Here is a 115343-nt window from a genome sequence, read left to right on the forward strand (position 1 = left end):
GGAGTCGACTGTCCTTCGCTCCAATCAACTATTATATTAGCATCAATGATGATCTAAATATGGATTAGTCCACGAGCTAGCGTAGGAAAAACACGGAGACTCCTGCGGGAAGTAGGAGATCGGTCAGACCCCACAGGGCGCTAGCCCGAGGAGGCTCACCACTCCCCCGCGGAAAGCGAAGTGTTTTTCCGAAGCGAAGAAATGTGCATATTCTAGTTACTGCGTATAATAGATCTTATGTGCAATGCATTTCATACTAGAAAACAACAATCTTTTCGAAAATAGCCTTTAAAAACAGCCTACTAAAAAGGATTAAACGGTAGCTTCATGCCTTTTCCTTTCTTTCCTTTTTGCATATTGGTCATTTGTTTCATCATTTTTTTCATTTCATCAAATTGCTTGAGTAATCGGTTTACTTGGGAAACAGATGTTCCAGAACCTTTTGCAATTCGTTTCTTCCGACTAGCGTTCATAATACTTGGGTCTAATCGTTCTTTTTTTGTCATAGACTGAATAATTGCTTCAACATGAGACAATTGTTTTTCATCAATTTGTGCATTCTTTAACCCTTTCATTTTGTTTGCACCTGGAATCATTGCCATTAGATCTTCTAATGGACCCATTTGTTTGACTTGTCCCATTTGCTCTAAAAAGTCATCAAAGGTAAAGGTTGCATTTCGCATTTTTTCTTCTAGTTCTTTTGCTTGTTTTTCATCCACATTGGTTTGTGCTTTTTCAATTAAAGATAATACATCTCCCATACCAAGAATACGAGATGCCATACGTTCTGGATGGAATGGTTCTAACGCATCTAATTTTTCACCCATACCCGCAAACTTAATCGGTTTATCGGTAACAGCTTTGATTGATAATGCAGCACCACCACGAGTATCACCATCGAGTTTCGTTAAAACAACACCAGAAATATCTAATTGTTCATTAAAACTTTCTGCAACATTAACCGCATCTTGACCTGTCATTGCGTCCACAACTAAAAAGATTTCATCAGGTTGGACCGTATCTTTAATCTGTTCTAATTCATCCATTAATTCATGGTCTACATGTAGTCGTCCTGCCGTATCAATAATGACATAATCATTATGTTCTGCTTTTGCTTGTTCCATTGCTTCTTTTGCAATATCCACTGGATTTGCATCAGTTCCCTTAGAATAAACAGGCATATCTAACTGTGTACCTAACGTTTCCAACTGATTTATTGCAGCTGGTCGATATACGTCACATGCCACTAGTAGTGGGGAGCGATTATGCTTTTTACGTAAGTGATTCGCAAGTTTACCAGTAGTCGTTGTTTTACCAGCACCTTGAAGACCAACCATCATAATAACAGTTGGTGGTCGATCACTAACAGCAATTTTACTTTGCTCACCACCCATTAATTCTGTTAACTCTTCTTTTACCACTTTAATAACTTGCTGACCAGGGGTTAAGCTTTCCATTACTTCCTGTCCAACAGATCGTTCTTTAATACGCTTAATTAAATCTTTGACTACCTTAAAATTTACATCAGCCTCTAATAAAGCAAGGCGGACTTCACGAGTCATTTCTTTAACGTCTTGCTCACTAACCTTCCCTTTACCAGTAATTTTTTTAATGGTACCTTGCAGGCGGTCGGCTAATCCTTCAAATGCCATAGAAGGTGTCCCCCTAATCTATTTCTTTTAATTGTTGAATTAACGTCATACTTGTACTATCTTTCACCGTTTCTTCAAGCTTTTGAATTAGCTTTGTACGTTGCTGGAATCTCTCGTATAAATGTAATTTACTTTCATAGGATTCAAGCATTGTTTCCGTACGCTTAATGTTATCATAAACGGCTTGTCGTGAAACTTGAAATAACTCGGAAATTTCACCTAAAGAGTAATCCTCTAAATAATACATTTCCATATAGTTTCGTTGTTTTGGGGTTAATAATGCTTGATAAAAATCGAATAAATAATTGATCCTTGTTGTCTTTTCTAGCAAATGACCACCCCTTGTTAAGTGAAATCCCTTTACAAAAATATAGTAACATTAATCTTCCTCTTCTTCAAGCAGATCTGCAAATAACCCATAGACAAATGCGTGTGCATTAAATTCCTGTAGGTCTTCAACTTTTTCACCAAGACCAACTAACTTCACTGGTATGTTTAATTCATTACGAATAGCTAGCACAATACCACCCTTTGCTGTTCCATCAAGCTTTGTTAACACAATTCCCGAAACATCTGTTGCTTCTGAGAATGTCTTCGCTTGGCTTAACGCATTCTGACCAGTAGTAGCATCTAATACAAGTAATACTTCATGTGGTGCTCCAGGTATTTCTCGTTCAATCACCCGTTTTACTTTTGCCAATTCATTCATTAAGTTTACTTTATTTTGTAATCTACCAGCCGTATCACAAATTAACACATCTGCATCACGAGACTTCGCTGCTTTTATACCATCAAAAATAACAGCTGCAGGATCACTTCCAGCGTTTTGTTTAATGACATCTACATCGGCTCGTTCTCCCCAAACCTCTAATTGCTCAATTGCTCCCGCACGGAAGGTATCCCCTGCAGCAAGAACGACACGCTTTCCATCTTGTTTTAGTTTATGCGCAAGTTTTCCGATGGAGGTGGTTTTACCAACTCCATTTACACCCACTACTAAAATAACGGATAAGTTATCTTCTTGAAGATTAATTTGCTCAATCTCTTCATCATCATCACCATAGTAAATATCAACCAGCTTTTCCGAGATAACTTCTTTTATTCCTTCTGTATCTTTAATATTTTGTCGTTTTGCTTCCATTTTCAATTCTTCCACTAAATCCATAACGGTCATTACGCCGACGTCGGCTGTGATTAGTACTTCTTCTAATTCTTCAAAAAAATCTTCATCCACTTTCCGATAGCGAGCAATTAAGTCATTTAGCTTCCCAGAAAAGGAATTTCGTGTTTTCTTCATTCCTTCCTTGTACTTTGTGGATACTTCTTCTGTTGCTTCCTCATTTTTTCCAAATTTTGATTTTAATTTATCCATAAAACCCATACGAACTACTCCTCCTTACGATTTAACCAATTCTTTTGTATCTTCTAAGCGAACTGAGACTAGCCGCGACACACCAGATTCCTGCATTGTCACACCATATAAGACATTTGCTTCTTCCATTGTTCCCTTACGATGGGTTATCACAATAAATTGTGTATCTTCACTAAACTGCTTAATATATTTTGCAAATCGACTTACATTTGCTTCATCTAGTGCTGCTTCTACTTCATCGAGCACACAAAATGGAACTGGCCGTACTCGTAAGATCGAAAACAATAATGCAATAGCGGTCAATGCACGCTCTCCACCCGATAATAAACCAAGATGTTGCAATTTCTTCCCTGGGGGCTGTGCAACAATCTCCACACCCGTTTCTAATAAATTGTTCGGGTCTGTTAGAGTCAACTCAGCTTGTCCACCACCAAATAATTCCCGAAATACAATCGCAAATTCTTCTTTAATCGAACTAAATGTATGATCAAATCGTTTCTGCATTTCCTCATCCATTTCAGCAATAACAGAATACAACGTCTCTTTTGCATCTACTAAATCAGTTCTTTGTTCTGATAAAAAAGTATAACGTTCGGAAATACGTTCATATTCATCAATTGCACCTAAGTTAACTGTACCAAGGTTATCGATCGATTGTTTGATTTGTGATACCTTTTCTTTTGCAGTATCAAGATTATCTACTTTGTCATAGTCTGCTTTTGCTTTTTCAAATGTAATCATATACTCTTCCTGTAAATGAGACAGGCGAGTTTCTAGTGCTACATCAAGCCGATTTGCTTTCACTTCTTTTTCTTGAATCTCTTTTTGTATCGCTTGGTGATTTTTATTTTCTTCTTTTAATTCTCTTTCTTCATCCTCCACCCATTTTGTTTTGTTCGTCCGCTCTGTCCTTTTTTCCTGAATCTTCGTTGTCAATGACTCTTTAGCTTCTTTTTTAGCTATAATGGATTCATGCATTTCTTCAACGGTGTCGTTAGATTCATGTGCTGCTATCAGATCTTGTAAATCTCTTGTGTACTGATCATATTGTTTTTCGATTTCATTTAATTGGGTTTCTACACTTTTTGTTTTTTCCCGCTGACTTTTTGCTCGTTCATCTTGTTCTGCTAATGTTACCTGATAACGATGTAGTTCTGCTTGTAATTGCTCTTGGTTTTCTTTTACCGTTTCTTCTTCCTTTGTCAACCTATCAATCTCATCCTGTAAAGTGGTTAATTGCTCTTTTATCGTAGCCAATTTATGATCCAACTCTTTCTCTCGTTGGATGAGAATTGTCCGATCTTCATCAAATTGTTGTTTATCTTGGTCATATAGTACTAAATTATCTTGAAGGGAACTTAATTTCATCTCTTTTTCTTTTAATTCATTATGTGTTTCTTGTAAAGCTGCTCGTTCACTAGATAAATCCTTTTCCATTTTTTTAAGGGTTTCTTCTGTTTGTTGTATATAACCTTTTTGATTGGTCACTTTTTCCTCAAAGTTTTTTGCCTTTTTGGTAAACTCATCTAATTTTTTAGTGATTTCTTCTAAGTCTTTTTCTCTTGTAAACAGTGATTGATTCGTTTTCTTTTGGGCACCACCTGACATAGAGCCACCTGGATTTACAACATCTCCTTCCAACGTTACAATTCTAAACCGCCGCATCACAAGTTTAGCAATTTCATTGGCATCTTTTAATGTTTTGGCAACAATGACATGTCCCATTAAATGATCAGCTACTTTTTGATAGGCTTTTGGGATACTTATAAGTTGGGAGGCTACTCCTATAAAGCCATCATACTTCTCGACTTTTCCTAGGATATCCTTTGGAATAAACCGCGGTTGAATCGATGATAATGGTAAGAACGTTGCACGGCCATTATTTGTCTTTTTCAGCCAGGAAATTGCTTCACGTGCCGAGGCATCATGCTCAACAACAATATGCTGTGCCTGAGATCCAAGGACTGTTTCGATTGCTGTTACATATGCTCTTGAAACATCTATTAATTCAATCACAGCTCCATGAATTTGGTCTAGCTCATTTTGTTTATTTGCTTTTAATACTGCTTTAACACCATGGAAAAATCCTTGAAAATCCTCTTTCATTTCTTCTAGCATTTCTTTTTTTGATTTGAGCTTTTCAATATATTGATACCCTTGATATAGCTTTGTTTGATTTTCTTGAAATAAAGACCGCTCTTGATCTAACGACTCTTTCATTTCAGTGAATTCTGTTTCTTTTCCTGTATATGCCTTTTTTTGCTCATCAAAAGCTGTTTTTAGTTCTGATAGTTTTTTTGTTAACACTTCTCGTTCAGTTAAAACATCTTCAAATTTTTCTTTTTGTTTTGTTTCTTTTCCATTAAGCTGCTGTAGTTGTTGTTGTATTGTTTGTTTTTCATTTCGCTTAGCAGCTTGCTTGTTTAAGTATTCGATATAATCAGCTTTTAATGTTTCAATATGTTCAGCTATATTTTCCTGTTTATGTGCTAATTTATTTTCAAGTTGTTCCAAATGTTGTTTTGTTTTTTGTTGTTCCGTTTCCAGACTGCGTAATTTTTCTTTTTCCTCTTTTAATTCAGTCTCATATTGTGTTACTTTTTCCGCTGTTTCTGATTTTTGTAATTCCAGCTTTTCTTTATTCTCCGCAAAATGTTTTGTCCGTTCGTTTAATACATGTTTTTTTCCTTCTAATTGTTCTAACCCTTGGGTGATATGTAATAATTCATTTTGTAACCTTTCTATTTCTTCATCTAAGGCTTGCATCTGTTGACGTTCTGATGCTAATGTTGCTTCTTTTTGCTGAACGAGCGTTTGTTGATTAATCTCTTTCATTTTATCGTTTTCTAACGCTTCTAGTAATTGTTGCCATTTATTATGAAGCTGTTCAATTTCGGTTACAAGCAGAGCAATCTCTTGTTCTTTTAGTTGCTTTTTCCGTTCTAAATAAATTTGTGCCGTTTCCGCTTGTTCCTCTAAGGGACCAATCTGTTGTTCAATTTCATGAATAATATCTTCTACACGATTCAAATTTTCTTGTGTTTCAGCTAGTTTATATTCTGCCTTCTTCTTCCGTTGTTTATATTTTAATACACCTGCCGCTTCTTCAAATATGGTTCGGCGTTCCTCTGCTTTTGAACTTAAGATTTCTTCCACTTTTCCTTGACTAATGATGGAAAAAGCTTCACGCCCTAATCCAGAGTCCATAAATAAGTCAACAATATCTTTAAGACGACAAGGTTGTTTATTAATATAAAACTCACTCTCACCCGAACGATAGACGCGCCTAGTAACGTTTACTTCTTCATAATCAAGCGGGAGCTTTTTATCACTATTATCTAACACTAGAGATACTTCGGCTACATTCAACGGTTTTCTAGAATCACTTCCTTGGAAAATAATATCCTCCATTTTAGATCCACGTAATGATCGAGCGGATTGTTCACCTAAAACCCAACGGATTGCATCAGTAATATTACTCTTACCACTACCATTTGGTCCTACAACAGCTGTAACACCTGGTACAAAATCAACATTAATCCGTTCAGCAAAAGATTTAAAACCTACACTTTCTAATCTTTTTAAATACATAACCATTCTCCTAACAATCTTACTTACCAAGTTTCATGATACAAAAACCGTTTAACCAACAATGTAAACACCTGATCGTACCGAATCACCTAGCCGAGTTAGGTGTTTAAATATTAACATTATTAGCGGCGTTCTTAATCAACAAATCCCCTAGAGGTTAAAAAACATGCTCTTCATAGGAGATAATGATGCTTTTAACGTATTTATTCTATCATAAACAGCATACTTTAGCATATATCTATTCACTAACCTCATGCTAAAGACAATTTATCTATTTAAAAAAGAATACATCCTATTAGAACATGTCCTGTTTTATGTTATCATTACCATAACAAGCTAATATAAAAAGAGGTGGAATGATGAAATTAGAAGAAGCTACGAAGGAAAACCTAGCATTTATTTTGGATGAATTATCAGAACGTTTAAGTGTTGTTAATCGTTCCCTGATGGACCCAGAAGACTATGACTTAGAAAAATATAATGATATAAAATTCATGTATGACATGGTAAAACAAAAGGGCCAATTAAGCTCTTCTGAGACACAAGCCTTCATTGAAGAACTACGAAATGTTCGAAAATAAATGATCAAAAAACAGGTGATACTTTATAGACGGTACCACCTGTTTTTTAGTTAATTAATATACGTATCTAGTGCCAATTTTGCCGCACGTTGTTCCGCCTCTTTTTTTGTTCTACCTATTCCTTCCCCTGCCACCTGATCTTTTATACAAACTTGGGCTATAAACTCTTTATTATGGGATGGCCCTTTTTCAGCAACAATCTTATATTCAATTGATTGGTTTTTATACTGTTGAACAAATTCTTGTAGTTGGCTTTTATAATCCATCGCATGCGAAAAAGCACCTGTTTTAATCTTTGGAAATACATGCTCCTCTAAAAAAGCTAATGCCTTATCAAAACCTTGATCAACATATAAAGCACCAAGAAAAGCTTCAAAAACATCAGCCAATAAAGCAGGACGCTCCCTGCCCCCGGTTTGTTCTTCACCTTTTCCTAATAATATATATTTGCCAAAATTTAATTCAGTGGCAAAGTTTACCAATGAAGCCTCACAAACAATAGCTGCACGCAGTTTTGTCAGCTCTCCTTCTGGCATCTGCTTATTTTTGCGATACAAATATTGGGAAACACCTAATTCCAACACTGCATCACCTAAGAACTCTAAGCGTTCATTATCAGAAGACTGGATTCCCCGATGCTCATTCACATAAGATGAATGTGTAAAAGCTTGTCTTAAGAGACTTTGATCTCCAAACTTAATCTGAAGTTGACTTTCTAATTGTGCAAAATCCAACAATTTCACCTCCTTCTTCTGTTGTACAAACAATCGACAATATACGGAAAGTCTCGCCAATGCGAGACTTTCTATACTAGGATTGACTGTTTATGTACTCAACAGCATCACCTACAGTATTGATTTTCTCAGCTTCTTCATCAGCGATTTCCATATCGAACTCGTCTTCAAGCTCCATTACAAGTTCTACAACATCTAATGAGTCTGCTTCAAGGTCATCTTTAAATGATGCTTCCATTGTCACTTTTGATTCTTCAACATCCAATTGATCCACGATGATTTTCTTTACACGATCAAATACATCTGCCATCCTTGATCACCCCCTTTCAAATAATCTAGCAAAATGCTTGGTATTACATTACCATTCCACCATCAATATGAATCGTTTGACCTGTAATATAATTGGCATCGTCTGAAGCAAGAAAGCGAACAACCCTCGCTACATCTTCGGCTTTACCCAATCTTTCTAACGGAATAAGTGAATACATGGATTCTTTTTGCTCGTCTGTTAAAGCATCTGTCATTTCTGTTGCAATAAAACCTGGTGCAACTGCATTCACCAAAATATTGCGTGATGCTAACTCCTTAGCAGTCGTTTTGGTTAAACCAATAACACCCGCTTTTGCAGCAACATAGTTTGCTTGACCTGGATTTCCACTCACACCAACGATAGAGGAAACATTAATAATTTTCCCCTCTTTTTGCTTCATCATTTGTCTTGTGACTGCTTTCGTACAGACAAATACACCTTTTAAGTTCGTATTAATAACCTGATCAAACTCTTCTTCTTTCATGCGCATTAACAAGTTATCACGTGTTATACCAGCGTTATTAACGAGAATATCTAAGCTACCAAATTCTTTTATTACTGCTTTCACCATACTTTTGACACTTGCTTCATCTGAAACATCTGCTTGGATCTTGAATGTTTTAACACCAAGTGCTTCTAATTCTTCTACTACTGCTTGCGCTTTTTCTTCATTTCCAGCAAAATTTACCGCAACATTCGCACCTTTTTGACCCAATTCTAAGGCAATTGCTTTCCCAATACCACGCGAGGCTCCTGTAACCAGTGCATTTTTTCCTTCCAACATTAGGAATCCTCCTTCTTATACCAATCTACAAAGGCTTCTAATGATTCTGGATCTTGAACGGCAAAAGTTGGGGTACGTCGACTAATTTTCTTAACTAAACCACTTAGTACTTTCCCATTTCCTACTTCTACAAATGCATCAATATCTTCTTGTAACATATTCTGAATAGATGATTCAAAGCGCACTGGTGAGTATAGTTGTTTGATTAATAGATCTTTTATCTCATTCTTTGTTATAACAGGTTTTGCTGACACATTAGCATAAACAGGTATGGCTGCATCCTTTAAATCTACTTTATTTAGTTCTTTTGTAAATGCCTCATTTGCCTTCTTCATTAAACGGGAATGAAAAGGGCCACTTACATTTAATGGCAACACTCGTTTTGCACCATTTTCTTTGAGGTATTTACTTGCTTCTTCCACTCCTTCTTTGGAGCCTGAGATAACAACTTGTCCAGGGCAGTTATAGTTAGCAATGTCCACCACTTCTTCTATGTCGAGTTGTGCTAAATGATCCTCAATCTCCTCAGCTTTCATTCCTAACACAGCGGCCATTGTCCCTTTACCTTTTGGAAAGGCTTCTTCCATTAATTTTCCTCTTGTTTTGACAAGTGGTAATGCTTCATCCACCGAAAAAGTACCTGCTGAAACTAATGCACTATATTCTCCTAAACTATGACCAACTGCCATAACAGGATTAATGCCTTCGTTTTTTAATATAGTTTGGACAGCGGTACTTGCTAACAAAAGTGCGGGTTGTGCATTTTCCGTCTCGGTTAACGTCTCTTTTGGGCCATTAAACATGATATCTGTTAGAGACTCACCCAAAATTTCATCGGCTTGATCGAACAATGCTTTAACTTCAGGGTTAACGTCATAAAATGCTTTTCCCATGCCTACTACTTGTGAACCTTGTCCTGGAAACATAAACGCTACTCGTTTCATTCCGTATCCTCCCCTTTATCTATGTCGATTGCAGCAACAGTTGTTTGTATCGTGTTTGTTACATCATGTTCAACCATATGACTTGCCTGTTTAATTGCATTATAAATTGCTCTCCGATTAGACGAACCATGTGCTTTAATTACTGGAGCAGCTAATCCAAACAGACCTGCTCCACCATATTCTGAGTAATCCAGCTTATCTTTTAATCCTTTTAAATCATTTTTCACCATACCAGCTGCAATTTTTGTTTTCAAGGATCCCATTAGCGTTTCTTTTAACATGGAAAACATCGTCAAAGCTGTTCCTTCTATTGTTTTTAATGCAATATTCCCACTAAATCCATCGGTCACAACAACGTCAGCAGCACCGCTCAGAATATCTCTAGCTTCTACATTTCCGATGAAATTAACTGGTGCATCTTGTAATAACGTAAATGCTTTTTTCGTTAAATCATTCCCTTTTCCATCTTCTGTTCCGACATTTAAAAGGCCGACAGTTGGATTAGAAACCCCCCTCACTTTTTCTGTGTAAATGGAACCCATAACCCCATATTGAACAAGATGTGCTGCTTTTGCATCCACATTAGCACCTACATCTAATAATAGAAATCCTTTCCCATCTATTGTCGGTAATGTTGGACTTAGAGCAGGGCGTTGAATTCCTGGTATTCTGCCAACTCCAAATAACCCGGCACTCATTAAAGCTCCAGTATTTCCAGCTGATATACAAGCGTCTGCCCGATTTTCTTTCACTTCTTTGGCCATTAATACAAGGGACGCATTTTTCTTGCGACGAACTGCTCGTACTGGCTCATCCTCCCCTGTTATCATTTCTGTTGTATGTATAATCGATAGTTTCGTTGTATCCGAAATTAATGGTTTAATTTGGTCTTCGTTACCAATTAAGGTGATATGTAAATTTTCTATTTTAGAAACTGCATCCATGGCACCATTTACAATTTCTTCTGGTGCATGATCACCGCCCATTGCGTCTATTGCTAATTTCATTTAGAAATTCTCCTTTTCGTTTGATCGATACATATGAAACAATCCTGTAAAGACTTTTTCATTATCGACAAAGCTATTTACCCGAACAATGGTTAAGCCTTTCTCACTTTCCCCTTCGACAAAAGCCTTCGCAACTACACGTTCCCCTTGTTTCACTTGTCGTGTGAATTTCAACTCTGATTTTGCTGTTAAGGCTAATTCATCATTAATGACTGCTACTGCAAGGGAATTAGCTTGTGCAAACAAATGATGACCACGAGCAATTTTATTTCGAGAAAATACATGTTCTTGCTGAATTTCTAATATAGAGATTGCTCGATGATCTAACTCTAAATCAATAATTTCACCAATCACTTCATCAATTGGCAGTGCTTTAACTGTTTCATTCCATTGGTCGTTGGCCACTGACTTTATTCTTTCGCGTAATTCTGGTATTGAAAGTTCCATTCGATCTAGGCGTATCGTTTGGATACTTACACCAAACTTTTTCGCTAATTCCTCATCAGTAATAAATGGTGTTTGATCAATTGTTTCTTTTAGTAATTGTTGTCGTTCTACTTTGCTTCGTTTCATTTATGGCACCAGCTTTTTATATTTTGTGTATATATTGCTATTAATACTTGGTACTAATAGTAATATATAATAGCTTATAAAATTATGCAAGTATCGACTGTTAATCAAGTGTTTCTTGTAAGGATTCATCCTGTTCTAGATAATTTCGTAAAGTTTGAAAATCAGCTTCTTGTAAAGCATTTTGTTCAATGATCTCAGCTGCGTCTTTCCTTGCAGTTTCCAGTGCACGATAATCGTGAACCATATCTGCAACTTTAAATTCAGGAAGACCACTTTGCTTTTTACCAAAGAAATCCCCAGGTCCACGAAGTTTTAAGTCTTCCTCTGACAATTGAAATCCATCATTTGTTTCCGTCATAATACGCATCCGTTCTTTTCCAACTTCTCCTTTTGGATCGGCAATAAGAATACAATAACTTTGATTTTCTCCTCTTCCTACACGACCTCGAAGTTGATGTAATTGGGACAACCCAAACCGTTCCGCATCATAAATAACCATAATGGTTGCGTTTGGCACATTAACACCAACTTCTACAACAGTGGTAGACACCAGTATTTGAATATCATTCGTAGCAAATTCCTTCATAATGGCTTCTTTCTCATCTGTCGGTAACCTACCATGCATCAAACCGATTTTTACTTCTGGTGGATAAAATGCTTGTAATTGCTCGTACAAATCAACGGCATCTTGGATATCAAGTTTATCGGATTCTTCAATAAGTGGACAAATGACATAGGCCTGTTCACCTACATTAATCTGTTTTTGAATAAAGTTAAGTACTCGGTCAAATGTATTCGCTTTTGTCCAGTATGTCTTAATTTCTTTTCTACCCGATGGCATTTCATCAATAACAGAAACATCCATATCGCCAAAAGCTGTAATTGCTAATGTTCTCGGTATAGGTGTAGCGGTCATAAATAATACATCAGGGTGCAAGCCCTTATCCCGTAAAATACGCCGTTGCTCTACACCAAAGCGGTGCTGTTCATCAATGATTGCTAATCCTAAATCATCAAAAAAGACATCATCTTGAATGAGAGCATGTGTCCCAATCACAAGATTGATTTCATGATCTTCAATCGCTTTGACTAATTCACGACGTTTTTTTCCTTTCACAGATCCCGTTAATAGTGCAATATTTGCGTTGGCGCCAAATAATTCAACTAATGATTGATAATGCTGTTCCGCTAATATTTCAGTTGGAACCATTAATGCTCCCTGTTTATTAGCCGTTATTGAAGCATATAAGCTGATAGCTGCAACTGCGGTTTTTCCAGATCCAACGTCGCCTTGTAATAAACGATTCATCCGATAAGGGGATTTCATATCAGTTAATATTTGCTTTAGTGACGTTTCTTGTGCATTGGTTAATGTAAACGGTAATTTGTGAATGAACTCTTTTATTTTCACAACATCGTACTGCTGTGCATTCCCCTTTGTGGCTTCTCGATGCATCTTTCGGAGTAACTGCATTTTTAATTGAAAAAGAAGAAATTCTTCATATGTAAATCTTCTTCGTGCATGTTTTAAGTGAATTCTATTTTTCGGAAAATGCATGATCTTAACCGCATTCCTACGGTTTGGAAGTTTATAAGAATATAAATAGGATTCAGGTAAAATTTCTTCTATTTGTGCTCCATATTCATTCATTGCAATTTGAATTAATTTTTTTAATTTAACTGTCGTTAAATGCCCTTTCACAGAATAGAAAGGTTGGATTATGGCCTCTTCTTTTGCAGGACCTTTTTTATAATTGCTGACTGTGATTTGTAAACGGTGTGCATCCCATTTGCCTGTTAACGTAATGGTTTCACCAACGTCTATATGTTTTTTAGCAAAAGCACGATTAAACATAACCGCTTTTACCGCAACTTGTTCTACCTCTACGGTAAAAGTTAGCCTTGATTTTTTTTTACCATAAAAGGTGAGGGAAGGTTGATGAACAACTCTTCCCTCAATTGTTACTTTATCATCGTGTATTAGTTCACGAAGTGGTTTTATTTCAACTACATCATATCGATAGGGGAAATAAAATAATAAGTCACCAATTGTATAAATATTAATTAATGCTAAATCTTCAGCAAGCTTTTCGCCTACTCCTTTTAATTGTGTTACGGCATCACTTAGCATCTTCAAACCACTCTTTTCTAAACAGACATTCCAAATATTTTCTCTTTTAATAATCGACCTGTTGGGGTATCAGCTAGACCACCTTCCCCTGTTTCTCTTAAGGAAGAAGGCATTTGCTTTCCAATACGATACATCGCACCAATTACTTCATCAGCAGGAATTCTACTTGTAACACCTGCAAGTGCCATATCTGCTGACACGATCGCTAGGGATGATCCTGCAGCATTTCGTTTTACACAAGGTACTTCTACTAAACCTGCAACAGGGTCACAAACAAGGCCTAACATATTTTTCAACGTAATTGCAAAGGCATCAGCAGATTGTTGTGGACTTCCTCCTGCCATTTCAACAATTGCAGCTGATGCCATTGCACCTGCTGATCCCACTTCTGCTTGGCAGCCTCCTGCAGCACCAGAGATAAATGAATTATTCGCAACCACAAATCCAAAGGCACCAGATGTAAATAAATAACGAATCATTTGTTCACGTGTTGGATTTAATTGATTTTTAACAGCAAAAAGTGTACCTGGAACACAACCCGCACTACCTGCTGTAGGAGTTGCACAAATGGTACCCATTGCCGCATTTACTTCATTGGTTCCCATTGCTTTACTAACAGCATCTAATAAAAGGTTACCTGAAAGAGGTGTTTTCTCTTTCATATATTCCTGAATCCGAACAGCGTCACCACCTGTTAATCCAGTTACAGATTCTACACCTTGTAAACTATCTTCTATTGCTTTTTCCATCACTTCTAAGTTTTTTTCCATATCTGCAAATACTTCTTCTCGTGATTTTTCCTTCACATCCATCTCTTGTCGTATCATCACTTCAGAGATTTGTATATTTTCATTTTCAGCCATTTCTACTAATTCCTTTATTGTTCGAAACATCGTCATTAGACAAACTCCTCTCTCTAACTAACAATTTTAGCAATTTGAATGATGTGATCTGCACTCTGTAGTTCTTTTAAAATCGCATCATCCACATTTTGGTCTACCTCTATCACCATTAATGCTTCTTTTCCAACATCTTTACGGTTTACTTCCATATGGCCAATATTGATCTCATGCTTTGCTAAAATTTTTGTAACAGAAGCAATTGCACCAAAACGATCATTATGCATAATTAAAATAGCTGGATGATTACCGGATAAACGTAGTTCAAAGCCATTAAGTTCTGTTATCTCAACTTTTCCGCCACCAATTGATATACCTACTAATTCCTGTTGCTCCTTTTCATTTCCGATTAGCATTCTGACTGTATTAGGATGATTGGCTGCAGAATTATCTTCTATAAACTCTACTTCCATTCCTTTTTCCTTTGCAATATCTAATGCTTTACTCATACGTGGATCATCTGTTTCGAATCCTAACAGTCCACCGACTAAGGCAAAGTCTGTGCCATGGCCTTTATATGTTTTAGCAAATGATTCATATAAATGGATCCGTGCCCATGTTGGTTCTTTGCCAAATAAATTACGTGCAGCTTTCCCAATTCGAGCTGCTCCAGCTGTATGTGAGCTGGAAGGGCCAATCATGACTGGACCAATGATATCAAAAACGGAATTGTATTTCATTAAAATCACCGCCTAATTATTTGTATAGAACTATCTCACATTGTAAAGTATAACAAAAAAGTTTATAATAATCATTTGTGGATTATAGATTATGATGCGAAGTAGCATCTTTCCTATAATCGGGAGGGAGAGGGCTATACATTATAAAGGAGCTAGTATGTCTAAACATTCAGATCTAGAACTCCAAAATAGGAAAACGATGTGGCGAAAAGAAATAACAGCTGGATTAATCGGTTACCTCACTACTGTATATATTGTCGCTGTAAATGGTTCTATTTTGAATGAGGCAGGAATATCACTAGAAGCTGGTATGATCGCAACCATTCTGGCTAGCTTTGTCGGAACATTGTTAATGGGTTTATTTGCTAGATTACCATTAATTTTAATTCCTGGTATGGGCATAAATGCATTATTTGCATACTCAGTCGTTGATGGAGCAAATTTAACCTTCCAAGAAGGATTAGGTGTCGTTTTTATTGCTTCAGTATTGTTCCTAGTGACAGCTTTTTCGAAGTTAGGAATTTTACTTAGAGATACCATTCCTGATTCATTAAAACATGCCATTACAGTAGGTTTAGGCTTTTTCCTAATCTTAATTGGCCTAGAAAATACTGGGATTGTTATTAGTGGGGAACAATCGGTTGTCGCTTTGGGGGACTTCACGTCTCCAACCGTCATTGTCAGTTTATTAACCCTTTTTATCTCTATTTTTCTATTTATCAAAAATATCCCTGCAAACTTTTTAATTACGATGATTGTAGGAACAGGGCTAGGCTTTTTATTTGGTATTGTAGATACCTCCAATCATAGTTCAGTATCAATTGACTGGGGTTCGATCATTTTTATCCCATCTTTTTCTGCAGTTGATGAAATAGGGTTTTGGCTAGCTATTTTTCCGTTAGCAATGATTCTCATATTTGAAAATATGGGATTATTACACGGTCAACTTCACATGTTAAACAAACAAGATCGTTATAAAAGTGGCTATCGAATGACAGCATTTTCTTCACTCACATGTGCATTTTTTGGAACTTCTCCAACGGTTTCTGCTGCAGAAAATACTGCAGTAATTGCATCAGAAGGAAAATCCCGAATAACTGCCATTACAGCTAGTTTGTTGTTTTTAGCCACCATTGTAATTATTCCGTGGATATCCATGATTCCAACTACTGCCATCAGTCCTATTTTAATAATCGTGGGGGTATTAATGGCACAGAACATTCGGCATATTAAGTTAAACGATATCTCAGAAGCTTTGCCTACATTTCTTATAGCTGTTATGATCCCATTTACGTATAGTATTGCAGATGGAATGGCTTTTGGATTTATTGCATATCCAATTGTTAAAATAGCGATAGGAAAAACTAAAGATCTAACAATGCCATTAATCATTATATCATTGCTATTTGCATTGATGTTTATAATGAAAATTATAGGATTCTAAAGAAATTTGCTAGCTGAGCAGTTCATTTTTAATCCTCCAAGCACGGGTCTTTCAGGCAATAACGGAATGACGATTCATCTATAAAACTAGGCGGTTCCTCATTTCGCTATTGGTTAGAAAAGCGGTACTTTTTCGGTCTAGATGAATCCCCGTTCCGCTAATAGCACTAAATGATTGAATTATGAGGGGGAAGACAGCAAATAACGGAACGAGGATAACAAACCATCCTCCAAACAGGGGTTTTTCGGCAAATAACGGAATGACGATTCATCTATAAAAGTATTAGGTCTTTGATTCTGAATTATTTACGATATATCTAAATCTAAAAATTAAAGTGCCTGATGTCAGGAAACACCTTTTAATCATTGAATGAATTCACACAATGTAAGTTACGAATTAGAAAAACTCGCATTCGCTCGTCTTTTAGCGAAGGTGTTAGTTTTTCTTATACTTGGGACGTAAAAATTTTAGCTACGTCGAGTCCACTTCTTGGCTAAAATTTTATTTCCTAACGTGTAAAAAAGCAATGGCTATTGCCATTGCTTTTTTATTCGACTGAAAAAATATAAGAATAAATTGGCTGATTGCCATGATGTACTTCAACTTCTACATCTTCAAACGTATCCTCTACATAGTCAACAAGTTGGTCAACTTCTTCATCGCTTACATCCTCACCTTGAAGGATTGTTAGAATTTCATCATCTTCTGTAATCATTTCGTTTAACAATAATTTAACAGTCTCTGTCTTATCCTGGTGTGTTGCTTTAATTTCTCCGTCTACAATACCCATAAAGTGATCTTTTTCGATGGTAATGCCATCAATTTGTGTATCACGAACAGCATACGTAATTTGACCTGTTTTGACCTCACCACTTGCACTCTCCATCGTTTCTTTATTTTCTTGAAGGCTTGATTCTGGGTGAAATGCAAGCATCGCACTAATCCCTTGTGGAATTGTTTTGGTAGGAACGACTTCTACATTGGCTTCAGCTATTTCTTTTGCTTGTTCGGCCGCCATTACGATGTTTTTATTATTTGGTAATATGATAATGTTATTTGCATTTGCTTTCTCAATGGCTTCAGCAATATCCTGTGTACTTGGGTTCATGGTTTGTCCACCTTCAATAACCACTGTCGCACCTAGACTTTCTAATAATGACTTGATACCACTTCCCATTGCAACCGTAACAATGCCATACGCAGCTTTTTCTTTTGATGCATTTTTTTCTTTTTTATCTCCAACGATAGCTGTATGTTGCTCACGCATATTTTCAATCTTCATATTAATGAGGCTTCCGTATCGTTGTGCCTTCGTTAAAATGTTACCTGGGTATTCCGCGTGAATATGTACTTTCACGATTTCATCATCAGACACAACAAGAAGGGAATCCCCATGTTCGCTTAATTCCTCACGAAAGTCTTCCTCATTAAACGGATTTTCGTTTAGTTTATCTTCTTCAAACTGTACCATGAATTCTGTACAATATCCGTATTCAATTTCGGTTGTATCCATGAAATCCTGTGCAATTTTATGATGTTCTGCATTAACCATTTCGTCCATTTCAACTGTTTCAGTTGTTTGCTCTGGGAGCTCCTCTCCTTTTAATGCAGCTAAGAACCCTTCATAAATGGTTACAAGACCTTGTCCACCTGAATCAACAACTCCTACCTCTTTTAACACAGGTAGTAAATCAGGAGTACGCCTTAAAGAAGCTTTTGCTTCTTGTACCACTTTTTCCATCAAAGCAACAATATCTGTTTCCTTTTCTGCTTCTGTCACAGCAGTTGTTGCTGCATCTTTTGCTACTGTTAAAATAGTTCCTTCGACAGGTTTCATTACCGCTTTATAAGCTGTCTGTACACCACTATCAAAAGCGGTAGCTAAATCCGCTACCGATGCAGTTTCCTTTTTCTCTAAGCCTTTTGCAAATCCACGAAACAATTGGGATAAAATGACACCCGAATTCCCTCGTGCTCCCATTAATAGTCCTCTAGACAATGCTTGAGCTACGTTAGATACATGGTTATCATTTGTTTTTTTCACTTCATTAGCTCCAGATGTCATCGATAAATTCATATTGGTTCCCGTATCGCCATCCGGAACTGGAAATACATTTAGTGCATCAATCTGTTTGGCATTATTAGTTAAATGGTTTGCTCCTGCGAGTACCATTTGTGTAAAAGTTTTGCCATCTAACGTTTGTACCGTCACAATACTTCCTCCTTCTACATACACAAAAGATCTATATTAGACTTTTGCTACCCGAACTCCTTGAATATATATATTCACAGAATCAATTGTTAAGCCTAATTGTTTGTTTAATGTATATTTTACTTGAGATTGTACATTATGCGCTACTTCCGATATTTTTGTTCCGTAGCTTACAATAATATACATATCAATGTGGAGATGATTTTCTTCTTGTCTTACGACTACTCCTCTTGAATAGTTTTCTTTACGTAGTATCTCTGCTATACCATCGCGTAATTGGCTTTTAGAAGCCATCCCAACTATTCCATAGCATTCTACCGCTGCACCACCAGCAATTGTTGCAATAACTTCATTTGTAATCGTTACGTGACCATCATTTGTATTAAGTTCAATGGACATTATGATCCTCCTTTAATACGCACTTATCCTTATAATAGTGTATTTTACTATATAATAATTTATAATAAAAGTAATTATATATGATTCTAATAAGTCCCTTATAAGAATGGACGAAATCAGTCTTCCTGTCAAGAGTTTTTGCTTTACCAAAAATTTGAGGCTGTTTTTGGAAGGCTGTTTTATCAAAGATTGTTTCTTTTTCTTTTGTATAAAACTTAATGAATAATCGATGTATTATGCGCAGTAGTTTTAGCTATGAATACCGCTACGGAAATACACTTCGCTTTCACCAAGGGCATAAGTGCCCTTGCTGAAAGCGACTGTCAGGAGCGGAAATCAAAGCTGCTTTACAATATATATCAACAGCAGCATACTATGTGAAAAGTTCCTAAATAAAAAAGGAAGCTAGGCAATAAGAAAAATATAGATTGCATTCTATTCCTACTTATGATAAATTGTATAAGTATTAAAATGACACATGTTAGAGTAGGAGGGATTACCATGGCTAGAAAATGTGTTGTAACTGGACGTAAAACTCGCAGTGGAAACCAACGTTCTCACGCTATGAATTCCAACAAGCGTAAATGGAAAGCTAATGTACAAAAAGTTCGCATTATGGTAGACGGTAAGCCTAAAAAAGTTTATGTTTCTGCTCGCGCCCTTAAATCAGGTAAAGTAGAGCGCGTATAATATACCTAAAAAAGAACAAATCACATTAGTTTATGAAAGAAAAGAGCACCCTTCTTATGGGTGCTTTTTTTAAAAGGTAAGAAAGTATAAAAAGTTGGCCTCTTACTGCCTTTTATAGGAAAGACCACGTCCCAGCTCCGAGCGATTGATGTCCTAGTGCCGATAGACATAAGGACGCCTGAGTTTTCATCGGCCAGCACCCACCCCCCTCGAAGTCATAAGTCAATCCTCATTACGCGCAAAAAGCGCCACGTCGAGGCTTGGCTTATGCTTGGCAGGTAAGAAAGTATAAAACTTTCTTACTAAGTGCAGCTAAGGCTTTCGCCATAAGAACGTGGCGACAAGCCAAGCTTTCTAATCGGGGGTAATCAAGGCGCTTCTAGCTTTTGTTCTGAAAACAAAACCTAAAACCAAACAATTTTGGTAAAATTCCACAGCACATATCAAGGAAACATTTCATTAAAAAAATGATACTTTAAACCTTGATACAATCATTTACTACACTGTTTCATAGAAAATGAGCTTATGTCAATTTAATTGACAAAAGCCGTTCATGCCTTACTTATCTTTTTTAAAGGCGCCAATTACAACCCGTACAAATCCACCAACAAATCTAGGAAGTTTAATCGTATAAAATTTCATGAGTTCGCCCTCCTCTGCATACAAACAGCTTACATCGGAATCGTATTAGACATAGCATCACGACTCTTTACTAATAATAGTATGCCACTACCATAGGAAAAAGTACCATAATTTGAAATAAGCTGATTAGAAATGCAAAGTGTAGATCCCCAAGAAATATCTTCATATTCTAACGGATAATAGAATCCTTCTAATGAGAGTCCCTCTACTGTTTGTGTCAATGGGATAAACGAAATATAAGGATATAATTTGTCTTTTTTCACATGATGTGTACCTGGTGTCGTTAATTGGATTTGATTATAATGATCAATCATAATTCCATTAATACCTTTTTGATTAATATGATGTAGTAATTGTATGTTAATGAGTTCATGGTCTAATCTACCACCTGTTACACCAAATAAATACAATTCGTTCGGCTGGTATGAATATGCATGGGAGAGTGCAATTTCTATATCGGTTTGGTCTTTTTCAACAGGATATACATTTACCTTACGAGCCTGGTCTTCCAGCCTTCTTTTTTGGTAAGAAGAAATAGAATCAAAATCACCTACAGCAAGATCAAGTGGAAGCCGCTGATCGATGATCGTTAATGCACCTCGATCAGCACCTATCCAGAGATCAATTATACTTTCATACGGGGATAGATCTGGAATTAAGTTTTTTGGTCCATTTCCGACCACTGCTACCTTCATTTTCTATTACTCCGTTCCTGAAGCTGATTGGCGAATTGCTTGAATGGCTTCCTGTCGATTTGATTTATTAAATATTGCACTACCAGCTACTAATACATCTGCTCCTGCCTCACTACATTTTTTGGCTGTTTCTGTATTAATTCCTCCATCAATTTCAATCTCAAAAGATATACCTAGTTCCTCTCTCCAAGTAACTAGCTTTTTAATTTTATCAATAGTATTTGGAATAAACGATTGTCCACCAAATCCAGGGTTGACAGACATTAATAAGACTAAATCAACATCGGGTAATACTTCTTTTATGAACTCTACTGGTGTTCCTGGATTAATCACAACACCTGCTTTCGTATTCGAACTTTTAATTAATTGTATCGTTCGATGTAAGTGTGTACATGCTTCTTGGTGAACGGTAATAATGGATGCACCAGTTTTTTGAAACATAGGAATATAGTGATCTGGATTTTCGATCATCAAATGTACATCAAGTGGTAATGTCGTATATGGTTTTATCGCTTCTACAACAAGCGGACCTATTGTAATATTTGGTACATAGTGTCCATCCATGACATCCACATGAATGTAGTCTGCTCCTCCTTGTTCCACTTCTTTTATATCACTACCTAACTTCGCAAAATCTGCTGATAAAATGGATGGTGCTATTTTTACCATATGTCAATACCTCGGCTTTCTAGTTTGGATTTCTTCGTAAAAACGTAAATAATGGTCATAACGAGAAGATGCTATATCTCCAGCTTCTACCGCTTGTTTAACGGCACATTTTGGTTCTTTAATGTGGTTACACCCACGAAATTTACATGAAGTGCTATGCATGGCTATTTCTGGAAAACAATTTCCTAGTTCTTCTAATTGAATGTTATCAAAGTCTAGTGAACTAAAACCTGGTGTATCTGCTACAAGACCATTATTAATTTCTACTAATTCCACATGTCTTGTTGTATGTTTTCCTCTACCAAGACTTTCAGACACCTCACCAGTTTCTAATACCAAAGATGGCTTAAGCTTGTTTAATAAGGAAGACTTTCCAACTCCAGATTGACCCGCAATAACAGATACATTATTTGCAAGATATCTACTTAAAGGTTCCATATTCATATTATCTTTTACCGAATATAATTCAACTGGATACCCTATTTTTTCATATACCTTTCGATAATAATCAATTTTTTCTATCATCGTTTCGGATAATGCATCCATTTTTGATATAAAAATAATCGGCTCAATATCCTTTGATTCAATTAGAACAAGAAAACGATCCAACAATAAAGGACTAAAATCAGGCAACACAACAGAGGTAACAATAATTGCTTGATCAATATTAGCAATCGGTGGTCTAATCAGTTCATTTTTTCTAGGCTTTATATCTGTGATAAAACCTTCGTCAAGGTTAGTACTTTCAAACGTAACAAAATCCCCTACAAGAGGCGTGATTTTTTGTTTCCGAAAAACACCTCTTCCTCGACACTGATAAATCTCTTCACCTGATTTTACATAATAAAAACCACTTAACGCTTTCACAATTCTACCCTCTGCCATTTATTCACCATCCTCATAGGAAATTTCTTCTTGTATTACAACATCATCATCTAGCATTACTCTATATTCTGCTGACGTATCTTGTTCAATCGTTAATGTGATCGTAAATGTCTCATCAGCTGTAATCGTTTCTTCATGATATACTTCATCTATTTGATAATTCATATCGCCAATGTAAATACGAACTGTTTGTTCTACTGGTTCTTCTGTTTCCTCCTCATCTGTTGGAGGTGGATCATATTCCACCACAAATTCCTCCGTATGAGTTCTAGGTGGTAGTTCTTCTATTCCAATGGAAACATATACATCAACCGTTTCACCTTCTTCTAGATTCGTATTAGGTGCAGGATTTTGACGTATAACATTACCCTCTGCTACATCATCAGAATGCTCTTTAATTACGTTAATATTTAATCCCTGTTCCTCTAATATATTCTCTGCCTCTTCTTGTGACATCCCTTCTAAATTACTAAGTGCAATAGGATCAGGGCCACTACTTACTTCAAAAATAACACGTGTTTCTCCTGGAATAACTTCAGCGTTTGGCTCTGGTTGTGTTTGATTAATAATTATCCCTTCTGGCTCTTCTGAGGTTTTTTCATACCCAATAATTTCTTCAAAGCCTTGTTCCTCTAATATTTGTTGGACTTGATTAAATTCTTCCCCTACATAATCACCAAATGTCTCTGTCTCTTTTCCTTGACTAACAAAAACAGTTATAATGGAGCCCTCTTTTACTGTACGTCCTACTTGTGGACTCGTTCGTACAACGAAACCTTCTTCTACCTCATCAGAAAAAACGAGCTCCTCTTCAGCTTCAATATTAATCTGTTCCAACTCTTCTTGTGCTTCATCAAATTCCATTCCTATTATATCTGGAATGGTAACATCTTCTGGCTGCATGAGACTTGGAATAATGAATAATGCAGCAATCCCACTACCCATTAACAGAACAATGATTGCAATAATCCATACCCACTTTTTCCTTCGCTTTTTCTTCTTTTTAGATGAAGGTTCTGTTGCGCCTTCTTCCTTATTTTCATATGATTTTGTCTCTTGGTTCGAATGTTGGGTGATCGTATCTTCGTCCTTATTATCGTTATCATTAATCGTTTTATCTGTAATAACTGGGATGGCTTTTGTCTCTTCCCCTTCTTCGACTGGAGGGGTATACTTCGATTCATCGATTCGATCAGGATGTAAAGCTGTATGGATTGTTTCCTCCATATCGTATACATTATCAAATCGGTGAAACGGATTTTTGGCCGTCGCTTTAAGAACGATATTTTCAACACTTTGAGGTACCTTATCATTGATTTGCCTAACAGATGGTGTTTCATCCTGTAAATGTTTTAGTGCAATTGAAACTGCTGATTCTCCTGAGAATGGAAGACGCCCAGTTAATAATTCAAATAGTACAATCCCTAACGAGTATATATCAGATTTCTTGGTTGCCATTCCACCTCTAGCTTGTTCTGGAGATAAATAATGTACAGAACCTAAAACAGAATTAGTTTGTGTAAGGGCTGTTGCACTTAATGCCATGGCAATACCAAAATCTGTCACTTTCACTTGTCCATCCGAATCAATTAAAATATTTTGTGGCTTTATGTCACGATGAACAATATCATTTGCATGTGCATGGGCAATAGCAGATGTAATCTGTTTCATAATATCTAGTGCTTCTGATACCTCGAGTGGCCCATATTGTTGTATGTATTCTTTTAATGTCATGCCATCTATGTATTCCATTACCATAAATAAAATATTATCTTCTTCACCTACATCATAAATATTGACGATATTGGGATGTGATAGACTTGTAGCAGATTGTGCTTCTCGGTCAAATCGCGCAATAAATTCTTCATCATTTGCATATTCTATACGCAGTACTTTAATCGCCACATCCCGCTCCAGGATGATGTCCCTTGCTAAATAAACATTTGCCATTCCCCCGCCACCAATTGTTTGGCGAATCTTATAACGCTCATTTAGGAGATGACCATCTAACATAAATTGTCACCTTCTTTCTCTGTCCAATCATGGAACACAAGAACTAACGAAATATTATCTTCTCCTCCACGTTCGTTTGCCTGTTCCACCATTGTTTTTCCAATTGTAGAAATGGCTTCATTTAATGCTAAATACTCCTCTAATTCTGTATCCACTAATTTGTTCGTTAGACCATCTGAACAAAGTAACAGTTTATTTCCATTTTCCCAAGTGATGGACTGTATATCTGGTTTTATTTCTTGTTCCGTACCTAAAGCTTTTAAAAGGACATTTTTTCTTGGATGATATTCCGCATCATCTTTAGATATCTCACCTTTGCGTACTAATTCATTGACTAGGGAATGATCTTCTGTTAGCTGGATAAAATCTTCTTGACTCCATAAATAGCACCGACTATCACCTACATGTGCAATCGTTAAAAATTCCTTTGTACAAATCACAACTACAATTGTTGTACCCATCCCTTGACAGTCTTTATTTTGTGTTGCCTCTTCATAAATTTTCTGATTCACCTTCTGTAAAAGCTCTGAAATCCATATTTCTGCTTTCTCTGGTTCATCAATTCCGTTACATTCCTCCCAATTGGTTTGGACGAGTGATGTTGCCATCTCACTAGCTACATCGCCTGCCTTATGGCCACCCATCCCATCTGCAACTAAAGCGAGAAGTTGTCCATCTTTGTTGTAAAAAATTCCCCCAGCATCTTCATTATGGCTCCTAATTTGTCCACGATCCGTAAAAAATTGTCCTCTCATCCTATCACCCCTATTAGCGTCTGCCTTACTAATTTAAAATGACAAACGTTTTCACGAAGCAAACCAAACTAGTTGTCCGATTTGCCCTTTTGAATAAGCCTTGTTAGGAAAAAACCATCCGTTTGAAACGTGTGTGGAAATAATTGTAATCCATACTCTGAATTACCTATCGAGTTTCGAACTACTGTTGGTAATTCATCAAAGAATGTTTGATCCACCATAAATTCTGGATGCTTGTCTAAAAAAGTTTTGACAACCTTTTCGTTTTCATGTTTATCGACAGTACATGTGCTATAAATTAATTTACCATCTTTTTTAAGTAATGGTGTAACACTTTCTAAAATTTCTTGCTGAATATGCGCTAAACGTTCAATATCTGCTTCTTTCTTACTATATTTAATATCTGGTTTTCCACGAATAACACCTAATCCAGAACAAGGTGCATCAACAAGAATTCGATCAAACGTTTCCGCGTCATACACTTGATGAGAGTTCCGTGCATCACCTTGGTTAGTATCTATAATCGTAAGTCCTAAGTCACTAGCTTTTTGATCAATTAATTTGGTCTTTTTGGCGTGAAGATCATAGGCATGAATCTCCCCTTTATCCTCCATTTTTTCCGCGATATGGGTTACTTTCCCCCCTGGTGCACTACATGCGTCTAGCACACGCATTCTAGGCTTTACGCTAAGCATTTCACCAACTAACATAGAACTTTGATCTTGAATCGTTACAAACCCTTTCGAAAAAAGTTCCGTTCTTAAAATATTTCCCTTATGCACGATAATCCCTTGATCAGAAAAAGTAGATGGTTCTGCAACAAAACCTAGTCCTTCTAATTTTTTGATTGCATCTTCTCTTGTTATTTTTAGTGGTTGAACTCGTATCGAAATCGGCTTCCGCTCTAAGTTTGCCTCACACATCTGACGTGTGATCGTTTCACCGTACAAATCAAGCCATCTTTTCACTAACCATTTAGGATGACTTGTCTCGACTGCGATTCGTTTGGAAGGATCTTGAATATCATTAGTATCTGGTAATCCTTTTCGTTGAATATTTCGTAATACACCATTGACCAATGAGGCAATTCCTTTATGACCTCTTCTTTTGGCAATTTCAACGGCCTCATGTAGGATAGCATGGTCAGGCACTTTGTCTAAATAAATCATCTGATAAAGAGACATTCGGAGTAATATCTTTACCCATGGTTCTATTTTTTTGGAAATAAACGCTTCAAGATAATAATCTAATGTTAGTTTACGTTGTAATGTACCATATACAATCTCTGTAAAAAGCCCTTCATCCTTTGTTGCTAATTTTCTTGACTTAATTTCATGATTAATTAATAAATGACTATACCCACTATCCTCGTCAATTCGTAACAATACGTCCAAAACTGCTTCTCTTAATTGATAATTACCCATTTAATCACCTAATATTATTCCTGATGTAATTCGATCTTTAGAACCACGTAAATACTGTTCGACGGTCATTCGCTTTTTTCCAGCTGGTTGAATTTCTGTTACTTTCAACCCCTTCTGATCCCCACAAACTACAATAAAGGAATTCTCCGTAACATTCACAATTTCACCTGGTGTGCCTTTATAAGTATGATCATCTTTCTCTGCCCACCAGATTTTTAAAGTTTTTCCCTCATATAGTGTGAATGCAACTGGCCAAGGATGGAGTCCTCTTATATGATTATAAATAGCTTCATTTGAACTATTCCAATCAATCTTTTCTTGTTCTCTTTTTATATTTGTCGCATAAGTTGCCTGCTCTTCATCTTGTGGAACAGGTGTAATGTTATGTTGAAAAAGTTTTGGTAATGTTTCCATCAATAACTGTGATCCAGCCTCTGATAACTTATCATGTAAGGTTCCTACATGATCATCTTCTGCGATTGGTACTTTTTTAGCACGAAGAATGTCACCTGCATCAAGCTTTTGGACCATATACATAATCGTAACACCTGTTTCCTTTTTCCCCTGTAATATAGCATAGTGAATAGGGGCTCCCCCGCGCAATTCAGGTAATAAGGAAGCATGGACATTAATACAACCATATGGAGGTGTTTCTAGTAATTGATTTGGTAAAAGCTGTCCATAAGCTGCTGTGATAATGAGGTCTGGTTCATACGTTAGTATCGTTTCATAATCATCTTTTAATTTCTCCGGTTGAAAAATTGGAATTCCATGTTTCTCTGCTTCCACTTTTACAGGGGGAGGTGTTAACACTTTCTTCCTTCCTTTAGGACGATCAGGCTGTGTCACGACTAACACCACATTATAATCACTTTGTGCTAAATTTTGTAAAATAGGAACTGAAAAATCTGGTGTCCCCATAAAAACAATTCGTTTCACTGAAAAACCTCCGTTCTACATTAGTTGGTATGGTTGCATATCTACGGTAATCATCAAATCGTTTTTACGAACCTCATCATCAAATTGACGTAGGATCTTTTTAATAAGCATTCGTAACTGTGGTTCTTTTTTGTATTTTATCATGCATTGGTAACGATATCTATCTTTCACACGTGTAATGGGTGATGGGGTTGGTCCTAATATCGTTGTCTCATTACTTACATGTTTTAATAATAACTGTACGATCCTTTGTGTAGTTTGAACAGTCGTTACTTGATTTTTATGTGAAACGGTAATCAAGGCCAAAAACACAAACGGTGGATATTGAAACGTTTTACGAATTGCCATTTCCTTCTGGTAAAATGATTGAAAGTCATATACACTAGCTAATTCAATACTATAATGGTCAGGAGTATAGGTTTGAACAATCACCTCTCCAGGTAAATCATGTCTACCAGCTCGGCCACTTACTTGTGTCAGTAATTGGAAGGTCTTCTCTGAAGAGCGAAAATCAGGTAAATGAAGCATCGAATCTGCTGTTAATACCCCTACTAAAGTAACATTTTCAAAATCTAGTCCTTTTGCAATCATTTGTGTACCAAGTAATATATTTGCTTGTTTTGTAGCAAATTGGTTTAATAACTTTTCGTGAGCACCTTTTCTTCTTGTTGTGTCAACATCCATCCGAATAATGCTAGCTTGGGGGATGAGTTTTGTTAGTGCCTCTTCTACGCGCTCTGTCCCTGTGCCAAAATAACGGATTAGATTACTGCTGCATTCTGGACAGATCGTAGGCATTGGCTCTTCATAGGAGCAATAGTGACACTTTAATTGATTACTATTTTTATGATAGGTTAACGCAATATCACAATGAGGACATTCGTTTACATGGCCACAATCACGACACATGACAAAGGTAGAATACCCTCTCCTGTTTAATAATAGAACAATTTGTTCGTCTCGACTAATTCGTTCCTCAATCTTCTCTTTTAATTCTCTTGAGAACATGGATCGATTCCCAGCATGTAGTTCTTTGCGCATGTCGATTATTTCTACATTTGGCATTTCCTTTTCATTTGTACGTTTATCTAGTGTGGCTAGTTTATAGACCCCTTTCTGTGCTCGAGCATATGATTCTAATGTTGGGGTTGCACTTCCAAGGATAACAGGACATTGATGATGCTGTCCTCGCTTTATCGCAACATCTCTTGCATGATAGCGGGGCTGATCTTCCTGTTTGTAACTTGTCTCATGTTCTTCATCAATAATGATAATGCCGATATTTTCAAAAGGTGCAAAAACAGCTGATCTGGCTCCTACAACTACTTTCACTTCTTTACGATGAATTCTTCTCCATTCATCATATTTTTCCCCAGCTGACAATGCACTATGTAAAACAGCGACATTGGAACCAAACCGTCCTTTAAATCGTTTGACCATTTGTGGAGTAAGCGCTATTTCTGGAACCAATACGATTGCTTCTTGTCCTTTTTCAATGACTCCTTGAATGGCTTGTAAATAAACTTCTGTCTTCCCACTTCCTGTTACACCATGAAGGAGGAAAACTTCATGTGCACCTTTTTCAACTGTATCATAGATTGGTGTAATTGCTTGTTGTTGCTGTTCTGTTAGTGATAATGCTTCAGTTGGTTCGATGGAAGTATCATCAAATGGATTACGATAAACCTCTTCCTTGTATGTTTCGATAATGTTTTTTTCGACTAATTTCGTAATCGTTGATCTAGGTGCTTGAAGCTGTTGTAGTAATGTATTTAATTCTACTTTCGTTTGATGTTCGATAAAGAATTGGATTAATTCAAGCTGCCTTTTAGCATTATTTGGAATATCAAGTATTTTTTCCTCTAATTGGTGTACAGGAAGAAGGGATCTTACCATTGTTACCTTTTTTTTCGTTTCTTTTGATTTCACAAGATAGTGAATCATGATTTCTCCATCTTGGATTGCTTTTTGAAGTTGTGCATAGGGGATAGTTGAACCCTCAAACAAAGAATAAGGAATACGATCCATACCCGCAAATAGGAATTCCAGCTCATTTGATGATAGTTCATCAGTTTGTTTTACTAAATCCTTCTCATATTGTGCTTTTAATACTTGTGGTAACATTGCTTGGTATGCCGTAACATATAAGCTAAGTGTTTCTTCGGCTAACCATTTCCCTAAATGCAGCAATTCTGATGTCAAAATAGGTGTTAAATCAAGCACATCAGCAATGTATTTAAGTTTCGTGAAATCGGACTCACTACTTCTTGAAACAACATAGCCCATTACTTTTCTTGGACCAAATGGAACAATCACACGCATTCCACTAGCTAGTATATCTACGTATTTATCGGGGATTTTATAGTCGAACGTTTGGTTAATGGAGGATGCTGGAACATCAACAATTACATTAGCAATATTCACGATTTGTCACCTTTCATATCACGAACTATAAACTGTAAGATTTTTTTTGCTACTTCTTTCTTCGCTGTAAGGGTTACCTCTTCCTTCTTTAAATCTTTATTCACATACGTTACAGCGTTTGTGTCCCCTCGGAAGCCAACTCCGTCCTCGCCAACATTATTAATAACAATGGCATCCAAGTTTTTTTTCTTTAATTTATCCATTCCATATTCTAATGGATTTGTTGTTTCAGCCGCAAAGCCAACTAAGAATTGATTCTTTTTGTGCTTCCCTAGCGATTGAAGGATATCCTTTGTTCGTTCCATTGCAACAGACCAATCATCTGATTTTTTTTTCATTTTTTGGTCATAGACTTGTTTTGGCCGGTAATCTGCAACTGCTGCAGCTTTTATAACAATATCAGCTATAGAAAAGTTCGCGTGCATTTGGTTATACATCTCCTCAGCTGTTGTTACATCAATTCTTTTAATGGCTGGATATGTTGTTTTTTCTTCAACAGGTCCTGTTACAACTGTTACAGTTGCTCCGAAATTGGCAGCTGCTTCTGCTATCGCAAAACCCATCTTTCCTGATGAATGATTGGTAAAGAAACGAACTGGATCAACTTTCTCCCTAGTTGGTCCTGCAGATACTAATACATGTTTTCCTTTTAACAAAGATTGTCCTGCTACATGGTTTTCAATTGCCGCTATAATATTCTCTGGTTCTTCTAATCTACCCTTTCCAACATAACCACATGCTAAATAACCTGCACCAGGTTCTATAAAATGGTATCCCCAATGTTCTAACCGTTTTAGATTAGAGATTACGGCTGGATGCTCATACATATGTACATTCATTGCAGGTGCGATATATACTGGTGCCTGCGTGGCTAAAAGGATCGTACTTAACATATCATCGGCGATGCCATTCGCTAATTTTCCAATGATATTAGCAGTTGCTGGAGCGATGATAACAATGTCTGCCCAATCAGCGACATCAATATGAGCAATTCCTTCTGGATCTTTTTCATCAAATGTATCTGTATAAACTGGATTCCGTGATAAAGCTTGAAATGTTAATGGTGATACAAATTCAGACGCGTTTTCGGTCATGACCACTTTTACATTTGCACCGAGTTGGGTTAGTTTACTTGTCAGTGTACACGCTTTGTACGCTGCAATCCCTCCAGAAACACCTAACACAATATTTTTCTCATAAAACATCACGATTCCCCCTTCATAGCTATAGGTGAGGTAACACTTGTCGAACTTTTGTCAACTGATGACTGTTTAGAAAAATGAGAAACCCTCGCTAATCGTTGTAGCAGCGAGGGTACTTGAGGTCAATTCGTTTCTTTTACTCTTAATTTTCCAGCTTGAACTTCTTCTAGTGCAACACCTACATTTTTATTGGAAGATGGATTTTCCACTAATGCTTTTTTCGTTTCACCAATCTGTCTTGCACGTCTAGCCGATAATGTTACAAGCGTATACTTTGATTTAATTTTTTCTTGTAAGGAATCAATTGATGGCTCTAAAATCATTTTTTACCCTCCAATAACTGTTTATATTGCTTTGCAACCCGCTCACGCTTACAATGTTCACTCTCAATGATGGATTGAATTTTATGAACAGCTTTATCTACATCGTCATTAACAACAATATAATCATATTCATCCATCATTTCAATTTCTTTTTTCGCCTCACCTAATCGATTTGTTACTAAATCGCTGGACTCAGTGCCTCTATTCACTATCCGTTCACGCAAGTCTTCTAGGGTTGGTGGAACTAAGAAGATAAATACACCTTCTGCAAAATTCTTTTTCACTTGCATGGCACCTTGTACTTCGATTTCAAGAAACACATCCCGACCATCTGCTAATGTTTGTTCCACATATTCTCTTGGTGTTCCGTAGTAATTATTAACATACTGAGCATATTCTAACAGTTCGTTTTGTTCAATTAAGTGCTCAAATTCCTCATTTGATTTAAAAAAGTAATCAATACCTTCTTTTTCACCAGGACGCATTCCTCTTGTTGTCATCGAGATTGAATACCGTAAATCTGTTTCTTGATTAAATAATTCTTTACGTACCGTCCCTTTCCCAACACCAGATGGTCCAGAAAGGATAAACAATATACCTCGTTCATCAGTCAAAACCTTATCCTCCTAATTTAATGCTCACTTATTACGATTCATCAATCATTTCTTCATGACTAATTACTCGTTGTCCGACAGTCTCTGGCTGTACAGCAGATAATACGACATGATCACTATCTGTAATGATAACAGCACGAGTTCTTCTTCCATATGTAGCATCCACTAATTTATTATTGTCTCGTGCTACCGTAATAATTCGTTTTATTGGTGCAGATTCAGGAGATACGATCGAGATAACCCTGTTTGCTGAAACAACATTCCCAAATCCTATATTAATTAAACGTAAACTCAAATTTGTTTCCCCCTCTAAAATACTCTAATCAATTCTTTTATTCTATCTTTATAATATCTCTATTATAAGGAAAATAACATAGAAATCTCAAATTTTTACTCTATATTTTGGATTTGCTCCTTTATTTTCTCAATTTCTCCTTTTAACGTGACAATGCTTTGACCTATTCTCATATCTGTTGATTTAGACCCAATTGTGTTTGTTTCTCGATGCATTTCTTGTACGATAAAATCAAGGGTACGGCCAATTGGCTCTTCTTTTCTTATCGTTTCACCGAAAAGGTCAATATGACTTTGTAGACGAGTAAGTTCCTCTGTAATATCCCCTTTTTCGGCTAAAAGTGCAATTTCTTGATGCATTCTTGCTTGATCAATATACGCATTTTCTGCTACAAATCCTTTAATACGTTCTTGTATTCTATTTCGATATTCTTCTATAACCGTATGTCGTGTCTTCTTCAGTTCTTCCACCCCATCTTGGATATTTTGCAGATGGTGGTTGATATCGCGACTTATATTTTCCCCTTCTGCTATTCTCATTGCCTGAACTTCGTTACATGCTTGTTGTGTACTTTGAACAATTGCTTCTGTCAGCTGATTGTCATACGTTTCTTTTTCTTGGATTTGTATGAGTTCTGGTAATGTGGAGAGCATGGAAACAGAAATGTCATCTTCTAATTGATAACATGTTTGAGCTTGTTTTAATTGGTTTATATACTGATCTAATAAAGACCAGTCTGTTCTCAGTTCTTTTTCTATAAAACCTTCACCTGTAAGATTTATGTATACATCAATATGACCACGATAAAAATAGGATTTAACGACTTGTTTTAAGCTATCTTCAATGAACAAAAGGGAGCGTGGTATTTTGGCTGTAAAATCTAAAAAACGATGATTCACCGTCCGTACTTCTACTCTAATCGTTGTATCATTTACAGTAGATATATCCCTTCCATAACCAGTCATACTCCTAACCATTTACTTCACCAACCATCATAGTACTTTTCTAGCTTATCTTCAAAAGATAAATTAAGACTTTTTTACATACTATATTGTTTTTAATATCACATTTTCTATATAATACGTCGTAAGGTTGCGCATTGATCTCCCTCCAGATAGTAGATTTCCTTTGTTCAATGAGGGTAGTGTGCCTGAATTCGTTCTGGCAGAACACTTCGCTTTCACAGCGTTGATTTAGCACTCAGCTTATAAAGAATGGGAGAAAGGCATGCTAAACATATACGACGCATCATCTATCAACTATACATTAAGATTTATTCTTGAAAAAGTAACAATCTGTTAGAAAACCGCCTAATTTAATCATAACTCATTTTATTATAGCAATTATTCCACAAAATAGAAAACCCTCCATATAAATGGAGGGCTTCATCTTTACTTTTTAGTAAAACCAAACAAGACAGTTGGTAGGGAACTTAGTACAATAATTAACATCCAATCACGAATACTTAGGAACGTTGTATGGAAGATTGGTTGTAATGGTTCCCAATAAATAACGACTAATAGTAATAGAATAGACGATAAAACAGCTAAAACTAAATACATGTTTTCAAAAGGATTTCTGGCAAAAACAGATTGTTCACTACGGCAATCAAACACATGTATTAATTGAGCCATCACAAGTGTTGTGAATGCCATTGTTTGTGCGAAAATAAGGTTATCAGGATTTTGTTGATAGGACACCGTAAAGGCTATTAGAGCTACAATACCAATTAAAAATCCACGGGTGATTATTTTAAAGCCTAAGCCACGTGCAAAAACGCCTTCTTTAGGATCTCTTGGTCCTCGTTTCATTATATCATCTTCTGATTTATCCAACCCTAATGCCATCGCTGGTAGACCATCTGTTACTAAGTTTACCCATAAAATTTGAACAGGAACTAACGGTAACGGCATTGCAAGCATCATCGCAAATAACATCACTAATATTTCACCAACATTAGATGCCAATAAATAGCGGATAAACTTTCGGATGTTTTCATAAATATTTCGTCCTTCATGAATGGCAGCTTTAATCGTCGCAAAATTATCATCCATCAGAATAAGTGAAGATGCTTCTTTTGTAACATCTGTTCCGCTTCTTCCCATACTAACCCCAATGTCACTTGCTTTGATGGCAGGTGCATCATTGACACCATCTCCTGTCATGGCAACAATATGACCTTTTTCCTGAAATGCTTTAACAATCTTTAGTTTATGCTCTGGTGTAACACGAGCAAATACATATACTTGATCGATAATGTCTTCCAATTCCGTTACTGACATTTGATTTAATTGGTAGCCTTCTAATACTAGTCCATCTTCTGGTAATAAATTTAATTGATGTGCAATTGCACTTGCCGTTTTTTTATGATCCCCTGTTATCATCACTGTTTTAATTCCAGCTGCTTTACATTCCTCAATGGCAGACTTTACTTCTTTTCTTGGTGGATCCATCATGCCAAATAAACCAATAAACGTTAAGTCTTTTTCGATAAATGCTGTTTCTAACGAATCTTGCTTCGCTAATGGTTTCATTCCGATTGCAATGGTCCGGAGTGCCTTATCAGCCATTTGATCGATCGCGCCTTCAATTTGCTTTTGATCGGATTGTTTTAATTGTTTTCTTCCATCTTTCCCCATAACAAAAGAGGTACGTGGAAGTAATACATCTGGTGCACCTTTTGTAATGACAAAACGTCGTTGATTATCATCTTCCACAATGACACTCATTCGTTTCCGCTCTGAATCAAATGGAATCTCTTTAATCACTTTGTAATGGTCATGTAGTACAGGGGATAGACCTAGCTTTCTAGATGCAACTAATAAAGCACCATCTGTTGGATCCCCATCTACTAAATACTTTCCTTTTTTCACTTGTAAAGAAGCATTATTACATAACATGCCATATAATAGCATGGATTCTAAATTGGGAAAATCTCTGTCTACTTTTCTTTCATGGAGAAAGTAATCACCACGTACATCAAAGCCGTCTCCAGTGACATGTAAATAATCTCCATTTAAAAAGAGTTCTTTTACTGTCATTTGATTTTCTGTCATCGTACCTGTTTTATCAGAACAAATTACAGATGCACAACCTAAAGTTTCAACAGCAGACAACTTACGGACAATTGCCTTCTTCTTAATCATTCGTTGAACACCTAATGATAAGGCAACCGTCACAATCGCAGGTAATCCTTCTGGTATTGCTGCTACTGCTAGGGATACGCCAGCCAAGAACATATCATATAAGGCATGTCCCTGATACACACCGACAACAACCACTAAAGCAGTTAAGAATAATGCAACTCCAATTAACACCTTACCTAGCTCTGCTAGTTTATGTTCTAAAGGGGTGGTTGTTTTTTCCGTTTTTGCCATTAACGAAGCAATTTGTCCCATAACTGTATTCATACCAGTTCCAACAACAATTCCAATACCAGAACCTCTTGTCACTAATGTCCCCATAAAGCCCATATTCACTTGATCTTGTGGATCAATATCATCCCGTTCAATGGCTGTTGCATGCTTCATTACGGGGAGTGATTCTCCTGTGAGCGCCGACTCTTCTGTCTCCATGTTATTGGACTTTACAATTCGTACATCAGCTGAAATACGGTCACCACTCTGCATTCGGATTACATCACCAATAACAACGTCTTTTGAGGGGATTGTCACCCACTCGCCATCACGTAAAACAGAAGCAGCTGGGGCAGATAGCTCCTTTAGTTTGGCTAAGGACTTTTCTGCTTTTTGTTCTTGGAAATACCCAATTAAACCATTGACAAGCACAATAACCATAATGGCAATAGCATCAATGTACTCCCCTAACAGTCCCGCGATTAACGTTGCTGCGAGTAACACCAAGACCATAAAATCTTGAAATTGCTTTAAGAATAATAACCATTTTGACGTATTTTTCTCTTTTTCTAACTCGTTTTCCCCATACTGCTTCTTTCTTTCCTCCACTTGTTTTGTGGACAATCCCCTGCTAGCTGTTACATGTAGTTTTTGCTCTACACGATCTACATCTAATTGATACCATTTCATAGTGCATTCCTCCAGCTTTATCTGTATCCATACAACCTCACACTTCGGTCGTTTTCTTTTTGCTATATGAGATATGTATGCAGACTCGTCCAAAAAAATGCTATAATTACCGAGGAGGTGATCACTTTGCCATTTGATGGTATTGTAACAAGAGCAGTAACAAACGAATTACAAGAGAAAATTATTTTAGGGAAAATTAATAAAATCTATCAACCGACTGAAACCGAAATTATTGTAACCATTCGTAGTCAAGGTCATAATCATACATTATTATTATCCATCCATCCTATGTACGCACGTGTTCATTTAACAAACGATGTCTATCGAAATCCAAAAGAACCTCCTATGTTTTGTATGCTTTTACGAAAACATTTATCAGGGGCAACGATAGAAACGATTGAACAAAAAGGAATGGAACGAATCATCACATTCACGATAAAAACAAGAAATGAGCTCGGTGATACCGTATATAAAGAACTGATACTGGAACTAATGGGAAAACATAGTAACTTAATGCTTGTTGATCAGGAAAAGGAAATGATTTTAGATAGTTTAAAACACGTATCAAGTACGCAAAATCGGCATCGTACCATCTTACCTGGAAAACCTTACAAATTACCTCCAGTACAGGATAAGCTAAATATGTTACAAATCGAACCAGAAACATTTATCCGTAAATTGGACTTTAATGCGGGCCATTTAACTAAACAAATTGTGAATACACTTGTTGGGTTATCACCACTTGTAGCAAAAGAAATGGTGCACCGTGCAAACTTAGGCTCAGAAAAAACATATATGGAAAAATTCACTGAAATGAAGGAAATAGTTCAACATCATCATTACAAACCGACGATTTATTATCATCAAAAAGAAGACTTCCATGTAATTCCACTCACTTTTTTAGATAGTGAACATAAGGAGTTCTCAACAACTAATAGGATGTTAGATAAATTTTATTCAGGGAAAGCAGAACGGGATCGGGTAAAACAACGGGCAAAAGATCTCTATCGTTTCATTAAAAATGAAAAGGATAAAAATGAACGGAAATTAAAAAAACATCAGAAAACCTTAAAAAAAGCTGAAAACGCAAAAAAGTATCAGCGAAAAGGAGAGTTACTTACTGCCAATATGCATCAAGTTAAGCTAGGGGATAGTACTGTTCAGGTAATCGATTATTATGATCCAGAACAAAAGGAAACCACTATTGATCTGGATCCCACAAAGACACCTAGTGAGAATGCACAAAGCTTTTTTAAAACGTACCAAAAATTAAAAACATCGAAACAAATGGTCGAAAAAGAAATGGAAAAAACAAAGGAAGAAATCATCTACTTGGAGCAACTATTACAACAAATTGATGTTGCAGGTGAAGATGACATTGAAGAAATACGAGATGAATTACGAGAAGAAGGATATTTGAAAAAACAATCAAAACAGAAGAAAAATAAAAATAAACCTTCCATTCCAAAACCAGAAGAGTTTATTTCATCTGATGGCACATTACTGCTTGTCGGAAAAAATAATAAGCAAAATGACTATCTTACAACAAAACTGGCACGACGAAATGAAATTTGGCTACATACAAAAGACATCCCTGGGTCACATGTTGTCATTCGTAGCACTAACCCAAGTGAAGAGACAATCCTTGAAGCTGCACAACTTGCTGCATTTTTTAGTAAATCTCAACAATCATCTTCTGTACCAGTTGACTATACAACTATTAAACATGTGAAAAAACCAAATGGAGCAAAACCTGGTTATGTCACATATGATAATCAAAAAACGCTTTTTGTTACACCACAAAAAGAGATAGTCGAAAAGCTAAAAAAATAGAATCTTGGACTGTGAATTGGGTAATAAAAACGGATGACACTGATAGGTCATCCGTTTTGTTTTGTTGTTAAAAATGGTTCATTTTCTAATAAGCGAATAAATTGATCCACTTGTGGTAATTGACGAATTCCTTCTTGATAGCAAATCCATGTATCCCTTGTTACATTCTCTCCATTCAATGTCAAAGGAATATGTGGATATGTTTCCATTAAAGAATGAGAAACACTTTTTGGAAGGACAGCCATCCCCAATCCTTGTTTCATAAATTGTTTACAGGTTTCAATTTGGTCTACCCTAATCATTTTTAATGGTTTAATCTCATTTTGATGATGATAAAGCCAATGGTCGACAAGTTCATGCATACTATCGTCACTTTTAAAAGAGATTAATGGTCGTTCTTTAATTTTTGATTGCGGAAACTCCTCTGTATCAAAGATATATAGCGGATCATCAAACAAACGGATACAAGTACTTTCTTTTAATTTTTCGCCACGAATAATACAGACATGGTAATTTTTATGATCTCGTTTTATGTCTTCACTAATCCCAGTTACAAGGTCTATAGCGACTTTCGGAAATTTTTTCGTATAATCCGCAAGAATTGCTGGCAAAAACCGTTGACTAATTAAGGAAGAACATGCAATCGATAAGGTCCCTTGAACAGCATCACTTGATTGTGCTAATTTATTTTGAATGGCCACTTCCGCTTCTATTACGTGTTTAGCATGATCTAGAATCATTTCCCCATTTGGTGTTGGCATTAAACGTTTTGATGTTCGTATAAATATCTTTTCTCCGAAGTATTCTTCGATGTATTTCAGCCGTTGTGTAACAGCTGGTTGGGATATCAATACTTCCTTCGCCGTACCACGAATCGTACCAATTTCGTTTAATTTAAGTAATAACTCATAATCCTCTATTTTCATTGTGCATGCTCCTAAATGATAAGCTATGATTATTACTTTTTATTATAAACGAAATTATTTCTTATGACACCCTTTTAATTACCTGTTTTCTAGATAATTACTGCTTTTTCTTGTATGAATCTCCCTGAAAAGTTGATAGACTATGCGTCTTAGATTGTGCCATTGATTTCCGCTTCGGACAGTCGTTTTCACCATTGACTTAAGCGCGACATCTACTATGGTATTAGTAATATTATGCGAAAAGAGTTTTTTAACTTAATTCATTTCGCCAGGAAATTAATGCTTCTTTTTCAGTTGTTGTTATACTTCCATCTTCTTCTAATAGATCTACCGAAATATCAAAATTAGTTAATGTTTCATACTCGATACCTGCTTCTTGGAAATGTAAATCCGCCTTGTTAAGACCATATGTAAAAATGGCAAATACCCCTAATACGGAAACGCCTTCTCGTTGTAATGCCTTCGCAACACCTAGTGATGAACCCCCAGTAGAAATTAAATCTTCTATCACAAGTGCTTTTTGTCCTTTCTTGATGACACCTTCTATTTGGTTTTGTTTGCCATGACCCTTTGGTGTGGAACGAACATAAGCTAGTGGCAGGTTTAATTGATCAGCTAACCAAGCTGCATGTGGTATTCCTGCAGTTGCACAACCTACGATAATATCTGGCTTCATATCCATTTCCATTACGAAGGAGGCAAATCCATCGATAATCTTTTTTCGAATAGCTGGATAGGATAACGTTAAACGATTATCACAATAGATTGGGGATTGTAATCCAGATGTCCAGGTGAAATAATGTTTAGTATCGATTTGTATCGCATGAATGGCTAATAAATCTCTTGCAATCTCCTTACTTTGTATCATTATTTATCCTCCCATTCTTTATTAATTTGTTCATAGGCATGATATGGACTTTTTGCTTCTGTAATACTTCGCCCAACTACTAAAATATCTGAGCTATTTTGTCGAGCTATACGTGGGGTTGCAATTCGTTCTTGGTCATGCCGATTCGATTCTTCTAGACGAATACCAGGTGTTACTGTTAAAAAACTGGGAGTACAAGCTTGTTTTATTTGTGGTGCTTCATGTACGGAACACACAACTCCATCCATCCCACTCTCCTTAGCTAATTTAGATAGCTGAACCGTATTAGCTAGAATACTCCCAGTAAGGGATAATTCTAGGTTCATCTCTTTCTGATTCATGGATGTTAAGATGGTAACAGCGATTAACTTAGTCTCTTTTTGATATCCGCTAGATCCTGATAATATCCCTTCTTTTGCTTGCTCCATCATTTTCCGACCACCTAGGGCATGAACATTCAAAATATCAATATCTAATGTTGCAAGATTTTTCATTGCTTTTCGAACAGTAGACGGAATGTCATGTAATTTTAAGTCGAGAAATATTGGATGATTATTTGCTTTTAATTTCTCAATAACTCGGGGACCTTCACGATAATATAATTCCATTCCGACTTTTACGGGAAGTCCTTGTAATTGATGCATCTGTATAAATTCGTCCGTTTCCTTCCATGTTGTAAAATCTAATGCTATATAAATCGATGGTTTCATATCCTTGCCCCTTTCCCAATTACCTCTTGAATGGAAGAATATCCATACTGCTCTAATATTACTGGTAATTGATCGATTATTTCTGAACAGATAAATGGATTTTGAAAATTAGCTGTTCCAACAGCAACCGCATCTGCTCCTGCTATTAAAAATTCAAGTACATCTTCAGCAGAAGCAATTCCTCCCATTCCGATAATTGGCAGATTCACTTGTTGCTTTACCTCATTAATCATACGCAGTGCAACCGGTTTGATAGCTGGACCTGATAACCCTCCCGTCTTATTTGCTAATAAAGGCTTTCGCTTTGATAAATTAATTTTCATGCCTGTTAGCGTATTGACCATGGAGAGACCATCTGCACCAGCAGATGCTACTGCACTAGCCATACTAGTTATATCTGTCACATTTGGAGAGAGTTTTACATATACTGGTAAGTTACTCACTTCTTTCACAGCTTCTGTTACCTTAGCCGCCATGACGGGATCTGTTCCGAATTGTATTCCACCCTCTTTTACATTGGGGCAAGAAATATTCACCTCTAGTGCATGTACATCTTTTGTTTGGTTAAATTTCTCTGCGACCATTTTATATTCAGAGATGGTACTACCTGCTATATTAGCAATAATAGAGGTATTATAATTTGCCAGAAAAGGAACTTCGGTTTGAATAATCGATTCCACACCAGGGTTTTGTAAGCCAATCGCATTTAACATTCCAGCTGAAGTTTCGGCTACCCGTGGCGTCTGATTACCATAACGTGCCTCACCTGTAGCTGCCTTCATAATCACTGCTCCAAGCTTACTTAAATCATAAAACTGGCTAAATTCTCGACCAAAACCAAAACATCCAGATGCTGGCATAATCGGATTTTTCAAAGGTAAACCTGGTAAATGAACTGCTAATGATGTCATAACAATACCTCCTGAGCAGAAAATACTGGACCATCCTTACAAATCTTTTTATATCCAGTTTGATCCGTAGTTGGAATCACACAGGCAAAACACGCACCGATACCACACCCCATTCGTTCTTCTATGGAAAGATACCCCACCTTATTAGGCAATTCTTTTTTTACTGCTTTAAGCATTGGGATAGGCCCACAAGCATAGTATGAATCATAGTTTTCTAGTTTATTGAATAAAGAAGTGACAAAACCTTTATCACCATATGTACCATCGTTTGTTACGATATAAGTAGTTCCTAGTTGCTGGAATTCTTGTTCATAAAAAAGGTCTTTCTTTGATTGAAATCCTAAAATAGAGATAATCTCTTTACCTGTTTCACTCATTTTCTTTCCAAAATAGTATAATGGCGGGACACCAATACCTCCTCCAATCAATAAAATCTTATCGTCTGTTGACTCAAGCGGGAAGCCATTTCCACAGGGGCCAAGAACATCAATCATATTACCAGGTTGATAGGATGCTATTTTTTCTGTTCCTTTTCCGGATTGTTTAAATAGGATCGTTATGGTCTGTTCCTTTTTATTTACATCTGCAATCGATATAGGTCTTCTTAACATAAAACCATCTATATAAACGTGGATGAATTGACCTGGATTGGCTGATTGGGATAAGTATTCATTTTGTAAGATCAACTCAGTTGTATTGAGTGCAACCGTTTTAGAAGACTTAACGGTAACAGTTTCCTTTTGAATCATAATTGGACAGCCTCTTTCTGTGTTATAGATTTTGCCTGAAAAGTCGTTGACTCAATCACACGTAAAATAGCATTTGCTGTATCAAGATTAGTGAAACAAGGAATACCATTTTCCACAGCCAATCGTCGTATCATAAACCCATCTGAGGCTACTTGTTGCCCAGAAGATAACGTGTTTACAACAAATTGAACTTCATCTTGTTCGATAATGGATAAAACATTCGGCTTATCTGATCCAACTTTTTCCACCTCTGTCACTGGAAGTTGAAATTGTCTTATATATGATGCCGTTCCAGTAGTTGCGTATAATTCAAACCCTAGTTGGTAAAAGCGTTTAGCTATTGGTAATATTTCGGCTTTATCTTGATTAGCTACCGTTAATAACACAGCACCCTCTTGTGGGATGGAGATACCAGAAGCGAGTAATCCTTTATAAAGTGCCTTTTCCAGCGTTTTATCATAGCCAATCGCTTCACCGGTAGATTTCATTTCAGGTCCTAAATTTGTATCAACACTTCGTAGTTTTTCAAAGGAAAACACGGGTACTTTTACCGAAACCTCATTTGATTCAGGTAATATACCTGAGTGAAAGCCTAACGATTTTAATGTTTTACCTAAAATGCATGCTGTTGCCAATTTTGCCATAGTCACCCCAGTAATTTTACTTAAGAATGGGATCGTTCGACTAGCTCTTGGATTGACTTCCAACACATATACATCCTCTTGATCAATAATAAATTGAATATTAATCAATCCTTTTATTTGAAGTGCTTTTGCTATTTTTTCAGTTGCTCTCATACATGTTTGTTTAACTGCTTCTGAAATACGTTGCGGTGGATAAACTGCAATCGAATCCCCTGAATGGACACCAGCACGTTCTACATGTTCCATAATTCCTGGAACAATGACAGTTTCACCATCACTAATAGCATCAACTTCTACTTCTATACCTGTCACATATTTATCAATTAAGATCGGGTGTTCGTCTGTGATGTGTCCCATTTTTTCTAAATATCTTTGTAATTCTACTTCACTATGGACAATTTCCATACGACTACCACCAATTACATAAGATGGTCTGACTAAAACGGGATACGTAATCGATGCTGCAACTTCAAATGCCTGTTCTAATTTTTTAACCGTTTTGCCTGTTGGACGAAGTAACTGTAATTCGTCTAGCAGCTGTTCAAATTTATCACGATCTTCCGCTTGATCAATGGATTGCAAATCAGTTCCTAGGATTTTCACACCTCGACGTGCTAGTCCTGCAGCCAAATTGATTGCAGTTTGTCCTCCAAACTGGACTACTACACCTTCTGGCTTTTCTAAATCAATGACATGCATGACATCCTCAACTGTCAGTGGTTCAAAATATAATTTATCTGAGATACTAAAATCAGTTGAAACTGTTTCAGGGTTATTATTCATAATAATTGCTTCATAGCCAAGTTCCTTTATCGCTAATACAGCATGAACTGTTGCATAATCAAATTCGATCCCTTGACCAATACGAATCGGTCCAGATCCTAGTACGAGCACCTTTTTATTGTTTGAAACAAGAGATTCATTCTCTTCTTCATAACAGCTATAAAAATAAGGTGTAACAGAGTCAAATTCAGCTGCACATGTATCAACCATTTTATAAACGGGTATTATGTGCTTTTGTTTTCGTAAGGCATACACATCATCAGAATCTATCCCCCACAAACAAGCAATATGTTCATCAGAAAAACCGACACGTTTTGCTTCTTCTAAAAGACTTATATCGTTTTTTTGCTCTTGTAAAGAATGCTCTAATTCTATTATTTTTATTAATTTTGCAAGGAAGAAACGATCAATTTTGGTGACTTGGAAAACGTCATTGATGGTTAATCCACGCCTAAATACCTCTAACAGAACAAACAATCGTTCATCATCGCACTTTTGTAAGCGTGTCTTTAACCTATCTAATGGTTCCGTTTTTAGACTACTTAACCCTAAATCATTAATTTGATTATCTAATGACCGTATTCCTTTTAATAACGATTCCTCAAAGTTCCTTCCAATAGCCATAACTTCTCCTGTTGCTTTCATTTGTGTTCCTAACGAACGATCACCCAAAACAAATTTATCGAACGGAAAACGTGGAATTTTCGTGACAACATAATCAAGTGTAGGTTCAAAACAAGCATATGTTTTTCCTGTAATTGGATTAATTATTTCGTCTAGCGTTAATCCAACCGCAATCTTTGCAGCAACTTTAGCAATTGGATATCCAGTTGCTTTTGAGGCCAATGCTGATGATCGACTAACTCTTGGATTTACCTCAATAATGTAATAGTCAAAACTATTTGGATCTAGTGCTAACTGAACATTACAACCACCTTCAATTTGTAGTGCACGAATTATTTTTAATGAAGCATTTCGTAATAGTTGATATTCCCGATCACTTAATGTTTGTGAAGGTGCTACAACGATCGAGTCTCCTGTATGTATCCCAACCGGATCAACATTTTCCATATTACAAACCACAATAGCTTGATCTTTTGCATCTCGCATTACTTCATATTCTATTTCTTTATATCCCGCTATGTTTTTTTCGATTAAACATTGATTTACAGGAGATAAAGCCAACCCATTACGAACAATTTCTTTTAATTCCTTTTCGTTAGAACACATGCCACCACCTGTACCACCAAGTGTATAAGCAGGACGAACGATAACGGGATACCCAATTTTATCTGCGAATTGTAATGACTCTTCGATTGAATGTACAATACGACTAGCTGGGACTGGTTCTTGTAATTCATTCATTAGGGTTCTAAATTGTTCCCGATCCTCTGCTTTTTGAATCGCCTCTAGAGATGTCCCTAGTAATTTGACATTATATTGTTTTAAAATCCCTGCTTCCTCAAGTTCAATTGCAAGATTTAATCCAGTTTGACCACCAAGTGTTGGTAATAATGCATCTGGTTTTTCTTTACGAATAATTTTAGATAAAAATTCTGTAGTTAATGGCTCCATATACACTTGATCTGCTACTGTTTGATCTGTCATGATCGTTGCTGGGTTTGAATTTGCCAAAATAACGGTATACCCTTCTTCTTTCAATGCTTGACATGCTTGTGTACCAGAATAATCAAATTCTGCTGCCTGACCAATAATAATAGGACCTGAACCTATTACGAGTATCTTCTTGATGGATGTATTTTTAGGCATAAACAAATCCCTCCTGTTTTGCTTTAAAATCTTTCATGATTTGTAAAAACTGTTCAAATAAATCATTCGCATCTTCAGGTCCTGGAGAACTTTCAGGGTGATATTGGACAGAAAATGCTGGGTAGGTTTGATGTACTACTCCTTCTACTGTCTTATCATTAAGGGCAATGTGCGTTACATCTAGATCAGTATGTACTAGGGAAGAATTGTTCACCGCATAACTATGATTTTGCGATGTTATATAAGTTTTACCTGTTTTTAAATCTTTCACTGGATGGTTTGACCCACGATGTCCAAATGTTAATTTTTCTGTCTCAGCACCACAGGCCAAAGAAAGTAGCTGATGTCCTAAACAAATACCGAATAAAGGGATCTTTCCTAATATGTTTTGAATCATTTGAATTGCAACTGGTACATCTTTAGGGTTTCCTGGTCCATTTGTCAACATCAAACCGTCTGGCTTCAATTGCATAATCTGTGTAGCACTGTAATGATAAGGAACAACAGTAATATGGCAATCTCGTTTAGTTAGTTCTCGTAAAATACCATGCTTCATCCCATAGTCCACAACGACAACCCGCATCCCTCTTCCAGGAACTACATATGGTTTTACGGTAGACGTTTCCTCTACTTGATTTTTTGGTAAAGTGCAGCGTTTTAGTTGGTTCACTTTCTCATTAACATTTTCGGTTACCGGCTGAATAACTGCCTTCATGGTTCCATGTTGACGGATGATTCTAGTCAATTTTCGTGTATCCACTCCAACAATCCCTGGGATGTTATGTTTCTTTAGATAATGATCAAGTGTTTCTTCATAGCGAAAATTAGATGGAGCTTCACAAACCTCTTTTGCAATAAAACCTTTTATAAATGGTGTAATCGTCTCGAAATCATCTCGATTGATCCCGTAATTGCCCATTAATGGATATGTCATGGTAACAATTTGACCACAGAAAGATGGATCTGTTAGTACTTCTTGATAGCCAGTCATTCCTGTATGAAAGACAAGTTCACCAATCGATTCAACATCACTTCCGATACCATTTCCAATCAATACAGTTCCATCTTCTAATATGAGTTGTCGTTTAGCCATTCATATCCTCCTTAAAAACTACTTTTCCATTGACGATGGTTAATACTGGATATCCTTTTGCTGTCCAATTGTGAAACGGCGTGTTTTTCCCTTTCGATGCAAACGTTTCTTTATTTATTTCTTTTTCTGTCTGCAAATCTATTAATGTAATATCTGCTGCACATCCTTCTTGCAATCTACCATAAGGTAAGTCAAACGCTTCTGCAGGCTTAATCGTTAACCAATCGACTAATTGTTTTAAAGAGAGGTTATGTTGCTGGATAAAATAGGTATATAATAATGGAAAAGCTGTTTCCAACCCGACAATCCCGAATGGTGCGTCTCTAAAACCAACTTCTTTTTCCGACTCAGCATGTGGTGCATGATCAGTTGCAATAAAATCAATGGTTCCATCCATTAACCCCTCAACCAACGCTTGTTGATCCTCTTTTGATCGTAATGGTGGATTCATTTTTAAGTTAGCATCATCTTCTTGGATATATTCTTCATTAAGCAATAAATGGTGTGGTGTCACTTCCGCAGTTACTGGAATACCAGCTTTTTTTGCGTCTCGAATGACACGAACAGATTCTTTCGTACTCACATGACATACATGATAATGACAACCTGTGGCTTCGGCTAACAACACATCACGAGCGATCTGGACAGACTCACTTAATGACGGAAGACCAGGTAATTTTAAACGTTTACTAATCTCTCCATCATGGGCGACCCCACCATAAACGATTGAATTATCTTCACAATGGGCTACAATTGGTTTTTCCACCCGTACTGCTTCTTTCATCGCACGATACATCATATCGGCAGTCTGAATCCCAACTCCATCATCCGTAAATGCGAAAATATTGAATTCAGCTAAGTCTTCCATTGGTGTTAAGTCATTTCCTTGTAAACCTTTCGTTATTGCTGCATATGGTAATACCCGAACAACTGCATCCTTGTTCAGTTTTTCCTGTAATTGTTCCATAGTCTTTACATTATCTGGAACAGGATTTGTATTTGGCATCGCGCATACTGTAGTAAATCCACCTTTAGCTGCAGCCTTCGTACCTGTTACAATTGTCTCTTTATATTCTCCACCAGGCTCGCGTAAGTGAATATGTACATCGACCAAACCTGGCAAGATTAAATGTCCATTACAGTCGATCGTTTCATCTGCTGTACTATCAATTTGAGGTGCAATTTGTTGGACAATCCCATCTTCAACTAAGACATCACAACGTTCCATCTCATCATTAGCTAGTAATTGCTTGACGTTTTGTAGTAAAAGTTTCATGTAACATTCCCCTTTGTTTTAATAGATTTGCCATGATGGCCATTCGAACATATACACCATTTTCCATTTGTTTAAAAATGCGAGAACGGCCGCATTCTACCAAATCTCCATCTATTTCGACTCCTCGATTGACAGGTGCTGGATGCATAATGATCGCATGGTCCTTCATCCTTTGTTCCCTTTCTTTCGTTAAGCCATAATCTTCCAGATAGGAATTAGTAGATTGAAAGTTATTGATATGCCGTTCATGTTGAATTCTTAGCATCATTAATGCATCAGCAATTTCCACTGCTTCATCAATGGAAACATGCTTAAATCCAAGGCTTTCATCTTCTAGTCCAGGTGCTGCGCAAAGATATACATTTGCTCCTAGTTTATCTAGCGCGTACATGTTAGATCTTGCAACTCGACTATGTTTAATGTCTCCAGCGATCACAACATTCACATTTTGAAAAGAAGAAAACTCTTGATAGATGGTTAATAAGTCCAGCATTGACTGTGTCGGATGTTCACCTTTTCCAGCCCCTGCATTAATGACAGGAATTGATACATATGGAAGTAATGCTTCATACCAATTATCATCTTGATGACGAATAACGACTAAATCTGCTCCAATTGCTTCCATCGTTTTCACCGTATCATATAAGGATTCCCCCTTTTGCACGCTAGCTTGATCGGTATGGAAATCAAGTACTTCGATTCCAAGTTTTCGCTGTGCCACTATAAAACTCATTTTTGTCCGTGTACTTGGTTCAAAGAATAAGTTTGCCGCAAAGATTGGTTGTGTGATTTGTTCATACCCTTTTCGGTAGCATTCGGCTTTACTTAAGATACCGAGCAATTCTTCCCTTGATAATAATTGGGTAGATAAGAAGTTATGCTGCATTGTCATGCTCTGTCACCTCATTCGAATTAAACATTGATCCATTTCCATAACCACTTTCCTTGCCAGGTAACACTAGGTTCAATAAAACCCCAATAAGTGCTGACAGTGCCATCCCAGCAATTTGCAGGTTATCTGTTAGTTGGATGTACGCTCCACCAATTCCAATTACTAGAATGACTGAGGAAATAATGAGATTTCGTTTATTGCTTAAATCCACTTCATTATCGATTAACATCCGTAAGCCGTTAGATGCAATAATCCCGAACAATAGGATCGACACACCGCCCATTACTGCAGAGGGAATCGAACTAATGGTGGCTGTAATAATTCCAATGAAGCCAAACATAACCGCTAACACAGCAGCTCCCCCGATGACGAATACACTAAACACCCTTGTAATGGATAACACACCAATGTTTTCCCCATATGTTGTATTGGGAGGACCACCAATTAAAGAAGCAATAACGGTTGCTACCCCATCTCCCATAATCGAGCGATGTAGTCCAGGTTTTTTTACAAAGTTTCTGCCAACAACCTTTGATAGTACCATTTGATCGCCAATATGTTCCGCAATTGTTACGAGTGCAACAGGAGCCATCAAAGCAACAATTTCTAAGCTAATGATGTCTAATGGGGAATAATGTACAAATGGCATGATGAAATCAGGTTTTTGAAAAATTGCTATAAAAAATTCTGTAATAGAATCCGCTGAAGTAATTGCCGTCCACTCTTCTCTAATTCCACTTGTATCAACAATTCCTCTAAACAATGCTACGATGTATCCAACTACAATTCCGATTAAGATTGGAATTAATCCAAAGAACCCTTTAAAAAATATGGATGCAATGATTGTAACCAGTAATGTGATTAATGCTACCTGAAAGTGTGTACTACTATAAATCTGCTCATCACCAGGGGCATACATAGCCATATCAATTGCTGTTGAAGCAAGTCCGAGACCAATAACAATGATGACAGGTCCTACAACAATCGGTGGCAAAATACGCATTAGCCAATTTAAACCTAGTAACCGTATAAATATAGCAACTAATCCATAAACAATACCTGCCAAAAAGCTTCCTATCATTGCACCAGCAGGTCCAGCCGATGCCATCGCTCCAATAATCGGTGCAATAAACGCAAAGCTTGATCCTAAATAAGCGGGTATTCTCCCCTTTGTGATTAGTAAGTAAGCAAGTGTACCTAGTCCACTTGAAACCAATGCAACTGCAGGAGACAATCCTGTTAAAAACGGAACTAAAATAGTCGAACCAAACATTGCAAATAGGTGTTGTAAACTTAACATGATCCATTTTTGTACTTTTGGAACTTCCTGCACATCTAACGCAGCATTTTCTTGTCTCATTTTCACATTCCTCCTATTTAATTTAAGCCATATAAAAAACCTCTTTGCAAAAGGTCGCAAAGAGGTACACGTGTGGTGTAAACACGTCTATTCTATACAACCTTTTAAATCTCTCTGGATTTAATTAAAGGTCTTTCTTATTTATTTTTCATAAATACTTACTTCATCTTTTTCATCATGCTCCATAACGTGAACCACAATGATTTCTTGATCAGACGTCGGTATATTTTTACCTACATAATCGGCACGAATTGGTAGTTCACGATGTCCACGATCTACTAAAGTCCCTAATTGTATTTGTGATGGCCGATCAATATCCATCAAAGCATCCATTGCTGCTCTTACTGTCCTACCTGTATAAAGGACATCATCAATCAACACTACCTTTTTTCCTTTTAAAGGCACATCAATATGAGTAGATTTCAATTCTGGATCTTCCTGTTCAGAAACTTTTTCTAAATCATCCCGATAAAGTGAAATATCTAGCTCACCAATTGGGACAGTATGTGACTCGATTTGCCTAATCTTTTGTTGGAGGCGTTTCGCTAATGGTACACCCCTTGTTTTAATGCCAACTAAGATTAGATCGTCACCACCTTTGTTTTTTTCTAGTATTTCGTGTCCCATTCTTGTTAATGCTCGATTCATAGCTGCTTGGTCTAGCACAACTGTTTTTTTCTGCAAGGCGATCACCCCTATTAAAAAACCCTTTTCTCCCATGAGGAAAAAAGGGTTTTGGACATACGTATCGTATAAGTTACCGGTTCCTTTTTAGCCTCACGGGACTATTATTAAAGGATCTTATTTAGTTAGCTATATTATTTCAAAAGAAGTCAGTTCTGTCAATACATTTTTTCAATTAGTTGTAAAACTTCATGAAAATAGGCTGGTGTTTCTGCTTCAAATTGTAACCATTTCTCCGTTCTAGGATGATAAAAGCCTAGTATTTTCGCGTGTAACGCTTGACCGTTAATATCCATTGTTTTTCTCGGCCCATATTTGGGATCCCCTACCAATGGATGATTAATATAGCGCATATGTACACGAATTTGATGGGTTCTCCCTGTTTCTAATTGACATTGTATATACGTATATTCTTTATAACGACGTATTACTTGAAAATGGGTAACTGCTGGCTTTCCATTTTCAACAATGCCCATTTTTTGCCTATCTCTTGGGTCTCTTCCAATTGGTGCATCAATCATTCCATGGTCATGATCGATTTCCCCATGAACTATTGCTTCATACTTACGCTCAACGGTTTTATTTCCGAGTTGCTCTGCTAAATGTACATGTGCTTGATCATTTTTAGCAACAACTAGTAATCCACTTGTATCTTTATCAATTCGATGTACAATACCAGGTCGTTCTACTCCATTAATACCTGATAAATCCTGACAGTGGTAGAGAAGTGCATTCACCAAGGTTCCCTCTTTGTGACCAGCTGATGGATGAACAACCATCCCTCTAGGCTTATTAACAACAATAACATCTTTATCTTCATACATGATCGATAAAGGAATATTTTCAGCCTTTATTTCAAGGGGTCTTACTTCAGGTATTTGCCAAATTATTTGATCTCCACTTTGGCATTTGTGATTAGTCTTTACCTGCTCATTATTGACCGCTACATATCCATCCCGTATCCACGATTGTATTTGAGAACGGGATGTTTCAGGAATAATGGTAGACAACAGTTTATCGATTCGAATATTATTTTCTGGTTCTGTCACAACATGTTGTTGTGTTGTCATTACTCCTCATTTCCTTTCCTCTGTTTCTTTTCATCCAAAAATGTGATAATTAAAACTAGAATAACACCGATCACAAGTGCTGCATCGGCTACATTAAAGATTGGGTAATCATATGTGAAAATCATGACATCCACAAAATCTACTACTTCTTGACGGAACAGACGATCAATAAAATTACCGATAGCTCCACCTAACATAAAGCTCAGCGAAATAGCGAGTAGTTTACTCTCTTTAGCGTATTTCTGCATGTAGTAAACAATACCAATAACCACAATAATTGTTATTACATAGAAAAATTCCATTTGTCCTTGTAGTATTCCCCATGCTGCACCTCTATTACGATGCGATGTAATATAAAGAAAATGGTCAATAATGGTAATTTGCTCACCTAAATCCATTGATTTAACGATTAGCCACTTTGTCAATTGATCGATACCAATTATTATTACCGCAAGAATATAATATAAATACATTCATTCTCCTCCGATTCACCAAACACTTTAGAATTAGTTTCCATAAGGTTGTTGTAATAATTTTAATTCATGTTACTTCTGAAAATAGTTATTTCATCAATATAAAAAATAATGAGTAGTTATATATTATGTAACGTAACTCACCGCTACGGAAAGCGAGTGTTTTCACACAGCTTTGGATTAGCACTCATCTAAAAAAGGATGGAAGTAGTCAAGTTCAATTTATGGGGCATTATATAGATTGTACGTACTGTGCAAAGTGATTAGTGATTTTTTTACAATGAACTTTACAGAACGCCTTCTAAAACATTTTACCATAAAAAATACTCCCCAGCTAAAGGGAGTATTTTTTCTTTCCATTACTAACAAATGGTTAAGCTGTATAATGTTTTTTTACTACATCTGCACATCGAGAACATAATGTAGGATGGTCCTGGTCTTCTCCTACTGTTTCTGAGGCTGTCCAACAACGTTCACATTTCTCACCAGGATGTGCTTCTACTGTAATCGACACGTACTGATAATCCTTTGTACCCTCAGCTGTTTCGGTAATAGTTGCTTCGGACACAATAAATAACTGATGTAAATTCGGAATAGATTGAAGTACCTCTTTTGTTTGCTCATCTTTTGGGACAATCGTAATTTTAGCTTCTAATGATTTTCCAATCACTTTTTCATTACGGGCTTCTTCTAGTGCTTTCAATACATCGTCACGAACTTGCATGAAATGATCCCATTTATCATTTAACATATCAAAGCCTTTAATTTCTCTTGGTTCTGGTATATCTGTTAATTGAACACTTTCTTCTTTCGTACCAGGGATGTATTCCCAAATCTCATCTGCAGTGTGTGGGATAATTGGTGTTAATAATTTCACCAATGTCGTTAAAATTTCATAATAGCCTGTTTGAATACTACGACGGCGATGTTGGTCTTTCGCTTCGATATATAATACATCTTTTGCAAAATCTAAATAGAATGAGCTTAAATCAGCCGCACAAAAATTGTGGATTTGATGATAAATTGGTGAATACTCAAATTTATCATAGCTTTCACGTACACTAGCAAGTAGTCCTTGCAAGCGATGTAGCATGTAACGATCGACTTCTTCCATATCCTCTTCTGCAACAGCATCTTTTGCAGGATCAAAATCAGATAAATTAGCTAACATAAAACGGATTGTGTTCCGAATTTTACGATAGGCCTCCGAGATTTGTTTTAAAATTTCTTGTGAAATACGCACATCTGCTTGATAGTCCACAGATGATACCCATAATCGTAAAATATCTACGCCTAGCTGTTTTTGTACTTTAGCAGGATCCATTACATTACCAAGTGATTTACTCATTTTTCGTCCTTGACCGTCCAGAACAAATCCATGACTAATAATATTTTTATATGGTGCTTTCCCAGTTACAGCTACAGCAGTTGAAATAGAAGAATTAAACCAGCCACGATATTGGTCACTACCTTCCAAATAGACATCTGCTGGACGCCTGTGATCTTCACGGCCAACTAAAACTGCTTCATGGGAAGATCCAGAGTCAAACCAAACATCCATTATATCGGTTTCTTTTGTAAATGTACCATTTGGACTATGCTCTGATGTAAAACCTTCTGGTAATAATTCCTTTGCTTCCCATTCAAACCAAACATTGGATCCGTGTTCTTTAAATAACGCAGAAACATGCTCAATCGTTTCATCTGTAATAATTGGAGTACGATCTTCTCCGTAAAATACAGGAATCGGAACACCCCACGTACGTTGGCGTGAAATACACCAATCTTCACGATCACGAACCATATTATGAAGTCGTGTTTCTCCCCAGCTTGGATACCAATTTATTTCTTTAATTTCGTCTAAAATATTTTGTCGAAAGTCTTTAATGGATGCAAACCATTGGGAAGTTGCACGGAAAATTGTCGGTTTCTTCGTACGCCAATCATGTGGATACGAATGGGTAATGAAAGAAAGTTTTAACAATGCACCGACTTCATCCAATTTTTGTGTAATCTCTTTATTTGCTTGATCATAAAACATCCCTTCAAAACCAGGTGCCTCATCTGTAAAGTATCCTTTTTCATCCACTGGACACAACACGTCAATTCCATACTTTTTCGATACAAAAAAGTCATCTTCCCCATGACCTGGTGCGGTATGAACACAACCAGTACCAGCTTCTGTTGTGACATGATCTCCTAGAATAACAAGGGAATCACGGTCATAGAACGGGTGTCTCGTGACGATTTTATCTGCTTCTTGACCCTTAAAGGTTTGTACAACTTCTGGATTTTCCCATTCTAATTCATTCGATACCATTTCTAACATGTCATGTGCAATAACAAATTTTTCATCATTGACACGTACGACTGCATATTCCAAATCTGGGTGAACACTTATAGCTAAGTTAGCAGGGATTGTCCATGGAGTTGTTGTCCAAATAATAAACTTCTCATTTCCACTTAATAAGTCTTTTCCATCTGTAACCTGAAAAGCAACATATATAGAAGGAGAACGCTTATCATGGTACTCAATTTCTGCTTCTGCTAATGCTGACTCAGATGACGGAGACCAGTAAACAGGTTTTAGCCCTTTATAAATATAGCCTTTTTTTGCCATTTCTCCAAAAACACGGATTTGGGCAGCCTCATAATCTTTTGTTAGCGTGATATAAGGATTATCCCAATCCCCTCTTACGCCAAGTGCTTTAAATTGGGAGCGTTGACGATCCAATTGACCCATTGCATAATCTGCACACATTTGGCGGAATTCCGCAATGCTAAGCTTTTTACGATTGATTTTCTTTTTCTTTGTTAATGCCGTTTCAACAGGCAGACCATGTGTATCCCAGCCTGGGACATATGGTGCATGATATCCTGACATCGATTTATAACGCGTAATAAAATCTTTTAAGATTTTGTTAAGCGCATGCCCAATATGCAAGTCCCCATTCGCATATGGTGGCCCGTCATGTAAAATAAAAGATGGTCTTCCCTCTGTACGCTGTTGTGATTTTTCATAAATGTTATTTTCTTCCCATAGTTCTTGTCGCAATGGCTCTTTATTTGGCAAATTTCCACGCATTGGAAACTTGGTCTTTGGCATTAGTAATGTTTCCTTATAGTCCATTTTATTTTCCTCCTTATTATTTTTTGTTTAGCTGTTTTCTAAAAGATTATTGCTTTCCATTATGAAACTCATGCATATAAGAACTATTATACGCAGCAAATTAAAGCCGTTGATTTCCACTTCGGACAGTCGCTTTCCGCGGACAACGCTTCAGCTTCCTCGGAAGCAAAAACCGCTTCCTGTGGGATCTTCAGCTGTTGTTTTTTCCGCAGGAGTCGACTGTCCTACACTCCAATCAACTAGTATATTAGCAATAGCAATGATTAGAGAGAGGACAGCACACATCAGCGAAGGAAAAACACGAAGACTCCTGCGGGAAGTAGGAGATCGGTGAGACCCCACAGGGCACTAGCCCGAGGAGGCTTACCACTCCCCCGCGGTAAGTAGACACTGTGAAAACGAACAGTTTGAACAGATGTCGCACTTATGCCCCTGGTGAAAGCGTAGTGTTTTTCCGTAGAGAAGCTATGTGCTTATCCTAACTACTGCGCATAATATAGGTTATGCGACGTAGAAACAACAAAGTGTGCGAAAAGATCCTTTTGTTTTAAATAAATGGTTGCTGTGGTGGTTGTCTAAATAGTTTCTGCCCGCAAAAAAGCCTAAAGGGGAACAGTAAGTTAAACCGTGTGCTCGTTATGTCTAATTTTGACCTAGCGATATATTTCTTTACATACAACCAACAAAAAAAGCCTTCTACATCCCAAAAGGGACGAGAAGACTCGCGGTACCACCCTTATAAATTTAAAATATAGTCATTTTAAATTCACTCGATATTCGTAACGTGAATAAACCGTCCATACCTACTACTTCTTCAGAATGGATACTCGAGAGTGATTTTCTAAAAGTGTTTCTGTATCAGGCTCTCACCGTCTCCTGACTCGCTTAACAGGAATCACTTTTATACTGCCTCTGTCATCGTATTTTTGTTTTTTTATTGTATTATAGCATTTTGTACGTTGAATTATATGTAAAAATATAGAAAACGTCAAGAACTATGATTTGTTTTCTGCTAAATCGAGTTCTTCACTCATTTCTTCATCAAATAATTCATCCCAATCATCGGTCTCAATCATATCTAACTGGGCTTCTACTAGCATTTTCATCCGTGTGCGGAATACTTTTGCCTGTTTTTTTAACTCCTCTACTTCCAATGAAATACGCCGAGACTTGTCCAGTGCATCATTAATGATTCGGTCTGCGTTTTTTTCTGCCTCTTTAATGATGAGTTTTGATTCTTTTGTAGCATTTCCTTTTAATTCTTCAGCAGTCTCTTGCGCAATTAAAATAGATTTATTTAGGGTTTCTTCAATATTCGTAAAGTGATTTAATTTTTCATCTAGTTGATCGACTTTTTCTTGTAAATCTTTTTTTTCACGAATAACAATTTCATAATCCTTTATAACTTGATCTAGAAATTCATTTACTTCGTCCTCATCATAGCCACGAAATCCTCTTGTGAATTCTTTATTGTGAATATCTAATGGTGTTAATGGCATTATTGCCACCTCCTCTAAAATTACCTTTTCTACACTTCATATAAAGCTCTTCTTTGTTATTTTCTCACCGTTGTAGTTTATATACGATGCGTCGTAAGGTTGCGCATTGATTTCCGCTCTGGACAATCACTTTCACCACAGGCACAAGTGCGACAACTGTTCAATAAAGTGTATCACTCAATATAAGGTGTGGAAAACCACTATCTTTTATTAAACAACCTAGTATAAAAAATAAATATATTTTCATATGTCTAGTTTATTCGACAGAAATGGTTAAATTCCTGCAATTATTTTAGAAGAAATTATATTAAAATAGCTGTCGTAATCCGCCATTTATCTTTTTTCGTTTTACCATTAATTGCTACGACTTTACTCCTGCCTTTTCCTCTAAATGATATTATATCTCCTGCTTGTAAGTTGAACTTTGTATCCTCAACCATTTTAAAGTTCACTTTTATATATCCTCTTTGAATATACTCAGCTGCTGCTTTTCGTGAAATATGATAGATCTCTTTTACAATAGCATCTAAGCGTAGAGAGGAAACTGTTTTCTCACTTTCTTTCCAATTCACCGGCTTTTCCATCATATTCTGTAATGGTTCTTCTTCTAACGTAATAGAAGCTTTTTTAATAGATGTCATATTCGTAATAATATATGGAGCAATGTCACTAGTTGTTAGAAGTTGAATAATCCCATTTTCCACTAAAATATCTCCAAGCTTTTGGCGTTTAATTCCTAAGGACAGAAACGCTCCCATCACATCTCGATGGGATAATGTAATAAATTTCGTCGGATAAGTAGCCTGTAATAATACTAATTCAAAATCTTCTTCTTGGATTGTTTCATAAAACGGTGCTAAAATAACTCGACACCGTTCACAATAAGGGTTACCACCATAACGAGATATTTGGACTAGATCATCATTTTTCCCGATTAACATCTCCGTAATTTGCTGCTCTCTTGGGTCTAAAAAGTCGGTTAATTTCCGTTGATAATAGCGCTCAACTTCTTCTTTCCATGATAAAACCTTATCAATAAAAGGCTCTTCTTCTTTTCGAAAGTGTTGATAAATATCCATATCTTAGAACATCAACATATAATATAATTCATTTAATCCCATTCGTGCTAAATATAACACAAAAATAGCAACAATCGGAGACAAGTCAATCATTCCTAATGGTGGAATAAACCGACGAAATTGCTCTAAATATGGCTCACAAATTTTCGCTAAGAACGACCCAAATGAGGACTCACGTGCACCTGGGAACCATGACATAAAAATATAAATAATTAACGCAAAACTATAGAGTTGTATCCCTAAAAACAATAGGTTAAATAATGCCGTCATGCTTTATACCATCCTTTTTCATAGTCATCATATTCAACAAGTACTTCTGATATAGAACCAGATACATCCACATTTTCAGGCGTACATAAAAATGTTTCGGTACCCAACTTTTTAATATCTCCATTTAAAGCATAAACGGTTCCACTTAGAAAATCTAACATTTTCTTTGCTTGATAGTGATCAACACGTTGTAAATTAATAACCACTGCTCGTCGATTGATGATATGATCAGCTATTTCTTGTACCTCATTATATGTACGTGGTTCACTTAATACAACTTTTGAAGAAGATTGCTGAATTGCTTTTAAATTAACAACCTTATTTGTTTGCTCTGTTACTTCATTTTTTTCCTTGACCTCTTCCTCAACATATTCATATTCGTCATCCATTGTAAAGAAGTCTTTGATTTTATTTTTAATACTCATATGCTCACCCCACTCTAATTTGATCCTACTAGTTTTGAACCAATTCGGATATGTGTGGCACCTTCTTCAATTGCAATTTCATAATCATTACTCATTCCCATTGATAAATAATTACAGGGTGCATGACTGTATTGTTTACTAGCTATTTCATCTCTTATTTCTCTTAATTTTCGAAAAAAAGTTCGTAGCTTTTCCTTATCATCGATATGTGGTGCCATGGTCATTAATCCAACAACATAAACATTTTCATATTTTTTCAGTTCCTCTATAAATGGAAGCACTTTTTCTGGTTCGAGCCCATGTTTTGTTTTTTCTCCACTTACATTAACTTGAACAAAACATGCAACTGGATTACTAGCGCGTTTATTAATTTCCTTAGCCAATGAAGAGCGATCAAGCGAATGAATAGCGTCTACTTTATCAATAACATCTTTTACCTTTCTTGATTGTAGGGTCCCAATAAAATGCCATTTAACCGATTCTTGTTTAAAATGGTTATGTTTTTCTAAAAATCCTTCTAGACGATTTTCGCCAAGATTTGTAATTCCAGCATCTATCGTTTCCTTTGTTCGTTCTATTGTAACATACTTCGTTACTCCAATAATGTTTATATCCTCAGGATTTCGAGAACTTCTCTCACATGCATGTTTTATTTTATCTTTTATTGTTGCTAAATTTGTCGCTACTTCCATTCTTGCCATCTCCCCTCCCTTATATAATCTATTCGTTTCGAAAACCTACATATCCTAGCATCCGACCTGTCTGTCCTTGGTCTCTTCTATGTGAGAAAAATAATTGTTCATGTTGATACGTGCAATAATTTGTTATATCTATATTATTACGTAATACCCCGCATTGCAAAAGAATATGTTTATTTAATTCCTTCAAATCCAATAAGTATCGATTATTCCCTTTTTCGATTGAAACCTTGTTCCGAACATCCATTGGAATATGCTGGATCACTTTTTCATCTACCTCATAATGCTTTTGCGATATACAGGGTCCAATGACCACTAATATATTCTTTGGCTTACTACCTACAGATTGTAACTTTTTGATCATTTGTTCAGCCATCCGATTAACGGTACCTTTCCAACCAGCATGGGCAATCCCAACATAATTTGTTTCTGGATCAAAAAAATAGAGTGGTACACAATCAGCAAAAAAAGCAGTACATAAAAGACCTGCTTTATTAGTGATCATCCCATCTACCCCACTTAATGCATGTTTCGTTGATCTAGATCCTTTTCCTTTATCCTGTTCGTAGACTTCTCTTACATCAGTTTGATGCACTTGCTCCCCTGAAATCCAGTGATCTAAAAGTATACCTAGTTTTTCTGCTAACCTTTTGCGATTAGTAATTACATCCTCATATCGATCAGAAACATGTAATCCATGGTTAAATGTAGCAAATGGCGCTTTACTGACACCGCCTTCTCTTGTTGTAAACCCAACCTCAAGACGAGAATCGTAGTTTTTCCATTTTGGAATATGTAAAATGGACGAATCGCTATGTTGAAAAACTTCACTCATTTGCCTTCCTCCTAAAGGGTTTTCTTCACAATACTTGTACTATTTTATCACAAAAAACAGTTATTCGGGGTATGAATTTTCTGGATACAATTGTGGTGTATTGACATCTTTAACTAGAATAACATCATGTCCAATCGTCACAATTTGATTCCAATGGATAAATATTTCTTCCCCTTTTGCAAAAAAATTGGCTTTTTTATCTCGTATAGCAATAATTAAAGAAATTATTTTACCACGATCACCATCAATTTCTAAGTCAGAAATATGACCTAATCGTTTTCCATCTTCAATCACAATAACTTCCTTCATTTGTAACTCTGTTAACGTGACCATCTCGTTTCACCTACCTTATTACTATCTATATGCACTTTTATCACGAAGTTTCATAGGAATTACTACAAAACAAAAGGAAACAGGCTAAATCTTCCTGTTTCCTTTTGAGTTTTGTCACATATTCATTTTTTGTTAGGTCCCTTTTCGCGATAGGGAACAATGTATAATTCTTTTTATTTTCTATGTTATTCAAACATTTGTTTATTCATTTGACTTATGGCTGCTTTTTCAAGACGGGAAACTTGTGCCTGTGAAATTCCAATTTCCTCTGCTACTTCCATTTGTGTTTTTCCCTGGAAAAAGCGTTTATTTAAAATCATATTTTCTCTTTCATTTAATCGATGCATCCCCTCTTTTAATGATAATTTATCTGTCCAATTTGAGTCTTTATCTTTATCATCGCTGATTTGATCCACTACATAAATTGGATCCCCGCCATCATTATAAATAGGCTCGAATAGTGATACTGGATCTTGTATCGCGTCCATTGCGAAGACTACATCTGAATGGGGCACGTCCATTTCCTCGGCAATCTCAACAGCTGTCGGCTCTTTCGATGTCTTATTGATTAACTCTTCTCGTACCTGTAATGCTTTATAGGCTATATCACGTAAAGACCTGGATACTCTAATTGGGTTATTATCACGTAAATACCGTCTAATTTCTCCAATAATCATTGGGACGGCATATGTTGAAAAACGGACATTATGTTTTAAATCAAAATTATCAATTGATTTCATTAATCCAATACAACCTACTTGAAATAAATCATCAACATGCTCACCACGATTATTAAACCGTTGAATAACACTCAATACTAATCGCAAGTTTCCATTTACCAGTTCCTCTCTAGCTGATAGATCTCCATCTTGCATTCGAACGAACAGTTCACGCATTTCTTCGTTTGTTAAGACAGGTAATTTTGATGTATCAACACCGCATATTTCTACTTTATGTTTTGTCATTCTGTACCCTCCTAATTGGAGATGCTGTTCATGGACAGTATCTCCCCTTAGAAGGGTTTTTATGCAGACCTATGTGGTCGATTAGCCGCCAAAAAATGGCTTTATTTCCAACACATCAAGGCTAAACCATTTTATTAAATTCTTTTTTTAGACGCCTAATTATTTTCTTTTCTAATCGGGAAATATAAGACTGAGAAATCCCTAACATGTCTGCAACATCCTTTTGTGTTTTTTCCTCTTCACCAACTAAACCAAAACGAAGCTCCATTATTTGTTTTTCTCTAGGATTTAATTGAGATAAGGCATCGCGCAATAAATGCTTATCAACACTTGATTCAAGATCTTTTGTGATGATATCTTCTTCTGTTCCTAATACATCTGATAACAGTAGCTCATTTCCATCCCAATCAATATTTAGCGGTTCATCAAACGATACTTCAGATTTTAATTTATTATTCCTGCGTAAGTACATTAAGATTTCATTTTCAATACATCTGGATGCATAGGTAGCTAACTTAATTTTCTTCTCTGGATTAAATGTATTGACAGCTTTAATAAGTCCAATTGTTCCAATGCTAATTAAATCTTCTATATTTATCCCTGTATTTTCAAATTTACGGGCAATATAAACAACTAATCGTAAATTTCGCTCAATTAATATTGCTCTAGCTGATTTATCTCCATCAGGTAACAGCTCTAGCAATTCCTTTTCTTCTTCTTTGGATAATGGTGGTGGAAGTGCTTCACTACCGCCAATATAGTAAATTTCATTGGTTTTGATTCCTAGCTTTAATAATAATTTATACCACCATAAACGCAAGCGTAATTTCCAAATTCTCAATTTATACACTCCTTTTACCATTTATGCTGAAGATACAGTCGCTACATGTATAATTTGTGGATGAAGCAAACAATGATAACGCTGATCTCTCGTTAATTGTCCAAATTGTATTCCGATGAAAAATTTAGTGGTGATAAGTTTATTTTGATCATGATATACAATTAATTGATCTGCCTTAAGTGCCATCATAAAGGTACTATTTCCTTCTACACCGTGATACGGGATAAGGTGTATTCGATTCTTCCATGCCAATGGAATTTCTTCATAACGTAATTCATCATGTGCTTTTTTTAAACAATTCCAATCTTTGTCCGTAAACCAATGCTTCAAAAAAGATTCATCACATATAATAACGAACTTTTTACTAACAGGATCGACTAACTGATTGCCACTATCGATATATCCAGTAGTAGAGTAGCTTTTGTTACCTACTTGTATGGTGACAGGACAAAGTTGATCATATCGAATTTTTTCGGCTACATGCTTGTCCATACGCCTTTTCGTAAACAACCAAACAATTGGGAATCCAATCATCACGAATAACCAACTAACTGAATCTCCATATCCGCTATTAAAAGTCAAAATTCCACTAGATGACATACTGATTGGATGTTGTAGTAAGAAGTGTAACGCTATCAATCCACCTCCAATTGCAAAGGTTGTAAAATAAAATAAAAGTAGTAATTTTACCATTTGATAGATCGAATGAAACCGAAATGTACAAATAATAATAAGAATGGAAAAAACAACTTTTCCTATTAACGTTGTAAAAATGGAGTCAGGAAAATAAAGTGAAATAGGTACAAGTAATGAAGCAACTAGTGCACCTAACGTGATTCGCCACTTTTTGGTGTCTTCTTTCGCTAATGTCTGGGTAAGCATTAGAAGCATCATATCTAAAAAGAAGTTTAATAACCAAACTGCATCAAGGTAGATCGTCACCTTTATCTTCCTCTCCAACTAACTAGATTCACTTGTTCAACCTTTAATAGGATATCATCAAACTTCGAATGGTTTATGAACCGTTGTAACAAGAAGTATAGTTGAAACAAGAAGAGAAGTCTGTCACTTCTTGTATGTGTTATCCTGCTAATTTTAACTAGTTATGAGAGAGTTTGTCGTAAGAGAGAATATATAAAAATAAGGCTGTTTTTTAAGAGGTTGTTGCTTTTTCAGTATGAAGCTTAATGAATAGTTTCTATATAATGCGTCGTAAAGTTTTGGTTATAATTATTCTACGGGAAAACACTTCGCCCACCTTAAGACTCCCCATGAGCCTCCTCGTAACCCCCACACTGCTGGTCTCTTAGGCTCGTATCGACGGACAGGACAAGGAAAGCTACGACAGCGATACATCGCACGAAGCAAAAGTGTTTTTCTTTTGCGAGGACGTTCTAGTGTCGGTGCCTATCACAGGACGTGACCGATGTTAGCCGACGAACCAGGAGTCTTGGTGTGTTGCCTCCCTAAAATGAGTTTCAAATACATAGTAACTTTTAGCTTATTATTATTGATTGGAGCGTAGGACAATCGACTCCTGCTGAAAAAACACGCAGCTAGATCCACAGGAAGCCGTTTTTGCTTCCGATGTCTAGCTTCGAGCGATTGACGTCGTAGTGCCAATAGACATAAGGACGCACGAGTTTTCATCGGCCAGCACCTACCCCCTCGAGGCCTTAAGTCAATCCTCATCACGAGCACAAAACGACACACTGAGGCTCGGCTTAAGCTTGGCAGATAAGAAAAACTTTCTTACTGCATAAGTGCAACTAAGGCTTTCGCCACTTGGCGACAAGCCAAGTTTTCTAATCAGGGCTGACCAAGGCGCTTACGCTTTTCTATCGAAGAAGCTAAAAGCGTTGTCCGCGGCAAAGAAGACACTGAAAACAAACATGTTTGAACAGATGTCGCACTTGTGCCCATGGTGAAAGCGATTATCCAGAGCGGAAATCAATGGCGCAATTTACGACGCATAATCTATAAAGTATGCGAAAGAGCCAAAGGTAAAAAGGGGTGTGAACTAGAAGATGATAATCATGTCAAATAAGGTTATTACGTTATCCTAGACAGTAAAAAAGCAATCGAATCAAGCGATCCAATTGCTTTCTTTTCTTCCTATTAACGATTTCGATTTCGATTCCGCAAGAATGTAGGTATATCTAGCTCGTCTTCCTCTACTGAACGTTTTACGGAAGGTTGTTCACGAGGACCATCCTCTGTTTGTTTTGTTGCAGCATGTTGTTTATGGTTAAGAATTGGACGTTGTCTCGTTGGTTTTTCCTCTTTTTTATTATCAACAAATCCTGTTGCAATAACCGTTACTACAATTTCATCTTTAAGGTTTTCATTAATAACAGAACCAAAAATAACATTTACTTCATTGTCGGCTGCAGATGTAACTAAATCCGCTGCTTCTTGTACTTCAAATAAACTTAAGTTCGTTCCACCAGTTATATTCATTAGTATCCCATGTGCACCGTCAATTGAAGTTTCTAATAATGGAGAAGAGATTGCTTTTTTAGCAGCTTCGGTAGCACGAGTTTCTCCTGTTGCTACACCAATTCCCATTAATGCAGACCCTTTATCATACATAATTGTTTTCACATCAGCAAAGTCAACATTAATCAGACCTGGTTTAGCAATTAAATCAGAAATACCTTGCACCCCTTGTCGTAAAACATTATCTGCTTCACGAAATGCCTCTAGCATTGGAGTGTTTTTATCAACGATTTCTAATAATCGGTCATTTGGGATAACGATTAATGTATCAACACCATTTTTTAATGCGTCAATACCAGTTACGGCTTGTGTAGATCGTCTACGGCCTTCAAATGAAAATGGTCTTGTAACAACACCAACGGTCAATGCACCTTGTTCTTTAGCAATTTGGGCGATAACAGGAGCCGCACCAGTACCTGTTCCACCACCCATACCAGCTGTAACAAAGACCATATCTGCACCTTGCAGTACTTCTTCTAATTGTTCTTTACTTTCATCTGCAGCTTTCTTCCCTACTTCAGGATTTGCACCAGCACCTAAACCTCTTGTAAGTTTACCACCAATTTGCAGTTTCACTTCTGCTTTTGATAGATTAAGTGCTTGTGAATCCGTATTTACAGCAATAAATTCTACACCTTCTACACCATGTTCAATCATACGGTTTACTGCATTACTACCGCCGCCACCGACTCCGATGACTTTTATTGATGCCAATTGGTCCATTTCCGTATCAAAATCTAACATACTTTCGTTCCTCCTAATATGCAAAGTTACAAGAGTTCTAGAAGCTAATTGTACTATAAGCGATTTATACAAGTATTACCTCTTTAAAAAATAGGTTTAAAACTAATTTCCTATTAATTTATAAGTACCCGCTGCACAGTTGCGATTTAGTGCAGAAAAATACCTGCTTAGTCAAAGAAATACCTAAAGAAATTAGCAATTCCAGATTCTTTTTTCGTTTTATTTACGGTCTCATCATTTTTTGATTGCTTTTTATTTCGTTTTGGTTTAGGCTCTTGCACATCTACTACAGACGGAAATAATTCTTTTCCTTGTATTTTCGCATTATGATAGGCAAATTGCAAGATTCCCACACCAGCTGTAAATTGTGGTTCACGAACACCAATATAATCAGGTATTGCTATTCGTACATTTGATTGAAAAATATCTTGTGCGAGTTCTAAAACACCAGGCATTCTCATTGTACCACCTGTTAAAACATATCCACCTGGTAATCCCTGGTAACCCATACGTCTAATTTCTCGTTCTGCAAAGGCATAAATTTCTTCCAATCGTGCCTCAATCATATCAGCGATCTGTAATTGATTATACGTTTGTCGTGTATTACTGCCAATAATAGAAGCTTCGAATGACTCATCTTCCTGGGCATCATCATAAAAAGCATGCCCATAGTTTAGCTTTATATCTTCGGCTTCTTCCGTTGATGTTCTTAGGCCAATTGATAGATCTTTTGTAATGTTGTCTCCACCTAGTGGTACAACACTAGTCGAAATTAAATGATCATTTTCAAAAACAGAGACTGTTGAACATCCACCACCGACATCAATTAATGCAACACCTAAGTTCTTTTCATCCTTTGATAATGCAATCGTTCCTGCTGCTAGTGGTTGTAGACAAATATCAGATACCTGTAACCCTGCACGTTCCACACATTTTAAGATATTATGTAAAACTGTTTTGGAACATGTAATAATGGTCCCTTCCATTTCAAGTCGAACCCCAATCATCCCTCTTGGATCCGTTATCTCATCTAAACCATCCACAATAAATTGTTTTGGTATAACATCAATAATTTCACGTTCTGGTGGGATTGAAACAACTTGTGCACCATCTATTACACGGGTGATATCTTCATCACCAATTTCACGATTTTCACTTTGAACTGCTACAACCCCATGACATGGTTGAAGTTGAATATGATTACCATTTATTCCTACTACAACACGATCAATTTGCATGCCAACCATACGTTCTGCTTGTTCTACGGCATTGCGTATAGAATGAACCGTTTGATCAATATCCACGATCGCACCTTTTTTCATCCCATTGGACTTAGCAGTACCTACTCCAATAATGTTTAAAGAATCATTTAAGACTTCGCCTATTATCACTTTTATTTTTGATGTACCTATATCAAGACTTACTAAAATTTCACTGTTGTTCAAAGAAGGCACCTCCCAATTCCGAAGCATCTAATAGAAAACAAAATCTATTAGATAAACTACATCTTAATACTGTATTCTACTAGTTTAGCGGATTTCATAAAAAAAGAAAATATATAAAGAGATATTCAACAAAATGTGACAAAATCCCTCTATTTCTTGCAAAAAAGTTGCTGGTTATTATTTACTTTCTTACCATTTTTAAGCAATTATAATTATTCTACTTCTATTTCTTCTGTTTCAGATTGGTGATCCTCTTGAAATGATTCAAAATAAACACCAACACCGATATGAATAATCCCCTCTTGTTCTGAATCCAACTGTGAAACAATAGAAGGGTAAACTTTCATTTTCTCTGCAAAATCACGAATTGTACTATCCACCAGAAAGCCGTCATTCATATAAAGTAACAGCTTATTCTTATTACTCTCAGTTGGTTTCCAATGAATTTCTGAGATAAGGTTTAAAATACCGTCTGGTAATTTTTGTAGTTCATCCGTCATTTTATTCAAATATGTATCTTCTGTAAAATCAAAAAGAAATGGTGCATCACCATTGGTTGACTCTAAGCTTGTTGCCGTAATTGTAACACCATTAGCCAATATAGTATGGTAACTATCATCTAATTTTATGTAGCCAACACGTTTATGTTCTGTAATATCAATTTCAATTGTCCAAGGAAGTTTCCTTGTTACATTAACAGATTTTACAATCGGGTTATCACCGATTTTGTCTTCTATTGATGATATTTTTGTCATCCATATATTTGATCCAACTGATATACCACTTTCCTCTATAACATTTTCTTTTTCTATAAAGGAATTTCCTGTAACGACAACTTGCTTTACATTGCTTAATGGTGATTGTAAGTATACAATAATGGAGATTAACAAGAAGAAAATAGAAAGATAAAATATTAATCGGCGATTAGCCTTTTTCTTCCGCTCTTGTTTCAAAGTAGGGATATGTTCCTCAATTGAAACGACTTTTTTCTGAGTCATCCTATTTCTTCCTTTATTAAAATAATAGAATGAAACAGTATAAGCTACTGTTTCATTTGATGTTCGTAAATTGATTATACCATACAACCACCTAAAAAATGTAGGAATCTATACCTAGATTAACAGATTTCTCTATTTTTCTTTGGATAACTCCTAAAAGATTGTTCCTTCTGTATGAAACATATTGCATATAAGATGCATTATGCGCAATAGTTTAGATTGTGAATACCGTTCTGGAAATACACTTCACTTTCACCAGGGGCATAAGTGCGACATCTGTTCAAACTTTTCGTTTTCACATTGTCTACTTTACCGCGGACTCCCCACGAGTCTCCTCGTGAAAACCACACTGCGGGGTCTCTTAGTCTCGTTTTTCCGCAGGAGACTACGTGTATTTCCTTCACTAGGTCGAGCTGTCTTAATTTTAATCATTACTATTGACAATGCGACAGTTGATTGAAGCGAATGATAGACATATTCGATTTCAGTGTCTTTATATCTTACTTGTATAGAAAACTATTCCAAGCAGCGGAAAATGCGAGACTCTTAGAATAAAAGCGTAAGTGCTCGGTTAACGACGTACGGACTGGACTGAGCCGCAGGAGATAAAGGAAACACGGCGACCGTAGGGAGTCGATGTTGACTTATCGTACGGAGGTGAGGGAAGTCTCGCTAGTCGTTGAGCGCTGGAGCTGGACGTGGCTGTTCCTATTGTTCAGTTATTCACCGGTACAATTTTTATAATTTCTTAGACGACGGGAAAAGGAACAGTCTGAAGACCCCACAGCGAGCGTACTTTGCTCGCGATGTCTAACTTCGACGGACAGGACGTCCTAGTGCCGATGAAGCCACAGGACGTGGCGTATTCATCGGCCAGCGCCTACACCCTCGAGGTCTTAAGTCAATCCTCTTTGTGGCAAAAACCGCCACACCGAGGCTTGGCTTAAGCTTGGCAGATAAGAAAAAACTTACTGCATAAGTGCAACTAAGGCTTTCGCCGCTTGGCGACAAGCCAAGTTTTCTAATCGGGTGTGACCAAGGCGCTTACGTTTTTCTTTTTCTATGAGGAGGCTGAAGCGTTCCCCGAGGGAAAGAAAACACTGTGAAAACGACCGTGGGAGTTTGAACAGATGTTGCCCTTGTGCCCATGGTGAAAGCGAGTGTTTTCCGCTGCGATGGTTGAGCACATATCCTATAAAGGATAATCAAACTACTGCACTAATATCGATTATGTGCAATAGAAAACGATAAACTAAACGAAAACAGCATTTTTTTACATTTTAGCATGTCGACTAACATTTAATAAAATACCGACCGAACAAAGTGTCAGTGTTAACGAGGAACCCCCATAACTTAAGAATGGCAACGTAATCCCTGTTACAGGTATTAATCCGATGACGACACTTACATTAATCATAATTTGAATGGTTAACATAGATGTAATACCAAGTGCTAAGAAACGTCCAAATTGATCTGGGGCCTCCAGTGCAATTCGTATACCACGCCAAAATAGCAGTAAAAATAACCCGATCATTACTGTACCACCAATAAAACCAAGTTCCTCACTTAAAACAGCAAATATAAAATCGGTTTGTGGTTCTGGTAAATAAAAGTATTTTTGTAGACTTTCTCCTAAACCTACTCCTAACAATCCCCCTGGACCAATCGCATAGAGAGACTGGATAATTTGAAATCCATCTCCTAGGGGGTCCTCCCATGGATTTAAGAAGGCGGTAATCCGACTAATTCGATATGGAGCAGATAGAATAAGAAACAAAAAGCCAACAATCCCTAAAATACCTAGCCAAACGAAATGAGAGATTTTTGCACCAGCAGTATAAATTAAAACCATACATGTTAAAACAAGTACTACCCCAGTACCTAAATCTGGTTGAAGCATAATTAAGCCAAATGCTGCAAAAACGAGAATTAGTGCAGGGAAGAAACCTTTTTTAAACGATGTAATATATTTTTGATTCGCAGCTAAATACGTAGAAAGAAACATAATTAGTCCTAGTTTCATAAATTCAGAGGGTTGTATACTAAAAGCGCCAACTCCAATCCAGCTCCGCGCTCCACCTCGTACCATGCCAATACCTGGTATAAGGACAAGGATTAATAAAATAAAGCAAGCTAGCAATATGACATTTGCATATTTCTTCCAAATAGTATAAGGGACTCGCATTAAAGCAAACATTGCGACTAACCCTGCACCGACAAATAATAGCTGTCTTTTCACATAATATAGTGTATCACCATACTTATAATCAGACCAAACAAAAGAGGAGCTATATACCATTACAATTCCAACTACTAAAAGTGCAATAATCACAGCTAGTAATGTAAAATCTGGTTTTTCTTGTTGATTTTTATTCTTAAAAAATTCCCTAAACAAATAAAGCACCCCGTTTCCATAATCATTGGAATAGAGGCATTATTTTCCGATAGTAATCTATTAAGTAGAAAAACTCGCATTCGCTCGTCTTTTAGCGAAAGTATTAGTTTTTCTTATACTTGGGACGTAAAAATTTTAGCTGCGTCGAGTCCACCTCTTGGCTAAAATTTTATACGTTCCTAACGTGTAAAAAGAAAACAAGCCTCTACATTAGTCTATGCACGGCTTGTATAAACATGTCTCCTCTCTGTTCAAAAGTTTTATATTGATCCCAGCTTGCACATGCTGGTGATAATAGAATCACATCATTCGCCTCTGACAATTCGTATGCTTTTGGAACAGCATCATCTACATTATCTGCCTCTTCAATAAGCCCGATCCCTGCTTGCTCTGCAATTGTTTTCAATTTTGGAGCTGTTTGGCCAAAGACAACCATTGCCTTAACTCCTTGTAAATATGGGAGTAAGTCTGAGAAACCATTCCCGCGATCTAATCCGCCAGCTAGTAAAATAACGGGCTGTTGAAAGGAAGCTAGAGCTTTTTGAGTAGCAAGGATATTAGTGGCTTTGGAATCGTTGTAAAATATTCGATCATGGATATTTTTCACAAATTGTAAGCGATGTTTGACACTGGAAAATGTCGTTAATACCTGCTTTATTCCTTCATTTGTTGCACCATTTAATTTTGCTGCACTAATCGAGGCTAAAATATTTTCTAAGTTATGATCTCCAACTAATACAACGTCTTTCCGATTAATTATTTTTTCACCTTGAAAATAGATAAACTCCTCATCCACATATGCTCCATTACGTTGATAGGTTTTAGTAGAGAACGGAATAAGAGTTGCTTTTGCATCGTTGATCGCCTTCACAACTGTTTCATTTTCTGCGTTATAAACTAAGTAATCATCTTTTGATTGATTGATGAAAATATTACATTTTGCTTGTTGATAGTTTTCCAATGTTTTATGGTAATCCAAATGTGCTTCATATATATTTAACAGGACGGCGACTTTAGGTTTAAACGTTTGAACACCCAAAAGCTGAAAAGATGATAATTCAAGTACTAGTGTTTCGTCTTTTGTTAAATCTTGTGCAACATCGGTTGCAACCGTTCCAATATTTCCTGCGACTTTTACGTTTTGATCACTTGCTGCTAGCATTTTGGTTGTTAACGTGGTAGTAGTCGTTTTTCCATTGGATCCAGTAATACCAATAATCGAATTTGGCGCAAGCTGACCTGCAATCTCGATTTCGGTAATAATAGGAATACCTCTTTCTTTAGCTTCTACCAATAATGGTACCTCATACGGAATTCCGGGGTTTTTTACAATAACTTCAATATTATCTAAAATTGATATCGGATGGGTACCTAGAATTAATTCTGCTCCAAGTGCTTGTAATTCTTGCACATTGTTATCATGCCAATCTGCGTCACGATCTGTGATGCGGACGTTTTTACCGTTTTCTAATAAGATTTTAGCTGCAGCTGTTCCACTTCTAGCTAAACCAAGCACCAGAACATTTGTATAGTGAAAATTTCGTAACATATCCATTATAACCACACCTCAATATATAGCCCAAGGGAAGCAAAAATAAGACCAATCATCCAAAAGGTAGACACGACACGCCATTCTGACCAACCAAGTAATTCATAATGGTGATGAAGTGGACTCATCTTAAATACCCTTTTTCCTGTTGTTTTAAACGATATAACTTGAATAATAACTGATAACGTTTCGATGACAAAGACGCCACCAATTATGACTAACAATATTTCCATTTTCGTTAAAATAGCAACTGCAGCAATTGCAGCACCTAAGGATAACGAACCTGTATCCCCCATAAAGACTTTAGCAGGATGTGCATTAAAGACAAGGAAACCAAGTAGTGCACCAACAACGGCAAGTGCGAAAATAGAAACCTCATGTTGTGGGAAGCCATACCATGCTAAAACACCGAAAGCTCCAAAGGCAATTGCAGCTGTTCCTGCTAATAAACCATCCAATCCATCAGTCAAATTGACAGCATTTGAAGCACCGACTACCATGACGATAATGAGCAATGCATATCCCCATCCAAGATCCCATTGAAAATTCGTTCCTGGAATTTGGATATATGTAGGAAACTGTTGATAGCGTAAAATAAGATAAAAAATGAGTGCAATTAATAGCTGACCAGCCATTTTCTGTTTTGATGTTAAACCAAGGTTTCGTTTCATTGCTACTTTAATAAAGTCATCTAAAAACCCTAGTAGTGCATAACCCGCTAATACAAATAACAAAAGCCATAATTCATAGCCAATTCCAGCTGTATTCACCTTATTAGCCATAATTAATGATGTAATGACAATACTTATCACAATCATAATACCGCCCATTGTTGGGGTACCTTTTTTCTTCATGTGGGATTTGGGTCCTTCTTCCCTAATACTTTGTCCAAACTTGAGTCGCCGCAAAAAAGGTATACAGATAGGTGATAAAAGGACGGTGATAAGAAATCCTATTGCAATTGTCATGATTACGATTGTTATATTCATTTTTGTTCCTCCTCGTGCAAAAACCGTCCATTAGGAATGCGTAATTTGATCTACAATTGTTTCAAATTCCATTCTCCGTGATGCCTTAAATAAAATGAGTACATCACGTTTTAAGTATGGTTGTATTGCTTGTAATAAGTCTTTCTTCGTTTCAACATGTTTACATTCAATAGTTAGTCCTTTATCTTTTACTGCCTTCGAAATTTCCTTTGCATCATCCCCATACGTTAATACTGTACTTATTTGTTCATCTATAATATCTGATATGGCATAATGCAATTCCTTTGCATTTTCCCCTAACTCTAACATATCTCCTAAAACTAATACTTTTTGGGTATAGCCTTTCAGCTGTTTAACAACCTCAATGGATGCCTTCATTGATGTGGGAGAAGCATTGTATGCATCATTAACAATAGAAGATCCGTTTTTACCAGAAAGTCGTTCAAAGCGCATACCTGTCAGTGAGGTAGAAGATAAAGCCTTTTGGACAAGAGAAGTTTCTATTTTAAGCTCCTTCGCTAACGTTATTGCAAAAGTAGCATTTAATGCATGATGTTTACCTAATAAAGGGACAGTATATTCATTCCCATCAGATAGTGTAAATACTGTAGTATCTTGGGTTAATACAGAATGTTTAATTATTATATCATTGTGGGCGTCAAAACCACACCTTATTACATTTTTTGGCAAATCTTTATGCGTTAATAAAGGCTCATCACCATCAATTAGTAATGTTCCATCTTCTTTCATCCCAGCTATGATTTCTAATTTAGCCTTTGCTATCCCATCTCTTGATCCTAAGTATTCAATATGAGATTCTCCAATATTGGTGATAATCGCATAATCTGGTTTTGCCATTGTTGATAGCTGCTCAATTTCTCCAAACTGGTTCATGCCCATTTCTAAAACAAGCATTTCCGTATCTCGAGGCATCGCTAACATCGTTAATGGCAAACCGATTAAATTATTTAAATTTCCTTTTGTATGGTGTGTTTTGAAGCTCATTCCAACTACGGTTGAAACGATATCTTTTGTTGTTGTTTTCCCGTTAGATCCAGTTATACCAATTACGATTGGATTCACTTCATTCCGATATATTTTTGCCAACTGTTGTAATCCATCTAGTGTATCATCTACATAAAAAAGGATAAAATCTGACGGTAAATTAGCGGGTACTTCCTTTTGCTTATTCCATAGGGTTGCAACAGCACCTTGATTGATTGCTTGTTTCACATAATCATGTCCATCAAATTTTTCTCCAACTAATGGGATGAACAATGAATTGCTCGATTTAACTCGGCTATCTGTTGTAACATGCTCAATAACGTTTTCATCCATAACAGATCCATTATACGTTGGAAATATCGTTGATAACCATTTTGTTGTAAATAACATCATTCCCTTTACTCCTTATCCTGAATTGCTTGATGAGCTACTTTGCGATCATCAAAGTCATATTTCGTATGGCCAATCTGTTGATAGGTTTCATGCCCTTTTCCAGCAATAAGTATAATATCGTCTGGTTTTGCAAGATTCACAGCACGTGTGATAGCATCTTTTCGATCAACAACGACCTCATAATGATCGCCTTTTACCCCGTTAATCATATCTTGTAAGATTTGCTGTGGATCCTCTGTCCGTGGATTATCGGATGTGAAAATTGCTTGATCGGCATATTTCAAAGCAATTTGTGCCATTAATGGTCGTTTCGTTTTATCACGATCCCCACCACATCCAACGACAACATATACGTTTCCCTTTGCAAAGCCTCTAATGGTTTGTAGTACGTTATCTAACGAATCAGAAGTATGTGCATAATCAACAATGGTTGTAAACGGTTGTTCAGGTGCAACTGCCTCAAAGCGTCCATCCACGCCATTTATATTTTCAAGGGCTGATTTAACTATATCTAACGGAATTGACATAGCAATAGCAGCCGCACTAGCAGCTAACATATTGTAAACATTGAACATCCCCATTAATCTGCTATTAATATCAATTGTTCCGATAGGCGTTTTTAATGTAAAACGGGTAAGAAGTGCATCTAATTGAATATTTGTAGCCATTACTTGTGCTTCATGATTGATGCCATATGTAATAACATGTTGTGCTGTACTACGCTGAAGTAAAGAATAATGTGTATCATCCTGATTAATAATTGCAAACTTATCTTTGCCATCATAGGAATTGCCTAGTTGAGAAAATAATAAACTTTTCGCACGAATATAATCATCCATATCTTTATGATAATCAAGATGATCCTGTGATAAATTCGTAAAAATAGCTATATCAAAATCACACCCATATACCCTGCCTAAGTCGAGTGCATGAGAAGAAACTTCCATAATTGCAGTATCTACAGCCTGTTCGTGCATCGTATGGAACATTTTTTGTAAAAATAGTGAATCTGGCGTAGTATTTGCAATTGGATATGCGTCATCTCCAACTTTCATTTGAATGGTACCAATAACACCCGTTTTTTGATGATTCGCATTAAGAATTGATTCTAATAAATACGTTACAGTTGTTTTTCCATTTGTACCTGTTACCCCTATAAGTGGCATTTTCGTTGTCGGATAGTTATAAAATTTTGCAGCTACCATTGCTAGTGCACGCTGAGTATCGGCAACAAGTATAATCGGGATATTTGAGGGAACTTCTCTTTCAGCTAATATTGCAACGGCTCCATTATCAATTGCCTGTTCTACAAAGTCATGACCATCAACAGTAAATCCTTTGATACAAACGAAAAGGTCGCCTTTTTTCACTTTCCTTGAATCCATTTCTATATTACGTATCGTAATAGGAGAAATATCGTTATTCGCTTTGTAAAAAGGTAAAACAGAGAGAATTTCTTTTAGTTTCATGTTAAACATCCTAACTTTCTTATTCACACATCTATATTTATTCGTCGTAATCCATATTTTAAGAGGGTGGAATCACCCTCTTATATAGGTTTGTCATTCTAATGCATTTTATTTGCGTATCTATTATAGCAAATTTACAAATTAATCACGATTATTTTCTTCCGTTTCATCAGCAAGATAAATTCTGATTTTTTCTCCTTCTTCTAACATAGATCCTGCACTTGGAGCTTGGTCAATGATATAATCCCCACTTCCGCTTGTTTCAATAGATAGATTTGTCATATATTCATTTAAGTCCTCTTTCCTTAATCCAACGAGGTCTGGTACCTCTACCTTAGGTTGGTCAGGCCATTGATAATCCTTCTCCAAACCGTCGTCCCGTGGTTCTACTTCCATTGCTCTTAAACTATCACCTATAATTGTTCCAACGATTGGTGCTGCAACCTGTCCACCAAACTGGATCGTATCTTTGGGATTATCAATTGCAACATAAACAACAATTTCTGGATCGTCAGCTGGGGCAAATCCAATAAACGAAAGAACATAGTTGTTTTCCATATACGTTCCATCTGGTCCTACTTTTTGTGCGGTTCCTGTTTTTCCTCCTACTCGATACCCGTCTACATATGCAGATCTACCAGTACCTTCTGCCACGACATGCTCAAGTGCAACACGTACTTCTTTTGATGTTGAGCCTGAAATCACACGACGTTTTAATGATGGTTCAATCTTCTTAATCGTTTCATTCGTTTGTGGGTCAATAAATTCCTTTGCTATATATGGTTTATACAAGTAACCACCATTAACGACTGCAGATACCGCCATCACTTGTTGTATTGGTGTTACTGAAACTCCCTGTCCAAATGATGTTGTCGCTAATTCTACAGGACCAACTTGATCTGGGCTAAATAAAATACCATTCTCTTCACCTTGTAAGTCAATACCAGTCTTTTCGCCAAAACCAAAATCTTCAATATAGGAAAATAATTTCTCCTCTCCTAGTTCTGTACCTAACTCAACAAATCCTGGGTTACAAGAATTCATGACTACTTCTAAATAAGATTGATGACCATGGCCTCCTGTTTTCCAACAATGTAGTTCTGTACCCTCAACAGATATATCCCCATCATCATGGAACTCATCTTCTCTTAAGTCAACTTGATCTTCTTCTAATGCTGATGCTAGTGTAATAATTTTAAATGTTGAGCCTGGTTCATACGTACTCCAAATGGGGAGATTTCGATTATAAACGTCTGAATCTACTTCCTGATAATTTTCTGGATTAAAATTTGGCCTTGAAGTCATCCCTAATACTCCACCAGTTTTAGGATCTACCGCTATTGCAAGTGCTCCATCTGGATTATATTTTGCAGTCGCGATATCTAGTTCCCGTTCTATAATGGTCTGGACTTTTGAATTAATCGTCGTTTTTAAATGGGAACCATCTTTAGGTGGCTCATATGTATCCGCTAATTGCTCCAGTCGTCCCCCTTTTGCATCAGAATAATAGGAAAGACTACCTTTCTCACCACTTAGCTCATCATCATAATATGCTTCCAATCCCGTCAATCCTTGATTGTCAATGCCTGCAAAACCTAAAACATGAGATAAATCATCACCATATGGATAATGGCGCTTAGAATCTTTTGCAAGATACACACCATCAAGATTAAGTGTCTTTATAGCTGTTTCTTGTTTCTCAGAGATTTTTCTACCTTCTGGATGAATCCGTACACTTGACTCGTTTTGCGAAACATAATCATATGCTTCATCAACTGTTAAATCTAGTATCGATGCTAACTTTTCAGCAACATCCTGAGGGTTCTCAATCTGACTCGGAACTACCACAACAGATGGTGCAGTAACATTTTCAGCTAATATTTCTCCACTTTCATCTAATATATTTCCTCGTTCAGGTCTGAATTCAATGTCTCTACTCCATGATTCGTTAGCTCTCTCTGCAAGCTTGTCCCCTATCACAAATTGCACATACCCTAAACGAACATCAATTATACCAAACAGTAGTATACCAAAAAGAAAAACAGTGACAATCCTTCTCCTTACTGTAACAGCAGATACACGTTTATGTTTCATCTTCCATCCCCTTTTCATAGGTAGGCTTGTATCCACTATATGTGTAATGAATTAAGATTAGAACACTGTTTGAAATATCTTTATCTTCCCAACTTATTCTTCTTGTTCTATTAATTCAGGATCTTTTTTAGCTTCCTCTTCTTCTAGTGGCACTTCATCCTGGTTCGTAGGTGGCTCTAATTCAACAGCTAAATAGTCACCCTCTTCTAAAGAATTACCTGGTTCAATACTTTGGGTTGTAATATAGCCGCTTCCTAACGTTTCCAAGTTTAATTGAAGTAAGTCGGCTAACATCGATACATCCCTTATGGACCATCCAATTATATTGGGCATTGTTGGTGAATCTGTAACTAATATGACATGATCATTTGGGAAAAGTTCGTCACCTTCTTCTACACTGGCATCAACAATTTTTCCCCCTTTACCGACAAGTGTTACACGAATACCTTGATCCGTTAATTTCTCTTCGACTTCCTTAGCATCTTTACCAACTATAGCTGGAATCTGGATTGGATTAACTTGTTCCACTTTCTCTTTATCTGGCTCTATATTCAAATAGTGTAAGCTGTTTTCCATTACATTTCGAAATATAAATGATACTGGTACTGATCCAGCCTCATAATCATCAAGTTCGGGTCGTTTAACAGAGACATACATCATTAACCTTGGATCCTCTTTAGGTGCCATTCCTAAAAAAGAAAAAACATAATTGTCATGACCTGTTAAATAAGGAGTTGGACCTTCTGGATTTGGTATTTGAGCAGTACCTGTTTTACCAGCTACTGTATAGTCCTCTAATTGATACCGGCTCCCAGTCCCCTTTTCTGATGTCACCACTGTTTCTAATAAATCCATCACTTCAGAAGCGGTTTCTTCAGATATTGGTTCCCCTACTACTTCTGGCTCTGTCTCACTTTTAACTTGATTACTATTTGTTTCCGTGATTTTCGAAATGACATATGGTTTTACCATTTTTCCATCATTTGCAATTGCAGAAGCTGCTTTCATTTGTTGAATTGGTGTTAAAGTTGTACCTTGACCAAAAGATGTTGTGATCTTCTCAATAGGCCAATTATACAAAATACTTCCAGCTACTTCCCCGGGCAAATCAATTTCTGTTTTTTGATCAAAATCAAACGCATGTAAGTAATCTAAATACACATCAGGATCTATTTTTTCCCATAATAGCCTTGCTGCAGCCACATTGGAGGATCTCGCAAAACCTTCATCATAGGTAATTGGTCCCCAGCCTTCTCCGTTATTATGGTCTCGAATTGCCGTTATTCGATCACTTACCTGATATGTTCCTGATTCGAACCATTCCTCACCATTATATACACCCTCTTCAATGGCAGCTGCCCAAGTAAACATCTTCATTGTTGAGCCTGGTTCAAACGGGGTCGAAATAATATCATTATACCAATTTTCGACATCATCAGGATTATTCGGATTAAAACCAGGTCGATTACTCATTGCTAAAATCTCACCTGTTTGCGGGTCCATCACAGCAGCTGAGATTCTTTCTGGATTATATTCCGATTCGACTTGGGATAAAACATCTTCTAACAATGTTTGGATCTTTTGATCAATCGTTAAATATACATCATTCCCGTTACTTGGTTGTTGAATGATTTCATTAGGATCTAATAGTTTAGTATTATATTTATCTCGTTCATATGATATGTATCCATTTTCTCCACGTAACGTATCATTCATATAACTTTCCAGCCCAGTTATACCGTTTATAACATTTTCATCCCCACTTTTACGTGCAATTCCAAGAATATGAGCGAGGAATTCACCATTTGGATAGTGACGAATGGATTCTTTCTGGAAATTAATCCCTGGCAGATCAAGTTCTTCAATTTCTTCCTTTTTTTGTTGAGATAACTCCTTACCGCTCGTTCCAAATTCTACTTGAAATAAACCACTCTCTTTTCCTTCCTCTATTTGACTAACTATCTCGTTTTCTTCCATATCTAACAAAGGTGCCAATGCTTCTGCAGTTTCCAATGAATCCACAATATGCATAGGCTCATCTAGATTTTCTGAATATGCTTCATCAATAATGCCATAAATCCGATAAGTAGGACGATCATATGCTAGTGTCATACCATTCTTATCCAAAATCTTCCCACGTTCTGCATCCAAAGTATATGAAGCTGTTCGTTTTTCTGTTGCCCATTCCTCTAATGATATATCATTAATTTCACCAGTAGCTTGTATATACAAGAATCTACCGGTTAGCACTAAGAAAATAGCAACAAAAAGGATTATAAACACACCAGCCATTAAGTGAGTTGTTTTATTTTTCTTCATCTTAAACACCCAATCTAATTTGTGTACTTGCTAGCTTGTTTAATTTCTGCATCTTGTATTTTAAGACCATTTTCTTTTGCAATTCTAGTAATACGTTCGGGTCTCTTTAATTCTCTGACCTCAAACGAAAGACTTTCATTTTGCAATTGTTGTTCTTGGACCTTATTTTCTAATGATTGAATGTCACGATTTAATGCATCATTTGAAACAGAAAATGACACAAGATAAATTCCTGCCAATATAAAAAAGAGGCCAATTACGGAATATATTACTTTTTCTCCTCTTGTGATCCATCCTTGTTTTTTCACTCTTACTTTATTGAGCTCACGCTTTGGAGCTGTTTGCGGCTCTACTTGGTTATAGGATTGCCAACTTCTAGCATGATTAGCACTCATGACTTATTCCATCCTTTCTCATAATTAAATGAATCATCCCACTGTTTTACTTTTTCAACGATCCGTAATTTAGCCGATCTTGACCGTCGATTTTGCTCTAATTCACCCTCATCTGGAATAATTGGTTTCTTCGTAATAAGCTTAAAAGGAGCTTGGTGTGTTTCTGGTATAACTGGTAAATTTCTTGGTACTTCTTTCGGTGTACTCCACTTCTTAAAGGCTTGTTTACAAAGGCGATCTTCTAACGAATGAAATGTTATCACGACGATTCGTCCACCAATATCAACGATTCGTGCAGCTTGGTGTAACGTATCATTGAAAGCACCTAATTCATCATTTACGGCAATACGTAGCGCCTGAAATATGCGCTTTGCTGGATGCCCGCCTTTCCTTCTAGCTGGGGCTGGAATGGCATCTTTAATAATATTCACTAACTCATGTGTGGTCGTGATTGCTTTATTTTGCCGATATGCCTCAATTTTCCTAGCAATCTGCTTTGAAAATTTCTCTTCCCCATATCGTATAAAAATCTTCATCATGTCATTAAAAGACCATGTATTGACAATATCATAGGCACTTAAAGATTGTTCCTGATTCATCCGCATATCCAGTTTGGCATCGTGTTGATAACTAAATCCCCTTTCACCTCGATCTAATTGTGGTGAAGAAACTCCTAAATCAAATAATATTCCGTCAATTGAAGTTATATTTCGACGTTCAAGTTCCTCTTCTATCTCTCGAAAATTTGCATGAATATATGTAATCCGATCTTCATATTCCCGTAATCGTTGTTTGGCTGCTTCTAGTGCATCCGTATCTTGGTCAAATCCAATTAAATGGCCTTTTTCGCTTAATTCAGTTGCAATTTGAAATGAATGTCCTCCACCACCAAGCGTACAATCCACATATGTACCGCTTGGATTAAGTTGAAGTCCGTCCATTACCTCGTCTCGCAATACACTATAATGTTCAAACATAGATGTCATCACTTCTTTCTTAGTGTGTGTTTTTCAACTAAATATCAAAATCCAAAAGATTTTCGGCGATCTCTGAAAAGGATTCCTCTGAGTCATCAAAGTATTCTTCCCAATTTTCACTAGCCCAGAATTCAATACGGTTAGAAACACCAATAACAACACATTCTTTCTCTAGTGTTGCATAGTTCCGTAATGGTTGTGGAATATTTATTCTACCCTGTTTATCCACTTCACATTCCACAGCACCAGAAAAGAAAAACCTTGTAAAAGCTCTAGCATCTTTTTTGGTTAGGGGGAGTTTTTTTAATTTGGCTTCTAAAAGTGTCCATTCTTTCATGGGATAAGCAAACAAACATTTGTCAAGTCCACGGGTGACAATAAATTGTTCTCCCAACTCTTCACGAAACTTTGCTGGGACAATAATTCTGCCTTTTGTATCAATGTTATGTTGAAATTCACCCATGAACATAGACTCCGCCCCACTTTCATGGTTTTATCTTACCACATCCCCCCACATTTCACCACCAAAACCACCATCAATTTTTCTATATAGGACAAAACAGTACTCTAGACCTATTTTAAAAAGAGCAAAAAAAGCTGTTATTCTCAGGCAAACTGCTGAGAATAACAGCTTTCACATCATCATTAATCAATCTGGTGGTGAAGAGTGGTAGGTAGTGTATAAGTCTACAAATAAATAACATAATGGTCATTTTCAAATGAACAAGATTCTTTAGCTAATTGTTGAATGAATTCAGTACCATACTGGTTAATCCAATGAAAGATATTCCAAACCCTTTCCTGTAAACCAGATTCGGGATGTACTGCTAATTGTATTGCATCATATTCTCGTAATCCATGTGCGTATTTCTCTTCTAATGCTTTTTGAATACGCTTTTCTAAAAACTCAATATCACGTTGTAAATAATACAAATTTTTATCTGCTAACTCACCGACATCCGAACGAATGGATTTAGCCACATCCCGTAAAGGACGATGAACATCACGTACAGCTTCTTTAACTTGGTTAGCAAGTTGATCAAGTGGTGGATTACTTTGAGATGATAACCAGTATGTTTTATCAACTTTAACCCCATAATTAATTGCCTTTTCGCTTGAAATAGTATGCTTGGCCATCGCTTTTTTAATATTCCGGTCTATAAAGGTAAACGATAATCGTGGAACAACTGGTGGCATTGTTAATTGTAACGCTTCAAAACATGGTTTCAAAACAGACCAATAGCCAATTTCACCTGGTCCACCAATAAAAGCTAATGATGGAAATAACATGTCTTGCATTAGCGGTCGGGTTACGACGTTATTACTCAACACTTTAGGGTTGTTCCTTGCGATGTCAGTTAACTCTTTTGTTGTAAATCGGACTTCATTTTGTTTACCTACCCAGTCTCCCTGTTCATTTCGTTCCAATAAAATCCGTTCACCATCTAAGTGATAGAATAAATGCCCATTAGTTGGTTCAACATCAAGTGAAATCGCATACCCAGCACGTTTCAGCTCTTGGGTTAAATCAGATACCTTCTTACTAAATTGTGGTTGTTTTTCAATTATTTGTTCGAAATAATCTGCTTCAAGTTCCCTTACTTGAGGATTACCTGAATCAATTAAAACTAATCCTTCTTCTGAAAATAGCTGATGAATAATCCTGGCAAAGAAGTCTACATAAGTATTCGATTCTTCTACACATTCTTGTAAACTAGTTCTTAATGTTTTCGTGAATTCCGTTTCTTCTAATTGTTTAAAAAGCGTATCTAACCATTTAGTAGCTTGTTGTTTATCTAATGAAATATGAGAAATAGAACGCTTTTCGTACACAGGTTGTCCAATTGAAAACTTTTGCATCCTTGATTCATCTGGATCTGGTAGATAGACGTGATTAATTTCACCATAATCATGATCTTCACCCGCAATCCAAAATACAGGTATAACCGGAATCTCTAATACTTCCTCTTGCTGTTTTGAAAACTGAATAATAGAAATAATTTTATTTATTGTATACATCGGCCCTGTTAGTAACCCAGCTTGTTGTCCACCAATCACAACAACACTTTGTTCATCTTTTAACCGTTCAATATTTTCTTTTGTAGCTTCTGGAGCACCCCATTGTTGATTCAACGTATATAACGCATTCGCCAATGCTTCCCGTTTATAGGATTGTTTATGTAAATCTTTTACTCTATTTTGATAGGTAGATGTTTTATATGGATTGTAATGAAAAAATTCCATGACAGCTTGTGATTGTTCACGATAATCCATTATAAATCTATTTTGTTTAAATAATTGGATGGGATCCATCTGCATATAGACATGCTCCTTTTACAAATTAAAATATATATTCTTTCTGTATTTTACCTAATTGCACTATGAATTGCATGTATTCTGTTTTAAAAGTAAATTATTTCTATAAAGTTATGTTTTTCCATTATAAATCTTCATGAATAGTTGATGTATAATGTGCAATAAATGCTCCGTTAATTTCCGCTCCGGACAGTCGCTTTCCGCAGGCACGGCCTCAGCCTCCTCGGAAGAAGACCACTTCCTGTGGGGTCTTCGGACACGTGCTTTTCCTGCAGGAGTCGACTGTCCTACGCTCCAATCAACTAGTATATTAGCAATAGCAATGATTAGAAAGAGGACAACACACATAAGCGAAGGAAAAACACGAAGACTCCTGCGGGAAGTAGGAGATCGGTGAGACCCCACAGGGTGCTAGCCCGAGGAGGCTCACTACTCCCCCGCGGTAAAGAAGACACTGTGAAAACATAAGTTTGAACAGATGTGCACTTATGCCCCTGGTGAAAGCGTATTGTTTTTCCGTAGCGAAGCTATGTGCTTATCCTAACTACTGCACATAATATAGATTATGCGATGTTAAGAATGAAACAAAGCATAAGAAAAGAGTTTATATGTACATTCCTAAACAGCTTTTTGAACAATGCCGACTAAAATTAGAATAATGTACAATACATTAAATAACAGAAAACATAATCGCCAAAAAAACCGAAATGCTTTCTTAAATACAACTTCTGATTGCTTTTTCCATTGTATAATAATAATGAAAGATAATAAACTTAATAAAATAATTAGAATAATCCCCACTAATTGTTGTGCAAAAATAACTTGAAATGCTACTAATACAGCAAGGATATAGAAAACAGTTGTCCAATTAACTGCGATATGTATTCCTTTCCATTTGCGCTTCGTAATAGCCTTTGCTACGAGATAGATCACTACCGTCATTATATATGGAACAACGATCATACTTGCTAATAGATAAGTAAACAATGTCAACATGCTGTTATTTTTCCCCTTCTCAATGTCACATACCAAAAACACTGTCTAATCATAACGCAAGAATCCCAGTCATGACAAGACCTCCAACATGATCATGTTGGAAGAAACCAAAGGAGCTAACCATCCATACAATAAAGAACGATTATTCTGCTATTTCATTCTTTTAATATTTATATTATAATGAAGAAAGTTAAAAACGAAAATTTTTCTGACTTCTAAGGGGGAGTTCCAATGCAAACGCTCAAGGTGGAAAAATTATTAATTAATTATAAAACGTTGGATGAGTTTAAGCGCTTTAGCGAATATGGAAATCAAGAATTATCAATGTTAGAAGACCTCCAAAATAATATGATTGAAAATAACAGTGATTCTCCATTTTATGGAATATATTATGGAAATGCATTAGTAGCTAGAATGAGTTTGTATAAAGTTTCCCAAAAATATGATCGCTATTTTGAACCACCCCAAGATTATGTTGTGCTTTGGAAACTAGAAGTTTTACCAGATTATCGTGGAAAAGGCTTCGGAAAGGCCTTAGTAGACTACGCCAAAAGCTATAACCTCCCTATTAAAACTGATCCTCGGATTAACTCCCATGGGTTCTGGGAAAAAATGGGATTCCAAAAGGCAAAATATGATATGGAAAGAGATCTTGGTGAAAATCCGCTTATTTGGATGCCTGACGGGGTTCAGGAAACAGAACATTAAAACATAATACAAGCGCAAGCAACCACTTGGTTAGGAAATACGGAATGGACCATAGGAGAATAATAAAAGACATGAATCATTATTCATGTCTTTTTCTTACGTATTCACAAAAAAAAACGAAAAGCCTACGCTTGACCTTGTTGCTTCGCTGAGACCCAATTCCACAACTTCCCCATTTCTTCCCATGCCTGTTTGTATTGGTTTAATTGCTCTTTTAACATTTCATTTTCCTTTTGTAAATGACGAATAATTTCTTCCTGCTCTTGTTTAGATATTTGACTCCCATTGTTGAAATCTGTTTTCATTTTTTCCAACAATGAAATAGCTGTTTCAATTGGATCATCCTGATGAGTTCCATTGTGAAAGGTCATATCATGTATATAACTTCTTCCACCCTTTTTTCTTTCTTCTTTTGCTAATTCTATTGCGTCCTGATAATCTTTTCGAATCGTTGCATTCCACCTGAATCCACAAGCAGCAGGTGTTCTAGATAATTTCCTTGCCACCTCTTTGAATGCTTCTAACTGTGTTTTTCCTTCTCTAATATAACGAAGCACGGTTTCGGCTAACATAATGTCTTCATCTTTTGTCCAAGCATCTTGACGCGTTGCATCCATATTATCACTCCTTATTCATTTGATATAAATGTATGCAACAAATAAGGATGATAGAATGCAAACGTATTTTATTTTAGCTATTTTCGTGATAAAAACCGTTCTACCGCTTGTTTATGTTCTGTTGTATCCCATAACGTTGCACAATCTCTTACTTCTTCATCCATTTGTGCTGATAGTCCAATCATTGATAGTTTTTTCTTATATTGTTTTTTAAATAGGTACATTTGCTTTAACGATTTTTGTATGTATGGCTTTAGTAGTTTTTCCAGATCATCTATTTCATCAGACGGAATGATACGATGGATCCATCCTTGTTGTTGTAAGTAGGAAGCACTGTACATACCCGCCTCTACAAGCCATTGATATGCTATACTAGGATGGAGTTTTTCATATAAAAGAACCCCGCCACCCCACCCAGGCATAATCCCTAGTTTTGATTGAACAAACCCAAATGTTGTATTTTCTTTTGCCAATCTAAAATCACAAGCAGTGGCCAGCTCACATCCCCCACCGTAAGCATCCCCATTTAGTAAACAAATAGTAGGTACTGGAAATGAAGCAATTCCATATAATACTTCTTTCATATCGTATAAATTGCGAAATGCTTCGTCTGATGTTAAGTTTCCATGCAAATGATTAAGGTCCCCACCAGCACAAAATGTTTGATCACCGCTACCAGTTATTACTAAACATTTAATATCCATTTCTTTTACTTGCTCAATTGCTTCTTTTAGCTGTTTCGCCATTCCAAGTGATATTGCATTCCGTTTAGCTGGACGATTTAAGCGAATAATTGCATAATCTTTCTTTTTTTCAACTAGAATCATCGTTCTCCATACTCCTTTTTCACTTTTGTGATCTATTATACAGATTTCTTCCACTATTTTCTAAAGGCACTTTTCGCATTCTTTGTTGCTTTTTCTTACCATCAGAGTTGAAGTAAATTGCGACGTAACTAAACGCAGTTAATTTTCCACTTCGGACAAGTAATTCACTTTCTTTCGACGGGAATTAGTTTGCTATCAATGTTGACATAACGTATATAACGGAACGAGGGTCCACGGCTATGCTCCAAACGGGGTTTTTCGGCAAATAACGGAATGACGATTCATCCATAAAATTAGGTCTGGTCCTCGTTCCGCTAATAGCGAAAACAGCCTTACATCTATAGGAATTTCATATTACTCTAAAATCTAAAAAGTAGAAGACATGATAAATGAAGTCAAGCATGAAAAAGAAAAATTTTTTTAAACAACAAATGGAGAATGTTAAACAAGAGACGGACAGCCCTGCCCTGCATTAATAAATGATGTTGTCAATACGGGATTTGAACAGTATCTAGGACATAACGAAAGCCTTATGAAGATTATCCACTACACCTCTCCAGGAAGCTGTACGCGTTAATAAAGATGGAAAACATGGATCAATTTAGACAAATTATCACAGAAGGATGAAGGGACAGGACCTTTTTCATCTACATCTTTTTGTAAAAGGACCCTGTCCCTATAGCCATTAAAACCATAGAAAGTATCACCTTACGCAACATTCTTTATTAAAATAGCTGTTTTCTAAAAGAATATTGTTTTTCAAGCATGAGTCTTAATCAATCGTTCATATAAACAATTCATTAAGTTTCGTACCTAAAAAGCAACAATCTTTTAGAAAACAGCCTAGCCAAACAAAAAACAGATCACGATTTTATGGTGATCTGTTCTCTATTTATTACTTATTAACAACTTCTTTACCATCATAATGTCCACAAGATTTACAAACATGGTGTGGCTTTGTTAGTTCACCACAATTTGAACATTCTACCATGCCAGGTACATGTAGTTTTTTGTGTGTACGACGTTGGTTCTTAACTTTTTTTGACGTTCTTCTTTTTGGTACTGCCATGACTTACACCTCCTTCAAAAGATGAAAGCAAACAATTGCTTATTTTTCTTCTTTATTATCCTTTAGCAAGGCTTCCAGTTTTTGTAAGCGCGGATCTGTTTTCTTCTCTTGATTATTCTCAGTTGTGAATTCCCATCCATCCCCACTTCTTTTTGTTTCTTCTGGAGATTTTGCATCTTCACTAAAGACCCGGAAAGGCACCTCTAACAAAATGTTTTCTTTTATATAAGGGGTTAAATCAATCACATCCCCTTCAACTGGATGAATTTCATTATCCGCCTCTTCTTTACTATAATAAGGGGATGTAGAGAATATTTCGCGTGCTTGTATATGAAACGGATATGGAACATCCACTAAAGTACGTGCACAAGGCAAGATCATTTCCCCAGTTATCTGAAATGAAAAAGTAATTTGTTCCCCGTGAAGTGAACAATTACCATCAACCATGACAGAGCTAATTTGTCGGATATCATTATTCATGGATTCTAATTCAGACACATCTACCTTATTTTCAAATGTGAAAGGTTCATTATAGGCACTTTTCCTAATTTCACTTAATGTAAACTTCATTATTATCACCTCAAGGCAACAAGAGTAATTTTAAAAGAAAAGTAGACTTTTGTCAACATATTTTCTTTACAGATATATACAATTAGCATTCCCTACTGAATTTATAATAACCATAGAACAGTTCTACATGCGCTTATATCTATTTTTTGATAAACTAAAGCCAATAACAGTAGGATAGGAGGGAAAAAATGGACGCTTGTGGTTTAATCGTCGAATATAATCCATTTCATAATGGCCATGTTTACCATATTCAGGAAGCAAAGAAAGTTAGCAAAGCAGACTGTATGATTGCCGTAATGAGCGGACATTTTTTACAGCGAGGAGAACCCGCTATTATAGACAAGTTTCATCGAGCTAAAGCAGCATTACAAAATGGAGTAGATATTGTTGTCGAGCTACCATACCCATTTGCTGTTCAAAGTAGTCATTTGTTTGCAACAGGTGCAGTGAACATACTACACAAAATCGGCGTTAATAGTATTTGCTTTGGGAGTGAATCAGGAGACATATCTAATTTTCTGACTGCATATGAAGAGTTTGATAATCATATGAACACGTATCAGAAAACACTCAAATCATACCTAAATCAAGGGTTATCCTATCCGAAAGCTAGTATGTATGCATATGAATCAATTGGATTAACCGATGGAGAAATGGATTTAAGTCAGCCTAACAATATTCTTGGATTCAGCTATGTCCAAGCCATATTAGAAAATGAGCTTCCAATTACACCTTTGACCATTAAGCGTACGAAAAGTAATTATCACGATGAAATGATTAATAGTTCAATTGCTAGTGCAACCAGTATCCGAAAGCACCTCATTACGAATCAGTCTATCACAACGGAAATAGCCCAAGCAATCCCAGAAGAAACACTACTCCAGTTACATACATACAAAGACAAAGCAACGATATGGCATTCATGGGAACATTACTTTCCTTTCATCAGTTATCGAATTAGGACAATGACAAGGGAAGAATTGCGGTCAATCGAAGGGATGGAAGAAGGGTTGGAAAACCGAATTATTGATGCTATAAAAAATGCCACCTCATTTCAAGATTTAATGGAGAGGGTTAAGACAAAACGTTACACTTGGACTAGGTTACAGCGCACGTTTGTACATATTTTAACGTATACCACAAAGCAAAAAATGCGTTATATGAACCAATTTACATCTCATATTCCATATGTTCGATTACTTGGCATAACAGAAACTGGACAACAGTACTTAAATAGACACAAAAAAGAGATACAAGTTCCAATTGTATCTCAGTTAAGCCGATCTGTTCATCCAATGCTAGAACTAGAGGAAACCATCACTCATGCGTATCTAAGTGTGCTTCCACCAGAAAGTAGAATTAAGCTACATGCACAGGAAATTATGCCGCCGCAACGTGTATAAAAAGGTTATGGGATCAATTATCCCATAACCCCTTTTAATCTAAGTTTTGTAGATATTGTAGTGCATCTTCAAATGTATCAACTGGTACAATTTCCATTTCCGTTTCAATATCCATTGCCGTCTCCTTGGCAACCTCATAATTAGACCCACTAGCTCCATTTTCATTAGGAGCGAAAAAGATGTCACAGCCCTCTCGGTCGGCAGCAATAACCTTTTTATCAATTCCGCCTATTCGAATAACATTCCCATTATAATCAACTTCACCAGTACCAGCAATTTGATACCCTTTCGTTAAGTCTTGTTCTGTAAGTTGATCATAGATTTCTAATGAGAACATTAAACCTGCACTAGGACCGCCAATTTGTCCACTAGAAAAATTCACTTTAGGGTGCTCCTCCACTTTACGATCTGTCACCAATTGTATTCCCATTCCAACTTTTCCATTTGAGCTGTCAAATGTATCTAATGTTAATGTTACAGTCTGATTCTTTTCCTCTCTTTCGAACTCAACTGTTATCTTATCTCCAGCTTCTTTTTCTCCCACATAGGAAGTTAAATCTTCTGCATTCTTGATCTCAAAACCATCTACACCTGTTATTCGATCCCCCATCATAAGCTTATCCTCGGCTGGCATCCCTTCTACTACCGATACAACATAGACTCCATTATATCTAATCGAAATATTCGCATTAGCAGCTTCATATGCCACTACAGTCGAAGCTTCTTGTGAATTTTCCATCATTTGCAATTGTGCATGCATATATTCATCTTCTGTAACCCCTTCTGGCCTTACATCTTTTAGGGGCCTTATTTCCGTATAGGGAAAAAATTGAGCACCTAAATATTGAATTGGCGTTGCCTGTCCACCTCTAACCGTAACCAAATGCATATCCCCTTCGCTTGTAAAACCATTTTCTACTTCCACAACAGGATTTAAAGGATCCGCACCACCGGGTTTATATATGTAGTATGGAAGTTGGTAAGATGAAAGAAAAAATAGAAGCCCCACAATTAGGACGAAAAATATCAAATGTCGCTTGGTGAATCTCATGATAAGTCTCCTTCCAGAATATCGATTACATATACCATTAAAAAATTAACTTTATGTGAAAAGTCTATGGCATAAATGAATGATGTATGTGCGTATATTTTGTATATAGACTTGTACTAAGCATCAACATTATTCGTATATAATCTAGCATTATTTTACTACTAACCAAAAAATAAGTACAGAGCTAGTTCACAGACTAGGAGGCTTTATATTGAAACAGATTATTTCTACGATTTCATTAGCAACGATAACTATTTTTTTCGCTTTTTCACTCATTCGGTTTCCAGACCAAGCATTAGAAGCAAGTATACGAGGTCTAAATATGTGGTGGGAAATTGTATTTCCGTCATTATTACCTTTTTTTATCACAGCAGAATTACTAATCGCCTTTGGAGTGGTGAAATTTATTGGTGTATTGTGTGAACCGATTATGCGACCATTATTTAATGTTCCTGGTTCTGGAAGTTTTGCTTGGGCTATGGGGATGGCTAGTGGCTATCCATCTGGTGCAAAAATTTCAGCACGACTTCGTGAAGAAAAACAATTAAGTAGAATAGAAGCAGAACGTCTTGTATCTTTTACAAATGCTTCTAGCCCATTGTTTATTTTTGGAGCTGTTTCAGTAGGCTTTTTCCATGATGCGCAGCTCGGAGTGCTTTTGGCAGTATGTCATTATACAGGGAACGCATTAGTAGGTTTATGTATGCGATTCTATGGGCACCAAAAAACAAAAGGTTTTAAAAAAAAGCCAAAACAAAAAGTATCACTTAGACGAGCATTTCAAGAAATGCATCAGACACGTTTAGAGGATAAACGACCAATTGGAGAAGTATTGGGAGATGCAGTTTTACGTTCGATCCAAACATTGGTAATGATTGGTGGATTTATTATTTTATTTTCTGTATTAACTAAATTACTCTACTTACTAGGTATATCACCAATTATTGCAAATGGATTTCAATTTTTACTGCAAATATTTACATTACCTATTGATTTGGCGCTTCCGTTCTTTTCAGGTTTATTTGAAATTACATTAGGGGCACAAATGATATCCCAAATATCAACAGACACCGTACTATTTAAGGCTATTATCATTAGCTTTATACTTGGTTTTAATGGTTTTTCCGTACAAGCACAGGTAGCCAGTATTTTAGCAAAAACAGATATTCGTTTCTTTCCATATTTTTTCGCTCGTATCCTACACGGAACGTTTGCAAGTATTCTAACTGTCTTTTTGTACACTCCTTTATATCTTAATAATAAAACGATTGAATTTAACGATATGCCAGTATCACAGCCTCTAGGCACAGAGGAAACGAATTGGATGCATATTATTAACCTATTGGAACAGGCAGGCCCTATCCTTACCATTATGAGTATTACAATTGCCGCTTTTATCCTTTATAGGCGTCACACAATACTTAAATAGTGAAAGGAGATGTGATAAAAATCGCATCTCCTTTCAAATTACCGATATTTTTCTTTCAAGGCTTGTTCTACTATAGGTGGAACCAGATCAGAAACATCTGCTTCATACTTGGCAACCTCCTTTACGATACTGGAGCTAAGGAAAGAATGTTGATTATTGGTCATCATAAAAAAGGTTTCAATATTTTCTTCCAATTTTCGATTCATGGACGTAATTTGCATTTCATATTCAAAATCACTAACTGCACGCAATCCACGTAAAATGGCATGTGCATTTTTCTTTTTGGCATACTCTACTAATAACCCTTCACTGGCATCAATCGTGACATTAGGTAAATCTTTCGTCGATTCCTCTAAAAGGTGAATTCTTTCCTCAACTGTAAAGAGTGGTGATTTGGATTGATTATTAAAGACAGCCACAATAACATGATCAAATATCTTGGCACCACGTTGAATAATATCTAAATGGCCATATGTTACTGGATCAAAACTACCTGGGCAAATTGTTAATCTACTCAATGGGATTACTCCCCTCTCTTTTTTTGTAAAGTGTGACACCGATGGTACTCCCATAATCTTCTTGTTTAATCAAACGAACGTAATCATGATTCTTAGGCATTTGTTCACTTGTATCATGCTCACAATATACCAACCCGTTGTCATGTAATAGGTTATGCTTTTTTATTTCATTTAATAATTTTCCATAATCCACTTGTTTATATGGTGGGTCAAGAAGAATCAGTTCAAATTGTATGTTTCGTTTAGCTGCAGCTTTTATAGCACGATATGCTTCGGCCCGAAACACTTCTGCTTTGTTTTCTATTTTTAACATTCTCAGATTTTCATAAATTATATGTATGGCTTTTGGATGCTTATCAACGAATAGACATTTGTCCATCCCCCTACTTAATGCCTCTATTCCTAATGCCCCACTACCTGAAAATAAATCAAAACATGTTCCACCATCAAAAAAAGGTCCGATCATTTGAAAGACAGCCTCTTTTACTTTGTCAGTTGTCGGTCGTGTTGTTTTACCAGGCACAGCCTTTAATTGATGTCCTTTCAAACAACCAGAAATAACACGCACGTATGATCACCTCCGTGTGGCCAATATTCGACACATTAATCCTACCATAATTTTGTCGAATTAGAAAAAATTATAATTACTATGTATAATCCTCTATTCTTCGACCCATAATAAAATAATGAAACAGCTAATGCGTAGCTTGGTTGTTTCAAACACGGAGAAGACTTACACTTCCCCATAAGTTCTTCCTCCGGTTTCTCCTCTCCCTTTGCCTTTTTGTTTTCTATAGTGAAAACAAAAGGACCTGCAGAGCTATGTCTGCAGGTTTTTCTTTTTGTGTAACAAAATTATGCAGTAAGAAAGTTGTTACACTATCTTATCTGCCAATCATAAGCCAAGCCTCGACATGGCGTTTTTTGCGCGTAATGAGGATTGACTTATGACCTCGAGGGGGTAGGCGCTGGCCGATGAAAACTCGGGCATCCTTATGTCTATCGGCAGTAGGAGTCAATCGCTCTCACTGGCTAAAATCATCACGTCCTGTGACAACGCCAGCACTAGGACGTCAATCGCTCGAAGCTGGACGTGGCTTTTCCTATGAGAGGCAGTAATGAGGCCAACTTTTTATACTTCTTACCTTTTAAAGAAAACCTTCCGTGGTCTATCAAATATGTAATACCACGAAAGGCTTTATATACCCATCTTATAATCATATTGCTTTGCCTCATCAGGCTTTGCATTTTCAAAATTAGTTTGAATGAAAGGTTTATAAGATTGTTCTACTTTTGAAACAAATGGAAGCCTTAATAGCTTTGTTTCGATCGAATGTATATCGATTTCATTAACATAGATTACAGCATATCGTAATTTCTTAGAAACATAAATAATATGTCCATATCGCTTCAGGTTCCTAACATTTTTCATATGCTGAAACCAAACAATAATTCCTTGACGTTTCATCCTCATATTATTCCTCACCATCTAATTGTTTGTTCACAGTTTATCAGAATTCTATGAGGACATCAAGACTATTAGGAGGCACAACCACAACTTCCCCCACTACCACAGCCACAGCCACCATCAGTTAGAGCTGCTCCATCTTTTGGTGCTTTGATTTGATTGCTAACACTTTCTGCAATATATTGACTAACTTCATCAAGTAATTTTTGCAAATTACGTTCGGCTATTTTAAATGCAGCTACCTTGTCATTCATATCCATTTCACGCTTGGTAGAACGTACTTTTTTCATAATCTCATTATAATCCGGATGGTACCGACCAAAGCGCTGAACATCCTCATAATGGGTTTTTATATCATTAAATGCAGTAATAAGCTGTTGCGCTTCCTCGTCATTTTCTAAAGCTATGCGAGAACGTGTATAATTTTCCATCACGTCTGACTGCAAAATCATTTCACTTATATATTCAGATTTATCAAGAATATTTACATACTCCATTGTAGCTAACATGTTAACCACCTCCACTATTATCTTAGCATTTTATTGTCCAGATGAAAATGGTTAACACTAGTCATTCACGGAATTTGCAACATGCATCAACATCCCTAACATTTGTACTTGATCACCAATTTTTTCTACTCGTTGCGGAATTGTTTTTCCATAGAAACGTTTTGCTTCTTTTTCTAATTCAGGAATAATCGTTGCATCACGCATTAAATAACGATACCAAACCGGATTATATCGTATAAACATTAATAAATGAGGCCGTACACGTAAATATTCATATACCTCTTGCTGCATCAATGTACCTCCTAGTCATGAAACCAATTAAAATGATTTTGTTGTTGTGGATTTCTCGCGCTAGGGAATTTACGTTTTGTTTCCTGGAAATTTCCTAAAGCCTCTTGAATAGTTCCAATTGTCTTATTTAGTTGTTCTGCTTGATGTTGTATCTTATTTAAATCTACATTTTCCGTTAAGCTTGTTAATTTTTCTAAGAGTTCATTCTGTTTTTTCTTCGTTGTACGTTCATTCTTATTTCCAGTAGATGCTTCTTTGAATTGATCCCAAAATGGATCATCTTCTCCTAACAGTGCCCACTTTTCATAATACTCTTGCCAAGATTTCCCTTTCTTTCTAACTTCCTCAATTAATTTAGGGTGTTTATTAATAAACGTCTTAAATTCCTTGACGGACGGATGTAATTGATCACTCACAAACCCCACCTCCAATTCCGACATTACCTATTATTAACCTATGTAGGGGTCTAGAAAGATGTGAGCAAAAAAGACCCTTTTCCCGTATTCTTACGTCACAGTATCTATATAATGCGCCGTAAAAGAGGATAGTTGATTTCCACTCCGGACGGTCGCTTTCACCACGGGCACAAGTGCGACATCTGTTCAAACTTGTTTGTTTTCACAGTGTCTTTTTACCGCGGACAACGCTTTTAGCTTCCTCTATAGAAAAGTGGAAGCGCCTTGATTACCCCCGATTAGAAAACTTGGCTTGTCGCCAAGTGGCGAAAGCCTAGTTGCACTTATGCAGTAAGAAAGTTTTTTTTATCTGCCAAGCATATGCCAAGCCTCGACGTGGTGCTTTTTGCGCGTAATGAGGATTGACTTAAGACCTCGAGGGGGGTAGGTGCTGTAGCTACTACATCGGAAGCAAAAACCGCTTCCTGTGGGATCTTCAACTCGACTTTCTTCCGCTCCAATCAATTATCATATTAGGAACAATAATAGGAATGATAATGCACAATATCAGCGGAAGAAAAATACGAAGACTCCTGCTTCGTCGGCTAAGAACGGTCACGTCCTGTGACCAACGCCGGCACTAGGACGTCAATCGCTCGAAGCTGGACGTGGCCTTTCCTATAAAAGGCAGTAATGAGTCCTACTTTTTATGCTTTCTTATCTTTTTATCTTTCAAAAAAAACGGCCATAAGATAACAACTAAGTGTTATCTTATGGCCGTTCCACAAAATTTTGTGTGAAATAAAAACGATAAACCCCAACTCCTAAATGGGTATAATCATCTTTTAATAATGCTTCACGGTGGCCTTCACTATTCAACCACCCTTCCATTGCAGCAGGAGCATCGGGATATTGTGCAGCAATATTTTCCCCAGCACTTAAATAAAATATATCTTTAGCACTTAACCGTTCTTTCAACCCATGTCCGTTAAGGCTATAATGAGAGAAGTACTGATTATCTGACATATCTTTACTATGCAAAAAAGCAACTTCACTAATGGTATCTTCCCATTCTAATGTTGACTTTTCATGATAATTCCGAACTACATTTGTAATATCAAATATTTGTTGTTCCATTCCACTTTCAATTTCTTGCCATTCTCCCTCTGTAAACGAAGGTTCCTCAGGTAAGCTGCCTCGAAAATGAACTTCATATGGTTGCATTTTTAGTAATATATCTGCTGTCACAATACGAATAGATGATAATTGATCTGTAAAGGTATCAAAATAAGATTGTATAAAGACATCGTTTGTCACCTTTGCTAACGGCCTTTCCCTTAAGTCATCTTTTGTTAACCGAAATGTGTAAGATGACAACCCTTTTGAATAGGTCACCTCTTTTGGAAATGAAAACTCTTCTTTCACGGTATCATAGGATTGGCCAATGTCAATTGGATCTAGATCCAAATTCATACCAGTTGCATAGATGGTTTTGATTTCATCATCCTCTATACCAAATTGTAAATATTGTTCTTGTTGATCAGTATAGACCCACCATGTATATCCATATGGACTCAAATCTTTTCGTACTGGTTCATTTAATGTATCTAATAACATATCTGAAGATTGACCAATCCATTGATAAATCTCACCATCAAGAGGAATATACGAACGGTCAGGTGCTTCTTTTGTTTGTAGTTTATTTTCTCGTTCCTCTAATACATGATCCACACGATCCGTTGTCTCTCTTGGAATAAAATCACTTGTATAAAATATGAAAAACACACCAGTAATGATTAAAATAAGTATAAAAACTAACCGAACACGCATGAATGACTTCCCTTCTATTTTCTAGTAACTATATCTTTTTTTAAACTATATGTATAAAGACTTCATACCATTCTTATTTTATTCTATTTTAGCTCTATTTTTTGTCAAAGAAAAAATTGGCACTTTTATAAACGAGCACACTTTTCGATTGCAACTTTAGACAATTCATACTATGATAGTTTTGTGAGGAAAATTATGTGAGGTGGATAAAATGAGATTAGAAAATACAGGATTAGAAGGTGTAAGTGTAGACATCAAACCACTGGACCGCGTTATGGGACAGCATGCCTTTATTCTTGGAGAGCATTGGGATTATGATCGGGTAACATATGATTATAGAATCGGCTCTCAAGAAAAAAACATTACATATTATATCCGTATTCAAGGTGAAGCCGTTGAAGGGGATGTTGATAAGAAGAATGCTGTTATTCAATTAAAAACACCGCTTCTAGGAAAACATTACTATCCGCATGGTGTAGAGTACGGAGAAGAGGAAAATTTCCCAGAAAATTTAATTGAACGTGCGAATAAATTAATTTCAAAACTAAAAGAAGAACTGAAGCAGTATCAAAAATAAAAATTGATAACACAAAAGGCCAACTGCTAATCTGTTTCTTAGATACAGTAGTTGGTTTTATTTTATCTACATGTAACGGCAGGGTGGCTAAAACCGTCACGACAATCGCAACGCCAGTACTAGCACGTCCTCGCAAAAGAAAGACACTTTTGCTTCGTGCGATGTATCGCTGTTGTAGCTTTCCTTGTCCTGTGCGTCTCACTGGCTAAAAACGTCACGTCCTGTGCGTCGGAACCCACTGATTGTAGTTTTACTTTATCATTTATTCATTTTTCCACCTTTATAATAATAGATAAACTGTTAACTTAATCGTGCAGATAAACCATTATCTGTTATAATGAAAATAAGTATTGTTATGTAGTTTTAGGAAAGGAGACACCTTATAACCTTGTTTCGAAACATTACCAAACGTCAATGGACACTTTTATTTTTATTCGTATTGACGATCCTATTCATTTACTTTATATTACCAATTTCCATCCCTTTAATCTTAGCATTTGTTACTGCACTAATGCTAAACCCAGCGATAAGACTAGTTCAGCGCAAGGCGAAGGTAAATCGGAAAACATCAGTTTTGATTGTATTTTTGATTTTTCTTATCGTTGTTAGTATAGCTGGCAGTTTTGTCATTACCAAAGCTGTAACACAAGTAGTTAATTTTGTGGAAGATGTCCCATCCCACTTTAATAGTGTTCTTGAAATATACGAGGATTGGGAAGAGAATTTCCAAGGTTATACGCAAAATTTACCAGATGAATTTGTAAACCAAGTGTCCGATAGCTTAGAAGATAACCTTACAGCTTTAAACGAAGCGGCACGGGAAAATATAACCTTAGATAATATTGCACAAATCTTTGCAAAGGTACCACAATATTTAATAAGCTTTATTGTGTACTTAATTGCCTTATTTTTATTTATGCTTGAACTTCCATTATTAAAGGCAAAAGCATATAACCTACTAACAAAAGAAACCGCCGAAAAAGTTACCTTTATGAATAAAAGGTTAGCTAGCGTTATCTTAGGATTCCTAAAAGCTCAATTTCTCGTTAGTATTTTTATCTTTTTGGGATCCTTTTTTGGTCTACTCTTTATAGCACCAGATGTAGCCTTAGTGATGTCCATTATCATTTGGGTTATTGATTTTATTCCAATTATTGGATCCATTATTATCGTTGGTCCCTGGTCTGTGTTTATGTTTTTAGCAGGTGATACTGCAATGGGTGTTCAATTAGCCGTACTTGCTATTGTCTTACTCGCGATGAGGCGTACAATAGAGCCTAAAGTTATGGGACAGCATATTGGTCTATCACCACTTGCTACCTTAATTGCAATGTACCTAGGACTTCAAGTACTTGGTATCCTTGGCTTTATTTTAGGTCCACTAATCGTAATTGCATTTAATTCTGCAAAAGAAGCAGAGATTATTAAGTGGAATGTAAAAATATAAGAACAAAAGCTAGAAGTACTAAAAAAAGTGTGAGGATTTTTTCCTCCCACTTTTTTTATGTACCAAGGATCGCTTTAATCATACTAGTTGTTTCTCCACCATCCCATAGTATATATAATAAAAGATAAACAACAAAACCAGTTGTAGCACTAAAAAACCATATAACACTCGTAATTGGGCCGATTTTCCGGTGAATATGAATTTTCCTCTTAAACGCCAATGCAAGTGTTACAATACCGAATATAGCACCTATTGTTGCCAAGGAAATATGAAAAATGAGAAATATGGTGTAGTAAATTTTAATATTTTCTGGTCCACCAAAACTTGTGTTTCCTATAAATATTGTCCTAGACATATATATGATAAAAAACACCAAAGCACTAATTGCTGCCGAAATCATCGTTTTTCTATGTGATTGACGTTTATCTTGTTTAATAAACCTCCAACCAAATGCAACCAAAACGGCACTTAACAAAATAAAAAGCGTACTAAGCGTTGGTAATAATGGCATGACTAACAAACCCTTTCCCTAGTTAACATACAAATTTGAACTTCACCTAAGTGAAATTCATATTTGTATGTGATATTATCTACTCTCAGATGGTAGTGGATCAACCTTCAAACTTTCTTTTGTAAACCAACCAAAGAATACACGCGCTAATATAATTCCATACGTAATTTCTTGCATAATCTTCATAAAAATACCACCAAGTTGTTGGTCCTCTAATGTAGACATTGGTGAAAATAACTCTGGTCCAGATATCGCAATACCCTGTAACACATCACCTGGAACACATAAACTTAACGCCTGTACCCAAGCACCATCCTGGGTATATGCAGCGTATAATGGTGTATCGGCAAATATAATTAATACACAAGCAGGGGTAATTAGTACACCACTGGCAAAGATATAAAATATTTTTCCAAGGGGTGGCATACGATCAAATTCTTTTAGTGGTGCTAAAATTGGAAGCCAAACGATAAATGCAGCAAACAGAATAATGATTGATATAGCAGTATGTGCTATTTGTGATGATTTTGCAAAATCAAAAATCACTGGTAAATGATATAGTGAAAACAATGTATTAAATAACAATAATGATATTAAGGGTTTTGTTAAAAAAATTAGTAATGGCTTAATAACTGGTTTATATACAACCTTTTCCCAAATCCATACTGGAATTCCTTTTATAATAAGAATTGGAAATACAATATAATAAAATGCCATTTGAATCATGTGTGCGGTCAACATAATGTGTGACAAAATATCAATTGGAGCTCCCTTTACAATATACAATAAGATTAACCCTACATAAAACATAACTTGTTGCTTAATAGTAGGTCTTACATCACCACCAAACTTATGCCGTAGTGGTCCAGTAATCAAATAGTACACTAACCCTAATCCAATTACAAACATAAGAAAGTATGGACTCCATAATGCACGAAAACCAAATATTTGTAATTCTAACCACATATCTCTTCACTCCAAAATCTATTTACATCATTCTTTTATTATAACGTATAAAAACAACAAATAAACTAAAAGAATGTGACAACTTTTTAAAACATGATGATAGTGAAAAAGATCGGGTAATACCCGATCTTTTTCTACATCTTACCACCAAACAATTAATATTAAGCCAGCTAGTGTTAATAATGCTGCCCATATACCACCATATATCATGACAGCTGGCATATCATGTCCTTTATCTTTCATGTGCATAAAGTAGTAAAATTGAAATCCAACTTGCACAACTGCTAAGAATAGAATGAATGGTACAACAAACATACTTGGCATAGCCTCAGAAATAACTGCTCCAAACGCAATTAATGTTAAGAAAATCATCAAAGCAAATGTAATTAATTGCTTTTTCATTTCCTCTTTATTTTTCTGTTTTTGAAATGAATTGACATTATTGGAATTGGTGTTTTCCATTTATTAACCCACCTTTCCCATTAAATATACAACTGTGAAAATGAATACCCAAACGACATCAATAAAGTGCCAATATAAGCTAAACACATAAAATTTTGGTGCGTTGTATAGATTGAGTCCTCGTTTTGCATTTCGAATCATAAGCGTTAGTAACCAACATAGACCAAATAACACGTGTCCACCATGGAATCCAACTAACGTATAGAAAGCTGATCCAAATGCTGAGGAACGGAATGTGAATTCATAGTCTGTAATGTAATGTACAAACTCATAAATCTCCAATGATAAAAATCCTAAACCAAGTAAACCTGTTATTCCTAACCATAGTTGCATCTTCTTATAATTATTATTTTTCATATGATACATGGCATACACACTTGTTAAAGAACTAGTCAATAACAGCATGGTCATAATAAATACTAATTCTAATCCAAATATCTCTTCACCGGAAGGCCCCCCTGCTGTGGAATTACGTAAAGCAAGGTACGTCCCAAATAAACTTGCAAATAGTACGGTCTCTCCACCAAGGAAAAACCATAACCCAAGAAATTTATTCTTTCCTTCAAGGGTGGCTTTTTCTGGTTCACTTGGCATTGTTTCTGGCTTCAAGGAATGATCGTGACTCATATTAGTCAGCCTCCCTTTCTAGTTCTTCTTTTGTAATGTGGTATCCATGATCATCTTTTACAGAACGAACTATCATCGAACCAAATAAGATTGCCATTCCTGCAAATAGGACGATCAGCCATGCACTGTTATCTGTTTGGTAAATAAACCCAAACCCTGCGATAAACAGTCCTAATGACATAATAAATGGTAAGATGGAACTATTTGGCATATGGATATCACCTAATGGTTCTGCTGGTGTCATTTCATCTTTTCCTTCTGTTTTCTCAATCCATAATGGATCAAGACCACGAACAAGTGGTGTTTGTTTAAAATTGTAATGCGCTGGAGGTGATGCAGTTGCCCATTCAAGTGTACGTCCATCCCATGGGTCAGCTGGTGCCTTTTCACCTTTTTTCCAAGAATAAATAGCATTAATTAAGAACACTATGACACCGAATGTCATAAAGAATGCTCCAATCGTACTAATTAAGTTACCTAAATCTAATTCTTGACCTTCTAAGAAAACCCAGTAACGTCTAGGCATTCCCATTAATCCTAGGAAGTGCTGGATAAAGAATGTTAAATGGAAACCAATAAAGAAAGTCCAAAAGGCCAGTTTCCCCATTCCTTCATGTAAGATACGACCAAACATTTTTGGCCACCAATAATGAAGCCCAGCTAAGATACCAAACACAACCCCACCGACAATTACATAGTGGAAGTGAGCAACAACAAAGTATGTGTCATGGTATTGATAGTCTGCTACAGCAGATGCAACCATAACACCTGTCATTCCACCAATTGTAAACGATGGAATAAACGCAAGTGACCAAAGCATTGCTGAGTTGATTGTAATACTTCCGCCCCACATTGTTGCTAACCAGTTAAAGATCTTAATACCTGTTGGCACTGCAATTGCCATCGTTGCAATCGCAAAAATGGAGTTTGCTACAGGACCCATACCAACTGTGAACATATGGTGTGCCCATACCATAAACCCTAAGAAGGCAATTAATAAAGTTGCAAATACCATTGCGGTATAACCAAATAATCGCTTTCTTGAGAAAGTCGAGAAGATATCACTAAACATACCAAATGCAGGTAAAATTAGGATATATACTTCAGGGTGACCGAATATCCAGAATAGATGCTCCCAAATTATCGAGTTACCACCTAAGGCAATATCAAAAAATGCTGAGCCAAACATACGATCAAACATTAATAAGAATAACCCTACAGTTAATGCAGGAAATGCAAATAAAATTAATGTACTTGCTACGAATGTCGTCCATGTGAATAGCGGCATACGCATATATGTCATTCCTGGAGCACGCATATTAACAATCGTTACTAAAAAGTTAATACCACCAATTAAAGTACCTGCACCAGATATCTGTAAACCCATCACATAAAAGTCAACACCGTGTCCTGGTGATGTTGTAGATAATGGAGCATATGCTGTCCAACCAGCATCAGGTGCGCCACCTAAAAACCAACTACAGTTTAACAAAATACCGCCAAATAGGAATAACCAAAACCCTAATGAGTTTAGAAATGGAAAGGCAACATCTCGTGCGCCAATCTGTAATGGCATTACTGCGTTCATTAAGCCTAACAATAATGGCATTGCGGCTAAAAATATCATTGTTGTACCGTGCATGGTAAACATTTCATTATATAATCCAGCACTAATAAAATCATTATTTGGTTTTATAAGCTGTATACGGATTATTAATGCCTCTAGACCACCAAGTAAGAAAAAGAAGCCACCGCTAAACAAATACATGTGCGCAATTTTTTTATGATCTACAGTGGTTAAATAATCCCATAGAACAGCTCCGAAACCTCTCTTTTGAGTAGCTGCTATACTCACTACTTTTACCTCCCTTTTACATCTTACATCCCGTTATTTATATTTCTTTTCTAATTACCTGCGCTTTCTGGTGTCACTTCTGAAGGTTGTAACTGCATTAAGTATTCTGCAATACTCTCTGCTTCTTCTTCAGAAACGTTAGGATAGTTTCCAGTCATTTTATTTCCTGGTTTTATTGATTCAGGATCAACTATCCAATCAACTAAGTTTTCTTTCGTAGGTTCTAAAAAGCCTGCAATGGTAGAACGATCCCCAAAGTTTGTTAAATTTGGACCAATTGCAGCAGGTGAAGATCCAATTGCATGACAACTCATACAATTATTTGCTTCAAATAATTCTTTTCCTTCCTGTACAACTGCATCTTGTGGTTCCTCTTCTGGATCAACATTTTGCATATCTGCTACCCATTGGTCATACTCTTCAGGGCTAACTGCAATTACTTTGAAATCCATTAAAGAGTGTGAAGGTCCACATAATTCAGCACATTTTCCCCAATAAACGCCTTCTTCATAAGCTTCAATATACATTGTGTTCTCATTCTCAGGGTTTGTATCCATTTTACCAGCAATTGTTGGTACCCAGAAAGAATGAATAACATCTGATGAAATCATATCCAAGTAAACACGTTCTCCAACAGGGATATAGAGATCTTGACTTGTTTGAATCTCTTCACCTTCGTAATTAAAATGCCACCAGAATTGATTTCCAGTTACATGAATATTGATAGCATCTTCTTTTCCAGTTTCATCTGCTAAATCAAATGTAGCCGTTACTGTAGGAACAGCAATAATTAATAATAATAAAATTGGAATGATTGTCCAGATTGTTTCAAGGGTTTTATTCCCCTCAACTTGTTTTGGTATTATATCCTCTTGCCCTTTCTTTTTACGGAAGCGAATCAATACGATTGTATAAATAATCATTACGATGATAAATACAAACACCATGACAATTGTTGTTAAAATAATTAGGTCCATGGCAGATTCAGCACCATATCCTTTAGGTACAAGAGCTGTTAAGTTATCTTTACCACAACCAGACAGAATAAGTGCTAGTGAGCTTAACAGAAACAGAGCTCGAAATTTTCCCATCCAACCTTTCATGTATTCATACCTCTCTTTCTCTTTATTTCTACCTTATATAATAATTAATTTATTAAGGATCTAATAAACATTAATGGTGACGACTACCATCATTAAAAATAAAATGGTTAAGTAATTTAATGAATAAATAAAAATCATATTAGCCCATTTTAAATTATTTTTCATGAAAAATCCGCTTATCCCCAATACTAACCAACCAACATTTAATAATGTTGCAATGATTAAAAATGTCGTTCCTAATGATGCTAAGAAAAATGGTAATGGTAATAAGCATGCAATATACACAACGATTTGCCGTTTTGTAAATGCAAAACCATGAACAACTGGTAACATTGGAATACCAGCAGCTTTATATTCCTTCGTTTTTTTCATGGCTAATGCCAAAAAGTGTGGTGTTTGCCAAATAAACATTATGAGAAATAATACTAGTGCAGCAACGTGTAGATTAGCATCAACTGCTGCCCACCCAATTAAAGGTGGCACTGCACCAGATAAACTACCGATAGCTGTATTTAAGGTATACCTACGTTTGGACCACATAGTATATAAGACAACATACGTAAACCAACCTAAAAAGGCTATGATAGCTGCTTGTATTGTCGTAAATAGTAGAAAAACTAGTCCGAACGCTGTCGTTACCGTACCCATTAGGAAAACGGTTCGTAACGAAAAACTACCAGTAACAGTGGGTCGTTTTTTTGTCCTCCCCATAACTGGGTCAATATCTACATCATACCAATTGTTTAATATACAACCACCTACTATGACGAAGGCAGTTCCCATCATGGTTAAGATAAATACTTCCCACATAGCTGTAAATGGGGTGTTTGTAAAATGAAGTGCTAACCAGAAACCAGCAAAAGTCGTCATTAAATTTGAATTTACGATCCCAACCTTAATTAATGCTTTTAAATCAGCTAGAACCGAAGTAGCTTTTTCTTGCGTTACTCCCTTGGTTACGAACTGTGAAGTAGCTGTCTCCACCTTATCCATATTCTTTTATCCCCCCTTTTTTATCCCCAACAAAAGGTCGCATTTTTAAATAAATACCATAATATTTCAGTATTCCCAAACCTTGCTGAACTATGACATCATCATTTTCATGGGTTTATATACATTCTATTTTCCTATATAGCTCCTTTTTCATAAATTGACGATTTTATTTGTGTCTATTTTGTGACAAATTTGTGAAAAAGGTGCCAAAAAATAAAATGAAAGGCCAAAAGCCTTTTTTTGTTTGATCATCGTATGTAGTTTTCCCCATGAATCAAGACATAGTTATGTTTAGGTTAGCAAATATCCCCTTACATTATTTCTAGCAAATTCTACGTCACTTTGCAAGGGTTTTTACTTTTTTTATAGTGAAAATAATTTTAAAGCATGATAATATATAGTTTGGTTGCATGGAAATCAAGTCTTTTTATTGCTTCCACGAATGGAAAACATTATGATGTATATAGCTAAGAATAGACATAAAAGTGAGGCTTAAAAATGGTTAAACTATTAAAATCATTAGCAATTGTCGCTTCAATCGGCATGATTTTTATCTTAATAGGGGGAGCACTAGTTACTAAAACAGAATCTGGGATGGGATGTGGTGAGAGTTGGCCTTTGTGTGACGGAGAAATAATCCCTTCAAATATCACACCAGAATTAGTCATTGAACTAAGTCACCGTCTCGTTTCTGGTATTGTCGGGGTGGTTGTTATATCGTTATCCATCTTGGCATGGAAATATGTTGGGCATATACGGGAAGTTAAGTTTTTATCCTTCATATCCGTATTTTTCTTATTATTACAAGCATTAATTGGTGCAGCTGCTGTTATGTGGGGCCAATCTGATTTTGTTTTAGCAGCGCATTTTGGTATATCCCTTATTTCATTTGCTGCTGTTTTCTTATTAATGCTATTGTTATTTGAAATTGATCAAAAGTTTGACACCAAAACGTTATTTATTCAAAAAAAACATCGCATCCAAATTTATCTGTTAACGATTTATACATTAATAGTCGTATATACAGGCGCACTCGTTCGACATACTGAGGCAAATCTCGTTTGTGGAGATTGGCCATTTTGTACGAATACATCCCCATTTACTTTTTCAAATTTCAGTCTTGAACAATGGATTCAAATGGGACACCGTTTGGCGGCTGGAATCCTTTTTCTTTGGACAATTATCTTTTTTATAAAGGTTGCTAAGCATTATCGCCATAATCGTATTATGTATTGGGGTTGGGTCATTTCCCTATCACTTATTACCTTACAAGTATTTTTCGGTGCTATGATTATAATTACACTACTAAATCTAGGAATTGCATTACTTCACGCATTAGTAATATCTTGCTATTTTGCAATGCTTACATATTTTGTGTTACTTGCTACTAGAAGCGCAAAATATGAGAAGCAACAGATCAATAATTCAAACACAACCATCTCCTCTATTAAATAAAAGTTGTACACCAATAGTTGTGAACTTTACCCCAGATAATGGGACTATTAAACAAACGTCCCTAGCTGGGGTACTTTAATGGATATCTCATATATTTTAGTGATAAAAACGCCTAGATTTATTTGATCCAGGCGTTTTCATTGTGAATATACTACTTTTAGTGAACGAGTATAATACAGTGACTCTATTCAAATTCAATTAATAAATCATGCACAGTAATGGGATCTCCGTTTGAAATGTAAATATCTTTAATGACCCCATCAAATGGTGCTTGAACAGTAGTTTCCATTTTCATTGCTTCTGTAATTAATAAATGATCCCCTTTTTGAACTGCTTCACCTTTATCACATAATACTTTCACAACAGTGCCAGGCATAGTTGCACCAATATGTTTTTCATTACTTGTATCAGCTTTTGGTTTTGTTGCAACCTGTGACGTCACATTTTCATCCTGGACAACCACTTCTCTTGATTGACCATTTAACTCAAAATAAACCACTCTTGTTCCATCTTTTCGTGGTTCTGATATCGATACAAGACGAACAATTAATGTTTTTCCTTGCTCAATTTCAACTTCAATCTCTTCTCCTAACTTCATTCCGTAGAAAAAAGTTGGTGTGTCTAGTACCGACATATCCCCATACTTTTCATAAAAGCTATGATACTCCATAAAAACAGAAGGATAAAGTGCATAGGCTATCATATCAAAACTCGTGACCTGTCGATCGAGCCGCTTAAATAACGTTTCTTTCATCTCAGTGAAATCCACTGGGTCCAGTAATTCTCCAGGTCTAACTGTAATTGGATTTTTGCCTTTAAGTATAATTCGTTGTAATTCTTGTGGAAAACCTTGATATGGTTGTCCAATATATCCCTGCATAAATTCAATCACAGAATCTGGGAAATCAATGGATTCTCCTCGTTCATAAATGTAATCCTCTGTTAGATTGTTTTGTACCATGAACAGTGTCATGTCACCTACTATTTTAGAAGATGGGGTAACTTTCACAATGTCTCCAAACATGTCATTTACACGGCGAAACATTTGTTTTACTTCATTCCATCTATCCCCCAACCCGACTGCTTTCGCTTGTTGTCTTAAATTGCTGTATTGTCCACCAGGCATTTCATGATGATATATTTCTGTATGTGGAGCTTTCATCCCACTTTCAAAGTCGTTATAAAATTCACGTACCCCTTCCCAGTAATGAGATAGTAACTCATAAGCCTCTACATCGATATTAGGTTGACGCTTGTTACCTTCTAAGGCATGATATAGGGTTTGCGCGCTTGGTTGTGACGTTAAACCTGCCATTGGTCCATTGGCAACATCCACTGCATCTACCCCAGCCTCAATGGCGCGGGCATACATATATATACCATTGCCACTAGTATCATGTGTATGAAGGTGAATTGGTAACTCTACCGTTTCCTTTAACGTAGAGACCAACTGATATGCTGCCTCTGGTTTTAATAACCCAGCCATATCTTTTATACCTAATATATGCGCACCAGAATGCTCTAATTCTTTGGCAACTTGTTTATAATAGTTCAAATCATATTTACTCCGAGTCTTATCTAAAATATTTCCTGTATAACAAATAGATGCTTCCGCAATCTTATTGTTATCTCTTACTGCCTGAATAGCAGGTCTCATCCCATCTATCCAGTTTAAACTATCAAATATACGGAATACATCAATACCTGCATTGGCACTTTTTTCTACAAATTCTTTTATGACATTATCAGGGTAATTTTTATAACCTACTGCATTACTTGCCCTTAATAACATTTGCAATAGAACATTCGGCATTTTTTCCCGAAACGATAGTAATCGTTCCCATGGATCCTCTTTTAAGAAACGGTATGCAACATCAAATGTAGCACCACCCCACATCTCTACGGAGAAAAGGTTAGGTAACAAACGTGCTGTGGGTTCAGCAATTTGTAATAAGTCTTTGGAACGGACACGTGTTGCAAGTAATGATTGATGTGCATCACGAAACGTTGTATCTGTCAACATTACTTCATTTTGATCCAACAGCCATTTACTTAATCCTTCTGGTCCATGTTCCTCTAGTACTTGTTTCGACCCCCGAGGTATCGCTATTTCTTCATTAAATTTTGGTATACTAGGGATTGAAAAGTCAGGCTTTTGTTTTTTTTCTAGTCCCTCAAACCCGTTAACGGTAGTATGTCCTATATACGTCAACATTTTTGTTCCACGATCTTTTCGTTTTGGAAAAACAAATAATTCTGGGGTTTGGTCAATAAATGTGGTACTGAATTGGCCAGATTTAAATTGATCATGTAAGATGACATTTTCTAAGAATGGTATATTTGTTTTGATCCCCCGAATTCGAAATTCTTTTAAGTTCCGCACCATTTTTTTAGCGGCCTGCTCAAAGGTTAATGCCCAAGTAGAGACTTTTACCAGTAATGAGTCATAATGTGGAGAAATGACTGCACCTTGAAATCCGTTTCCTGCATCCAGGCGAACACCGAACCCACCACCAGTTCGATATGCCATAATTCTACCTGAATCTGGCATGAAGTTATTTAATGGGTCTTCTGTTGTGACACGAGATTGAATCGCATAGCCTATTGTGGTGATTTCTTCTTGTTGAGGAATTCCTATAGATGGTGCATGAATACTGATCCCATCAGAAACTTTTATTTGAGTTTGGACGATATCAACACCAGTAATCATTTCTGTAATGGTATGTTCAACTTGTACACGTGGATTAACTTCAATGAAGTAATAAGCATCCTCTGTCACCAAAAATTCTACAGTACCTGCATTTACGTAATTTACATTTTTCATTAAGGCGATAGCAGCTTGACAAATCTCTTCACGCAATGTAGTAGGTAACGAAACACTTGGTGCAATTTCAACTACTTTTTGGTGTCTTCTCTGCACAGAACAATCTCGTTCATATAAGTGGACAATATTTCCATCTCGATCTCCTATTACTTGTACTTCTATGTGCTTTGGATTCTCAATTAGCTTTTCCACATAGACTTCATCATTTCCAAAGGCTGCTTTTGCCTCTGATTTGGAACGGTCATAGGCTTCTTTTAACCCATCTTCATTTCGAACAATTCGCATTCCACGACCACCACCACCAAGAGAGGCTTTAATAATGATCGGATAGCCATGTTTATCTCCGAACGATTTAACCTCTTCTAAAGAGGTAACTGGTCCATCGCTTCCTGGAATTACAGGTATCTGTGCCTTAATAGCCTGTTCTCTTGCCTTTACTTTATCACCAAACATATTTAAATGTTCACTAGTTGGGCCGATAAAGATAATCCCTTCCTCTTCACAACGCTTTGCAAAATGAATATTTTCAGATAAAAATCCATAACCTGGATGTATCGCATCAACACCCACTTTTTTGGCTAATTCAATAATGCCCTCAATATCTAAATACGCGTCAATTGGCTTTTTCCCCTCACCAATTAGGTAGGATTCATCCGCTTTATATCGATGGTAAGAACCAGTATCTTCCTGTGAGTAAATAGCTACTGTACGTATATTTAATTCTGTACATGCACGAAATACACGAATCGCAATTTCGCCTCGGTTGGCTACTAACACTTTACGGATATGTTTTAATTCACCCATGTTTTACCTCCTCTATTTTGAAAAGTTAGTTTAGATTGGGGCTCCTGAGTATGTACATCGTTTTCCTGCTCATTTTTACGAGTAGTTTTTGCAATATTATTTAATATTCCCATTGATATTAGCATGACTAGCAACGACGAGCCACCATAACTTACAAACGGTAAAGGAACACCTGTAATCGGAAGTATTCCACTAATTGCTCCTAAATTAATAAACGCTTGGACTCCTACCATGGAAGAAATCCCAATTGCTAACAATGCGCCAAAACTGTCTTCACACTTTCTTGCAATAAAAATACCGCGTAGAACAATCGTTGCTAATAGGCCTATGACAATCACAACACCAATAAATCCTAATTCTTCGGCAATGATAGCCATAATAAAATCGGTATGTGCCTCCATTAAATAGCCTAACTTTTGCACGCTCTGTCCTAAACCTTCTCCATTTAATCCGCCAACACCAATTGCAAGATAAGATTGTATTAATTGATAACCACTAGTCTCAGGTGCCTCAAATGGTTGGTATGCACCCGTAAATCGGGATATTCGGACATCTGTCACCATATTGGGAATAGCAAAAGCTAATATAACAACACCGACACCAATTAAGAGTAACAAGTGTTTAAAACGAATACCTGAACTAACGATAACAGAACAGGCAATTAAAAATATAATTGATGCTGTCCCTATATCTGGCTGTACTACAATTAACCCTAGTATAAATACTGTTAATACGAGAGGCGGTAATACAGCACTATAAAATTGATTCAAATACGATTGCTTTTTTGAATAAACAGAAGCTAAGTACATAATCAATGCTATTTTTGCAAACTCTGCTGGCTGAAAGCTAACAGGTCCGATTACATACCACGACTTGGCATTATTAATGGTAGTCCCAAATACAAATAAACCAAGTAATAAAACAACGACTATACCAACAATCCACCTCATTAATTTTTGATACTTTTTATAGGGAAAAATACTACAAATAATAAATCCGATTAAACCTAATCCAAACCATAGAAGCTGACGTGTAAAATAGTGTGTACTTTCATGCCCTTCTACAACTGCTACAACCATGCTTGCACTATATATCATCACTAGACCAAAAGCAGTTAGTAGTATTGGTGATATCATTAATGTGAAATCATAATCCTTCAATTTCTGCATCATCTTACGTCTTCTCCTCAATATATGTAATAAAGATGAATTGGAAATCTCTAATAGTATATCACATTTTATAAAATAGTGTAACACTTTAGCAAGAAGCTCCAATATATCTTTTGTTTCTATATTATAAAGCATTTCACCTATACAGATAAGTCATAAAAATAAAAAAACCTTGCCATTTAAAGGGGCAAAGTTTTTCGGTCCATTATACATACAATAAACCTTTATGATGATGATTGATTTTGTGCTGCTTCATGCAAGATATTAAGTTGCCGCTCTAAGTTTTCTAATAATGCTTTGCCTTCACTTTCGCTAATCAAATTTAAGCGTATAGCAAAATCAATTTCTCTTGAGAGCCCAAACATTTGAGTATCCAACACCTCTTCATATAATGGGCATTGTGGCATTGTTAAATTTTCTATTTGAACTTCAATCAAGCGCAATATTTTATCTGCATCTTCTTTTAAAAGTGCATAAGCTTTTTCACGATGTGTGATCGTCACCTCAGGAATCAATTAAATCCCTCCGTTTAGAAAGACTTTCTTCTCTTATATTATCGTTACAAACTAGAAATTGCAAATAAAATTAATACAAGCTTATCTTTCTTATTGTCTTGTTGCCTTTTTAATAGTAATAGGTAAGACTTTGATGTAATCTCCATCTTTTCCCCTGCTCCACACCCTACGTGCGACTTTCGCCGCATTAGGCGTTCCATCTTATTCTTTTAAACTAAAGCAACTAAATTACAAACTTTACGAAATTGGTTTAGCTTCTTCAATTGTTTTCCATCTAATTGAAGAATTTTCCTATATCGCTCAATCGTCTTTTCACTTTTAGCATGGATTAAATCTATGGGCAACGATTACAAGGTTGTTAAACTCATCTGAGCCTCCCATATGTCGGGGTAACTTTATGATGACAGTGTACCTGATTGGATGTTAAAAATTCCCCTGTTACTGCACATTTGCCTAATTGCATAGAGTACCTCAAAATTCTGTTATCTGCAACTTCTAAGTTGTCTTTGCCGTAAGGCATTTTTAACATTTTGTTTATTTCTATGGCAACGTCGGCTCTGATATTTTGATGAAGTTTAAGCTTTCCTTCTTCTGTATAATTACATATTGACTGAAGTTCATGGCATTACTTGTTTGAATATCTCCTAAGGGAAATAAATATACACCAGCAATTTACATTAAAAACAACAAATATACGAAAAGGGCCTTCTTTTATTCACTAATTTCTAAATTTTCTTCTCTTTTACTATATGCGTGAAATTTCCGGGTATGTCTGCTATCCTAAATAAAGAAACTATAAAGAGGTGATATGGAAATGGTAGTACCAATTACAGGCAATGTTACATATACGATCACATTAGACCCAACAGTTTGGATTTTTGACGATCGAAAAATTTTACTAGAGGAAGCGTTTAATACGAATGTTGAGGAAACAGTACCAGAAGATGAACTAGAAAAAGCATCAGAAAGATGGAATCAAGAAATTTATAAACAAAAAGTAAATCCTCCAGTAAATAATAGCGTAACCCGCTTTGAACGAAATAAAGTCTTAGAGAATTCATATGTTATGCCTATTCAAGAGTTCGTTGGACATGCTGAAATAAAAGAGGATGCCAAAGCTGTTGTGTTAGAAACAACAGCTGGAAATAAAACCATTTCATTAGCTGATTTGGATAATAGCTATTTATTATTTGCTATCGATGGTAAGCCAATAAAAGAAGATGGTCCAGTCCATTTATTATTTAAAGATGGATCTAATAAGGAAGAACCAATTAAAGGAGTTCAAAAAATCATTATTCAATAAACATCAAAAGCTGTCATGAAAATCATTCATGGCAGTTTTCTTTGTATAATTTCACACATGAGACTCAAAATAAAATAACAGCTTATCTATGATCCCTTTTAAAGGAGGAGTTTTATATGTTGAAGCGACTAGGGATATTTTTTAGTTGTGCTGTTATGTTTCTAGCGGCTTGCCAGCAAGAAGATGATGAAGCATTACCTAGAGAAGGAACGAATAACCAATATATTCAAGTGGAAAATTCCAGTGAACAAAACAACCGTAACTTAAGTAATGAAGAAATTGCAGACCATTTAGCAAACTTAGCAAGCGATGTTCCCAATGTTGAAGATGCAGCATCTGTTGTAGCAGGACCATATGCAGTTGTTGGTATTGATGTAGATAAAGATTTAGATCGTTCTAGAGTTGGAACCATTAAGTA

Annotated in this window: 103 protein-coding genes and 1 other annotated feature (1 of these 104 running past the window's edge); of the genes, 12 read left to right on the plus strand and 91 right to left on the minus strand. The window is 36.3% G+C overall.

All coding sequences use genetic code 11. The annotated features are described in order from the left end of the window. Positions 1–302: 302 nt before the first annotated feature. The 4 genes from ffh to smc are packed head-to-tail and all read right to left on the minus strand — an operon-like array spanning position 303 to position 6615. Positions 303–1652, minus strand: a complete 1350-nt coding sequence (gene ffh / locus GHC26_RS07695) for a signal recognition particle protein (RefSeq protein WP_163970691.1) — start codon at positions 1650–1652, stop codon at positions 303–305. A gap of 13 nt (positions 1653–1665) precedes the next feature. Beyond that, positions 1666–1983 carry a putative DNA-binding protein gene (locus GHC26_RS07700; RefSeq protein WP_163970692.1) on the minus strand — a complete coding sequence of 106 codons (318 nt, stop codon included), beginning with the start codon at positions 1981–1983 and terminating at the stop codon, positions 1666–1668. 48 nt (positions 1984–2031) lie between these two features. Beyond that, entirely contained in the window at positions 2032–3033 is a 1002-nt protein-coding gene (gene ftsY / locus GHC26_RS07705) for a signal recognition particle-docking protein FtsY (protein ID WP_163970693.1), read from the minus strand. Positions 3034–3048: 15 nt separating this feature from the next. Further along, positions 3049–6615: a chromosome segregation protein SMC gene (gene smc, locus GHC26_RS07710; RefSeq protein ID WP_163970694.1), complete on the minus strand. Its 3567-nt coding sequence runs from the start codon at positions 6613–6615 to the stop codon at positions 3049–3051. A gap of 359 nt (positions 6616–6974) precedes the next feature. Between smc and GHC26_RS07715 the strand changes: the two genes are divergently transcribed. Continuing rightward, positions 6975–7196, plus strand: a complete 222-nt coding sequence (locus GHC26_RS07715; protein WP_163970695.1) for a DUF1128 domain-containing protein — start codon at positions 6975–6977, stop codon at positions 7194–7196. Positions 7197–7246: 50 nt separating this feature from the next. On the opposite strand, the gene rnc is transcribed toward GHC26_RS07715, so the two are convergent. From rnc to sdaAB, 9 genes are all read right to left on the minus strand, one after another. Next, the gene (gene rnc, locus GHC26_RS07720) at positions 7247–7930 is read right to left on the minus strand and encodes a ribonuclease III (RefSeq protein WP_163970696.1); all 684 of its coding nucleotides are present in this window, start codon (positions 7928–7930) and stop codon (positions 7247–7249) included. A 76-nt stretch (positions 7931–8006) separates the two neighbouring features. Further along, complete coding sequence (gene acpP, locus GHC26_RS07725; protein WP_163970697.1) at positions 8007–8240, minus strand: acyl carrier protein; 234 nt, start codon at positions 8238–8240, stop codon at positions 8007–8009. A 43-nt stretch (positions 8241–8283) separates the two neighbouring features. Then, positions 8284–9024 (minus strand): 3-oxoacyl-[acyl-carrier-protein] reductase, encoded by a 741-nt coding sequence (gene fabG, locus GHC26_RS07730; RefSeq protein ID WP_163970698.1) that lies wholly within the window; start codon positions 9022–9024, stop codon positions 8284–8286. After that, a complete protein-coding gene (gene fabD, locus GHC26_RS07735; protein ID WP_163970699.1) occupies positions 9024–9968 on the minus strand; it encodes an ACP S-malonyltransferase in 945 nt (314 codons plus the stop codon). The genes fabG and fabD overlap by 1 nt, the downstream gene beginning before the upstream one ends. Then, a complete protein-coding gene (gene plsX / locus GHC26_RS07740) occupies positions 9965–10975 on the minus strand; it encodes a phosphate acyltransferase PlsX (RefSeq protein ID WP_163970700.1) in 1011 nt (336 codons plus the stop codon). Before plsX ends, fabD begins: the two co-directional genes overlap by 4 nt. Next, positions 10976–11548, minus strand: a complete 573-nt coding sequence (gene fapR, locus GHC26_RS07745; protein WP_163970701.1) for a transcription factor FapR — start codon at positions 11546–11548, stop codon at positions 10976–10978. It lies immediately after the preceding gene. Positions 11549–11648: 100 nt separating this feature from the next. After that, on the minus strand, positions 11649–13679 hold the full coding sequence (recG, locus tag GHC26_RS07750; RefSeq protein WP_163970702.1) for an ATP-dependent DNA helicase RecG: 2031 nt from the start codon (positions 13677–13679) through the stop codon (positions 11649–11651). A 17-nt stretch (positions 13680–13696) separates the two neighbouring features. Continuing rightward, positions 13697–14572 carry an L-serine ammonia-lyase, iron-sulfur-dependent, subunit alpha gene (gene sdaAA / locus GHC26_RS07755; protein WP_163970879.1) on the minus strand — a complete coding sequence of 292 codons (876 nt, stop codon included), beginning with the start codon at positions 14570–14572 and terminating at the stop codon, positions 13697–13699. A gap of 23 nt (positions 14573–14595) precedes the next feature. Further along, the gene (gene sdaAB, locus GHC26_RS07760) at positions 14596–15258 is read right to left on the minus strand and encodes an L-serine ammonia-lyase, iron-sulfur-dependent subunit beta (protein ID WP_163970703.1); all 663 of its coding nucleotides are present in this window, start codon (positions 15256–15258) and stop codon (positions 14596–14598) included. 157 nt (positions 15259–15415) lie between these two features. On the opposite strand from sdaAB, the gene GHC26_RS07765 reads away from it, so the two are divergent. Then, on the plus strand, positions 15416–16702 hold the full coding sequence (locus GHC26_RS07765) for an NCS2 family permease (protein ID WP_226376898.1): 1287 nt from the start codon (positions 15416–15418) through the stop codon (positions 16700–16702). Positions 16703–17249: 547 nt separating this feature from the next. Here the strand turns inward: GHC26_RS07765 and GHC26_RS07770 are convergent. After that, complete coding sequence (locus tag GHC26_RS07770; protein ID WP_163970704.1) at positions 17250–18914, minus strand: DAK2 domain-containing protein; 1665 nt, start codon at positions 18912–18914, stop codon at positions 17250–17252. A 36-nt stretch (positions 18915–18950) separates the two neighbouring features. Then, positions 18951–19313, minus strand: coding sequence for an Asp23/Gls24 family envelope stress response protein (locus tag GHC26_RS07775; RefSeq protein ID WP_163970705.1), 363 nt, complete (start codon positions 19311–19313; stop codon positions 18951–18953). Positions 19314–19814: 501 nt separating this feature from the next. On the opposite strand from GHC26_RS07775, the gene rpmB reads away from it, so the two are divergent. Next, positions 19815–20003 carry a 50S ribosomal protein L28 gene (gene rpmB, locus GHC26_RS07780; RefSeq protein WP_156289025.1) on the plus strand — a complete coding sequence of 63 codons (189 nt, stop codon included), beginning with the start codon at positions 19815–19817 and terminating at the stop codon, positions 20001–20003. A 558-nt stretch (positions 20004–20561) separates the two neighbouring features. On the opposite strand, the gene spoVM is transcribed toward rpmB, so the two are convergent. The 15 genes from spoVM to GHC26_RS07855 form a co-directional block, all read right to left on the minus strand. Then, complete coding sequence (spoVM, locus tag GHC26_RS07785; RefSeq protein ID WP_163970881.1) at positions 20562–20645, minus strand: stage V sporulation protein SpoVM; 84 nt, start codon at positions 20643–20645, stop codon at positions 20562–20564. 29 nt (positions 20646–20674) lie between these two features. Beyond that, complete coding sequence (locus GHC26_RS07790; protein WP_163970706.1) at positions 20675–21340, minus strand: thiamine diphosphokinase; 666 nt, start codon at positions 21338–21340, stop codon at positions 20675–20677. Positions 21341–21346: 6 nt separating this feature from the next. Then, a complete protein-coding gene (gene rpe / locus GHC26_RS07795; RefSeq protein ID WP_163970707.1) occupies positions 21347–22009 on the minus strand; it encodes a ribulose-phosphate 3-epimerase in 663 nt (220 codons plus the stop codon). 3 nt (positions 22010–22012) lie between these two features. Further along, positions 22013–22894 (minus strand): ribosome small subunit-dependent GTPase A, encoded by an 882-nt coding sequence (gene rsgA / locus GHC26_RS07800; RefSeq protein WP_163970708.1) that lies wholly within the window; start codon positions 22892–22894, stop codon positions 22013–22015. Continuing rightward, positions 22895–24907 carry a Stk1 family PASTA domain-containing Ser/Thr kinase gene (gene pknB / locus GHC26_RS07805; protein WP_163970709.1) on the minus strand — a complete coding sequence of 671 codons (2013 nt, stop codon included), beginning with the start codon at positions 24905–24907 and terminating at the stop codon, positions 22895–22897. Then, complete coding sequence (locus GHC26_RS07810) at positions 24901–25662, minus strand: Stp1/IreP family PP2C-type Ser/Thr phosphatase (protein ID WP_163970710.1); 762 nt, start codon at positions 25660–25662, stop codon at positions 24901–24903. The genes pknB and GHC26_RS07810 overlap by 7 nt, the downstream gene beginning before the upstream one ends. Before the next feature lie 68 nt (positions 25663–25730). Then, positions 25731–27086 (minus strand): 16S rRNA (cytosine(967)-C(5))-methyltransferase RsmB, encoded by a 1356-nt coding sequence (gene rsmB, locus GHC26_RS07815; RefSeq protein WP_163970711.1) that lies wholly within the window; start codon positions 27084–27086, stop codon positions 25731–25733. After that, on the minus strand, positions 27087–28025 hold the full coding sequence (fmt, locus tag GHC26_RS07820; RefSeq protein WP_205599205.1) for a methionyl-tRNA formyltransferase: 939 nt from the start codon (positions 28023–28025) through the stop codon (positions 27087–27089). A 15-nt stretch (positions 28026–28040) separates the two neighbouring features. Continuing rightward, entirely contained in the window at positions 28041–30449 is a 2409-nt protein-coding gene (gene priA, locus GHC26_RS07825; protein ID WP_163970712.1) for a primosomal protein N', read from the minus strand. Continuing rightward, positions 30446–31654: a bifunctional phosphopantothenoylcysteine decarboxylase/phosphopantothenate--cysteine ligase CoaBC gene (gene coaBC, locus GHC26_RS07830; RefSeq protein WP_163970713.1), complete on the minus strand. Its 1209-nt coding sequence runs from the start codon at positions 31652–31654 to the stop codon at positions 30446–30448. The genes priA and coaBC overlap by 4 nt, the downstream gene beginning before the upstream one ends. Positions 31655–31773: 119 nt before the next feature. Next, positions 31774–31974 carry a DNA-directed RNA polymerase subunit omega gene (gene rpoZ, locus GHC26_RS07835; protein ID WP_163970714.1) on the minus strand — a complete coding sequence of 67 codons (201 nt, stop codon included), beginning with the start codon at positions 31972–31974 and terminating at the stop codon, positions 31774–31776. Next, positions 31971–32588: a guanylate kinase gene (gene gmk / locus GHC26_RS07840; RefSeq protein ID WP_163970715.1), complete on the minus strand. Its 618-nt coding sequence runs from the start codon at positions 32586–32588 to the stop codon at positions 31971–31973. The genes rpoZ and gmk overlap by 4 nt, the downstream gene beginning before the upstream one ends. A 31-nt stretch (positions 32589–32619) precedes the next feature. Beyond that, positions 32620–32883 carry an extracellular matrix/biofilm regulator RemA gene (gene remA, locus GHC26_RS07845; protein ID WP_163970716.1) on the minus strand — a complete coding sequence of 88 codons (264 nt, stop codon included), beginning with the start codon at positions 32881–32883 and terminating at the stop codon, positions 32620–32622. A 95-nt stretch (positions 32884–32978) separates the two neighbouring features. Beyond that, on the minus strand, positions 32979–33860 hold the full coding sequence (locus GHC26_RS07850) for a YicC/YloC family endoribonuclease (protein ID WP_163970717.1): 882 nt from the start codon (positions 33858–33860) through the stop codon (positions 32979–32981). A gap of 414 nt (positions 33861–34274) precedes the next feature. Then, positions 34275–36929, minus strand: coding sequence for a calcium-translocating P-type ATPase, SERCA-type (locus GHC26_RS07855; RefSeq protein ID WP_163970718.1), 2655 nt, complete (start codon positions 36927–36929; stop codon positions 34275–34277). A gap of 126 nt (positions 36930–37055) precedes the next feature. Here GHC26_RS07855 and GHC26_RS07860 point away from each other — a divergent pair, with 126 nt between their 5' ends. Beyond that, positions 37056–38762 (plus strand): Rqc2 family fibronectin-binding protein, encoded by a 1707-nt coding sequence (locus tag GHC26_RS07860; RefSeq protein ID WP_163970719.1) that lies wholly within the window; start codon positions 37056–37058, stop codon positions 38760–38762. Positions 38763–38809: 47 nt separating this feature from the next. Here GHC26_RS07860 and GHC26_RS07865 read toward each other — a convergent pair whose 3' ends face one another. From GHC26_RS07865 to GHC26_RS08055, 39 genes are all read right to left on the minus strand, one after another. Next, positions 38810–39688: a LysR family transcriptional regulator gene (locus tag GHC26_RS07865; protein ID WP_163970720.1), complete on the minus strand. Its 879-nt coding sequence runs from the start codon at positions 39686–39688 to the stop codon at positions 38810–38812. 250 nt (positions 39689–39938) lie between these two features. Next, positions 39939–40556, minus strand: coding sequence for an orotate phosphoribosyltransferase (gene pyrE, locus GHC26_RS07870; RefSeq protein WP_163970721.1), 618 nt, complete (start codon positions 40554–40556; stop codon positions 39939–39941). Further along, the gene (gene pyrF, locus GHC26_RS07875; protein WP_163970722.1) at positions 40556–41266 is read right to left on the minus strand and encodes an orotidine-5'-phosphate decarboxylase; all 711 of its coding nucleotides are present in this window, start codon (positions 41264–41266) and stop codon (positions 40556–40558) included. Before pyrF ends, pyrE begins: the two co-directional genes overlap by 1 nt. Beyond that, entirely contained in the window at positions 41263–42177 is a 915-nt protein-coding gene (locus GHC26_RS07880) for a dihydroorotate dehydrogenase (protein WP_163970723.1), read from the minus strand. The genes pyrF and GHC26_RS07880 overlap by 4 nt, the downstream gene beginning before the upstream one ends. Continuing rightward, positions 42174–42923 carry a dihydroorotate dehydrogenase electron transfer subunit gene (locus GHC26_RS07885; RefSeq protein WP_205599209.1) on the minus strand — a complete coding sequence of 250 codons (750 nt, stop codon included), beginning with the start codon at positions 42921–42923 and terminating at the stop codon, positions 42174–42176. The genes GHC26_RS07880 and GHC26_RS07885 overlap by 4 nt, the downstream gene beginning before the upstream one ends. Beyond that, positions 42923–46123: a carbamoyl-phosphate synthase large subunit gene (gene carB, locus GHC26_RS07890; protein ID WP_163970725.1), complete on the minus strand. Its 3201-nt coding sequence runs from the start codon at positions 46121–46123 to the stop codon at positions 42923–42925. The genes GHC26_RS07885 and carB overlap by 1 nt, the downstream gene beginning before the upstream one ends. After that, positions 46116–47216, minus strand: a complete 1101-nt coding sequence (locus tag GHC26_RS07895) for a carbamoyl phosphate synthase small subunit (RefSeq protein WP_163970726.1) — start codon at positions 47214–47216, stop codon at positions 46116–46118. The genes carB and GHC26_RS07895 overlap by 8 nt, the downstream gene beginning before the upstream one ends. Beyond that, positions 47209–48492: a dihydroorotase gene (locus GHC26_RS07900; protein WP_163970727.1), complete on the minus strand. Its 1284-nt coding sequence runs from the start codon at positions 48490–48492 to the stop codon at positions 47209–47211. Before GHC26_RS07900 ends, GHC26_RS07895 begins: the two co-directional genes overlap by 8 nt. Beyond that, entirely contained in the window at positions 48452–49378 is a 927-nt protein-coding gene (locus tag GHC26_RS07905; protein WP_163970883.1) for an aspartate carbamoyltransferase catalytic subunit, read from the minus strand. Before GHC26_RS07905 ends, GHC26_RS07900 begins: the two co-directional genes overlap by 41 nt. After that, positions 49368–50744, minus strand: coding sequence for a solute carrier family 23 protein (locus GHC26_RS07910; RefSeq protein WP_163970728.1), 1377 nt, complete (start codon positions 50742–50744; stop codon positions 49368–49370). Before GHC26_RS07910 ends, GHC26_RS07905 begins: the two co-directional genes overlap by 11 nt. A 141-nt stretch (positions 50745–50885) precedes the next feature. Then, on the minus strand, positions 50886–51428 hold the full coding sequence (gene pyrR, locus GHC26_RS07915; RefSeq protein WP_163970729.1) for a bifunctional pyr operon transcriptional regulator/uracil phosphoribosyltransferase PyrR: 543 nt from the start codon (positions 51426–51428) through the stop codon (positions 50886–50888). A gap of 158 nt (positions 51429–51586) precedes the next feature. Beyond that, positions 51587–52498, minus strand: a complete 912-nt coding sequence (locus GHC26_RS07920; protein WP_163970730.1) for an RluA family pseudouridine synthase — start codon at positions 52496–52498, stop codon at positions 51587–51589. Further along, positions 52498–52971: a signal peptidase II gene (gene lspA / locus GHC26_RS07925; RefSeq protein WP_163970731.1), complete on the minus strand. Its 474-nt coding sequence runs from the start codon at positions 52969–52971 to the stop codon at positions 52498–52500. Before lspA ends, GHC26_RS07920 begins: the two co-directional genes overlap by 1 nt. A 373-nt stretch (positions 52972–53344) precedes the next feature. After that, entirely contained in the window at positions 53345–56101 is a 2757-nt protein-coding gene (gene ileS / locus GHC26_RS07930) for an isoleucine--tRNA ligase (protein WP_163970732.1), read from the minus strand. 705 nt (positions 56102–56806) lie between these two features. Continuing rightward, positions 56807–57029 (minus strand) — a binding site (T-box leader). 67 nt (positions 57030–57096) lie between these two features. Continuing rightward, positions 57097–57600, minus strand: coding sequence for a DivIVA domain-containing protein (locus tag GHC26_RS07935; protein WP_163970733.1), 504 nt, complete (start codon positions 57598–57600; stop codon positions 57097–57099). Between the two features lie 302 nt (positions 57601–57902). Continuing rightward, on the minus strand, positions 57903–58679 hold the full coding sequence (locus tag GHC26_RS07940; protein ID WP_163970734.1) for a YlmH family RNA-binding protein: 777 nt from the start codon (positions 58677–58679) through the stop codon (positions 57903–57905). Between the two features lie 3 nt (positions 58680–58682). Further along, positions 58683–58949, minus strand: a complete 267-nt coding sequence (locus tag GHC26_RS07945; protein WP_163970735.1) for a YggT family protein — start codon at positions 58947–58949, stop codon at positions 58683–58685. Beyond that, positions 58946–59374: a cell division protein SepF gene (locus GHC26_RS07950; RefSeq protein WP_163970736.1), complete on the minus strand. Its 429-nt coding sequence runs from the start codon at positions 59372–59374 to the stop codon at positions 58946–58948. The genes GHC26_RS07945 and GHC26_RS07950 overlap by 4 nt, the downstream gene beginning before the upstream one ends. A gap of 14 nt (positions 59375–59388) precedes the next feature. Further along, positions 59389–60066, minus strand: coding sequence for a YggS family pyridoxal phosphate-dependent enzyme (locus GHC26_RS07955; RefSeq protein WP_163970884.1), 678 nt, complete (start codon positions 60064–60066; stop codon positions 59389–59391). A gap of 28 nt (positions 60067–60094) precedes the next feature. Next, positions 60095–60907 (minus strand): peptidoglycan editing factor PgeF, encoded by an 813-nt coding sequence (gene pgeF / locus GHC26_RS07960; protein ID WP_163970737.1) that lies wholly within the window; start codon positions 60905–60907, stop codon positions 60095–60097. Between the two features lie 60 nt (positions 60908–60967). Beyond that, positions 60968–61240, minus strand: a complete 273-nt coding sequence (locus tag GHC26_RS07965) for a YlmC/YmxH family sporulation protein (RefSeq protein WP_163970738.1) — start codon at positions 61238–61240, stop codon at positions 60968–60970. Between the two features lie 185 nt (positions 61241–61425). Then, a complete protein-coding gene (sigG, locus tag GHC26_RS07970) occupies positions 61426–62205 on the minus strand; it encodes an RNA polymerase sporulation sigma factor SigG (RefSeq protein WP_163970739.1) in 780 nt (259 codons plus the stop codon). 121 nt (positions 62206–62326) lie between these two features. Then, the gene (gene sigE / locus GHC26_RS07975) at positions 62327–63046 is read right to left on the minus strand and encodes an RNA polymerase sporulation sigma factor SigE (RefSeq protein ID WP_163970740.1); all 720 of its coding nucleotides are present in this window, start codon (positions 63044–63046) and stop codon (positions 62327–62329) included. 21 nt (positions 63047–63067) lie between these two features. Then, positions 63068–63988, minus strand: coding sequence for a sigma-E processing peptidase SpoIIGA (gene spoIIGA, locus GHC26_RS07980; protein WP_163970741.1), 921 nt, complete (start codon positions 63986–63988; stop codon positions 63068–63070). 1176 nt (positions 63989–65164) lie between these two features. Next, positions 65165–66289, minus strand: a complete 1125-nt coding sequence (ftsZ, locus tag GHC26_RS07985; protein ID WP_163970742.1) for a cell division protein FtsZ — start codon at positions 66287–66289, stop codon at positions 65165–65167. A 167-nt stretch (positions 66290–66456) separates the two neighbouring features. After that, positions 66457–67734 (minus strand): cell division protein FtsA, encoded by a 1278-nt coding sequence (gene ftsA / locus GHC26_RS07990; protein ID WP_163970743.1) that lies wholly within the window; start codon positions 67732–67734, stop codon positions 66457–66459. A 212-nt stretch (positions 67735–67946) separates the two neighbouring features. Continuing rightward, the gene (locus tag GHC26_RS07995) at positions 67947–68732 is read right to left on the minus strand and encodes a cell division protein FtsQ/DivIB (protein WP_163970744.1); all 786 of its coding nucleotides are present in this window, start codon (positions 68730–68732) and stop codon (positions 67947–67949) included. A gap of 1273 nt (positions 68733–70005) precedes the next feature. Continuing rightward, positions 70006–71127, minus strand: coding sequence for a stage V sporulation protein E (gene spoVE, locus GHC26_RS08000; RefSeq protein WP_163970745.1), 1122 nt, complete (start codon positions 71125–71127; stop codon positions 70006–70008). A gap of 205 nt (positions 71128–71332) precedes the next feature. Next, complete coding sequence (gene murD / locus GHC26_RS08005; RefSeq protein ID WP_163970746.1) at positions 71333–72682, minus strand: UDP-N-acetylmuramoyl-L-alanine--D-glutamate ligase; 1350 nt, start codon at positions 72680–72682, stop codon at positions 71333–71335. After that, positions 72682–73665, minus strand: coding sequence for a phospho-N-acetylmuramoyl-pentapeptide-transferase (gene mraY / locus GHC26_RS08010; protein ID WP_163970747.1), 984 nt, complete (start codon positions 73663–73665; stop codon positions 72682–72684). The genes murD and mraY overlap by 1 nt, the downstream gene beginning before the upstream one ends. Before the next feature lie 30 nt (positions 73666–73695). Next, positions 73696–75063 carry a UDP-N-acetylmuramoyl-tripeptide--D-alanyl-D-alanine ligase gene (locus GHC26_RS08015; protein WP_318936996.1) on the minus strand — a complete coding sequence of 456 codons (1368 nt, stop codon included), beginning with the start codon at positions 75061–75063 and terminating at the stop codon, positions 73696–73698. 5 nt (positions 75064–75068) lie between these two features. Further along, positions 75069–76532, minus strand: a complete 1464-nt coding sequence (locus GHC26_RS08020; protein WP_163970748.1) for a UDP-N-acetylmuramoyl-L-alanyl-D-glutamate--2,6-diaminopimelate ligase — start codon at positions 76530–76532, stop codon at positions 75069–75071. A 141-nt stretch (positions 76533–76673) separates the two neighbouring features. After that, positions 76674–78626, minus strand: a complete 1953-nt coding sequence (locus tag GHC26_RS08025; protein ID WP_163970749.1) for a stage V sporulation protein D — start codon at positions 78624–78626, stop codon at positions 76674–76676. Positions 78627–78719: 93 nt separating this feature from the next. Beyond that, on the minus strand, positions 78720–80945 hold the full coding sequence (locus GHC26_RS08030; RefSeq protein ID WP_163970750.1) for a penicillin-binding protein: 2226 nt from the start codon (positions 80943–80945) through the stop codon (positions 78720–78722). A gap of 14 nt (positions 80946–80959) precedes the next feature. Then, complete coding sequence (gene ftsL, locus GHC26_RS08035) at positions 80960–81340, minus strand: cell division protein FtsL (protein WP_163970751.1); 381 nt, start codon at positions 81338–81340, stop codon at positions 80960–80962. After that, positions 81337–82317, minus strand: coding sequence for a 16S rRNA (cytosine(1402)-N(4))-methyltransferase RsmH (rsmH, locus tag GHC26_RS08040; RefSeq protein WP_205599206.1), 981 nt, complete (start codon positions 82315–82317; stop codon positions 81337–81339). Before rsmH ends, ftsL begins: the two co-directional genes overlap by 4 nt. A 37-nt stretch (positions 82318–82354) precedes the next feature. Then, a complete protein-coding gene (gene mraZ / locus GHC26_RS08045) occupies positions 82355–82786 on the minus strand; it encodes a division/cell wall cluster transcriptional repressor MraZ (RefSeq protein ID WP_163970753.1) in 432 nt (143 codons plus the stop codon). 218 nt (positions 82787–83004) lie between these two features. Continuing rightward, positions 83005–84636: a bacillithiol biosynthesis cysteine-adding enzyme BshC gene (gene bshC, locus GHC26_RS08050; RefSeq protein ID WP_163970754.1), complete on the minus strand. Its 1632-nt coding sequence runs from the start codon at positions 84634–84636 to the stop codon at positions 83005–83007. A 615-nt stretch (positions 84637–85251) separates the two neighbouring features. Beyond that, complete coding sequence (locus GHC26_RS08055) at positions 85252–85629, minus strand: DUF3397 domain-containing protein (RefSeq protein WP_163970755.1); 378 nt, start codon at positions 85627–85629, stop codon at positions 85252–85254. A 231-nt stretch (positions 85630–85860) separates the two neighbouring features. Between GHC26_RS08055 and GHC26_RS08060 the strand changes: the two genes are divergently transcribed. Next, positions 85861–86337 (plus strand): N-acetyltransferase, encoded by a 477-nt coding sequence (locus GHC26_RS08060; protein WP_163970756.1) that lies wholly within the window; start codon positions 85861–85863, stop codon positions 86335–86337. Between the two features lie 125 nt (positions 86338–86462). On the opposite strand, the gene GHC26_RS08065 is transcribed toward GHC26_RS08060, so the two are convergent. The 4 genes from GHC26_RS08065 to GHC26_RS08080 all read right to left on the minus strand — a co-directional run bounded on the left by GHC26_RS08065 (position 86463) and on the right by GHC26_RS08080 (position 89420). Beyond that, on the minus strand, positions 86463–86954 hold the full coding sequence (locus GHC26_RS08065; RefSeq protein ID WP_163970757.1) for an RsfA family transcriptional regulator: 492 nt from the start codon (positions 86952–86954) through the stop codon (positions 86463–86465). 77 nt (positions 86955–87031) lie between these two features. After that, on the minus strand, positions 87032–87781 hold the full coding sequence (locus tag GHC26_RS08070; RefSeq protein ID WP_163970758.1) for an enoyl-CoA hydratase/isomerase family protein: 750 nt from the start codon (positions 87779–87781) through the stop codon (positions 87032–87034). An 895-nt stretch (positions 87782–88676) separates the two neighbouring features. Further along, on the minus strand, positions 88677–88850 hold the full coding sequence (gene rpmF / locus GHC26_RS08075) for a 50S ribosomal protein L32 (RefSeq protein ID WP_163970759.1): 174 nt from the start codon (positions 88848–88850) through the stop codon (positions 88677–88679). Between the two features lie 39 nt (positions 88851–88889). Next, a complete protein-coding gene (locus tag GHC26_RS08080) occupies positions 88890–89420 on the minus strand; it encodes a YceD family protein (RefSeq protein WP_163970760.1) in 531 nt (176 codons plus the stop codon). 188 nt (positions 89421–89608) lie between these two features. Between GHC26_RS08080 and GHC26_RS08085 the strand changes: the two genes are divergently transcribed. Beyond that, entirely contained in the window at positions 89609–90823 is a 1215-nt protein-coding gene (locus tag GHC26_RS08085; RefSeq protein WP_163970761.1) for a nucleotidyltransferase, read from the plus strand. 34 nt (positions 90824–90857) lie between these two features. On the opposite strand, the gene GHC26_RS08090 is transcribed toward GHC26_RS08085, so the two are convergent. Continuing rightward, a complete protein-coding gene (locus GHC26_RS08090; protein WP_163970762.1) occupies positions 90858–91874 on the minus strand; it encodes a SepM family pheromone-processing serine protease in 1017 nt (338 codons plus the stop codon). Between the two features lie 211 nt (positions 91875–92085). Between GHC26_RS08090 and ylbJ the strand changes: the two genes are divergently transcribed. Then, complete coding sequence (gene ylbJ, locus GHC26_RS08095; RefSeq protein WP_163970763.1) at positions 92086–93303, plus strand: sporulation integral membrane protein YlbJ; 1218 nt, start codon at positions 92086–92088, stop codon at positions 93301–93303. A 38-nt stretch (positions 93304–93341) separates the two neighbouring features. Here the strand turns inward: ylbJ and coaD are convergent, their stop codons facing one another. The 7 genes from coaD to GHC26_RS08130 all read right to left on the minus strand — a co-directional run bounded on the left by coaD (position 93342) and on the right by GHC26_RS08130 (position 98314). Continuing rightward, a complete protein-coding gene (gene coaD, locus GHC26_RS08100; protein WP_163970764.1) occupies positions 93342–93821 on the minus strand; it encodes a pantetheine-phosphate adenylyltransferase in 480 nt (159 codons plus the stop codon). Further along, the gene (gene rsmD, locus GHC26_RS08105; protein WP_163970765.1) at positions 93814–94389 is read right to left on the minus strand and encodes a 16S rRNA (guanine(966)-N(2))-methyltransferase RsmD; all 576 of its coding nucleotides are present in this window, start codon (positions 94387–94389) and stop codon (positions 93814–93816) included. The genes coaD and rsmD overlap by 8 nt, the downstream gene beginning before the upstream one ends. Before the next feature lie 630 nt (positions 94390–95019). Beyond that, positions 95020–95295 carry a YlbG family protein gene (locus GHC26_RS08110; RefSeq protein ID WP_163970766.1) on the minus strand — a complete coding sequence of 92 codons (276 nt, stop codon included), beginning with the start codon at positions 95293–95295 and terminating at the stop codon, positions 95020–95022. Positions 95296–95360: 65 nt separating this feature from the next. After that, positions 95361–95798, minus strand: coding sequence for a YlbF family regulator (locus GHC26_RS08115; protein WP_163970767.1), 438 nt, complete (start codon positions 95796–95798; stop codon positions 95361–95363). Positions 95799–95855: 57 nt separating this feature from the next. Then, positions 95856–96089 (minus strand): YlbE-like family protein, encoded by a 234-nt coding sequence (locus GHC26_RS08120; protein ID WP_163970768.1) that lies wholly within the window; start codon positions 96087–96089, stop codon positions 95856–95858. 11 nt (positions 96090–96100) lie between these two features. Then, positions 96101–96505 carry a YlbD family protein gene (ylbD, locus tag GHC26_RS08125; protein ID WP_226376899.1) on the minus strand — a complete coding sequence of 135 codons (405 nt, stop codon included), beginning with the start codon at positions 96503–96505 and terminating at the stop codon, positions 96101–96103. Between the two features lie 750 nt (positions 96506–97255). Beyond that, positions 97256–98314 carry a CAP domain-containing protein gene (locus GHC26_RS08130; protein WP_163970770.1) on the minus strand — a complete coding sequence of 353 codons (1059 nt, stop codon included), beginning with the start codon at positions 98312–98314 and terminating at the stop codon, positions 97256–97258. Positions 98315–98525: 211 nt separating this feature from the next. Here GHC26_RS08130 and GHC26_RS08135 point away from each other — a divergent pair, with 211 nt between their 5' ends. Then, positions 98526–98891, plus strand: a complete 366-nt coding sequence (locus GHC26_RS08135) for a YugN family protein (RefSeq protein WP_163970771.1) — start codon at positions 98526–98528, stop codon at positions 98889–98891. Between the two features lie 388 nt (positions 98892–99279). Continuing rightward, positions 99280–100338 carry a sporulation integral membrane protein YtvI gene (gene ytvI / locus GHC26_RS08140; RefSeq protein WP_163970772.1) on the plus strand — a complete coding sequence of 353 codons (1059 nt, stop codon included), beginning with the start codon at positions 99280–99282 and terminating at the stop codon, positions 100336–100338. A gap of 55 nt (positions 100339–100393) precedes the next feature. Here the strand turns inward: ytvI and GHC26_RS08145 are convergent, their stop codons facing one another. The 7 genes from GHC26_RS08145 to cyoE all read right to left on the minus strand — a co-directional run bounded on the left by GHC26_RS08145 (position 100394) and on the right by cyoE (position 106855). Continuing rightward, positions 100394–100849 (minus strand): DUF420 domain-containing protein, encoded by a 456-nt coding sequence (locus tag GHC26_RS08145; RefSeq protein ID WP_163970773.1) that lies wholly within the window; start codon positions 100847–100849, stop codon positions 100394–100396. A gap of 75 nt (positions 100850–100924) precedes the next feature. Beyond that, entirely contained in the window at positions 100925–101815 is an 891-nt protein-coding gene (gene ctaG, locus GHC26_RS08150; RefSeq protein ID WP_163970774.1) for a cytochrome c oxidase assembly factor CtaG, read from the minus strand. A 141-nt stretch (positions 101816–101956) separates the two neighbouring features. Next, entirely contained in the window at positions 101957–102277 is a 321-nt protein-coding gene (gene ctaF, locus GHC26_RS08155; RefSeq protein ID WP_163970775.1) for a cytochrome c oxidase subunit IVB, read from the minus strand. Between the two features lie 3 nt (positions 102278–102280). Next, entirely contained in the window at positions 102281–102904 is a 624-nt protein-coding gene (locus GHC26_RS08160; protein WP_163970776.1) for a cytochrome c oxidase subunit 3, read from the minus strand. Position 102905: 1 nt separating this feature from the next. Next, positions 102906–104759, minus strand: coding sequence for a cytochrome c oxidase subunit I (gene ctaD / locus GHC26_RS08165; RefSeq protein ID WP_163970777.1), 1854 nt, complete (start codon positions 104757–104759; stop codon positions 102906–102908). Between the two features lie 50 nt (positions 104760–104809). Further along, positions 104810–105862, minus strand: a complete 1053-nt coding sequence (gene coxB, locus GHC26_RS08170; RefSeq protein WP_163970778.1) for a cytochrome c oxidase subunit II — start codon at positions 105860–105862, stop codon at positions 104810–104812. A 60-nt stretch (positions 105863–105922) separates the two neighbouring features. Next, complete coding sequence (cyoE, locus tag GHC26_RS08175) at positions 105923–106855, minus strand: heme o synthase (RefSeq protein ID WP_163970779.1); 933 nt, start codon at positions 106853–106855, stop codon at positions 105923–105925. Positions 106856–107353: 498 nt separating this feature from the next. Between cyoE and GHC26_RS08180 the strand changes: the two genes are divergently transcribed. Further along, positions 107354–108310, plus strand: a complete 957-nt coding sequence (locus GHC26_RS08180) for a COX15/CtaA family protein (RefSeq protein ID WP_163970780.1) — start codon at positions 107354–107356, stop codon at positions 108308–108310. A 184-nt stretch (positions 108311–108494) separates the two neighbouring features. Here GHC26_RS08180 and pyc read toward each other — a convergent pair whose 3' ends face one another. The 3 genes from pyc to GHC26_RS08195 form a co-directional block, all read right to left on the minus strand. Beyond that, entirely contained in the window at positions 108495–111938 is a 3444-nt protein-coding gene (gene pyc, locus GHC26_RS08185) for a pyruvate carboxylase (protein WP_163970781.1), read from the minus strand. Further along, positions 111926–113110 carry a putative lipid II flippase FtsW gene (gene ftsW, locus GHC26_RS08190; protein ID WP_163970782.1) on the minus strand — a complete coding sequence of 395 codons (1185 nt, stop codon included), beginning with the start codon at positions 113108–113110 and terminating at the stop codon, positions 111926–111928. Before ftsW ends, pyc begins: the two co-directional genes overlap by 13 nt. A 221-nt stretch (positions 113111–113331) precedes the next feature. Then, positions 113332–113619 (minus strand): YlaN family protein, encoded by a 288-nt coding sequence (locus GHC26_RS08195; RefSeq protein ID WP_163970886.1) that lies wholly within the window; start codon positions 113617–113619, stop codon positions 113332–113334. Between the two features lie 817 nt (positions 113620–114436). Between GHC26_RS08195 and GHC26_RS08205 the strand changes: the two genes are divergently transcribed. Together GHC26_RS08205 and GHC26_RS08210 are read left to right on the plus strand one after the other, a co-directional pair. Continuing rightward, positions 114437–114925: a hypothetical protein gene (locus tag GHC26_RS08205; RefSeq protein ID WP_163970783.1), complete on the plus strand. Its 489-nt coding sequence runs from the start codon at positions 114437–114439 to the stop codon at positions 114923–114925. 116 nt (positions 114926–115041) lie between these two features. Continuing rightward, positions 115042–115343, plus strand: partial view of a YhcN/YlaJ family sporulation lipoprotein gene (locus GHC26_RS08210; RefSeq protein WP_163970784.1) — the 5' portion only. The gene runs 298 nt beyond the window's last position; only the first 302 of its 600 coding nucleotides appear in the window; its start codon is at positions 115042–115044; its stop codon lies beyond the right edge, outside the window.

The organism is Oceanobacillus halotolerans (assembly GCF_010993955.1).
Taxonomy (GTDB): domain Bacteria; phylum Bacillota; class Bacilli; order Bacillales; family Amphibacillaceae; genus Oceanibacillus_A; species Oceanibacillus_A halotolerans.

Excerpts from the sequence above, each read along its gene's own strand:
- ffh (WP_163970691.1), bottom strand. The coding sequence starts at position 1,652 with ATGGCATTTGAAGGATTAGCCGACCGCCTGCAAGGTACCATTAAAAAA.
- ftsY (WP_163970693.1), bottom strand. The coding sequence starts at position 3,033 with ATGGGTTTTATGGATAAATTAAAATCAAAATTTGGAAAAAATGAGGAA.
- smc (WP_163970694.1), bottom strand. The coding sequence starts at position 6,615 with ATGTATTTAAAAAGATTAGAAAGTGTAGGTTTTAAATCTTTTGCTGAA.
- GHC26_RS07715 (WP_163970695.1), top strand. The coding sequence starts at position 6,975 with ATGAAATTAGAAGAAGCTACGAAGGAAAACCTAGCATTTATTTTGGAT.
- acpP (WP_163970697.1), bottom strand. The coding sequence starts at position 8,240 with ATGGCAGATGTATTTGATCGTGTAAAGAAAATCATCGTGGATCAATTG.
- fabG (WP_163970698.1), bottom strand. The coding sequence starts at position 9,024 with ATGTTGGAAGGAAAAAATGCACTGGTTACAGGAGCCTCGCGTGGTATT.
- fabD (WP_163970699.1), bottom strand. The coding sequence starts at position 9,968 with ATGAAACGAGTAGCGTTTATGTTTCCAGGACAAGGTTCACAAGTAGTA.
- plsX (WP_163970700.1), bottom strand. The coding sequence starts at position 10,975 with ATGAAATTAGCAATAGACGCAATGGGCGGTGATCATGCACCAGAAGAA.
- fapR (WP_163970701.1), bottom strand. The coding sequence starts at position 11,548 with ATGAAACGAAGCAAAGTAGAACGACAACAATTACTAAAAGAAACAATT.
- recG (WP_163970702.1), bottom strand. The coding sequence starts at position 13,679 with ATGCTAAGTGATGCCGTAACACAATTAAAAGGAGTAGGCGAAAAGCTT.
- sdaAA (WP_163970879.1), bottom strand. The coding sequence starts at position 14,572 with ATGTTTCGAACAATAAAGGAATTAGTAGAAATGGCTGAAAATGAAAAT.
- sdaAB (WP_163970703.1), bottom strand. The coding sequence starts at position 15,258 with ATGAAATACAATTCCGTTTTTGATATCATTGGTCCAGTCATGATTGGC.
- GHC26_RS07765 (WP_226376898.1), top strand. The coding sequence starts at position 15,416 with ATGTCTAAACATTCAGATCTAGAACTCCAAAATAGGAAAACGATGTGG.
- GHC26_RS07775 (WP_163970705.1), bottom strand. The coding sequence starts at position 19,313 with ATGTCCATTGAACTTAATACAAATGATGGTCACGTAACGATTACAAAT.
- rpmB (WP_156289025.1), top strand. The coding sequence starts at position 19,815 with ATGGCTAGAAAATGTGTTGTAACTGGACGTAAAACTCGCAGTGGAAAC.
- spoVM (WP_163970881.1), bottom strand. The coding sequence starts at position 20,645 with ATGAAATTTTATACGATTAAACTTCCTAGATTTGTTGGTGGATTTGTA.
- GHC26_RS07790 (WP_163970706.1), bottom strand. The coding sequence starts at position 21,340 with ATGAAGGTAGCAGTGGTCGGAAATGGACCAAAAAACTTAATTCCAGAT.
- rpe (WP_163970707.1), bottom strand. The coding sequence starts at position 22,009 with ATGGTAAAAATAGCACCATCCATTTTATCAGCAGATTTTGCGAAGTTA.
- rsgA (WP_163970708.1), bottom strand. The coding sequence starts at position 22,894 with ATGGCAGAGGGTAGAATTGTGAAAGCGTTAAGTGGTTTTTATTATGTA.
- pknB (WP_163970709.1), bottom strand. The coding sequence starts at position 24,907 with ATGTTAGATGGTCATCTCCTAAATGAGCGTTATAAGATTCGCCAAACA.
- GHC26_RS07810 (WP_163970710.1), bottom strand. The coding sequence starts at position 25,662 with ATGAGAGGACAATTTTTTACGGATCGTGGACAAATTAGGAGCCATAAT.
- rsmB (WP_163970711.1), bottom strand. The coding sequence starts at position 27,086 with ATGGGTAATTATCAATTAAGAGAAGCAGTTTTGGACGTATTGTTACGA.
- coaBC (WP_163970713.1), bottom strand. The coding sequence starts at position 31,654 with ATGTTTTATGAGAAAAATATTGTGTTAGGTGTTTCTGGAGGGATTGCA.
- rpoZ (WP_163970714.1), bottom strand. The coding sequence starts at position 31,974 with ATGATTTTAGAGCCATCAATTGATTCCTTACAAGAAAAAATTAAATCA.
- GHC26_RS07850 (WP_163970717.1), bottom strand. The coding sequence starts at position 33,860 with ATGGTTAGGAGTATGACTGGTTATGGAAGGGATATATCTACTGTAAAT.
- GHC26_RS07855 (WP_163970718.1), bottom strand. The coding sequence starts at position 36,929 with ATGAAATGGTATCAATTAGATGTAGATCGTGTAGAGCAAAAACTACAT.
- GHC26_RS07865 (WP_163970720.1), bottom strand. The coding sequence starts at position 39,688 with ATGAAAATAGAGGATTATGAGTTATTACTTAAATTAAACGAAATTGGT.
- pyrE (WP_163970721.1), bottom strand. The coding sequence starts at position 40,556 with ATGATACAAAGTAAGGAGATTGCAAGAGATTTATTAGCCATTCATGCG.
- pyrF (WP_163970722.1), bottom strand. The coding sequence starts at position 41,266 with ATGAAACCATCGATTTATATAGCATTAGATTTTACAACATGGAAGGAA.
- GHC26_RS07880 (WP_163970723.1), bottom strand. The coding sequence starts at position 42,177 with ATGACATCATTAGCAGTTCATTTACCAGGTTTACCTTTGAAAAATCCG.
- carB (WP_163970725.1), bottom strand. The coding sequence starts at position 46,123 with ATGCCTAAAAATACATCCATCAAGAAGATACTCGTAATAGGTTCAGGT.
- GHC26_RS07895 (WP_163970726.1), bottom strand. The coding sequence starts at position 47,216 with ATGGCTAAACGACAACTCATATTAGAAGATGGAACTGTATTGATTGGA.
- GHC26_RS07900 (WP_163970727.1), bottom strand. The coding sequence starts at position 48,492 with ATGAAACTTTTACTACAAAACGTCAAGCAATTACTAGCTAATGATGAG.
- GHC26_RS07905 (WP_163970883.1), bottom strand. The coding sequence starts at position 49,378 with ATGCAGCATAACTTCTTATCTACCCAATTATTATCAAGGGAAGAATTG.
- GHC26_RS07910 (WP_163970728.1), bottom strand. The coding sequence starts at position 50,744 with ATGAGACAAGAAAATGCTGCGTTAGATGTGCAGGAAGTTCCAAAAGTA.
- GHC26_RS07920 (WP_163970730.1), bottom strand. The coding sequence starts at position 52,498 with ATGACAACACAACAACATGTTGTGACAGAACCAGAAAATAATATTCGA.
- lspA (WP_163970731.1), bottom strand. The coding sequence starts at position 52,971 with ATGTATTTATATTATATTCTTGCGGTAATAATAATTGGTATCGATCAA.
- ileS (WP_163970732.1), bottom strand. The coding sequence starts at position 56,101 with ATGGACTATAAGGAAACATTACTAATGCCAAAGACCAAGTTTCCAATG.
- GHC26_RS07935 (WP_163970733.1), bottom strand. The coding sequence starts at position 57,600 with ATGCCATTAACACCATTAGATATTCACAATAAAGAATTCACAAGAGGA.
- GHC26_RS07940 (WP_163970734.1), bottom strand. The coding sequence starts at position 58,679 with ATGGATATTTATCAACACTTTCGAAAAGAAGAAGAGCCTTTTATTGAT.
- GHC26_RS07945 (WP_163970735.1), bottom strand. The coding sequence starts at position 58,949 with ATGACGGCATTATTTAACCTATTGTTTTTAGGGATACAACTCTATAGT.
- GHC26_RS07950 (WP_163970736.1), bottom strand. The coding sequence starts at position 59,374 with ATGAGTATTAAAAATAAAATCAAAGACTTCTTTACAATGGATGACGAA.
- GHC26_RS07955 (WP_163970884.1), bottom strand. The coding sequence starts at position 60,066 with ATGGAAGTAGCGACAAATTTAGCAACAATAAAAGATAAAATAAAACAT.
- pgeF (WP_163970737.1), bottom strand. The coding sequence starts at position 60,907 with ATGAGTGAAGTTTTTCAACATAGCGATTCGTCCATTTTACATATTCCA.
- GHC26_RS07965 (WP_163970738.1), bottom strand. The coding sequence starts at position 61,240 with ATGGTCACGTTAACAGAGTTACAAATGAAGGAAGTTATTGTGATTGAA.
- sigG (WP_163970739.1), bottom strand. The coding sequence starts at position 62,205 with ATGACAAAACATAAAGTAGAAATATGCGGTGTTGATACATCAAAATTA.
- ftsZ (WP_163970742.1), bottom strand. The coding sequence starts at position 66,289 with ATGTTAGATTTTGATACGGAAATGGACCAATTGGCATCAATAAAAGTC.
- GHC26_RS07995 (WP_163970744.1), bottom strand. The coding sequence starts at position 68,732 with ATGACTCAGAAAAAAGTCGTTTCAATTGAGGAACATATCCCTACTTTG.
- murD (WP_163970746.1), bottom strand. The coding sequence starts at position 72,682 with ATGGATATGTTACGAAATTTTCACTATACAAATGTTCTGGTGCTTGGT.
- mraY (WP_163970747.1), bottom strand. The coding sequence starts at position 73,665 with ATGAATATAACAATCGTAATCATGACAATTGCAATAGGATTTCTTATC.
- GHC26_RS08015 (WP_318936996.1), bottom strand. The coding sequence starts at position 75,063 with ATGATGTTATTTACAACAAAATGGTTATCAACGATATTTCCAACGTAT.
- GHC26_RS08020 (WP_163970748.1), bottom strand. The coding sequence starts at position 76,532 with ATGAAACTAAAAGAAATTCTCTCTGTTTTACCTTTTTACAAAGCGAAT.
- GHC26_RS08025 (WP_163970749.1), bottom strand. The coding sequence starts at position 78,626 with ATGAAACATAAACGTGTATCTGCTGTTACAGTAAGGAGAAGGATTGTC.
- GHC26_RS08030 (WP_163970750.1), bottom strand. The coding sequence starts at position 80,945 with ATGAAGAAAAATAAAACAACTCACTTAATGGCTGGTGTGTTTATAATC.
- ftsL (WP_163970751.1), bottom strand. The coding sequence starts at position 81,340 with ATGAGTGCTAATCATGCTAGAAGTTGGCAATCCTATAACCAAGTAGAG.
- rsmH (WP_205599206.1), bottom strand. The coding sequence starts at position 82,317 with ATGTTTGAACATTATAGTGTATTGCGAGACGAGGTAATGGACGGACTT.
- mraZ (WP_163970753.1), bottom strand. The coding sequence starts at position 82,786 with ATGTTCATGGGTGAATTTCAACATAACATTGATACAAAAGGCAGAATT.
- bshC (WP_163970754.1), bottom strand. The coding sequence starts at position 84,636 with ATGCAGATGGATCCCATCCAATTATTTAAACAAAATAGATTTATAATG.
- GHC26_RS08055 (WP_163970755.1), bottom strand. The coding sequence starts at position 85,629 with ATGTTGACATTGTTTACTTATCTATTAGCAAGTATGATCGTTGTTCCA.
- GHC26_RS08060 (WP_163970756.1), top strand. The coding sequence starts at position 85,861 with ATGCAAACGCTCAAGGTGGAAAAATTATTAATTAATTATAAAACGTTG.
- GHC26_RS08065 (WP_163970757.1), bottom strand. The coding sequence starts at position 86,954 with ATGGATGCAACGCGTCAAGATGCTTGGACAAAAGATGAAGACATTATG.
- GHC26_RS08070 (WP_163970758.1), bottom strand. The coding sequence starts at position 87,781 with ATGATTCTAGTTGAAAAAAAGAAAGATTATGCAATTATTCGCTTAAAT.
- rpmF (WP_163970759.1), bottom strand. The coding sequence starts at position 88,850 with ATGGCAGTACCAAAAAGAAGAACGTCAAAAAAAGTTAAGAACCAACGT.
- GHC26_RS08080 (WP_163970760.1), bottom strand. The coding sequence starts at position 89,420 with ATGAAGTTTACATTAAGTGAAATTAGGAAAAGTGCCTATAATGAACCT.
- GHC26_RS08085 (WP_163970761.1), top strand. The coding sequence starts at position 89,609 with ATGGACGCTTGTGGTTTAATCGTCGAATATAATCCATTTCATAATGGC.
- GHC26_RS08090 (WP_163970762.1), bottom strand. The coding sequence starts at position 91,874 with ATGAGATTCACCAAGCGACATTTGATATTTTTCGTCCTAATTGTGGGG.
- GHC26_RS08110 (WP_163970766.1), bottom strand. The coding sequence starts at position 95,295 with ATGAGGATGAAACGTCAAGGAATTATTGTTTGGTTTCAGCATATGAAA.
- GHC26_RS08115 (WP_163970767.1), bottom strand. The coding sequence starts at position 95,798 with ATGTTAGCTACAATGGAGTATGTAAATATTCTTGATAAATCTGAATAT.
- GHC26_RS08120 (WP_163970768.1), bottom strand. The coding sequence starts at position 96,089 with ATGCAGCAAGAGGTATATGAATATTTACGTGTACGGCCTCATTTATTA.
- GHC26_RS08130 (WP_163970770.1), bottom strand. The coding sequence starts at position 98,314 with ATGCGTGTTCGGTTAGTTTTTATACTTATTTTAATCATTACTGGTGTG.
- GHC26_RS08135 (WP_163970771.1), top strand. The coding sequence starts at position 98,526 with ATGAGATTAGAAAATACAGGATTAGAAGGTGTAAGTGTAGACATCAAA.
- GHC26_RS08145 (WP_163970773.1), bottom strand. The coding sequence starts at position 100,849 with ATGCCATTATTACCAACGCTTAGTACGCTTTTTATTTTGTTAAGTGCC.
- ctaG (WP_163970774.1), bottom strand. The coding sequence starts at position 101,815 with ATGTGGTTAGAATTACAAATATTTGGTTTTCGTGCATTATGGAGTCCA.
- ctaF (WP_163970775.1), bottom strand. The coding sequence starts at position 102,277 with ATGGAAAACACCAATTCCAATAATGTCAATTCATTTCAAAAACAGAAA.
- GHC26_RS08160 (WP_163970776.1), bottom strand. The coding sequence starts at position 102,904 with ATGAGTCACGATCATTCCTTGAAGCCAGAAACAATGCCAAGTGAACCA.
- coxB (WP_163970778.1), bottom strand. The coding sequence starts at position 105,862 with ATGAAAGGTTGGATGGGAAAATTTCGAGCTCTGTTTCTGTTAAGCTCA.
- cyoE (WP_163970779.1), bottom strand. The coding sequence starts at position 106,855 with ATGGATAAGGTGGAGACAGCTACTTCACAGTTCGTAACCAAGGGAGTA.
- GHC26_RS08180 (WP_163970780.1), top strand. The coding sequence starts at position 107,354 with ATGGTTAAACTATTAAAATCATTAGCAATTGTCGCTTCAATCGGCATG.
- pyc (WP_163970781.1), bottom strand. The coding sequence starts at position 111,938 with ATGGGTGAATTAAAACATATCCGTAAAGTGTTAGTAGCCAACCGAGGC.
- ftsW (WP_163970782.1), bottom strand. The coding sequence starts at position 113,110 with ATGATGCAGAAATTGAAGGATTATGATTTCACATTAATGATATCACCA.
- GHC26_RS08205 (WP_163970783.1), top strand. The coding sequence starts at position 114,437 with ATGGTAGTACCAATTACAGGCAATGTTACATATACGATCACATTAGAC.